The organism is Tsukamurella sp. II2bb, assembly GCF_057815145.1.
In genome coordinates this window covers 1-100,579 of the sequence record NZ_JBYPZI010000006.1, presented here as the reverse complement: position 1 = coordinate 100,579, position 100,579 = coordinate 1, and the positions used below count along the sequence as shown (strand labels likewise).

Sequence of the window (100,579 nt, the reverse complement as noted above, 5' to 3'; positions counted from 1 at the left end):
CGGGGCTGGCCTCCGCCCCCCCTGAACTGTGGAGCCTTTGCCTGGGACGAAAACCGCCTCGGGGCCACTGCCCCGAGGCGGTTCGCTCGCCTCCCCGAAGGGATGGAACCGGTGCCCGCGGGATCACCGCGGCCGCGGCGCGCGGGAGCGGCGCCGGCGATGGCTGCTGTCGCACAGCGGGGCGATGCGGCTGCCGCCGCACGTGCACAGGGCGACGACGAATCGATCGCACGTCGTCGGTGTGCCGTCGGCACCGACCACCTCGATGGGGCCCTCGACCAGGACGGGACCGCCCGGGACGACCCGAACGCGCCGTCGCCGTTCCGCAGTGGCGCGGCGCGTCCCGCCCCGCTCCGCGGCGGTCATCGCGCACCGCCGCGGCGGCGCGCGCGAATGACGGCGATCTCCTCGAGGTGGCAGCTGGGCGGGATCACGCCCGCGCGGCGGAGCGGTTCTCGCCGCGCGCGTAGGACGGGACCGAAGGGGATCCGGCGGCTGCGCACCACGTCCGCGTCGAATCCGGCCTCCCGCAGCAGCAGGAGTGTCCGCTCGCAGTCCGCGAACGCCGACTGCACGATCAGGGCGGTGCCGGCCGGTGCGAGGAGGTGGTCGAGCCTGGCGCAGACGACGTCGAGGACGGCGCGCCCATCGGGGCCGGCGTTCCACGCACCGGCCGGCCCCGCCGCCGAGCTCGGCAGGTGCTCGGTGCCGGCGGGAGTCGGCACGTACGGGGGATTGCAAGTGACCACGTCGAAGGCGTGGGCGCAACGGAACCCGGCCACACCGGCCAGGCGCACGTCCACCTCGACGCCCGCATGGGCACTCACCGTCCGGGTCGCGCGCACCGCCGCGGGCGCGGAGTCGATCGCGGTGACGCGGGCGCCCAGCAACGCGGCCTCCACGGCGACGACGCCGGAACCCGTGCACAGGTCGAGCGTGCGCGCGCCGCGCAGTGGAAGGTCGCCGAGAGCGTCCAACAGGAGACGGGTATCGGCCTGCGGCCGGTAGACCTCGTCCGGCCCGGCGGCCGAGCGGGCCGCATCCAGGAGGCCGCTCGGGGGCGCCCCGCTATCGGGAGCACCGGGAGCCGAGCGCGGCGACGGGGGATCGGTCCGATCCGGCGCGAGCACCGAACGGGTACTGCTCGACATCTTCTCTCCTTCCGCCGGCGCGGTCGACGTCGAGCGCACCGGGTCACTGCACTGCGGGCTGACGGTGCTCTGTACCCGCGGGTGTGCCCGGACAAACGCGCGCGGAACGGGTTTCGCGGATCGCCGGAACGGGTACGGGTATCGCGATGACGTCGACGGAACGGTGGTGGAAGATGGTGCGGATCGCGGAGCCGGTGCGGAACGGGCATGTCGCGCAGCTGCCCTCGCCGCGAGGCCCGATATCCCGGTGGGCGATCACCGCCCTCGAATCGGGTGGACCGGTCTCCGCGTCCATGCCCGACCCGGCCGGTGCGGATCCCTGGGGTGACGACCTGCAGCTGGCGCTCTTCATCTGCCAGGAGATGCACTACCGCGGCTGGCGCGGCATCGACGCCGCACTGGAGTGGGAACCGTCGATCGTCGCCGCCCGGGTGCGCCTCGAGGACGTCTTCCTCGAGGCGGTCGACGAGGAGCTCGGCCTTCCCGCGAACGGCGCCTCCGCGTCCGCGGCGCTCGACGACCTGGCCCGGGACAGCCTGCAGGCCGGCGGCACCGTCGAAGGGCTGGGGGCTGACGCGGACGGGACTCGGTTCCGTGACTACTTCGCCGCCCGGTCGCTCTACCACCTCAAGGAGGCGGATCCGCACGCCTGGGTCGTTCCGCGGCTGACGCCGGTCTGCAAGGCGCCCTTCGTCGCCGTCGAATACGACGAGTACGGCGCCGGGCGCGCCGAGGACGTCCACCAGTGCCTGTACGCCGACCTCCTCACCGCGATGGGGATGGACAGCGGGTATCTGGACTACCTCGATCGCGCACCCGCGGCGGCGATCGCCCCGGTCACCCTGATGACCGCCTTCGGGCTACGCCGCGCCGAACTCGGCGCGGCGATAGGGCATTTCGCTGCGACCGAGGTGGCCTCACCGCCGGGCTCGGCGCGCATGGTGGCCGCGCTGGAGCGGGCCGACGCGCCGGACCCGGCGAAGCGCTTCTACCGCGAGCACGTCGAAGCCGACGCGGTCCACGAACTCGTGATGCGGCACGACGTGGTCGGGGCGATGGCCGCCGCGTGCCCGGAGACCGAGCGCGACATCGTTCGGGGCATCGCCGCCTGGCGCCTGGTGGAGGACCGCCTCGGCGCTGCGCTGCTCGCCGCCTGGCGCGCCGGGAAGACCCTCGTGCGCGACCTGTGATGAGCACCGGCGTCTACATCCCCCTCATCCTCATCCCACTGATCACCCTCGTGGTCTCGTGGAAACAGTTCACCCTCTCGCGGGATACGACCGGCGGTCACGGGCTGACCATCGGGGCGCGCCGCATCGAACGGGTGCCCGGCACGACGACGATCGGCGTGGGTCCCGATGACCAGTGGAACTCGGTGGAGCTCCGGATCGTGGCACGGGGCCCTGGAACCTGGTACGACGTGCTCGGGACGGTGCTCCGGGATGGCGGCCGGGACCTCGTGGTGGACCGCGTGCCCCGTCTGGACAACACCACCGAGGCGCTGACCGCCACGGTGCAACTCCGGACCCGGGATCTCGACACCAGCTGGTTCCTCGTCGACTGGCTGGCACCGCACAAAGCGGGCGTGCGCAGAGAGGCCTACCGGATCCGCATCCGCGGAACCGGCACCAGCCCCTCCCGTGCGCGTAAACGGGCCAATCCGTCGCGGGCCGCGGTCGCGCCGATCGTCGACGACGGCGCGCTCGCCGTTCCGGATCTCGAGGAATGGCGCTGGGACCGCACCTGGAAGGCGCGGTACTGGTTGTGGTCGCTGGTGCCCGCTCGGTGGGCGCCGGTGCAGGCCCGGGGAGGATGGTCCGGCCGCTGCGTCCGACGGTGGCTGCAAGCGGGCAGGTGGCGGCCGGTGCACCCGCGGGAACCCGTGCGGACCGGGTGGATGCCCGGAATCCCCGACGGTGTCGAATGGTGACCGGCCTCGGTGCAGGGAAAGGCGTTTCGCGGTTCCCCGCGGCGGGTACGTCATCGCGGCGGGCCGGGGCGCCGGGCCGTCGGCGGTGGGGACAGTGGCGATAGGAGGGTTCGTGGACGAGTACCCGCGACATGCAGGCGACGAGGGCGCGCCGCCGCTGTTCGCCTGGCGCGGTGAGGATGACGAGGTGCCGGTGGTCGGGGCGCTGGCCGATCTGGTCCGGGAAGTGGATTCCCGCTCGGCCCTGTACGTCCGCTACTCCGAGGGCCCGGCCGCCGATCTGCGCAACGGACCCAGTCGCGACTACGAGGCCGACTACGTACTGCCCGGATTATCCGTGGCCACACTGACTCCCGAGCCCTGGTGGGCTCTGCCGACCCGGACCTGGGTCGTCCGCCGCGTGTGCACCTACCGCGAACTCGATGTGGCGGGCAGGTACGCCTGGGTGCTGACGGGACGGCTCGTCGGGCGGGGACCCGACCACGAGCCACTGGTCAGGTCGGTCCGTCCGGTGGCCAGGCTGACCAGTGGCGTGCTCGACGAGGCCGCGGCCGAGTACCGGAGCCGGATGGAGGCCGGCAGGGACTCGCGCGGCCGTGACCGGGGCGCGAGGTGATGTCGGGAAGCGATGCGGGCCGACGGGCGTCACCGCCCCGTCGACGTGCCCGGGTCGTGCCCGTACCGACGGAACAGGTGGCGGGGGAGCCACCACCAGAAGAAGCCCGCGCAGGCGCCACCGGCCACCGCGGCCACCGCGCCGATGAGCATCGACTCGGACCCCACCGCCACCACGAGGGCCGCGGCGCCGGTGAGGGCCAGCCCGACCGCCGCCGTCCCGAGGAGCACCAGGCGGTGCGTCGCGGTGACGACCACGGCGAGGTTGTGGGTGCGGAACAGGAGCCGGTGCAGCGCAATGGGAGTGAGGAAGACGATGACGGCCGCGAGCGATGCGGTCATCGTCAGGTAGTACAGCACTCGGCAGGCGGTGCTCAGCGTCGCGAACCGCGGCTGGAACGGCAGCACCAGGAGGTACCCCGAGAGCAACTGCACGCTCATCTGCAGCACCCGCACCTCCTGGAGCAGCGAGGCCCAGTTCCGGTCCAGTCGTTCGGTGGGGGTCTCGTTGCGCGCCTGCAGATTCCAGGGACGGTCGCGGTACGGCGAGGCGGGATCGAAGTGCACGGACTCGCTCAGCCCGGGAGGGTCTCGCCGCCGATGGGGGCGAGAACCTCACCGGAGTAGTACGAGGACATGGTGCTCGCGGCGAAGAAGACGTACGAGGGCGCGATCTCGTCGGGATCGGCTGCCCGGCCGTACGGGGCCTGCTCGCCGAAGCCGGCCACCGCGTCCTCGTCGAAGGTCGCGGGGATCAGGGGCGTCCACACCGGGCCGGGGGCGACGCAGTTGACGCGGATCCCCCGGTCCATCAGGGACTGCGCCATCGCATAGGTGAACGCGAGGACCGCGCCCTTCGTGGCGGAGTAGTCGATGAGGCGGCGATTGCCGCGCAGGCCGTTGATCGAGGCCGTGTTGATGATGCAGTCGCCGCGCGTGAGCAGGGGGAGCGCGGTACGGGTCACGTGGAAGAAGCTGTCGATGTTCACCGCGAAGGTCCGCCGCCACTGCTCGGTGGTGATCTCGGTGAGGTCGTCCACCGGCTGCTGGGTGCCGACGTTGTTGACGACGATCGACAGCCCGCCCAGTTCGGAGTGGGTGCGTTCGACCACGTCGCGGCAGTGCTCGGGATCCCCGAGATCGCCGGCGTAGCGGACGCACCGTCGCCCCTCCCGCTCGATGAGGTCGACGGTCCGGGCGGCGTCGTCGCCCTCGTCGAGGTACGCGATGGACACGTCGGCACCCTCCTTCGCGAAGGCGATCGCCGTCGCCCGGCCGATGCCCGAGTCGCCGCCGGTGATCAGGGCCTTCCTCCCCTCCAGCAGCCCGCGGCCGTGGTAGTCGCGCATCTCGTCGCGGGGCTGGTCCTTCATGTCCCCTGTCTCGCCGGGGTAACGGATGGTCTGGCTCGGCACGTTCTCCTCCTTCGACAGTGACGCTCGGTCGCTGTTGCACTGCTACCCGCCGGCGTTCGCGGGCAAACCCCGCGCCGGGGGTTTGCGCGGCGGCGATCCGGGGTACGCGACCGTCGACAGGACAGACAGTGACGTGGAATGAGGAGGAGCGATGCCGAAGACCACGGACCAGGGGGCGGCCGACCAGGACGAACTTCCAGGAACTCTGCAACGTTCGAGTGCGAAGGCACAGCGGACCTTCGCGAAGGCGCACGACTCCGCACTCGAGGAGTACGGGGACGAGGAGCGGGCGCACCGTGTGGCCTACGCCGCCCTCAAACACAGCTACGAGCGGGTCGGGGACCGGTGGGAACGCAAGCCAGGAGGGAAGCGGGGAACCTCGGAACGCCCCGGGCAGCGCCGTGGGGGCACGACGCACGAGGGCGTCGACGTCAACGCGACGAAGGAGCACCTCCTCGACGTCGCGCGGCGCCTCGGGATCCGAGGTCGTTCGACGATGCGGAAGGCGGAACTCATCGATGCGATCGAACGCGCGAACGAACGTGCGAGGACCAAGGACTGATGCCCGTGCGATGCCGAACGCACATCCCGTGCCCTCGTGCTGTACAGGGGAGGGGGCGCCGTGCTAGCACGGAAGGCGCCCTTCGATGAACGGAGCCTCATGGCGCACATGGCACGGACCACGCCCGACCACCCCGTCGATCTGCGGGTCCCGGCCGACCTCGCGTATCTGCCGGTGCTGCGGGCGGTACCGGAGGCGCTCGCGGTCATGCTCGACCTCGACATCGATCGAGTGGCGGACCTCGGGCTGGCCATCGACCAGATCTGTACCGAGCTGATCGCCGATGCGCAGGACGACGCGCGCGTCGAGCTGCGCGTCGATCCCGGCGCGGCGGAGCTGACCACGATCATCGCGGCGAGCACGCGGACCGACCGAGTACCGGATCGGGCGGGCTTCGGCTGGCGGGTCCTGAACACGCTCACCGAGGGACTCGAGGTCGAGCACGTCCCGGCCCCGGGCGGCGGATGGTGGACGAGCGTCTCGTTCCGATCCGCGCGGAGCGGCGTGTAGTGCCGCCGCAACCTCGGGAGCCGCGGCCCTCGAGCGACGACTACACCGATGTGGCGGAGATCCTCCGCTCCGCCCGACGCGCCGGTGGCGCACGCGCGGCGGCCGCCAGGGACGAGGTCATCACCCGGTGCCTGCCGCTCGCGGAGAACATGGCGCGACGGTTCGCCGGGCGCGGTGAGCCCTACGACGACCTCGTCCAGGTCGCGCGCATCGGGCTGGTCAACGCCGTGGACCGCTTCGACCCGGAGAAGGGGACCGATTTCCTGTCCTTCGCGGTGCCCACCATGTCCGGCGGACTTCGCCGGCACTTCCGCGACACCGGGTGGGCCGCACGGGTCCCGCGGCGCATGCAGGAGATCCACCTGCGGATGAACTCGGCGATCGCGGACGCGGCCCAGGAGCTCGGCCGGACACCCAGCTACCGCGAGCTCGCTGAACGGCTGGACGTGAGCCTGGACGATGTCCGCGAGGCGGCGCGCGCGGGGAACGGCTACCGGGCCCGCTCGATCGACCAGCCCATCGGCGACGAGGAAGGGGCCTCCACCGCCGACCGGATCGGCGAGGACGACCCGGGATTCGAACTCGTCGACGAATTCGCCTCGCTGCGTCCCGCGGTCGAGCGGCTCGACGAGCGGGAGCGCACCGTCCTCGCGCTGCGCTTCTACCGCTCGATGACCCAGACCGAGATCGCGGCGCAGCTGGGCATCTCGCAGATGCACGTCTCCCGGATCCTGGCCAAGGCGCTCAGTAGGCTGCGCGCGCACGTCGCCGAATAGCGGATTCGCCGAATTCTTCCGTGTGCTGAAAACCGCTAGCGGCGTGGGTGTTTCCATGTCGAACCGGGTCGGCTCACCTGTACAGCACAGTGGGACTGTGGTACGAACGAAGGAGGTTGAGTGCCGCAGCCGGAACATCACGATCTGTTGCTGGAGGCTCCACATGGCTCTATCCGTCATCGAACATCCCGAAACCCTCCGGACGGATGCGTCCTGGGCATCGTCGCAGCTGTGCACCGAGGTCGTCCCGGAGGGCGACCTGGACGCCTTCACCCTGCCCGCCCTCATCCGCGCGGTCGACGAGGCCGTCCGGACGAGTACCAGGGTGGAACTGGATCTGTCGCGGGTCGACTTCCTGAGTATCGCCGCCGCCGCGTACGTGTGGCAGAAGGTCGGTTCGCCGGGCGCCCGCGCGGTGGAGATCACCGGCGCGAGTGCTGCTGCGTCGAGGGTGCTCGTGGTCACCGGCTTCGGGGCGGCGCCGACGTTTGGCGGTGCCCTCCACGGGTAGACCTCCGCTGTAGCGCCGCCCACGTGCGGACCGACGACAGGAGAGAGGACGATTCCCGTGACTTTCATCAACCCGTACAACTTCATCGACGAGCTGGTCTTCCAGCACCAGCGGATCCAACAACTCTTCGATCGGGTTCTCGCGAGCGATGCGGAGGACCGGGACGAGGCCTTCCTCGAACTGCGACGACTCCTCGCGGTCCACGAGGCGGCCGAGGAGGTCGTCGTGCACCCCAGGGCGCGAGCGATGATCGCGGCCGGCGGAACGGTGGTGGACGAGCGCCTCGACGAGGAGCGCGCCGCCAAACGGATGCTCGCCGAACTCGAGGACATGGACCTGCAGTCCGCGCAGTTCGAGGAGAAGGTCGAAGCGCTGCGCGCAGCGGTCGGACGGCACGCGGAGCTCGAGGAGCGCGAGGAGTTCGTCGCGCTCCGCAACCGGATCGACGACGACGAGGCCGCGCGCATGGCCGACGCCGTCCAGGTGATCGAGTCGATCGCGCCGACACGCCCGCATCCCGGGATGGAGACGGCGACGGCCAACCTCCTCGTCGGGCCCTTCGCCGCGATGCTGGACCGGGCCCGGGATGCGATCGCCGGCCGGATGCGGCAAGGAGCGCACTGATGCCGCGGGTCGCCCGGCCATGGGGTGGGCTCGGCTTCATCGCCGTCCTCGCCGGCGTCGGCGTCCTGGCCGTCGGGATCAGCGCGACCGCCATCGGTGCGTGGTGGGGCTGGCTCGCACTGGGCATCGGAATCCTCCTGATCGTGACGGGTGGCATCGCGATGACCGCGGTCTCGCTCAGCCGCCGCAGGAGCGTGTGGGATGACCGCGGGCAGCGCGATCCTGTTCTCGGGGAAGAACTCTCCCCGGCCGACGAGCGCCGCTACCTGAGGCGATACCGGCGGCGGGGCGGAGGCGCCGTGCGCTGACGACGAACGAAGGCCCGACGACGAACGCTGACGACGAAGAACCGGAAAGAGGAGACATGGCGAACGAACAGATCGAAGCGGTCACGGCGGTCGGGAAGGGTGGCGAGCCGCACCAGGTCGCGGCGGAGGCCCTGACGACCTCCCAGGGGGCGCCGGTTCCCGACAATCAGAACTCGCTCCGGGCAGGGGTGCGCGGCCCGGCGTTGTTGGAGGACTTCGTCCTGCGGGACAAGATCTTCCGGTTCGACCACGAGCGCATCCCCGAGCGCGTGGTGCACGCGCGCGGCTACGGTGCGCACGGCGTCTTCGAATGCACGAGGTCGCTCAGCGGTGTCACGGTGGCCGACGTCTTCGGCGAGGTGGGACGGAAGACGGAGGTCTTCGTCCGCTTCTCGACCGTCGCCGGACGTGCGGGATCGTTCGACCTCGCCCGCGACGTCCGGGGATTCGCGGTGAAGTTCTACACCCGCGAGGGCAACTGGGACCTGGTGGGCAACAATATCCCCGTCTTCTTCATCCAGGATGCGATGAAGTTCCCCGATCTCGTGCACGCGGTCAAGGAGGACCCCGACCGGGCCTTCCCGCAGGCCCAATCGGCGCACGACACCTTCTGGGACTTCGTCTCCTGCCTGCCGGAGTCGACGCACATGACCCTCTGGCAGATGTCGGACCGCGCGATACCCCGTTCCTTCCGGTTCATGGAGGGCTTCGGCGTGCACACCTTCCGCTTCCTCGCGGAGGACGGGTCTTCGACGTACGTGAAGTTCCACTGGAAACCGGTACTCGGGTGCCAGTCGGTCGTCTGGGACGAGGCGGTGAAGATCAACGGGGCCGATCCGGACTTCCACCGCCGCGACCTGTGGAACGCCATCTCGGCCGGCGATCACCCGCAGTGGGACCTGGCGGTCCAGCTCTTCGATCAGGACACCGCCGATGCGCTGCCCTTCGACGTTCTCGATCCCACCAAGATCGTTCCCGAGGAGACGGTGCCGCTGCAGGTGGTGGGCCGGCTCACCCTGGATCGGACGGTGGACAACGACTTCGCGGAGACGGAGCAGGTGGCCTTCTGCACGCAGAACATCGTGCCCGGCATCGGATTCACCGACGATCCCCTGCTGCAGGGCCGGAACTTCTCCTACCTGGACACCCAGCTGTCCCGCCTCGGGAGCCCCAACTTCACCCAATTGCCCGTGAACCGTCCCCGATGCCCGATGGCCTTCTTCCACCAGGACGGGCACATGCAGCACGAGGTGCCCTCCGGCCCGATCAACTACGAGCCGAACTCGAGCGATCAGGGCGGTCCGCGGGAACGAGCGGGCGCGCAGGCGCTGACCACGTTCGCCGAGCCGGTGGAGGGGACGAAGACCCGTCTGCGCCCGGAGTCCTTCGCCGATCACTACAGCCAGGCGAAGATGTTCTGGGACAGCCAGACCCCTGTCGAACAGGACCACATCGTGGCCGCCTACGTCTTCGAGCTGAGCAAGGTGCTCGAACCCGCGATCCGGACGAGGATGGTGGCGAATCTGCGGAACGTCGATGATCAGCTCGCGACCCGGATCGCCGAGGGGCTGGGGCTTCCCCTGCCCGAGCCGTCACCCGCCGCGGTGCCGGTGCGCACCGACCTTCCGCCGTCCCCCGCCGTCAGCATCCTGCGCAACCAGCCCCGGACCTTCTCGGGGCGCATGCTCGGAATCCTGGTGACGGACGGTGTCGATAGATCCCTGGTGGACTCGCTCCGCCGGTTCGCTCAGGACGCCGGCGCCACGACGTCGATCGTCGCGCAGCGGGTGGGTGGCGTCGTCGCCGACGACGGTGAGCGGCTGGTCGCCGACGCGCAGCTGGCGGGCGCACCGTCCGTCCTGTTCGATGCCGTGGCGGTCCTGACGTCCGCGGCGGGCGCGGAGGAACTGGCCGCCGATCCGGCGGCGCAGGACTTCATCACCGACGCCTTCCATCACAGCAAGTTCCTGGGCCTCGGCGAGCACGGCGGGCCGCTGCTCGAGCAGACCGGGCTCGCCGAGAGCATCGATGACGGCTGCTTCCGCCTCGACGAGGACCGCGCCGCCGCGGATTTCGTCGCGGCCTGCGCGGACCTGCGGTACTGGCCCCGCACCGCAGTCGGCGGCGCGACCCCTCCGAAGGAGTGACTTTTCAGTGACCTCGAACCCCGACGATGATGCAGGCGACCTCGAGCCCGACACGGACGCGGCGAGCGTATCGGTCGACGCGGAGGCCCTCGACGAGGACCTGCTCGAGCGTGATCCCTGGGACACGGTGAACGATCCCCCGTCCGGGTGGGCGGAGAGCGATCGCCGGGGGATCACCGGGCCCGAGCAACGCGAGGGGCCGTCGCTCGACGAACGGTTGGCACAGGAGGAGCCGGACGAGGACGGCCCGTGATCGCGACTCCTGTCCCGTCCGAAGCCGGAGGGCCCGCGCGAACGCGGGCCCTCCGGCATCGGTGTGTGGTCGTTCGGGGTGGGCGCGGGCCGGGGTTTTCAGGAGGACTCCCGCCGTTCCACGCCGATCGCCTCGCGGAGCTGGCAGCGGACGGACTCCGACTGCAGGTCGCCGTCCAGTGCGGCCTCGATCAGGGCGTTGAGCTTCTGCTGCGTCGCGGCGTCCGCTCGGGTCGACTGGTTCTGCACCAGGGCGACGAGGAGGAACGTGATGATCGTCGTCGCGGTGTTGATGACCAGTTGCCACGTATCGACGTTGCGCAGGATCAGGATCGACGGTGCCCAGATCACCACCAGGAGTACGCAGAAGGTGAAGAACCAGGCGCGTGAGACCCACTGACCGGTGAGATCCGCGAAACGGTCGAAGATCGACACCTTCGAGGTGACCGAGCCGGGCAGAAGGGGCGGCCGGTGACTGCGCGTCTTCTCGCGGTCGGACGCCGAGGACGGCGGGGCCCCGTGGGGCCCCGCCGTCGCCGGTTCCTCGCGCGGAGTGCGCGTCACTGCCCGCCCGAGTGGCTGTTCTCGCCACCGCGGACCTTGGCCTCCTCCGGCTGCGCCTCGGCGCCCTTGCGGCCGGCCTCGTGCGGATCCGCGCCCTCCTTCGAGCCGAACTGGCCCGGGCTGGCTTCGCCGCCCTTGCGGGCCTGCTCCTCGGTGTCGGAACGATTACCGAACTGGCCGGGGTTGTTGGGGTCTGCCATGGTGCATTCCTCCTCATATGTTCCGTCAGAACGGGATTCGAGTGAATCCCTGATCACGGGATACCCGTGGCCGCGGGCTTCAAACGTCGGCCGCGGAAGTTCTTCACCGCTGTGTGGACGCTCGGTCCGCCACCGTGTCGTGCCCGCGATCGCGGGCGCAGTGCGCACAGCAGTACACGGTGGAATCGACCTGGACGCCGTGCCCGATGACTCGGCAGCCGCATCGCGCGCAGGTCGGTGCGAACGAGGTGATCGCGCACTCGAGGCTGTCGAAATGCCGGGTCGTTCCGCCGCGGATCATCGTGAACATGTCGTCGTATTCGTTGCCGCAGGTGTCGCACGTCGTCATCGCCGGCACCTAATCGACGGAGACGGCGGCGACGAGATCGCCCACCCGCTGATCGGGCAGTGCTCGGGCGACGTCCGCCTGGGCGATGATCCCGACGAGTTCGTGACCGTCGATGACCGGCACCCGGCGGACCTGATGCTCCGCCATCGTCGCCAGGAGCTCCGTCGTATCGTCATCCGCACCGATCGTGACGGCCTCGCCCTGCGCGAGTTCGCCGGCACGGACGCTCGCCGGATCGTGCCCGCGCGCGACCACCTTGGTCACGATGTCGCGGTCGGTGATCATCCCCTTCAGGCGGCCGTCCTCGCCGCAGATCGGGAGCGCACCGACGTGGAGTTCGCTCATCCGCCGGGCAGCGTCGGCCGCCGTATCCGTGCTGCCGATGCACTCGACGGACGGCTGCATGATGTCTCGTGCCCTTGTCATATCCGCTCTCCTTTCGTGCTCGGAGCCGTTGTGGCTCGCGGCACGGGGCTACCCCGCCGCATCGCGGGTCAAACGGTGCGGAGCCCGAGGCGGATATCGCGGTCAGCGCACTCGCTCGTGGACGGTGAGCAGGATGTGGTCCACGCGTTCCCGAGCGGTCCGGGAGAGCAGCGATTCCTGCGCCGAGAAGTCGTTGACGAACTGTGCGGCCAGCAGTCTCAGCTTGACGTTCGTCTCCTGCGATCGCCACCGCAGGATCTCGAAGGCGCGATCGGCGGAGACCCCGTAGACGAACATCAACACGCCCTTGGCCCGGTCGATGTCCTCCCGGGCGGCGATCACGTCCGGCATCGTCTCCGCGAGGGACTGGCGGACTTCCGATTCGACGGTCTCGGTGATGTCGATGTAGTAGCCCTCGGTGCCGATCACGGTGTGGTCCTCCGACAGCATGCGGTCGGCGATCACGATGATGTGGTGCACCCCGCCGGCGGTGTCGACGATGCGGTGGCGGCTACTGAACGGCTCCCCGGATTCCATCGTGCGGCGCACCTGCTCGCGGACCGTGGGCGCGTCGTCCGGGTGCTTGTGCGACATGATGAGGTCGGTCGTCGGAATGATCTCGCCCGGCGCGTAGCCGTGCATCGCGGCCACCTCGTCGGACCACTCCCACCGCTCGGTTTCGAAGAACAGGCGAAAACGGCCGAACAGCTGGGGAGTTCCACCGACGGCGTCCAGAGCCTCTCTATCGGGTGATTGCATGGGCACATCTTACGATGAGATTTTCTCTGGGCCAGTGTGATTCGAGGCGGTTCGCGATTCGAAAGACGCATCGGCGCGGGTGGGCTCGGAGCACCTCGCGGAGCCGCTACTGCAGGCGGAACCGCAATGTGGCGATCACGTCGTCGAGGGACTCGGTGAGCACGCGGACGCGGTCCGCGGGGCCGGGAGCGGCCAGTGCGCGATGACGGTCCGCGTCCGCGAGGGGCAGCGCGCGGGCGAGGTGGTAGCTGCGCTCCACCGGGTTCTCGGGCAGCGTGAGCTTCGGCCAGGCGCGCGGTCGCGCTCCTTCGGCGCGGGCGAGTCGCGCTGCGAGCCGCTCGATCTCGTCGCGCTTGCGCAGGAGCGGGATCAGGTCGACGCCGGCTGCACCTCGTCGGGCCAGGATTCGACCTCGGCGAGCGGGTGCGGATCGTCGGGGAGCCAGTGGGTGACCCGGATGCGCTCCGTGCCCCGACAGATGAGGGTGAACTCGCCGCTCATCTTCCGGACGTAGCGGTCGATCAGGGCCACGGTGCCGACGTCGGTGCGGGAATCGCCGCCGCCCACCTCGCTGCCGCGCTCGATCAGCACCACGCCGAAGCGCCCATCGGTCGCGAGGCAGCGTTCCACCATCTGCCGGTACCGGGGTTCGAAGACGCGCAGCGGCAACTCCTCGCCGGGCAGCAGTACTGCGCCGAGCGGGAACATCGGTAGGTCGGTCACCGCTACAGCATGCCCGGTGCCGACGGGTGGCTCACGATTTCGAGTTCTGCAGCGATACACGTGTCGCTGCGCACTCGTGGCCGCGTCGAACCCGACATCGTGAGCGCTATCGAGCGGCAGGGCGTTGCCGGAGGCGCTCCGGATCCCGTAGCCTGCCCCGCATGACGAATCGTGGAAGGGGCATCACGCCTCAGACCGCCTGATGGCCGAGCTGCGGGTCAAGTCCCGCTCCGAACTGCGCCGCGCACGGCGGCGCCAGGGCCACTCCTGTTGGGACCACCTGATCATCGCCCCGCTCTGGGCGCAGCACGGCGCGAATCTCGGAACTCTGCTGCGCACCTGCGACGCCGTCGGGGCGTGCATGGCGGTCCCGTCCCACGACTGGGTGCGCAGCGCATTGCGCAAGGGCAACACACTGCCCGGCCCCAGTTGCATCCACCGCGTCGGCAATCCGCAGAACTGGCTCGCGGGGCAACGTGAGCGCGGCTCGCACATCATCGGCGTGGAACTCGCCGAGGGGGCGACCCGACTCGGCGACCTGCCGCCCGCGCGGGGGCGCACCGTCATCGTGCTGGGCCACGAGTTCTCCGGTATTCCCAGCGACGTACTGCACCTGCTCGACGAGGCCGTCGAGATACCGATGATCGGGCGAGGCGCCAGTCTTAATGTGGCGGTCGCGGGTTCGCTCGTGCTGTATCGCCTCGCGGGACTCGCCTGAGTTCGTAGGGTCATGGGTATGACTGCTCAGCTCTGGCTCGACTCCATCGCCGCCGACGGCGCCCGCATCGCCGCCATCGACCCCGCCCACCTCGCGTTGCCCGTGCCGAGCTGCCCGGGCTGGACCGTGCACAACGGCATCGTCCACACCGGCGGCGCGCACCGCTGGGCCACCGCCTTCCTGCAGGCCGGCCCGGACTCGAAGGAGCGGTTCGTTCCGGACGTCGCCGACGCGCCGGACGGCGACGGTGTGCTGCAGTGGTACGCGGGTGTCAATGCGGCTCTGCTGGAGGAGCTCCGGCGGCACGCACCCGACGCGCCCGCGCGAGCATTCATCGGCCGCACCACCGCGCGGTTCTGGATGCGCCGCATGGCGCAGGAGGTGTCCATCCACCGCTGGGACCTGCAGAACGCGCTGCCCGACGGTGCCCAGCCCCTCACGGCGTGGACCGCGGCCGACGGCATCACCGAGCTGACGCAGATGCAGTTCCCGCTGATCGTCGGGAAGAAGGGCCTGTCCGAGGCGCTCGCCGGGAAGGTGCTCGCGATCGAGTCGACCGACACGGGCGACCGGTGGACCCTGCGCCTGCGTGCGGACGGCGTCGACGTGCTCGACGAGCCGGCGCCGGCGGATGTCGCGCTGCGCGGCGCCGCGTCGGACCTGGACCTGGTGCTGTGGCGCCGGGCCGAGCCGGGCACCGTCGAACTGAACGGTGATCGTGGGGTGCTCGACGGGCTGCTGGACGTCGTGATCATCTGACGGCGACACGCCGAACTGGCGCGATGGCACTAGGTGTTGCGCCTCCCGGACTTGTCAGCCCCAACGGGTAGTGTCATGGGCGTTGAAATCAAGCTCCGCGAAACTGAGGTGTCATGTCTGAAATCGCCGCTCACAGCCCCGCCGACGGAGCTCCGCTCAAGCTGGTCAGCCGGGTGTCGGCGATCAACTGGAACCGGGTGCAGGACGAGAAGGACGCCGAGGTCTGGGACCGGCTGACGGGCAACTTCTGGCTGCCCGAGAAGGTGCCGGTCAGCAACGACATCCCGTCCTGGGGCACGCTCACCGCGCACGAGAAGCAGCTCACGATGCGGGTCTTCACCGGCCTGACCCTGCTCGACACGATCCAGGGCACCGTCGGCGCGGTGTCGCTGATCCCCGACGCGCTCACCCCGCACGAGGAGGCGGTGTACACCAACATCGCGTTCATGGAGTCGGTGCACGCGAAGAGCTACAGCTCCATCTTCTCCACGCTGTGCAGCACGCGCGAGATCGACGACGCCTTCCGCTGGTCGGAGGAGAACGAGCACCTGCAGAGCAAGGCGCGGATCGTCATGGAGTACTACCGGGGTGACGATCCGCTCAAGCGCAAGGTCGCCTCGACGCTGCTCGAGTCCTTCCTCTTCTACAGCGGCTTCTACCTCCCGATGTACTGGTCGTCGCGGGCCAAGCTCACCAACACGGCGGACATGATCCGGCTGATCATCCGTGACGAGGCGGTGCACGGCTACTACATCGGCTACAAGTACCAGCGCGGCCTGGAGACGCTGACCGAGGCGCGTCGTCAGGAGCTCAAGGACTACACCTTCGAGCTGCTCTTCGAGCTGTACTCGAACGAGGAGGATTACACCGAGTCGCTGTACGACGAGGTCGGCCTCACCGAGGACGTCAAGAAGTTCCTGCGCTACAACGCCAACAAGGCGCTGATGAACCTGGGCTACGAGGCGATGTTCCCGAAGGACGCGACGGACGTGAACCCCGCGATCCTCTCCGCGCTCTCGCCGAACGCCGACGAGAACCACGACTTCTTCTCCGGTTCCGGCTCGTCGTACGTGATCGGCAAGGCCGTCAACACCGAGGACGAGGACTGGGACTTCTGACCCCGTTCGTCGCGAAGCAGCAGCCCACCATCGGTGCGCTGCTGCTTCATTTCGTCGCCGCCCCGATCTTCGCTGTCATCGGGCTCGCGGTGATCGGCTCGCCCGATTCCGAGACGCGCAGTCTCGTGCCGACACCGGTGATAGGGCTCGCCGCGTTCGTGCTCGGCGCCGGATCGTTCGTCTTCGGCATCGTCGCGCTGACCGTGCGTCGTACGGTTCTCGTCGTGGATGATCAGGGGATCCGTTCTCCGCGAAGTGGGTTCGACTTCGTCTGGTCCGGTGTGGACGCCGTGTACGTGGGCAGCTATCGGGGCGGCAGGTTCGGCCCTACGCTTCACGTGGTGGGTGTCGCGGGAATTCCGGTGAGGTCGGGCCAGAGGTTGCCGCTGACCGGGGGCAATGCGGCGATGATGGGCCTGCCGCCCACGGCCAGGCGACATCGGGTGACATGGCAGATCGGCACGCGCCCTCGGATCGACGACGCGATCCGAGCCATCCGCGCTGTATCGCCCGGGACACCGGTGTACGCGTGATGCGGGAGGAACGGGATTCCGGACCTGGAGTGATCAGGTGTGTGGCGATCGCCTGCCTGCGGTCCAAGGGGTTCGGGAGGTCGTGATCGGGGTCGCCTTCGCCCTCGCGTTCGGGGTTCCTCGTCACGCCGCGGCAGGTCGTCGGGAGCGGTTTCGCTGGTCGATGATTGGCAGCGGTACCACCTGGTCAAGGCCGTCTTCGCCTGCTGCTCGTGGCGTTGGCCCTGCATCTCGGACTTCGGGCGCTCGCATTGATCCCGACGGTCCTGCTCATCGCGAACATGCAGGGTGCTTGCTCGCCGCTGGCGTCTGCGTTCTCGCTCCTCGGCGGTCGAGTGTCGGAATCCGACGGTCCACTGGCGGAGTCGCTTTCGGTGATGCGCACCGAACTCCGAGCGACGCCGTCCGGGCCGGTGCAGGCGTTGGTCGACGACTTCGCCCGCTACCACCTGGCCGTGGTGGTCATGGCCGGCGGGGTGGTCACCGCCGCGAACGCTTCCACCGCACTTGACCCTGTCCGCGGGCTACTCGACTTCATCAGCAGTTCCTAGCGGTTTCGGCGGCGACATCCTGGGGGTTCCCGCGCCGAAACCGCAGGGAACTGGGACAGCAGCGGGAGAACGGGGGAGCGATGCTGGAGATCAGGCCGAACTGCGAGTGCTGCGGGCGCGACGTCGCGCTGGATTCGCGCGAGGTGTTCATCTGCACCTTCGAGTGCACGTGGTGCGGGGACTGCAACGACGAGAAGCTGCACGGAACCTGCCCCAACTGCGGAGGTGAACTCGTCCGGCGCCCCGTCCGGCCTGCGGCTCTGCTCGCCGCGCACCCCGCGTCGACGGTCCGCGTGGTCAGCGACTCCTGCGGTCGTGCCCCACGGGATTGAACACCGTTATGGAGAGGAAAACCGCAGGTCAGATACTCCATAACGGTGTTCAATCGGGGAGGGGGAGGTCGTCGCGGTCGGCCCACTCGACGAGGGTGTCGAGGGAGAAGGCCTCGTCGTCGATGGCGGCGTGCAGATCGCCCAGCTCGGCGAAGCGGGGTGGCAGCGTCGTGATGGTGAAGTCGTCGGGGTGCACGTCGGGGATCTCGTCCCAGGTCACCGGGGCCGAGGCGGTGGCGATCGGGGTGCCGCGCAGCGAGTAGGCGCAGGCGATGGTGTGGTCGCGGGCGTTCTGGTTGTAGTCGAGGAAGACCGCGGACGGGTCGCGATCCTTGCGCCACCACACCGTCGTCACGTCCGAGGGGGCCCGGCGTTCGACCTCCCGGGCGAAGGCGAGGGCGCACCGTCGGACCTCCGAGAAGGTCCAGCGGGGCTCGATCCGCACGTAGACGTGCAGGCCCGAACCGCCCGAGGTCTTGGGGAAACCGCGGATGCCCAACTCGTCCAGGACCTCCCGGACGACGCCCGCCACGGATTGCACGCGCTCCCAGGAGCAGTCGGGCATGGGGTCGAGGTCGATGCGCCACTCGTCGGGGTGATCGAGATCGCCGGCGCGGCAGTTCCACGGGTGGAACTCGACCGTGGACATCTGCGCCGCCCAGATCACGGAGCCGAGCTCGGTGACGACCACCTCGTCGGCCGTGCGGCCGAACCGGGGGAAGAAGATCTCGACGGTCTCCAGCCAGTCCGGCGCGCCGGCGGGGATCCGCTTCTGGTGCACCTTCGGCCCGTCCACGCCCTTCGGATACCGGTGCAGCATCGTCGGCCGGTCCCGCAGCGCCCGGACGATGCCCGGGCCCACGGCCTTGTAGTACCGGACCACGTCCAGCTTCGTCGCCCCGATCTCGGGGTAGTAGACGCGGTCCGGGCTGGAGACGCGCACGACGCGCTCGCCGACGGTGAGTTCGATCGGCGCGCCGTGCTCGGAGGAGGCCACGGCGACGACGTTACGCGCCCAGGATCCTGCTCAGCGGCCGCTTGCGCTTACCGGCCGGACGGCCGGTGATCACGCCGGCGACGACGTCCTCGGCGAACTTCTCGACCGTCTCCTGCGAGTCGGTCTTGTTGGTGCCGATGAAGCCGTTGGGGCCGCGCTTGATCCAGCCCGTGACGTACACGCCGGGCAGCGGCGCACCGTCGTCCCCGAGAACCCGGCCGGCCTCGTTCGGCAGCACTGCGCGGCGGTCGTCGAAGGGCAGGCCCGCGACCGGGACGCCGCGGTAACCGACGGAGGTGAGCACCATGCCGACGGGGAGGTCGATCGGCTCGCCGGTGACGGTGTGCTTCGCGTGCAGGACCAACCCGTCGCCGGTGGCCTCGATCGACTCGGGGGTGGTGAGGAAGCGCAGCCGGATGCGGCGCGGCGCGTCGGACTGGGTCTCCAGGGACTCGAGCAGCGACAGCTTGTGCCCGATCAGCTCGGAATCGCTGCCCGCCACGATCGTCTCGGCCACGTCGGGGTCGGGGTGCACGATGACGGTGCGCTCGTCGGCGAGGCCCAGTGCCTCGGGGAGCGTGAAGGCGGCGTGCTCGGGCCCACGGCGGGCGACGATGACGACCTCCTCGACCCGCGAATCCCGCAGCGCGGCGAGCGCGGCGGGGGAGATGGTCGTGCCTTCGAGTTCCTCGGGCTCGGCGGTGAGGATGCGCGCCGCGTCGAGCGCGACGTTGCCGTTGCCGATGATGACGATGCGGTCGTGCGTCAGGTCGACCGGGTCGCCCTTGTGCTCGGGGTGGCCGTTGTACCAGGCGACGAAGTCGGTGGCGCTGCGGACGTTCGGTAGGTCCTCGCCGGTGATGCCCAGCTTCTTGTCGGTGCTGGCGCCGACGGCGACGACGATCGCGTCGTGCCGCGTGCGCAGCTCCTCGAGGCTCACGTACTGACGCGGTCCGCTCGCTTCGCTCCCGGCGCCGGGGACGCCGACCTCGGTGTTCAGGTGGATCCGGAAGTTCGGGTCCGCGGCGACCTTGTCGAACAGGCCCGAGACCTTGCGGGTGCGGGTGTGATCCGGGGCGACGCCGAACCGGGCCAGGCCGTAGGGCGTCGAGAGCTTCTCGTAGACGTCGACGGTGACGCCCGGGTAGCGGAGCAGTTCGTCCGCCGCGTACATGGCCGCGGGGCCGCTGCCGATCAGGCCCACGCTGACGACGGTGCCGTGCGGGATCGGAAGGATCTTCGGGGGCACGGTGTGCGCCATCGGCGGGCGGCTGCGCTCCTGCGGGTTGGGCCCGCCGAGCGAGGAGTTCGCCGGGTCCGCCGCGGCGAGCGAGCGGTTGAGCTCGATGTAGACCTTGTGCTCCTCCGGCAGGCGGTGCGCCGGCCCGATCGCGTCGACGGGACACGCCGTCACGCAGGCGCCGCAGTCGACGCACGTCGTGGGATCCACGTACAGCATCTCCGCCGTCGCGAAGCCGGGCTCGTCGGGCGTGGGGTGGATGCAGTTGACGGGGCACGCGAAGGTGCAGGACGCGTCGCTACAGCAGGACTGGGTGATGACGTGGGGCATGAGGAATCTCCTCCGGTGGGAGCCGTGGCCGGGCCTGGACACGGGTCCGGCTCGGCGGGTGACCGCCGAGCCGGTTATCGGGGTGGTTCGAGACTACTGTGCGGCGTAGGACGGCTCGCTGCGGAATCGCGAGGTCCGTCCGTGAATGCCGAGGGCGCGCCACAGCAGGCGCGAGACCGGGTTCATCAGGTCGGTGCGCTCGGCCAGGAGCCGGACGTCGCCGAAGATCTCCTGGCGCATGGCCTTCGACTCGGGCGAGCGCCAGAAGATGTCCTTCTTCACCGACCGGGGGATCTCGAAGGTCTCCCAGAACTGCTTCGGCGGGACCATGATGGCGCCGAGCAGGACGCGCATCACCAGCGGCATCGCCAGCGAGAGCAGGAACCGGGGGATGGGGCCGCGGGTCGGGATCTTGTGCTCGAGCAGCTGATGCGCGAACGAGATGTGCCGGGCCTCCTCGGCCACGTGGATCTGCATGACCGCGGTCATCGCCGGGTGCTGGGTGTCCGCGGAGCGCAGGAACTGCTTCTGCAGGTGGTCGATCGGCTCCTCGCCGGCCAGCACGCCCATGTAGAAGATGTTCGGGAAGGTCGTCGCGGCGAGCGGGATGATCGGCGACAGGCGGCGGAACCACCACGCTCCGCCGGGGACATCCATACCGACGCGGTTGACGAACTCCTGGAACATCAGCGTGTGCTGGCACTCCTCCTTCGCCTCGTGCGTCGCGTACCGGAACTCGGGGGAGTTGTTCGGCTGCACCGCGGTGTACTGCATGATGCCGCGGATCAGGATCGACTCGAACTGCAGGCCGACCTTGGCGACGTTGGCCTGGCGCCACATGCCGATCTCGATCTGCTTGGCCAGCGGCTGCGCCTGGTACCAGGGGTGGCGGCCGATCGGGTCGAAGCGGGGGTTGCACACCCAGCGCGGGTCGTCGGGGACGATCGCCAGCTCCGGGTCGTCCCAGTCGATGTCGATGTACGGGTCGAAGTTCCGGTTGACCGAGGCCTCCGAGAGGTCGTGGAGGGTCTGCTCGTACTCGGCCTGACCGGGGAACGAGCGGCCACGCATGCGCGCCATATGCGTCATCCGGGGCATGTTCAGCAGGGCCATGATTGATCCTTTCCTGGCACTCTCCGTCGGCTCGTACTCGCTTCTCCGCGCGCCTTCTGTGGGAAATCCCACAGGCATCTGTGCTGGTAGAAGCCGTGTATGAGACTCAATCGTCCTCAGGCTATCACTTGCGACAAGCATGAATGAAGGGTCTGTCGGGAGGAATCCGTGAACAGGTGTGCACCGAGCGCTGGGCCTGCGGTTTTCCGACGTGGATGTGATGCTCGTCACGGCCGTCGGGCCGTGTCCTGGGTCGCGAGAACCGGTTCTTCCGGCAACCGGTTCCACGACGCGGCGCGACCCGGGCGGCGGGGCCGTCCGGGCCGAAGGAGGAGTGAAGTAGGTCGACGGGTGAGTAGGCCGACGGGCTAGGAGGAGGCCTTGATCGTGTTGCTCACGTCGTGCAGCACGATGCCGGCCGCGACGGGGCCGCCGGGGGAGAACCAGGCGGAGTCCTGTACCAGGAACTGCCGCTTCGCGACCACCGCGCGCAGGCTCTTCCACGGCTTCGACGTCATGACCGCCTGGCCGTGTTCCCTGCCCTTCTCGCCCTCGTAGCCGACGTAGATGAGGTCGCCCTCGGCGGCGGAGACGTCGCTGTCCGACATCTCCACGGGCTCGGCCTTGCGCTGCACCTCGGGGCGAGCGGCCCGCAGATCCGCGAGGACCTGGGCGGCGAGCGGCGCCGTGCCCTCGGCGAGGGACTTGCCGTCCGCGGTGAATCGCACCAGCGAGACGGTCGAGTGGACCGCGTCGATCTTGACGGACTTGTCCGCCGCGTCGCGCTGGTAGGCGTCGAGGACGGCGCGTGCCTCGGCCGGCATCCGCACGGCGTCGGCCAGGGCGAGGAAGCTGCGGCGCCAGTCCGCCGACGGTGCCGGGACCGTCACCGTCGCGCCCGCGCGGCGGTTCGCCTCGGCCGATTGCGCGGTGCCGACGGCCACGTCGGCGCGCATCCCGTCTGCGAGTTTCGGGACCTTCGCCAGGGTGCCGCCGAGGTAGGACGGGACGTCGCCGGCGACGGCCTTCACGCGGTTCTGCAGGCCGAGGGCGCACAGTCCGTCGAGGAGTGCGGGATCGGCCACGACGATGGCCGCCGGGGCCGGCCCGCCGGCCACGGGCGCGGCGCAGGCCTCGTCGGGCTTGCGGTCGAGACCGATGATGTTCGCCGAGGCGAGGCGGGTCGTGGTGGTGGCGATCGAGGCGAAGGGCTGCTGGATCGGTTCGGTGCCGCCGCACGCGGTGAGGAGCGTGCCCGCGACGGCGGTGAGCGCGATCGCGGCGCCCGTCCTGATAGTTCCGAGCCTGTTCACGACGACTGTCCTCACCTGTAGTTCCGGCCGTGCGCCACGGTAGCAGGAGCGGCCCTTCCGGCCGTCTCCGCGACGCGAGTACGACGCAGAGTAGGACCGCGGGGACAAGCGCGGGGGCGAGGGGCTACGCTTACCCCACGAGGGTGGTGTCCGCCGTGAGCGAACGCCACCCGAATGACCTGATTGAAGAGGCCGTAAGCCGGTACCGACAGCCGCGGTACCGATAGGCCCGGGGCAGGAGGATTTGTGACCGCGCAAGCGCATCGTCCGGCAGTCGAGGTGACCGCCGCACGTCCGTACCCGCAGCGGACCGGGCCCAAGGGGTCGTTCATCTACAAGCTGATCACGACGACCGATCACAAGACGCTGGGCATCATGTACATCGTCACGTGCTTCGCGTTCTTCCTCATCGGCGGTCTGATGGCGCTCCTGATGCGCGCCGAGCTGGCCAACCCGGGCCTGCAGTTCCTCTCCACCGAGCAGTTCAACCAGCTGTTCACGATGCACGGCACCGTCATGCTGCTGCTGTACGCGACGCCGATCGTCATCGGCTTCGCCAACTTCGTGCTGCCGCTGCAGATCGGCGCGCCCGACGTCGCCTTCCCGCGCCTGAACGCCTTCGGCTACTGGTTGTTCGTCTTCGGCGCGATCATGGTGATCAGCGGCTTCGTCACCCCCGGTGGCGCCGCCGACTTCGGCTGGACCGCGTACACCCCGCTGACCGACGCGCTGCACTCGCCCGGCCCCGGTGCCGACCTGTGGATCATGGGTCTCGGCGTGGGTGGTCTCGGCACCATCCTCGGCGCCGTCAACATGGTCACCACCGTGATCTGCATGCGCGCCCCCGGCATGACGATGTTCCGCATGCCGATCTTCACCTGGAACATCCTGGTGACCTCGCTGCTGATCCTGCTGGCCTTCCCGCTGCTGACCGCCGCCCTCATGGGCCTCGAGGTCGACCGCCAGTTCGGCGCCCACATCTACGACCCCGCCAACGGCGGCGTGATCCTGTGGCAGCACCTGTTCTGGTTCTTCGGCCACCCCGAGGTCTACATCATCGCGCTGCCCTTCTTCGGCATCGTCTCGGAGATCTTCCCCGTGTTCAGTCGCAAGCCGATCTTCGGCTACAGCGGCCTGGTCCTGGCCACGCTGGCCATCGCGGCGCTCTCCGTCGCGGTGTGGGCGCACCACATGTACGCCACCGGCGCGGTGCTGCTGCCCTTCTTCAGCTTCATGACCTTCCTGATCGCGGTGCCCACCGGCGTGAAGTTCTTCAACTGGATCCTCACCATGTGGAGAGGTCACATAACCTTCGAGTCGCCGATGCTGTTCTCGATCGGCTTCATCGTGACCTTCCTCTTCGGAGGCCTGACCGGCGTGCTCCTCGCCTCGCCGCCCATCGACTTCCACGTCTCCGACACCTACTTCGTGGTCGCGCACTTCCACTACGTGCTCTTCGGCACCATCGTCTTCGCCACCTACGCGGGCATCTACTTCTGGTTCCCCAAGATGACGGGTCGCATGCTCGACGAGGGTCTCGGCCGCTGGCACTTCTGGCTCACCTTCATCGGCTTCCACATGACCTTCCTGGTCCAGCACTGGGTCGGTGCCGAGGGCATGCCGCGTCGCTACGCCGACTATCTCGACACGGACGGCTTCACCACGCTGAACCAGATCTCGACGGTCGGCGCGTTCATCCTGGGCGCCTCGACGCTGCCCTTCGTGTGGAACGTCTTCAAGAGCTACCGCTACGGCGAGGTCGTCACCGTCGACGATCCGTGGGGCTTCGGCAACAGCCTCGAGTGGGCCACCAGCTGCCCGCCCCCGCGGCACAATTTCACCGAGCTGCCGCGCATCCGCTCCGAGCGTCCCGCGTTCGAGCTGCACTACCCGCATATGGTCGAGCGCATGCGCACCGAGGCCCACTCGGGTCCCGGCGTGGGTGACAAGCACTCGCAGGAGCGCGGCGACGTCTGATCGCCCGGACCGCACGACGAACGGCGTCTCCCCACTCGGGAGGCGCCGTTCGGCGTTCCCGGGCGGCGACTACGATTTCCCCGTGCACGATGCGACCTCGGACCCCACGATCCTCATCACTGTGACCGGCAGCGACAAGCCCGGCGTCAGCTCCGTCCTGTTCGGAGTCCTCGCCCGGAACGAGGTCAGCGTCCTCGACGTGGAGCAGACCGTCATCCGGGGGCGCCTCACCCTGGGCGTGCTCGCCGCGGTGCACGGCGACCCCGAGCACGTGCAGGAGCTGGTCGAACAGGCGATGGCCACCGTCCGGATGGACGTCGCGGTGGAGATCACGGCGGAGCAGCCGCCCCGTCCGCCCGTGCCGACGCACGCCGTCGTGCTCCTGGGCGCTCCCGTGAGCGCCCGCTCCCTCTCCGCGCTCACCACCGCGCTCGCCGCCCGCGACGTCAACATCGAGTCGATCGCCGGCCTGGCCGACTATCCGGTGACCGCCCTGGAGCTGAGGGTGACGGTGCCGGAGGGGGCCGACGAGGCCGCGTTCCGGGCCGGGCTCGCGATCGTCGCCAAGGAACAGGGCGTCGACATCGCCACCTCACGCGCCGGCATCGCGCGGCGTTCCAAGCGGCTCATCTGCTTCGACGTGGACTCCACCCTCGTGCAGGGCGAGGTCATCGAGATGCTGGCCGCGCGCGCCGGCAAGGAGGCGGAGGTCGCGGCGGTCACCGAGGCCGCGATGCGCGGCGAGCTCGACTTCGAGCAGTCGCTGCACGCCCGCGTGCGCAATCTCGCCGGCCTGCCCGCGTCCGTCATCGACGACGTGGCCGCCGGCCTCCGGCTGACCCCCGGGGCGCGCACCACGATCCGCACCCTCAAGCGCCTCGGCTACCGCTGCGGTGTCGTCTCCGGCGGCTTCACCGCCGTCATCGAGCCGCTCGCGCAGGACCTCGAACTCGACTTCGTCCGCGCCAACACCCTCGAGGTGGTCGACGGGGTGCTCACCGGCCGGGTGGTCGGTGAGGTCGTCGACCGGCCCGGCAAGGCCCGCGCCCTCCAGGAGTTCGCCGAGACCTTCGGCGTCCCGGTCGAGGAGACCGTGGCCGTCGGGGACGGCGCCAACGACATCGACATGCTGTCCGCGGCGGGGCTCGGCGTGGCCTTCAACGCCAAGCCCGCGCTGCGCGAGGTCGCCGACGCCGCCCTCTCGCACCCCTATCTCGACGCGGTGCTCTTCGTGCTGGGCGTGACCCGTGACGAGATCGAGGCGGCGGACGCCGTCGACGGCCAGCTCCGCCGGGTCCCGATCGAGAGCTGAGCCTGATCGAGTCCTGAGCCCCGTCAGGCCTGCTGGAAGGCCAGCACCGTCGGGCCCGCGACGGTGACGGACGCGCCCGACGGGTAGACGGTGCGCTCCGCCGGGACGCCCGCGGGGAGCGTGGTGTCGACGATGAGCTCCCAGTCGTGCGTGCACGACTCGGGCCCGCCGAGCACGACCGACGCCTCGCCGCCGGCGTGCCAGATGATCAGCGCGTTCTTCTCCGCGGCCGCGCCGTCGCGGCCGGGGGCGCGGACGTCGGAACCGTCGACCCAGGCCTGCAGGGTGCGGACCTCCGGCGACTGCCACGCCTCGCCGGGCATCTCGGCACCGTCGGCGCCGAACCACGCGAGATCGGGCTCCCCGTCCCTGGTCGAGCGGCCCTCGAAGAACTCGTTCTGCCGGAGCACCGGTGCCGCCCGGCGGACGGCCGCCACCCGGGCGACGAAGGCGATCAGGTCGGCGTCGGCCGACTCCCAGTCCACGGCGAAGGCCTCGGCCGCGGGCGTTCCCTCCGGCACGCAGTAGGCGTTGTTGTTGCCGTACTGGGTGTGCCCCAGCTCGTCGCCGCCGAGCATCATCGGGGTGCCCGTGGACAGCAGCAGCGTCGCGAGCAGCGCCCGGACGTGCGCGGCGCGCGCCGCGAGGATCGCCGGATCGTTGGTACCGCCCTCGAAACCGTGGTTGACGGAGTGGTTGTTGTCGGTGCCGTCGCGGTTGTTCTCACCGTTGGCCTCGTTGTGCTTGCGCTCGTAACTGACCAGGTCGCGGGCGGTGAAGCCGTCGTGCGCGGTGATGAAGTTGATCGACGAGAAGGGCGTGCGGCCCTGCGCGCCGAAGAGGTCCTGGCTGCCGGACACGCGCGAGGCGAGCGCGCCCACGGTCGAGCCGCCCGCGAAGAAGTCGCGGACCGTATCGCGGTAGCGGTCGTTCCACTCCGCCCAGACCGGCGGGAAACCGCCCACCTGGTAGCCCTCGCCGGTGGCGTCCCAGGGCTCGGCGATGAGCTTGCGGGTCGAGAGCACCGGGTCCGTGGCGATCGCCGTCAGGAGGGGAGCGCGGCGGTCGAACGGGATCACCGGGCCCTGCGGGCCCGTGCCGGAGCGGCCGCGGCCGAGAACGCTCGCCAGATCGAACCGGAAGCCGTCGACGCCGAGCTCGCCGGCGAAGTAGCGGAGGCTGTCGAGCACCATCCGCACCGCCGCGGGGGACGCGGAGTCCACCGTGTTGCCGCAGCCCGTGTAGTCCAGGTCGTCGCCGTTCTCCAGGAGGTAGTAGCCCGGCGCGTCGAGGCCGCGCCAGGACAGCGACGGTCCCGCCACCGACTCCTCGGCGGTGTGGTTGTAGACCACGTCCATCAGGACTTCGAGACCCGAGGAGTGCAGCGCGGAGACCATCTCCGCGAACTCCTCGATCTCGTGGCCCGGGCGGGCCGCGTACCGCGGGTCCGGGGCGAAATAGGCCCCCGTCGAATAGCCCCAGTGGTTGCGCATGCCGCGGCCGCGCACGCCCGGCTCGGTCAGGCAGGCCTGCACCGGCAGCAGTTCGACCGCGGTGACGCCGACGCGGCGCAGGTGCTCGATCACGGCGGGTTGCGCCAGCCCCAGGTAGGTGCCGCGCAGTTCCTCGGGGACGCCGGGATGGCGCGCGGTGTAGGAGCCGACGTGCACCTCGCAGATCACCGTCCGCTCCCAGGGCACACCCGGCCCCGGCTCCGGGGCCGGGGGAGCGCCCGTGACCACGCACAGGGGGATGTCGGAGAGCGAGTCGACGTCCGACGGTCCGCCGTCCTCCCCGTAGGGCAGGAGCGCGGTGCCGTCGCCCAGCGCACCGTCGATCCGGCGGGCGTACGGGTCGATGAGGGCCTTGTTCTCGTTGAAGCGCAGTCCCCGCTCGGGCGCCCACGGTCCGGCCGCCCGCAGGCAGTACCGCGTTCCTTCGCCGATCCCCTCCACGAAGCCGTGGTGCACCCCGGCGGTCTGTGCCGGTAACCGCAGGCGCTGCTCGCGGCGGGCCCCGGAGTCGTCCGCGTCGACGAGGCAGACCCAGACGGCGGTGGCCTGGGGCGCGTGCACGGCGAAGTTCACGCCGCCGGGCTGTGGGACGGCGCCGAGGGGATGGGCGGAGCCGGGGGTGAGGGAGCGATGGGCTGTGGACACGGGGACCATCCTGCCAACCGCGACCCGTTCCGTGCGGCAGGATGGTGATGTGTCCGATCCCGCCGCCGCTTCCACCGCGCCCGCCGCCGCCCTTCCCGACGAACCCGACCAGGACCTGTTGATCGATTTCCGCGGCGTCAGCCTGCGGCGCGACGGCCGGACCCTGGTCGGTCCGATCGACTGGCGGGTGGAACTCGACGAGCGGTGGGTCGTGATCGGCCCGAACGGTGCCGGCAAGACCTCGTTGATGCGGCTGGCCTCGGCGCAGGACTTCCCCAGCGCGGGGACCGCGCACATCCTGGGCGAGGTGCTCGGGCGGACGGTCGTACAGGACCTCACGGCGCGGATCGGGGTCTGCTCGGCCGCGGTCGCGGCCCGGGTGCCGGACGACGAGCTGGTGACCGACCTCGTGGTCTCCGCCGGGTACGCGGTGCTCGGCCGGTGGCGCGAGCGCTACGACGAGGTGGACATCGGCCGCGCCGTCGACGTGCTCGAGTCGATGGGTGCGGAGCATCTGGCGAACCGGCGCTTCGGCACGCTCTCGGAGGGGGAGCGCAAACGCGTCCTCATCGCCCGCGCGCTCATGACGGACCCGGAGCTCATGCTGCTCGACGAGCCCGCCGCCGGCCTCGACCTCGGTGGTCGTGAGGAGCTCGTCGCCCGCCTCGACACCCTGGCGCAGGATCCCGACGCCCCGGCCATCGTCCTCGTGACGCACCACGTCGAGGAGGTTCCGCCGGGGTTCACGCACGCCCTGATGCTCAAGGAGGGCGGCGTCGTCGCGCAGGGCCTGATCGGCGACGTGCTCACCGCGGAGGTGCTGTCGGAGACCTTCAGCCAGCGCATCCTGCTCGACGAGGTGGACGGCAGGTTCTTCGCCCGCAGAGCGTCGCGCCCGGGCCGAAGGAGGTTGCAGGCATGAGCGGCGACGAGGCGGCGGCAGCCCGCCGCGCGGAGGGTGCGGGTCATCGGCGCGATCTTCCGGACGTCCCCGTCCGGCCCGCGGCCACCGTCCTGCTGCTGCGGACGGCGCCGTCGGGCCTCGAGGTCTTCGTGCAGACCCGGGCGAGCGGCATGGAGTTCGCCCCCGACGTGACGGTCTTCCCGGGTGGCGGCATCGAGCCGTCGGACGACGACGACCTCCGGCTCACGGCGGCGCGGGAGACGTACGAGGAGTGCGGCGTGCGCGTGGACCCGGACGACCTGGTGCCGCTGTCGCGGTGGGTCACCCCGCCCGGCCGGCCGCGCAGGTACGACACGATGTTCTACCTGGCGGCGCTCCCCGCGGGGCAGGAGGCGACGTGCGTGACCACCGAGGCGGTATCGGCGGGCTGGCACCGGCCGCAGGCCGTGATCGACGCGTGGCTCGCGGGGCGCAGCAAGCTGATGGCGCCCACGTACTCCCAGCTCTTCCAGCTCCTCCCGTTCGACACCGTCGAGGACGTCCTGGGCTGGGCCGCGGAGGCCGCGGACCTGACGCCCGTCGCCATCGTCGACGGGATGACGCGCGAGGAACGACGGTTCCCGGGCTGGGCCGAGTACGCGGCCGGGACCACGATCGACTGACGGTGACCCGGCACCGGCCGGATTTACGTGGACGTCCAACTAATGGTCGGGGCACCCGGTAACCTCTGGGGTCATGACTGAATTCGTGACCCTCGAGACCTCCGACGAGCACCCCGGCATCGGCACCATCCGCCTGAACCGGCCGCCGATGAACGCCCTCAACTCGCAGGTGCAGGACGAGCTGGCGCAGCTCGCCGCGGAGGCGGACCGGCGCGACGACATCAAGGCCGTCGTCGTCTACGGCGGCCCGAAGGTCTTCGCGGCCGGCGCCGACATCAAGGAGATGCAGGCGATGGGCTACGCGGACATGAGCGCCGCCATCGCCCGGCTGCAGGGCGGGCTCTCGGCCATCGCCTCGATCGGGAAGCCGACGGTGGCCGCGATCACCGGATACGCCCTGGGCGGCGGTCTCGAGGTGGCGCTGGGTGCCGACCGCCGCATCGTCGGCGACAACGCCAAGGTGGGAGTCCCGGAGATCCTGCTCGGCGTGATCCCCGGCGGTGGCGGCACCCAGCGCCTGGCGCGCCTGGTGGGGCCGTCGAAGGCGAAGGACATGGTGTTCACCGGGCGGTTCGTCGGCGCCGAGGAGGCGCTGCAGATCGGCCTGGTCGACGAGGTCGTCGCCCCCGACGATGTCTACGCCGCGGCGCTGGCCTGGGCGAAGCAGTTCACCGGCGCCGCCTCGCAGGCGCTGCGCGCAGCCAAGCAGGCCATCGATCAGGGCCTCGACACCGACCTGAACACGGGCCTGGCCATCGAGCGTCACCTGTTCGCCGGCCTGTTCGCCACCGAGGACCGCACCATCGGGATGACCTCGTTCATCGAGAACGGGCCGGGCAAGGCGACGTTCGTCGGTAAGTAGTCGGGTCCGCCGTGGCAGAACGTGTTCTCATCACGGCGGGTTGGCGGCGATCTGACCGAACGGTAACCTGACGGGAACAATCTTCTCGAAAGGCCTTCATGACCGACCAGCAGCCGGCCCCCAACCCGCACGCCACGGCGGACCAGGTTGAGGCCGCATTCTCCGACACGAAGCTCGCCCAGGTGCTCTACCACGACTGGGAGGCCGAGACGTACGACGAGAAGTGGCACATCAGCTTCGACGAGCGGTGCATCGACTACGCCCGCGACCGGTTCGAGGCCGCCACCGGCGGGGAGAACGAGAAGCCCTACGGCCGTGCCCTGGAACTGGGCTGCGGCACCGGCTTCTTCCTGCTCAACCTCATGTCCGCGGGCGTCGCCGAGACCGGCTCGGTCACGGACCTCTCGCCGGGCATGGTGAAGGTCGCGCTGCGCAACGGCGAGGCCCTCGGCCACACCGTGGACGGCCGCGTCGCGGACGCGGAGACCATCCCGTACGAGGACGACACCTTCGACCTGGTCGTCGGCCACGCCGTGCTGCACCACATCCCCGATGTGGAGCAGTCGCTGCGCGAGGTCCTGCGCGTGCTCAAGCCGGGCGGCCGGTTCGTCTTCGCGGGCGAGCCGACCACCATCGGCGACTTCTACGCGCGCTGGCTGGGCCGCATCACCTGGGCCGTCACCACCAACGCGACGAAGCTGCCCTTCCTCTCGGACTGGCGCCGCCCGCAGGCCGAGCTCGATGAGTCCTCGCGCGCCGCGGCGCTCGAGGCCGTGGTCGACATCCACACCTTCGATCCGGACGAGATGGAGGCGATGGCCGCCCGCGCCGGCGCCGCCGACGTGAAGGCCACCACCGACGAGCTGACCGCCGCCTTCCTGGGCTGGCCCGTGCGCACCTTCGAGGCCGCCGTGCCGCCCGAGAAGCTGGGCTTCGGCTGGGCCGGGTTCGCCTTCGGCGGCTGGAAGAAGCTCTCCGCACTCGACGAAGCCGTCATGCGCCGCGTGGTCCCGCGCAAGTTCTTCTACAACCTGGCGATCACCGGGACCAAGCCGCGGTAGTGGACGCCGCGGGGCTCGCCTACCTCCGGTCGGCCGAGGGCGCCGCCGCGATCGCTGCGGCGGACCGTCTGGCCCTGACCGAGGCGAGCCTCCTGGCGGACGTCTCGACGGTGCGCGGTCTCGCGGGCCCGTACGCCCCCGCCGTCATCGAGCAGGTCCGGGCGCGCCGCCGCGCCGTCGCGAAGCTCGGTGACGTGGACGGGTGGCTGTTCACGGACGAGGCCGTGCAGCAGGCCACTCCCGCCGCGGTCGCCGAACACCGGGCGCGGCGCCTGGCCTGGTTGTCGGTGCACGACGTGACGTGCTCGATCGGCACCGAGCTGCACGCCCTCGTCCAGGTGTGTCCGCGGGTCGTCGGCAGCGACCTCGACCCCGTGCGGGCGCGGATGGCGGCGCACAACGTGCCCCGGGCCCTCGTCCACATCGCCGACGCGCTCACCCCCACGTCGACCGCGGACGTCGTGATCGCGGATCCGGCGCGCCGGGCCGGCGGGCGGCGCATCGTCGACCCCGAGCAGATGTCGCCGGCGCTCTCCGCCCTGCGGGAGGCCTATCGTGGCCGTTCCCTGGCGGTGAAGACCGCCCCGGGCATCGACTACGCCGCGCTCCGGCGGGGCGGCTTCGCGGGCGAGGTCGAGATCGTCTCCCTCGACGGCGGCGTCCGCGAGGCGTGCCTGTGGTCGGGCCCCGTCGCCGTTCCCGGCCTGACCAGGGCGAGCGTGCTGCGGGCGCGCGGGGGATTCGAGGTGGTCTCGACCGCGCCGCACGACGTGGACCCGGCGCCGCCCGGCCGGTACCTCATCGAGCCCGACGGTGCCGTCATCCGCGCGGGGCTGGTGCGGCACTACGCCGCCCGGCACGACCTGTGGCAGCTGGACCCGCACATCGCCTACCTCACCGGCGACGCGGTTCCCGACGGCGAGAGGGGTTTCGAGATCCTCGACGTCGCGAAGTTCTCGGAGAAGACGCTGCGGGCCGAGCTGCGGCGCCGGGACGTGGGCTCGGTGGAGATCCTCACTCGCGGTGCCGGCGTCGACCCGGACGTACTGCGCAAGCGGCTGAAACTGCAGGGCTCGCAGTCGATGACGGTGATCATCACCCGCACCGGGCGCGAGGTCACGGCCTTCCTGACCCGCCCTACTCGGTAGCGCCGTCACAAACCGGCGTTCTGCGGAGAGCGGCCGAAGCATTTCCATCCTCGTCGCGCCGGCGTCTGGTTTCTGACGGCACCCTCCGTGACACGATGGTCGGCATGCAGGAATCGCGACGGTCCGAGGTCGAGATGTTCCACGTCATGGACGTGCTGGCCGCGGCGGCGCGGCGCCGGGAGACCCACGGCGACGTGATCTCCCTCGCCGCGGGGCAGCCGTCGGCGGGGGCGCCGAAGCCGGTTCTCGCCGCGGCGCACGCCGCGCTGGACGCCGGGCCGCTCGGCTACACCGAGTCGATGGGCATCGCGCCCCTGCGGGAGGCCATCGCGGCCCACTACGGGCGCACCTACGGCGTCGACGTGGGCCCCGAGGCGGTCGCGGTGACCACCGGCTCGTCGGGTGCGTTCACGCTGATCTTCCTCGCGGCGTTCGACGCGGGGGACACCGTCGTCATGGCGCGGCCGGGTTATCCGGCCTACCGCAACACGCTCCACGCCCTGGGCTGCGAGGTCGTCGAACTGGACTGCGGCGTCGAGACCCGGTACCAGCCGACCGTCGCGATGCACGAGGACCTGCCGGGGCCGCCGAAGGGACTCATCGTTGCGAGTCCCGCGAATCCGACCGGCACGATCCTGGCACGTAAGGACCTGGCCGACGTGGCACGCTGGTGCGAGGCGCACGGCACGCTGCTCATCTCCGACGAGATCTACCACGGGGTGAGCTACGGCCGGCCCACCGCGTGCGCGTGGGAGTTCTCGCGCGAGCAGGTGGTGATGGGTTCGGTCTCCAAGTACTTCGCCATGACCGGGTGGCGGCTCGGCTGGATGCTGCTGCCGGAGTACCTGCGGCGTCCCGTCGAGCGGTTGACCGCCAACCTGACCATCTGCCCGCCCGCGATCAGCCAGTACGCCGCGGTCGCGGCGTTCTCCGACGAGGCCCGGATCGAACTGGACGCGCACGTGGCGGGGTACGCGCGGAACCGGGAGATCGTGCTCGCCGGGTTGCGCGGGCTCGGCGTCACCGAGGTCGCGCCGCCCGACGGTGCCTTCTACGCCTACGCCGACATCGGCCACCTCACCGGCGACTCGCTCGCCTGGTGCGCCCGCGTGCTCGACGAGACCGGAGTGGCGATCACCCCGGGCCTGGATTTCGACACGGCCCGGGGCGATCGGTTCATCCGCCTCAGCTTCGCCGGCGCGACCTCGGAGATCTCCGAGGCGTTGGAGCGCCTGGAGCCGGTGTTCCGGCGGTGACGCTCAGGCCGTGAGGGCCCGGCGCAGCGCGGTGATCGCGATGTCGAAACCGGCCTGCGCGCCGTGGGTCTCGCGCAGCGCGTTGAGCATCATGAAATCGTGGATCACGCCGCCGATCCGGACCGCGGTGACCTGGTTGCCCGCCTCGCGGAGCTTGGCGGCGTACGCTTCGCCGCCGTCGCGCAGGACGTCCGCCTCCGCGGTGATGACGGTGGCCGGCGGCAGCCCGGCGAGCTCGTCCAGCGATGCATTCAAGGGCGAGGCGAAGATCTCGGCCCGCTGGGCCTCGTCGGTCGTGTACTGGTCCCAGAACCACTGCATCGCGTCGCGGCGCAGGAAGTAGCCCTCGGCGAACTCGTGGTACGAACCCGTGTCGAAGTTCGCGTCGACCACCGGGTACAGCAGGACCTGGGCGGCGAGCTTCACGTCGCCGCGGGCCTTGGCCTGCAGTGCGAGGACGGCCGCCATGTCGCCGCCGACGGAGTCGCCGGACACGGCGATGCGGGTGCCGTCGAGGTTCTTCTCCGCGCCGCCCGTCACGACCCACTGCGCGACGGCGTAGTTCTGCTCGATCGCGATCGGGTAGCGCGCCTCGGGGGAGAGGTCGTACTCCGGGAAGACGACCGCCGCACCGGTACCGACGGCGAGTTCGCGGACCAGTCGGTCATGGGTGTGGGCGTTGCCGAAGACCCAGCCGGCGCCGTGGATGTAGAAGATCACGGGCAGGACGCCGGTGGCACCCTTCGGGCGGACGATCCGGGTGCGCACCTCGCCGGTGGGCCCGCCGGCGACGGTGATCCACTCCTCGTCGACCTCGGGCAGGGCGACGCCCTCACCGGACTGCACCTCGTCGACGGTCTTGCGGCCCTCGACGGGGCCCAGGTCGAAGAGGTACGGAGGATTGGCGGTGGCATCGGAGAAGGCCTGGGCTGCGGGCTCGAGGATGGTCTTGCTCATGATCTGCTCCTTGTCGGGTCGAGTGGAGAACGTCCGTTCTCACACTGAGTGCTAGAGTAGGGGAACGATCGTTCTCGCGTCAAGGGGTAAACGGAAATGGATGTGGATCAGCAGCGGGTGGCCGTCCTGGAAGCGGCGGAGAAGCTGTTCTACGGCAAGGGGATCCAGGCCGTCGGGATGGACGAGATCCGCACCGCCGCGGGTGTCTCGCTCAAGGCGATCTACAAGCTCTTCCCGTCGAAGGATGCTCTCGTCTCCGAGGTGCTCGCGATCCGCGACCGGCGGTGGACCGAGGGCTTGCGCAAGTACGTCGACCGGGCCGCGGTGCCGGAGGAGCGCGTGCTCGCCGTCTTCGACTGGCTCGACGAGATGTTCGCCGAGAACGACTTCCGCGGCTGTTCCTTCATCAACAGCTACGGCGAGCTCGGCAGCACCTCCTCCGCCGTGGCCGAGGCCGCGGTGCACAACAAGGCGTGCTACCGGGACGAACTCTCCGCCCTGGTCGCCGACGCAGGCCTGCCGGACACCGTCGCGGTGCAGATCGGCCTGCTCACGGAGGGGGCGCTCGCCACCGCCGCCATCCTCGGCCCGGACGGCGTCGTCGACGGTGCTCGCGAGGCCGCCCGGGTGCTCATCGGCGCCCAGCGTTAGCCGTGGCGGATCGGTGGGCGATGACGGTCATCGCCCCGGATCATTAGGTCTCGCAGATGTACCAGTCCGCGTCGAGCTTCGCGATCCGGATCCCGAGCTTCTCACCTCCGACGGAGGTTATGCGCCGCCACTGCGAGGCGTGCGGGGCCGCGGTCGTCGCTGTGGTGGGGATGTAGGCCTCCGAGACCGTCGTCGCAGGCTTGGGGATCTTCGACGCGTCGCCGTACCAGGCACTGGGCTTGATGTCCGGCCGGACCAGCGGGCAGACGAGCTGGAGGAACCTCGCGTCGTCCTTCTTCTGCAGCGCATCGTAGAACTTCGAGTAGAGCGCGGTGATCTTCTCGTCGTCGGTCTGCGGAGCCGCGGGGCCGTTGTCCGCGCCGCACGCCGCGACAGATGCGGCGAGCAGGACGGCGGCCAGAACCGAGGGGCGGAAGGCGCGGCGGTCAGTCATCAGCGGATGATATGAGGGAGTTCGCACCGCGTGTGGCGTATCCGCGCCGCTGTCCCTCGATCGAAGGACACCGGTTCTGCTCGACTACGCCCGCGCGGTGAGGACGAGCGGACCGTCCTCGGTGATCGCGACGGTGTGCTCGCTGTGCGCGGCGCGGGAACCGTCGGCGGACCGCAGGGTCCAGCCGTCGGGATCGAAGATGATCTTGTCGGTCGTGGCGCAGAACCACGGCTCGAGCGCCAGGGTGGTGCCGGTGCGCAGCAGCATGCCCTTGCGCGCCTTGCCCGTGTTGGGGACGTGCGGGTCCTCGTGCATGGTCCGGCCCAGGCCGTGGCCGCCGAACTGGGTGTTCACCGGGTAGCCGTACCGCTTGGCGGTCTCGCCGATGGCGGCGGAGACGGTGCCCAGTTTGTTCCCCGGCCGCATCTCGTCGATCGCGGCGTCGAGGGCGACGCGGGTGCATTCGATGAGCCGGGTGTCCTCCTCGCGCGGGGTGCCCACGCTGACGCTGCGCGCCGCGTCGGCGACCCAGCCGTCGATGGACACGGCGATGTCGACCGTCAGCAGGTCGCCGTCGGCGAAGACGTAGTCGTGCGGAAGGCCGTGCAGGCAGGCGTCGTTCACCGAGAGGCACGTGACATTGCGGAACGGGCCGCTGCCGAAGGACGGTGCGTAGTCCCAGTAGCAGGAGACGGCGCCGCGGTCTTCGATCATCGTCCGCGCGCGGTACTCCAGCTCCATGAGGTTCATCCCGACCTCGGCCATACCGGTCAGCTCGTCCAGCAGCTCGGCGATGAAGATGCCCGTGGTGCGCATCTTCGCGATCTCGGCGGGGGTCTTGAGCTCCATCATGGTCGGCGTGCTCCCGTTCTACTTCTTGGTGACGCTGTCACCGGTGCGGCGCCCGGACGTGAAGGCGAAGACGGTCCCGTCGTCGCCGACGGTGACGAGCTCGCCGTCGGGCCCGATGGAGACGCCCGAGGTGGACTTCACCGAGTCCGGGAGGTCGAAGGTGCGCAGCGTGGTGCCGGTGTCGGTGCGGAACTCGATGAGCTGCGACTGCACGGCCGCCCAGGACCGGATCACCGCGTAGCCGACGCCGCCGCGGATCTGGGTGGCGGGGGAGACCATCGAGACATCGGTCCGTTTGAAGACCTCGCGGACGCTCGAGCCCTCGTCCTTGAGCCCGACGAACGCCGCGCGATGCAGGCCCGGCGCCGCCGGAACGATCGTCCCGTCGGGCGCGACCGACGGGGGCAGGGTGCTCTGGTACCCGAGATCGTGGGTCCACTTGGTGGCGCCCGTCTTCGCGTCCAGCGCGGCCAGCTTCTTGTTGCGGAGGTTCACGTACACGGTCGAGCGGTCGGCGGAGAGCGCGGGCGAGCCGATCACCCCGTCGGGCAGGTCCGTGCGCTCCCACGCGTACCGCAGGTCGTGCCGCCCCCCGCCGTTGCGGTCGTAATCCACCGCCGTCACCTTCGACGGTCCGCTCTTGGTACCGACGACCACGAAGGCGCGTTCGGCGCTCGTGTCGACGGCGGGCGGCCCCGAGACCGGGCAGCCGGGCCCGTTGGTCGCGCAGTCCTCGAGGCCGGCGCCGTTGGCGTTCGCCGAGACCTGCGGGAACAGTCCGATCGCGGCGCCCGCGGCCACCCCGTCGTGCGTATCGACGAGCACGACCTGGCCCAGGTGCGTCACCGCGAGCACGGTGTTGTCGCCGGCGAGCTTGATCCACAGCGGCGCGCCCGCGGTCGGGTAGCGCCAGCGGACCTGGTTGTCCGCGTTGAAGCTGTACAACCAGCCGGGGATGCCGAGGTAGGTGTAGTCGAACTGGTCCACCAGCGGGGCCTGCAGGTCGGCGCCCGCGGCGTCGCGGCGGCAGTAGGTCTTGCGGCCCACGGTGAGCTCGAGGTTGAACGTGGTACAGCCGGTCTCGGTGCGGGCGGTCACGGAGATCACGCCGCGGTTGGAGATCGACGGTGCCACGGTGTTCGGGCCGACCAGGGCGCGCGTCCAGGCGGGCACGAGTGACGGGGCCGCGTCCTTCTCCGTGTAGGAGTTGTTGCGCGAGTCCCCGTACATGCCGGGCCAGGCGGCGGAATCGTCGGCGTACACCCAGGTGGTGTCGGGCGTGCACGAGACCAGGACCGCGGCGGCGGCCACCGTCGCGCCCAGCGTGAGCGCGCGCCTACCCAACCGCATGTGTCTCCCTCGACTGTTCGCTGACGATGATCGCCCCACAGACTATCGTGGCGGCGGTACCGGACCGCCGGGGCGCACCCGCCGGATAGGCTCCCCTCCATGACGAGCATGTGGAACGCCCCGTACCGATCGCGGTGGCGGCACGCGCGGCAGGCCGACCAGCAGGCGCGATTCCTCACGCCCGCGTCGCTGCGCTGGGTCCTCAAGAACAAGGCCTACACCCCCTGGTACCTGGTGCGGTACTACCGACTCCTGAAGTTCCGGCTGGCGAACCCGCACATCGTTCTCAAGGGCATGGTCTTCCTCGGCAAGAACGTCGAGATCCACGCGACGCCCGGGCTCGGCCGGATGGAGATCGGCCGCTGGGTGCACATCGGCGATTCGAACAAGATCCGGTGCCACGAGGGCTCCCTGCGGATCGGCGACAAGTCGGTCTTCGGGCGCGACAACGTGGTCAACTGCTATCTCGACATCGAGTTCGGTCCCGCGTCGCTCGTGGCGGACTGGTGCTACATCTGCGACTTCGACCACAAGATGGACGACATCCACGTGCCGATCAAGGACCAGGGCATCATCAAGGGTCCCGTCCGGATCGGCGGTGACACCTGGGTGGGCACCAAGGTCACCGTCACCCGCAACACGCTCATCGGGCACGGCAGTGTGCTCGGCGCGCACGCCGTGGTCCGCGGCGTGATCCCGCCCTACTCGATCGCCGTCGGCTCGCCCGCCAAGGTGGTCAAGAACCGCAAGGACATGTGGGACGCGAACGTCGCGGAGCGCGCCGAACTCGAGCGTGCCCTGGCGGACATCGAGCGCAAGAAGGCCGAGGCCCGCGGGCTGCCGGGGGACTGACGGATCAGTCGTGGGTCGCCCGGAGCCGGGCGGCATCCACCGTCGGTAGACGACGTGCCGCTCGAACCAGTTCCTCGGCGGGCAGGCTGCGGCGCCGGATCGGAACGAGTTCCGCCACCGGCGTGCCATCTCGGGTGACGGTGAGCGATTCGCCGCGCGCGACCCGATCCAGGACCCGCCCGCCCTGATTGCGCAGTTCCCGCACGCTCACCTGGTGCATCGCCGTCATACCGCACGGTATCCCGCTGAGACGGCCGGGCGCTAGCCTCGCCGGGCTCGGTGATCGGTTTCCCGATTCCGTCAGGTCGACGTCGTGGGGATCGGGTTCGTCGGATCCCGCTCGGGGAGCGGCCGCTCGTCGATCACCCGGCGCCCGAGCGGGGTGCGGGGGCGGCGCTTGGCCGCGAGATAGACCTGCGCGGTCTCCCGCGCGACGGCGTCCCAGGTCAGCTCCTCGACCTCGGTGCGCGCGGCGCGGGCCCGGGTGTTCGCTGCGGCGGGATCGTCGAGCACGGTGCGGATCGCCGCCGTCAGGGCGGGAACGTCGGCGGGCTCGACGGACAGGCCCGTCTCCTCGTTCCGGATGAAATCCGCCAGGCCGCCGGCGGCCGTGGCGATGACGGGGATGCCGGTGGCGGCGCCCTCGAGCGCGACGATGCCGAAGGGCTCGTACCGCGAGGGGATCACCAGCGCGTCGGCCGAATGCAGCTGCGCGACGAGCTCCCCGTGGTCGAGCGCACCGGTGAACTCGACGGCCCGCAGCACCCGGTGCTCGCGGGCGACGCCCCGCAGCCACGCGGCCTGCGTGCCGTCCCCGGCCACCGTCAGCGTGGTGCCGGGGTGCGTCCGGCGCACCCGGGCGAGGGCGGCGATGAGGTCCTGCACGCCCTTCTCGTACTCCAGCCGGCCGACGTAGAGCAGCCGCGGCGCGCCCCGTCGGGCCTGCCGACCGGTGCGGTCCCGGTAGGGCCAGGCGGTGGCGTCGATGCCGTTCGCGATGGTGTGCAGCTGGGCGAGGCCCGGGCCGAACAGCCGGTTCACCTCGTCGGACATGGACCGGGAGCAGGCGATCACGGCGTCGGCCTCGTTGGCCAGCCACCACTCGGTCGAGTGCACCTGCCGGTTCACGGGCCCGGAGACCCACCCGCTGTGCCGGCCCGCCTCGGTGGCGTGGATCGTGGCCACGAGCGGCGCGTCGAAGGCCTCGGCGAGCCCGACGGCGGCGTGCGCGGCGAGCCAGTCGTGCGCGTGCACGACGTCGGGCACCCAGGGCCGCCCGACGGTGCCGGCGCCGTGCAGCGCGTCCTCGCCCGCGGTCGGGTTGTAGCCGGCCAGCCGCAGGCCGGCCCGGAGCATGGAGTGCCCCATCGAGAGCACCCAGGGCATCATGTCGGTGCCGAAGTCCAGCGCCAGGGGGTCCTCGGCGGCCATGATCACGCGGATGCCGTCGTGCACGGCGTCGGTGGTCGGGTGGCTGCGCGGATCGGTGCCGGTGGGCTGCCGGGACACCACGACCACCTCGTGCCCCTGGTCGCGCAGTTGCAGCGCCAGGTGGTGGACGTGCCGGCCGAGCCCGCCGACGACGACGGGCGGGTACTCCCAGGAGACGAGCAGGACGCGCATGTCAGAACCCTCCCAGTGGGGCCGGGAGACGCCGGGCGTCGAGGCCGGGGAACGGATCGTCGGCGAGGCGCCAGCCGCGGGCCAGGGCGACCGCGCGGGCCTCGTCGCCCCGCTCCGCCGCCTCCGCGATCTCCCGCAGGGCGTGCGCGTGCTTGTAGGCGCGGTCCCGCGCGTAGCCGGCGGCGGTGTCCTTGGAGACCATGAACGGCCAGTCGGACTGCAGGCACAGCAGCCCCTCCTGCAGCACCTGGTCGCTGACCACATCGCGCGTCCGCCCGGCGCGCTTGTCCAGCACCCGCAGCACCGTCGTCGTGATCTCCTCGTTGAGCGACGTGAACTCGCGCACCTGCGGGCCGTCCCAGACGTGCCAGTCCTTGCCGGAGCCCCACGAGCTGGCCGCGATCTCGCGCGGCGCGCCCACGTAGCCGGCCTCGGCCGCGGAGCGCAGCGTCCCGACCCGCACACCGGCCTCGGGCAGGGCGCGGAGCGCGCGCTCGAGCCAGATCGGGCCCTCGTACCACCAGTGCCCGAAGAGTTCGGTGTCGAAGGCCGCGACCACCAGGGCGTCGCGCCCGATCCGCGCGCTCTCGGACCGCACCCGTGCGACCACGGTGTTCACGAAGTCGGCGACGTGCTTGTCGATGGCCGCGTCGGCGCGCGCGGGGTCGTACGGCGCCTTGTCCGCCTCGGCGACCTTCTTGCCGGTGACCCGGCTGGGCTTGAGACCCGTCGCGTGGTCGTGCGCGTAGAAGTCGCGGTACGCGGCGTGCCCGGGGTAGCCCGACCTGGGCGACCACACCCGGTAGCTCACGGGCAGGTCGCGGCCGAAGGCGAGGACGGAGGACGCGCCGACGGGGCGGGCGAGGGCGGTGTCGCCGCCGAGCGTGGGCCCGTCGACCATGAAGTGCGTGACGCCCGCGGCCTCGTACCCGGCCTCCATGCCGAGCTTGTAGGCGCACTCGGGAGCCCAGATCCCGGTCCGCGCGGGGGAGCCGAGCCGGGCCCGCCCGTAGGCGAGTCCTTCGCGCAGCGAGAGCTCACGCAGGCGCGGGTGGAGCAGGGGCTGGAAGGGGTGCGCGAGCGGCCCGCCGAGCAGTTCGACGGTGCCGGCGTCCGCGAGGCGGCGCAGGACGGGGGTGCCGCCGTGCCGCCACTGCGTCTCGAAGAGCTCCAGCGCGTGCGCGGCATTGCGATGCTCCCGCGCGCCCAGCTCGGCCGACGCGGGCCGCCCGGAGAGCGCCGCCTCGTGTGCGCGCAGCTGCCAGTTGCCGAGGTAGTGGTGCATGGCCTCGAGGCAGTACGGATCGTCGAGCTGCGCGGCGAGGACGGGGGTCACGCCGAGCGTGAGCTGGTCGGTGCGGCCCTCCGCGGCCAGCCGGTCGAGCATCTCGGCCATCGGCAGGTACGAGGCCGCCCACGACTGGTACAGCCACTCCTCGCCGACGGGCCATGCGCCGTGGTGGGCGAGCCACGGGAGGTGCGAGTGCAGGACGAACGCGATCATGCCGGGCTCGCGGCCCGTCACCGTCGGGCTGCCCGACGGTGCCCTCACGCTCCGGGCTTCCGGGCGTAGAAGAACAGGTCGAGACTGTCGGGCGCGTCGGGGCGCAGGTCGAAGTCCTGCGCGGCGACGGCGGCGACGTCCACCGACAGCTCCTCGGGCCAGGGCTCACCGGCCAGGGAGCGCTCGATCTGCGCGTCGATGAAGCTCCCGCCGTGGCGGCGGTCGAGCTCGGCGAGACGCGCGCCGTGGTAGACCCCGAGCTTCTCGGTGACGTCGAACCCGGCCTCCGTCAGCAGCTCGGTGAGCTCGGCGGAGTTCAGCTCGCGGGTGTGGAAGGGATTGAGCGGGGTGTCGCGCCCGGGGGAGAAGGTGACGCGGTTGGGGGTCGAGATCGCGAGCTCGCCGCCGGGGCGCAGGACCCGCGCCACCTCGCGGAGGAACTGCGGCTGGTCCCACAGGTGCTCGATCACCTGGAAGTTCACGACGGCGTCCACGGAGGCGTCCTCGAGGGGGAGCTCGGCGAGATTGCCGTGCAGCATCGTCACGGCCGGGTAGGCGGCGCGCACGTGCGCGACCGCGGATTCGTCGTAGTCGAGGGCGGTCACCGTCGCGCCGGCGTCGGCGAGCATCGCGGCGCCGTAGCCCTCGCCGCTACCGGCCTCGAAGACGGACTTCCCGGCGTAGCGGTCGACGATCGCGAGGTACGCGATCTCGTGCCGGCGGAACCAGTAGTTCTCCTCGGGGATACCGGGAACTGTTCGCTCACCGGTGAGGGGCAGCGGGTCACACATTCTTCCCAGCCTAGTTCGTCGGGGGGCGTGGGCCACCCCACATGGACAGTTACCAGTAAGTAACTTACTCTGGCGTTAAACAGTGGTGTGAGGTGGTGCTAGGTTCGACTCGCCGAACTCTGGGGTGGGGACGATTTCCGCTCCTCACAGCAGTGTGAGAATGTGCCCTACGAGTATCCGATCATCGATGGAGGTCGACGAAGACCAATGACGAACGTAGTCGTACTGATCAAGCAGGCTCCCGATCCCGGGTCCGAACGCAAGCTGTCCGATGACTTCACGGTCGACCGGTCGATCGATCCGTGGCTCGAGGAGATCAACGAGCGCGCGGTCGAGGCGGCGCTCCAGATCAAGGAGGCCCACGGTGGCGAGGTCACGGTGCTGACCGTCGGTCCCGCGAGCGCCACGGACGCGATCCGCAAGGCGCTGTCCATGGGTGCCGACAAGGCCGTCCACGTCCAGGACGACGCCATGCACGGCTCGGACGCGATTCAGACCGCGTGGGTCATCGCCCGCGCGCTGGGCACCATCGAGGGTGTCGAGCTGGTCATCGCCGGTAACGAGGCCACCGATGGCCGCGTCGGCGCCGTCCCGGCCATCCTGGCCGAGTACCTGGGCCTGCCGCAGCTGACCCACATGCGCACGCTCAATGTCGACGGTGACTCGCTCACCGGCGAGCGCGAGACCGACGAGGGCGTCTTCGCTCTTGAGGCCTCGCTCCCGGCGATCGTCTCGGTGAACGAGAAGATCAACGAGCCCCGCTTCCCCTCCTTCAAGGGCATCATGGCCGCGAAGAAGAAGGAGATCAACGTGCTCTCCCTCGCGGAGATCGGCGTCGAGCTCGACGAGGTCGGCGGCGCGAACGCCGGCTCCACGGTCACGGGCGTCACCCCGAAGCCGCCGAAGCAGGCGGGCGAGAAGGTCGTGGACGAGGGCGACGGCGGCACCAAGGTGGCGCAGTTCCTCATCGGCCAGAAGATCATCTGAGACCCTCGAATCCACTCATAAGGAGAGAAGCCGTTATGGCAGACGTACTCGTCCTCGTCGAGCAGGTCGACGGGAAGCTCAAGAAGGTCACGGCCGAGCTGCTGACCGCCGCCAAGGCTCTGGGTGAGCCGGCCGCCGTCGTCGTGGGCGCCCCCGGCACCACCGACGCGATCGCCGACCAGCTCAAGGCCGCCGGCGCCGCCAAGATCTACCGCGCGGAGTCGGCCGAGGCGGCGGAGTACCTGGTCACCCCGAAGGTCGGCGTGCTCGCCGAGCTCGCCGAGAGCCAGGGCGCAGCCGCTGTGCTCACCGCCGCCACGTTCGAGGGCAAGGAGGTGGCCGGCCGCGTCGCCGCGCGCCTCGGCTCCGGTCTGCTCGCCGACGTGATCGCCTTCGGCCCCGGCGGCACCGGCACGCACTCGATCTTCGGTGGCGCCTTCACCGTCGAGGCCACCGCCGGTGGCGACACCCCGGTCGCCTCGCTGCGCCCCGGTGCCATCGAGGCCGACGGTGTCGCCGGCGCCGGTGAGATCATCGACGTGGCGGTTCCGGCTGAGGCCGAGAACGCCGTGAAGATCACCTCGAAGCAGCCGATCGAGGGCGGCAACCGCCCCGAGCTCACCGAGGCGTCGATCGTCGTCTCCGGTGGTCGTGGTGTCGGTTCGGCCGAGAAGTTCTCGGTCGTCGAGGAGCTCGCCGACTCGCTCGGTGCCGCCGTCGGCGCCTCGCGCGCCGCCGTCGACTCGGGCTACTACCCGGGCCAGTTCCAGGTGGGCCAGACCGGCAAGACCGTCTCGCCGCAGCTGTACATCGCCCTGGGCATCTCGGGCGCCATCCAGCACCGCGCCGGCATGCAGACCTCGAAGACCATCGTGGCCGTCAACAAGGACGAAGAGGCCCCGATCTTCGAGATCGCCGACTACGGCATCGTGGGCGACCTGTTCGACGTCGCCCCGCAGCTCACCGAGGCCGTCAAGGCGCACAAGGGATAAGCGGACTCCGCCTCCTCGCACGAGCCCCGTCCGGAACTCTCCGGACGGGGCTCTTCCGCGTCTAGGATCGTTCCCGTGCGCAGCGTGTTGATCGTCGACGACCAGCGGCTGATCCGCGACGGGCTGACGATGCTGCTCACCGCGGCGCCCGACTTCACCGTCGCGGGCGAGGCGACGAACGGCGACGAGGCCGCCCGCGCCTACCGCGAACTCGCACCCGACGTCGTGCTCATGGATCTGCGAATGCCGGGGGTCGACGGGGTGCGCGGGATCGAGCAGATCGTCGCCGCGGACCCGTCCGCCCGCATCGTGGTGCTCACCACCTTCGACGACGACGAGCACATGTATCCGGCGCTCGCGGCGGGCGCGGTCGGCTTCCTGGTCAAGGACATCGCTCCCGAGGCGCTGCTCGACGGTCTGCGCCGCGCGCTGGACGGTGAGGTGCCGATGTCGCCCGGACCCGCGCGCCGGGTGCTCGACGATGCCCTCCGCGCCCGCGCCGCGGCGGCCCCGCCGGCGCAGCGGCCCGCCGTGCCGCTCACCGACCGGGAGAGGGATGTCCTGGCGCTCGTCGCCGAGGGGCTGGGCAATGCCGCTATCGCCGGTCGGCTGCACGTCGCGGAGTCGACGGTCAAGGCGCACATCGCGAACCTGCGGCAGAAGACGGGCGCCGGATCGCGGGTCGAGTTGGCGCGGTTCGCGTCCCGGGATTGAGCCGGACTGCGGGCGTTCACGCCGCGCGCGTCGGCAGGGACAGCTCGACGACCCACCGGTCGCCGTCGGGACCCGCGGTCAGGCTCCCGCCGGCGAGTGCCGCGCGTTCGGCCATTCCAGTGAGGCCGTAGCCGTGCCCGCGCGGGGTCCCGGCGGGCAGCGGACTCGCGACCCGCGCCGTCCAGGCGCCGCCGGCCGACCCGACGGTGACGTCGACCCCGGCCCCGCGCGGCGCGTGCTTCATGACATTGGTGAGCGATTCCTGCACGACGCGCACCAGCGTCAGAGCGTCGATCGCCGTGGGCGGGGTGTCGCCCAGGTCGACCCGTGCCCGCACCTCGAAACCGGCGTCCACGGTGCGTTCGACGGCCCTGCGGATCTCGGTCGCCGTGTCGTCGATCGTCCGGTCCTGCAGCGGGTCCCGCGCCCGCATCGCCGCGAGGAGCCGCCGGATGTCGGCGAGGGAGTCCGTCGCCGTCTCGTGGATGTCCGCGAGCACCTCGTCGAGGCCGGGGTCGAGCCCGGCGTAGACGGTGCGGGCCACGCCGACCCGCAGGGAGATGGCCGACATGTGGTGGGCCATCAGGTCGTGCAGCTCCCGGGCGAGGGCGGCGCGCTCGTCGCGGCGGGCGTGCAGCGCCTCGAGTTCCAGTTCGCGACGCTCCCGTTCGGCCTGGGTGAACCGTTCCCGTAGGTACAGGCCGCCGACCAGCGGCAGCCCGACGAAGCTGATCGCCTGCGCCAGGACACGGATCAGGGTGTGCTCGGTCGTGTCGAAGAGCGTCCCCGTGATGTAGCAGGCGGCCCACAGCACCGCCGCGGCGGCGACCTGCCGGCGGGGCCGCGGGGACGCCGCGAGTTCGGCGAGCGCCAGGGCGGCGAGGTAGGGGACCAGCCCGGCCGGACCCCAGGCCTCCACGGACAGCAGCCATCCGCAGACCACGGACAGGGCGAGGGAGACGGCGAAGGGCGCGCGGCCACCGAGGGCGAAAAGCCCTGCCGCGAGCATCGATCCGGCGATGTACGCGGGCGAGGCGTGGAACCGTCCGGGGTACACGCTGACCGCGAGCAGCACGGGCACGACCACCAGGGGAGCGGCCCGTACACCGACGGTCCAGCTGGTGCGTGACATGGCAGCACCGTACGGCACCGTCGGGCCGCCCGAAAGCCCTGGCCTGCGCTCTAACGCCGGCGAGAGGCATTGTCAACCCCCGCCCGGCCGGTTCTCGGCCGGGAAAGTCCGTCCGAAGGGCGGAGCCGCGCGGCCTCGCCGCGAACGAGGCTGGAGGGCATGATCAACGACGTCGCCGCGCGGCCACGAGCCGTCGCCGGCAGTACCCGCCGGACCTTCCTCACAGCCCTGGTCGCCGCCCCGCTCGCCGGTGCCGCGCTCACTGCGTGCCGCGCCCCGGCCTCCTCAGCGCCGTCCCTGCCGGGCGGCCGCCGACCGCTGCCGATTCCGCCGCTCGCGCGGTCGGTCGTCGGGGCCGACGGGGTGCGCCGGTTCGCGCTCACGGCCCGGACGGGCAGTTCCGAGATCGTCGCCGGCCGGCGCAGCGCGACGTGGGGCTTCAACGGCGCCGTCCTCGGTCCGACGCTGCGCGCCCGCGACGGCGAGAAGGTCGCGGTGACGGTCACGAACCGGCTCCCGGAGGCGACGAGCGTGCACTGGCACGGCATGCACGTCCCCGCCCGCGCGGACGGCGGTCCGCATCAGATGATCGAGCCCGGCGGCACCTGGCAGGCGGAATGGACGGTGCGCCAGCGCGCCTCGACTCTCTGGTACCACCCGCACCCGCACGGCGTCACCGAGAAGCACGTCTACCGCGGCCTTTCGGGGTTCTTCCTCCTCGATGACGACCACCAGGACGAGCTCGGCCTGCCGTCCGAGTACGGCGTCGACGACGTCCCCGTCGTCGTGCAGGACCGGAAGTTCACGCCCGCAGGCGAATTGGATGAGACGGCGCCGGGCGAGACCGGCCTTCTCGGCCCGACCGTGATCACCAACGGCGTGGCCGGCGCCGGCCTGGTCGCACGCCGCGAGCGGATGCGGCTGCGCCTGCTCAACGGAGCGTCGGCCCGCTGCTTCGAGTTCGGGTTCGCCGACGGTCGCCGGTTCGAGATGATCGCCTCCGACGGTGGCCTGCTGGCCGCACCCGTGGCCACGGACCGGTTGATGCTCAGCCCCGGGGAGCGCGCCGAGATCGTCGTCACCGTGGCCGCGGGCGAGCGGGTCATGCTGCGCTCGTACCCGATCTCGCAGCGCGGCAGGATGGCCGGCGGCACGGCGCGCGAGTACGGGCAGGACGACACCCTTGACGTGCTCGAGCTGGTGGGGGCCGATGTCCTCGAGCGGGGTGCGGGCCCGGTGCCGCGCAGCCTGAGCACCATCGCACTGCTCGCGGCGGGTACCGCGGCGGCGTCGCCCGCGTCCCGGACCTTCGATCTGCAGTGGTACATGATCAATCGGGAGCGGATGGACATGAGCCGCATCGATCTGGCGCCGGTCGTCGACACGACCGAGGTGTGGACGGTGCGCAACCGGGACAACTGGCCGCACAACTTCCACGTCCACGACGTGCAGTTCCAGGTCGTCTCCTTCAACGGCGGCACGCCGCCCGAGCACCTGCGCGGGTGGAAGGACACCGTCTACCTCGCTCCGGGCGAGAGCTGCGCGCTCGCCATGCGATTCACCGACTACACCGACCTGACGATGCCCTACATGTACCACTGCCACCTGCTCCTGCACGAGGACCGCGGCATGATGGGCCAGTTCGTCGTCGCCGGGAAGGGGCAGGCCGCGCCCGCCCGGCTCGAGATGCCCGGCATGCACGGCGCGGGCGCGGGCTCGGCCCCGTCGCAGGCGCCGCACGGCGGTCATTGACGTTGCGCCCGCACGTAACGGACTGGGGCGTCGGCGACCGGATACCGTCGACGGTATGACGGATCTCAACGGGGCCGGCGCGCCCCTCGCCGCCACGGCCGGACTCCTCGTGGCGTGGGCCGTCCACGACGCGGAGGAGTGGTTCACCCTCGGCGCGTGGGCGCGCGAGCGGGGTCTGCCCGTCTCGGACGGACTGGCGCGAACGGCGATCGCGGTGATGGGGGTCGGGGTGGGCGCCGCCGCGCTCGACGGTGTCCGGACCGGCGGGCGGTCGAGGTGGTACCAGTCGGCGCTGCTCGCGTACGGCCTCCACGGCTTCACGCACCTGGCGGGTTCGGCGGCGGTGCGCGGCTACTCGCCCGGTGTCGCGACCGTCCCGGTCGCGGTGCTCCCGTTCTGGCTGTGGGCCTCGGCGCGCCTGGGTCGCGCCGGCGTTCGCCGTCCGACGCGAGAGCTCGCGCCGCGCGCCGCGGCGTCCCTGGTCGGCGGGCTCGGGCTCGCCTACGGCGTCGCCTCGCTCCTCACCCGCTCGCGCTGACCGGTCGCTGACGAGGCGGCCGGCCGGCGCGCCGCCTACAGCGCGCCGAGCAGTCGGCGCAGCTCGGCGCCCTCGACGGGCGACAGGTGCTCTGCCAGAAGGGCGTCCTCGGCGGCGCGGACGGCCCGTTTCACATGGCTCTGCACGGCTCGGCCCTCGTCGGTGAGCCGGACGGCCCGCTGTCGCCCGTCGCTCGCGCGCTCCCGTACGACGAGGCCGCGCCCGCTCAGGTCGGTGAGGTGCTTCCCGAGCCGCGTGGTGTCGCGGCCGGTCCGCTGAGACAGCTCGACCTGCGACAGCGCGGTGTCCGCGACCAGCTCGCTCAGGATCGCGTACTCCCACATCGTGAGTCCGGCGTCGGCGAGGATCGGCTCCTCGAGGGCCATCAGGCGGGGGAAGAGTCGGGCGAGCAGAGCGGCCAGATCGGGTCCACTGGGCGATGCATCCTGCACGTGTCCTCCAATTGCTCTACCGTGGTAGACGAATATCATCTACCGTGGTGCATGAATTCCTTCACGCTCATCGCCACGAACCTACGGGGGACCATGGACACTGCAGCACTTCGCCACGCGGCCCGGGACCTCGCCGCTTCACTCTCCGAGATCACCGCGGGCGACCTCGCGCTGCCCGTGGGCGGTGGTGGCGACGTCGGTGACCTGTATCTGAGGATTCTCGCGGAGCTCGGTGCGCCGTCCCCGCCCCGCGACCGGCTCGAGGCCGTCGCGGACGAGTACGGTGCGGGCTACGAGCGGGCGTACCGGCGCGCGGCGTCCGCCGCGATCGATGCTCCGACCTCGCAGGACGCCGTCGACGCGCTGGCCCGGGAGATCCGCGCCCGGACCGCGGAGCTGGACCGCGCGCTCGACCTGGACTGAGCGGGCCGGCGCCGCGGCGACATCCGCTACGGTGACCGAATGACCTTGAACGCCGAGAATCCCGCCCCGCCGGTCCCGAGGGACGCGGCCACCGTCGTCCTGGTGCGTGACGGCGCGGACGGGATCGAGGTCTTCCTGCAGCGGCGCGTGCAGCAGATGGCCTTCGCGGGCGGGATGACCGTCTTCCCCGGCGGCGGCGTGGACCCCCGCGACGGCGAGACCGGCCTCGCGTGGCAGGGACCCGAGGGGCCCTGGTGGGCCGACCGGTTCGGCACCACCGAGCGCGACGCCCGCCAGCTGGTCTGCGCCGCGGTGCGCGAGACCTTCGAGGAGTGCGGCGTCCTCCTGGTCTCCGCGGCCGACGGTGGCGCGCCGGACGTCGCGGCCCTCGCGCCCGCCCGGCAGCGGCTCGAGGCCAAGGAACTCTCCCTCGCGCAGTTCCTCCGCGAGGAGAACCTCGTGCTCCGGTCCGACCTGCTCCGGCCGCTCGCCCACTGGATCACCCCGAAGAACGAGAAGCGGCGCTACGACACCCGCTTCTTCCTGGCGGCGCTGCCCGCGGGGCAGCAGGCCGACGACCGGACCAGCGAGGTGGAGGAGGCGGGCTGGCACACCGCCGCGAAGGCCCTCGATGACTGGTCCGCCGGACGGTGCTTCCTGCTCCCGCCCACGTGGTCGCAGCTGCGCGCGGTGGCCGAGCACGGCACCGTCGCCGACCTCCTGGCCGCGGAGCACGTGATCGAGCCGATCGAGCCGGAGCTGCCGCTGGGCGGCACGATCGATTCCCTGCAGTTCGCCGAGGCGGCCGAGTACGTCGCCTCGATGCCGCCGAACATCCCCCGCCCCGCCCTGTAGCCCGCCACGCCGGGCCCGGCAGGTCGGGCCTGGCACGTCGGCACCGGCGCGTCGCCCGCTATTCACCCGCGTTGGGCAAGGGTTCACCGACCCGCTCGGGCGGGGTTCACCGCCCCGTCGCCTCGCGCGCCCACCCTGAGCGCCATGAGAACTCCGGGAACACTCGTCCTCGGCCGAACGCCCTCGTCCGAGACCCTGATCGACGGTGCCGAGTACGAGGTCGTGCTCACCACCCGCGCGGACGACATCGACACGGTGCAGCGGCTGCGCTACGAGGTCTTCGGTGCGGAGCCGGGTTTCGAGGCGTCGATGGCCGGGGTCGCCGACGGCCGCGACGCGGACCGGTTCGACGAGTTCTGCGACCACCTGGTGATCCGGCACAAGCCGAGCGGGGCGATCGTGGGCTGCTACCGGATCCTGCCGCCGCCCGGCGCGATCGCCGCCGGCGGTCTGTACCTGGCCACCGAGTTCGAGCTCGGCGCCCTCGACCACATCCGCCCCGAGACGCTCGAGATGGGGCGGGCGTGCGTGCGCGCCGATCACCGCACCGGCGGCGTGCTGTGCCTGATGTGGGCGGGGCTGCTGGCGTACAGCGACCTGCGGGGCATCCGCTACGCGATGGGCGCCGTCAGCGTCCCGATGCAGTACGACGGGTACGAGCGCGGTGCGACGGTGCGGGCGGTGCGCGAGCTCGTCGACGCCAAGCACCGCTCCCAGTGGGTCGTGACCCCGCACACGCCCGTCGAGGAGATCACGGCCGAACCGGCCTCGCGCCGCACCTTCCCGCCGCTCGTGACCGGCTATCTCCGGATGAATGCGGAGATCCTCGGCGCGCCGAGTTTCGATCCGGTCTTCGACGTCGCCGACTTCCCGATGATCATCGACCGCAGGCGGTTCAACGTGCGCTACCTCGAACGGCTCCAGCAGGCGGCGGGAGGCCTCTAGGCCCATGATCCCCCTGAGTCCGGTCCGGCAACCGCCCAGAAATCCTTGGCAGCAGTTCTCCCCGTGCGACGGTGCCTGTTCCGCGGGGGAGCCGCAGGGGACCGCGGCCTGGCTGCGCGCGCTGCGGTGGGCCGCGTTCGGCACGGTGCTGATCCTCGGGATCCTCGCCCTGGCCCTCGCGTATCCGTGGGGCGCCGCAGCGCGCCGCACGGTGATCCGCGGCGGGGCCCGCGCCATGCTGTGGTCGCTGGGGATGCGGGTGGAGCCGGTGGGCAACGTGCCGCTGCGCTCCCTGGTCGTGGCGAATCACCAGTCATTGCTGGACATCGTCGCCATCGCCTCGATCGCGCCCGCCGCGTTCGTCGCCAAGGCGGACATCTTCGACGCCCGCCCGGTGGCGGTGGTCATGCGTGCCTTCGGCGCGATCCCGCTGCGCCGTGAGCGGCTGCGCGAGCTGCCGCGCACCGTCGACCACGTGGCCGGCCTGCTGCGGCGGGGCAGCACCGTGGCGCTGTTCCCCGAGGGCACCACCTACTGCGGCTTCCACCGGGGCGAGTTCCGGCCGGCCTTCTTCCAGGCCGCGATCGACGCCCGCGCCGATGTGGTCCCCGTCGCCCTGCGTTACTCCATGCGACTGCCCGGGCCCGCGCGCGGTGCCCGGCAGAGCGCCGTCGCGGCGTACGTGGGGCCCGATACCGAGATCGCGACCCTGTCGCGGGTCATCGGCGCCCGGGGCGTCGCGGTGCGCGTTCACGCCACCGAGGTGATCGACGCGGGGCGGTGGGCCGGACGGGGCCGCGCCGCCCTCGCCGCCCGCGCCGAGGCGGCCGTCTTCGCGGACGCCGGGGCGCTCGAGCCGGTCGTGGCTCCGGTGCTCGCGGCCTGACGGGGACCGACGGGGCGGCGGACCTCACGGCCCGGCGTATTCTGGGGACGCGATGACTCCCGACCGTGAGAACCCCGTCTACCTCGACCACGCCGCGGACACCCCCATGGTGCCCGAGGCGCTGGCGGCGATGGCGCAGGCAGCGGCGCGCCCCGGCAACGCCTCCTCGCAACACGGCTCCGGCCGGCGGGCGCGCCGGATCCTGGAGGAGTCGCGCGAGTCCATCGCCCGCGAACTGGGCGCCCGCCCCTCCGAGGTGGTCTTCACCGGCGGCGGCACCGAGGCGGTGAACCTCGCCGTGAAGGGCCTCTACTGGGCCCGGCGGGCCGAGAACCCGGCCGCTGTCACGGTGATCGCCTCGGCGATCGAGCACCACGCCGTCCTCGACGCCGTCGAGTGGCTGGGCGAGCACGAGGGCGCGCGCGTCGTCCTGCTGCCTGTCGACCACCGCGGCCTGGTCGCCCCGGCGGACCTGCGGGCCGCGCTCGACGCATCGGCCGGCACCGTCGCGCTGGTCAGCGTGATGTGGGCGAACAACGAGGTGGGCACGATCCAGCCGATCGCGGAGCTGGCCGCCGAGTGCGCCCGCGACGGGGTACCGATGCACTCCGACGCCACCCAGGCCACCGGTCATCTGCCGATCGACTTCGGCGCCAGCGGCCTGGCGGTGCTCACCAACGCGGCGCACAAGTTCGGCGGACCGCAGGGGGTGGGCGCGATGCTGATCGGCCGCTCCGTCGCCTGCGTGCCGCTCGCTCACGGCGGCGGGCACGAGCGCGACCTGCGCTCCGGGACGCCCAACGTCGCCGGTGCCGCGGGCATGGCCGCGGCGCTGACGGTGGCCGTCGGGCGGATGGACGAGGAGTCGCCCCGCCGGGCGGCGCTGCGCGACCGGCTGCTCGCCGGGGTCCGGGACATCGAGGGTGCCGTCCTCAACGGAGGTGCCGCGCATGGCATCCCGGCGCTGCCCGGCATCGCGCACGTCTCCTTCGCCGGCTGCGAGGGCGATTCCCTGCTCATGCTGCTCGACGCCCGCGGCATCGAATGCGCCACCGGCTCGGCGTGCAGCGCCGGCGTCGCCCGGGTCAGTCACGTGCTGGAGGCGATGGGCGCCGATCCCGCGGTCGCGCGCGGCTCGCTGCGCTTCTCCTTCGGTCCCGAGACCACCGAGGCCGACGTCGACGCGGTCCTCGACGCCCTGGGCCAGGTCGTCGACCGCGCCCGCTCCGCGGGGCTGAGCTTCACGGGGGCCCGCTGATGCGCGTGCTGGCCGCGATGAGCGGCGGCGTGGACTCGGCGGTCGCCGCGGCGCGTGCGGTCGAGGCCGGGCACGACGTGGTCGGCGTGCACCTCGCGCTGTCGGAGGCGCCCGGCACCCTGCGCACGGGCTCGCGCGGCTGCTGCTCCAAGGAGGACGCGGGCGATGCCCGTCGCGCCGCCGACGTGCTCGGGATCCCGTTCTACGTCTGGGATTTCGCCGACCGCTTCCGCGAGGACGTGATCGACGACTTCGTCGCGGCCTACGCCGCCGGCGAGACCCCGAACCCGTGCCTGCGCTGCAACGAGAAGATCAAGTTCTCCGCTCTCGCCGAGCGCGCCTACGCCCTGGGCTTCGATGCCGTCGCCACCGGCCACTACGCACGCCTGGCCGGCGGTGAGCTGCGCCGCGCCGTCGACGCCGACAAGGACCAGTCCTACGTGCTCGCCGTGCTCACCGCGGAGCAGTTGGCGCGGGCCATGTTCCCCGTCGGGGACACGCCGAAGCCGCTGATCCGCGAGGAGGCGGCCCGCCGCGGTCTCGCCGTCGCGGACAAGCCCGACAGTCACGACATCTGCTTCATCCCGTCCGGCGATACGCAGGCCTTCCTCGGTGCCCGCATCGGCGTGCGGCCCGGCGCCGTCGTCGACGGCGAGACCGGCGAACGCCTCGGCGAGCACGCCGGCGTTCACGAGTTCACCATCGGGCAGCGCAAGGGCCTCGGCCTGCCGGGCCCGGCCCGCGACGGCGAGCCCCGCTACGTCACCGCGATCGACGCCGCGTCCGGCGAGGTCACCGTCGGGCGCGGTGAGCGCCTGGACGTCACCCGGATCATCGCCGACGGTGCCGTCTGGACCAGCGGCGTCGCGCCCGAGGGCCCCGTCGAGGCCGTGGTGCAGGTGCGTGCGCACGGCGGCCTCGCGCCCGCCACGGCGCGCGCCGACGGCGATCGGCTGCTGATCGACCTGCACGAGCCGCTGCGCGGCGTGGCGCCCGGTCAGGCGGCGGTGCTGTACGCGCCCGACGCCGACCGGGGTGACCTGGTGCTCGGCTCCGGCACTATCCGCGCGACCGCGCACGACGGTGCCGTGGCTGCTGGAAGTGCAGCGCGGGGGCCCGCCGCCGATGTCTGATCTCCTCGCGCCGCTGATCGGCGGGGTGACGGGGATCGGCTCGCTGCCGGGTACCGACCCGCGGGAGGCCTCCGCCACCGTCGTGGGCGAACTGGAGGTGCCCTTCCTGCCCGAGCTTCCGAACCGGGGGATCGGCGCCGACATGCTCGCCCGGGGCGCGGGGATGCTCGTCGACCTCGGCTTCGACGTCTCCACCACAGGGTACCGGATCGGCGTGCCCGCCGGCCGCGTCGCGCGGCTCACCGCCGACTACCTCGAGCGCGATCTCGATGCCTTCGAGGAGGCCTACGAGGTGGCGCGCCGGCGGGGCGGCGGCCTGGTCAAGACCCAGGTCGCGGGCCCGCTCACGCTGGCCGCCGGCCTGGAGCTGCCGAACGGGCACCGGGTGGCCCGGGACCGCGGCGCCATGCGCGATCTCACGGCCTCGCTCGCGGAAGGGCTGGTCCGGCACGTCGCGGACCTGCGCCGCCGGCTCGGCGCCGAGGTCGTGCTGCAACTGGACGAGCCCTCGATGTGGTCGGTCGTGCACGGCACCGTGCCCGCGCTGACGAAGCTCGATCCGGTGCGCGCCGTCCCCGCGCCGGAGGCCGCCGACCTGCTCAGCTCCGTCGTGGACGCCGTCCACGAGGAGGGCGCGCCCGTTCTGGCTCACCTCTGCGGCCGCATCGACTGGGACGTGGTGCGGCGCATCCCCGTCGACGGTGCGCTGCTGGACGCGACGCGTCTCGCGGCCCCCGACTACGAGGGTTTCGGGGAACTGGCCGAGTCGCGCACCGTCGTGGGGCTGGGCCTGGTCCCCGCGGTGCCGAGGCGGCGGCGACGCTCGGCGGCGGACCTCGCCGCGCCGGCCCTGCAGCTCTACGACGAGATCGGCCTGCCGCGCCGCGATCTGATCCGCGCCACCGTGACGCCGGTGTGCGGTTTGGCCGGTTCGCCCGAGATTCGACCGATTCTGGACGCCTGCAAGGAGATTCGGTCGGTCTTGGCGGAGGCGTCGGTCACCTAGCCCGCTACACTTCGGCGATGTTTCCGACTACCGGGGCGGTCGATGCTGCGGACACCGCCTGGCTGCTCGCCGCGTTCGCCCTCGTGCTGCTGATGACTCCCGGGCTCGCCCTGTTCTACGGCGGCATGGTCCGCAGCAAGAGCGTGCTCAACATGATGATGATGTGCCTCACCGCCATCCCGGTGGTGTGGCTGCTATGGGTGGCCTTCGGCTACTCGATGGCCTTCGGGCCCGACCGGGGCGGGGTCGTCGGCGATCCGACCACGTTCGCCGGCCTGCGGAGCCTAGTCGGCGCCTTCGGCGCCGACGGCTCGGACTCCGGAGCGGTGCCGCTGGTCGGGCACGTTCCGGCGCTGCTCTTCGTCGCCTTCCAGGCGGGCTTCGCGATGGTCACCGTCGCCCTGATCGCCGGCGCGGTGGCCGACCGGATGCGGTTCGTCTCCTGGCTGGTCTTCGCCGGCCTGTGGGCGACGCTCGTCTACTTCCCGGTCGCGCACTGGGTGTTCTCGGCACCGGGCCTGACCGCCGCGCACGGCGGCTGGATCGTCGAGCACCTCAAGGCGATCGACTTCGCCGGTGGTACGGCCGTCGAGATCAACTCCGGCGCTTCCGCACTCGTCATGGCGCTGCTGCTCGGCCGCCGCGCGGGCTGGCCGCGGGACCCGATGCGGCCGCACAACCTGCCCTTCGTGATGCTCGGCGCGGGCCTGCTGTGGTTCGGGTGGTTCGGTTTCAACGCCGGATCGACGCTGGCCGCGAACGGTGCCGCCGCCCTGATCGTGGTGAACACGCTCGGCGCTGGCGCGGTGTCGATGGTCTCCTGGCTCGTGGTCGAGAAGGTGCGGCACGGCAAGCCCACCTCCTTCGGCGCCGCGTCCGGCGTGGTGGCCGGGCTGGTGGCGATCACGCCGTCGTGCTCGGCCGTGACGCCGATCGGGGCGCTCGCGGTGGGCGTCGCCGCAGGCGCGATCAGCTCCTACGCGATCGAGCTGAAGTACCGCTGGCGGTACGACGATTCACTCGACGTGGTCGGTGTGCACCTCGTCAGCGGTGTGGTGGGCATGCTCATGATCGGCCTCGTCGGCAGCGCCGCGGCCCCGGCGGGACGCGACGGCCTGCTCTACGGCGGCGGCCTCGATCAGCTGTGGCGGCAGGCCGTCGCCGTGGCAGCGGTCCTCGGTTACGCGATGGTGGTCACGCTGGTCATCGGCCTGGCGCTCAAGGCCACGATCGGGCTCCGGGCCGATCCGCAGCACGAGGCCGACGGCCTCGACGACGGGCTGCACGCCGAGTCCGCGTACGACTTCCACGTGGTGCGGGGCGGGCGGCTCGAACCCGGTCGGTGACGACGGGGCGCGGTGTGCCGTCGGCCGCGTTCCGCTCTCAGCGATAGTCCTCGACGCTCTCGCCGGTCTGAGTAATCATGTAATCAAGTAATCAGACCGATGAAGGAGACGATCATGATGGCAGGACGAGGTCCGCGCGCCGAGGTGCCGGACGCGAAGGATGCGGGTGCCTGGTTCGCCGGACGGCTCCCCGACGGGTGGTTCGACGGTGCGCCGGCCGTCACCGTCGATCGTGAGGAGATCGTGGTCGTCGGCACGCTGCCGTCGGCCGGCGAGGAGTCGGCGGCGCAGCGCGAGGGTCGCGCGGCGCGGTTCCGGGAGGAGACCCGCGAGCAGCGGATGCGGATCGCCGACGAGGCGCAGGAGCGCTACCGGCGGCGGGTGTCCTGGGGCGTGCGCGCGGGCGATGCGACGATCCTCTACACCCATCAGGCGGTGCCGGTGATGACTCGGCTGCGGCAGCCGGAGCGGCTGGTGCTCGACACGCTGGTCGACGCCGGCGTGGCGCGCTCGCGCGCGGATGCCCTGGCCTGGTGCGTGCGCCTGGTCGGCGAGCACACCGACGACTGGCTCGGGCAGCTGCGGCAGGCGATGAAGGACGTCGACGACCTGCGGGACCGCGGCCCGGGGCTCTGAGCCGTGGATCGGGGCCCGCGGGTCAGGTCCGTCCGGCCTCCAGTGCGGTGATCGCCCGCCGCGGGGCGATCTGCCGGTAGCTCGCGTCGATCAGCTCGGCCACCTCGTCCCAGTCGACGGTGCCGATCGTCAGGTCGAGCCCGAGCCAGCCGGCGGACGCCATGTAGGCGGGGAGGAAGAAGCGTTCGTCCTGTTCGAGCGCCGTGCGCTCGGCGGGATCGGCGATGACCAGCAGGCTCGTGTTGCGCTGCTCGTGCGGCCGGGTCGCGGTCTTCTTCGTGCCCCCGCCGTACACCGCGAACATCTTGCCGCAGCGGAAGGTCGGGCGACCGTGGGCGATCTTCTCCGTCGCCTCGGGGAAGCCCAGCGCGATGGCGCGGACTCGCGCGAGGACGGGGTCGTCGTCGGAGAACATGATCGGATGCGGCATGTCCCCAACCTAACCGGATCAGATGCCGAAGCGGTCCGTGAGCCGATCGACCGCCCAGCCCGCCTCGAAGACGGGCGTGCTGAGCACGAAGGAGGGCAGACGCGGCGGCCTCGGGCGCCACAGGGTCTGCAGGTCGTCGTGGGGTTGATCCCCGGCGAGCCGGTCGGCCAGGAGGGTGCCGAGGTAGGGGGACTGGGCGAGGCCATGGCCGTTGCAACTGACGCCGTAGAAGACGTTCTTCGCGACCTCTCCCGCTACCGGGAGGAACGAGGTCATCGCGATCCAGCCGCCCCACGCGCGCTGGGGTGCCAGGTAGTTGAGCGTGGGGAAGCGCTGGTGGAAGCCCTTGGTGAGGTCATCGACGACCGCCGTGTCGGGCGCCTGCGCTCCCAGCGGACCGGACGGTGCGCCACGCAGGCGGCGCGTGCCGTAGAGGAGCGTGCCGCGCGGGGTGCGCCGGTAGTTCTCCAGGATCTGATGCGGAGTGACGATGCCGGCGCGGGTCGTCCACCCGATCGCTTCGAGCGCCTCGGGGTCGACGGGGTCGGTCTCGACGACGCTGGTGTACACCGGGCCGACACCCGAGGGACCGATCGCGAGCTCGCGCGTGTTCGCGTTCGTGGCGAGGACCACCCGCTCGGCGTCGACGCGCCCGCTCGGCACCTCGACGGTGACACGGGCGCCGTTCGGCTCCACGGAGCGCACCGTCGTCCGCTCGAAAACCCGCGCACTGGACTTCAGGAGTGCACTGCGGATACCGGCGGTGAACTTGCCGGGGTTCATCAGGCCCCCACCGCGGATGAAGATGCCGCCGAGGAACGTGCTGGGCAGGCCGAGCTCCGTGCCGTCGCCGAACTCGATGTTCGAGCCCGCCTCCTGCAGGATCTTCGCGTTCTTGCGCAGCCGCCCCAGCTGAGCCTCGCTGATCGCTGCCTTGATGTTGCCGGTGGCCTCGTAGTCGCAGTCGATGCCGAAGCGCTCGACGAGCCCCTCGGTGAACTGCGCGGAGTTCTCCGCGAACCGCGTCAGATTCTTCAGCTTGTTCTTGTAGAAGAAATGCAGGACCTCCGCCTCGCCCGCCAACTCGTTCGACAGGTAGCCGGCGTTGCGCGAGCTCGCGCCCCAGCCGCAGTACCCGGACTCGAGGAGGACCACGTCGACCCCGCGCTCGGCCAGTCGCAGCGCGGTCGCCATGCCGGCGAGGCCGCCGCCCACGACCGCCACGTCGCACCGGATGTCGCCTCGGAGCGGGGTGGTGATGTCGGTCGGCTCGTCGCTCCACCCGGTGAACGCCGAATAGCTCACGCCTGCAGATGTCTTCATGGACACGGTGTCCTCCTCGGACGTTCGAAGCCGTATCGTCACGGCATCATGGTCATATGACCAACTGTACGGGAGGGTTCGTGGTCGCGCGACCATTCCGGATGGAAAGTCTGCGAGCGGTGGTGGAACGTGTTCTACTTCTGGGGTGATTGCGCAGTCGGTCCGGGTAGGCATCGTCCAGTTCACCTCCGATCGCGGGGTGCCGCCGCACCGGTTGGCGCCGCTCATCGAGGCGGCGGGCTTCGCCTCGTACTTCGTCCCGGAGCACGGCCATATCCCCACCCGCCGCGACGCGGCGCACCCGGGTACCGGTACCGCGGAACTGCCGGACGACCGCTACCTGCGCACCCTCGACCCGTGGACCTCGCTCGCCGCGGCGGCCGCGGTCACCGAGCGGATCGAGCTGTCCACCGCGGTCGCCCTGCCCGTCCAATCCGACCCGATCACCCTGGCGAAGACGATCGCCACCGTCGACCATCTGGCGGGTGGCCGGGTCACCCTCGGGGTCGGCTTCGGTTGGAACCTCGACGAACTCGCCGACCACGGCGTCCCGGCGGGCCGCCGCCGGACCATGTTGCGCGAGTACCTCGAGGCGATGCGCGCGCTCTGGCGGGACGAGGAGGCGCAGTACGAGGGCGAGTTCGTCTCCTTCGGGCCCAGTTGGTCGTGGCCCAAGCCGCCCGGCCCCGTGCCGGTGCTCGTCGGCGCCGGGGCCACGGACAAGAACTTCACCTGGATCGCCAAGAACGCGGACGGCTGGATCACCACGCCGCGCGATCGCGGGATCACCGGCGCGGCAGCGCGGCTCGCGGAGATCTGGCGCGAGCACGGCCGCGCGGGGGCGCCCCGCATCGTCGCCCTCGATGCCGTGCCCGACGGTGCCCGCCTGGCCCGGTGGGCCGCGGCGGGGGTCACCGATGTGCTGTACCCCGTGGACGATTCGAGTATCGACGCCGCCCGCGCGTACCTCGACCGGCTGGCCGGCGCAGTGGGTCCAGTCCCGCGGTGAGGGCGGGCGCGCGGCCGGTGGTGATCTGCTCGGCCAGCAGTTCACCGGTGAGTGGACCGAGGGTAAGGCCCCACATGCCGTGTCCGCCACCGACGTACACGCCGGGCGTGGCCGTGCCGCCGATGAGCGGGAGCCCGTCGGCGGAGAGCGGCCGCGGGCCCACCCACTGCTCGTCGATGCCGGACCAGTCGATCCCGCGCAGCAGCGGCCGGACGGCGTCGTTGGTCACCCGGATCCGCCGGGGATCGAGGGGCCGGTCGGGATCGGCGAACTCCATGATCCCCGCGACCCGGACCCGGGGGCGGCCGTCGGCACCGTCGGGCCTCGGGGTGATCGCGGCGCGTGCGGCGGGGAAGTAGGTGGCTCCCCGCAGCGGGGTGTCGATCGGGACCGAGCAGCTGTACCCGCGGCCCGCGAACAGCGGGATCCGGACCCCGTGTGCGGCGGCGAGCCGGGGGAGCCACGCGCCGGAGCACAGTACGGCCGCGTCGGTGAGCTCGTCGATCCCGGTCCCGCGCACCCGGACCCGGGCACCGTCGGGACGGACCCGCGTGACGTCGACGCCGGTCCGCAGTTCGCCCCCGCCGGCGACCACCGCGTCCGCCAGCGCGTGGACGTAGGCGCCGGGGTCCAGGTAGCGCTGGCCGCGCAATCGCAGTGCGAGGGCGATCTTCTCGGTGAGGTGCGGCTCGTACGTGCGTGCCGATTCGGGGTCGAGCAGGGTGAGCTCGATCTGCTCGCCGGCGGCGCTGACCCGGGCCAGCTCATCGAGGATGACGGTGGCGTCGTGCAGGCTCGCGAAGCCCACCGTCATGTCGTGCGCGTGCAGCTCGCCCCGGACGCCCGCGGCGATCTGCCGTTCGAAGGAGTCGAAGACGTGCGGCGTGAGCGTCGAGTACGTGCGCATCGACGCCGCCCACCTGTGCGGCGTGCAGTTGCGGCCGAAGGCGGCCAGGAACCGCGCCACCGCGGGGTCCTTCGACGGTGCCAGCGTCACCGGCGAGGACGGCGAGAGCAGCGCCCGCGGCCCCTGCCTGAGTAGGGCCGGCTCGGGGAGCGGGATGGTGAAGGCAGGGCTGAGCCAGCCCGCGTTACCCCACGAGGCGCCCGCCGCCGGGCCGATCCGGTCGATGACGGTGACCGCGACTCCCCGCTGTTGCAGGCTGAAAGCGGTGGAGAGGCCGACGATTCCGGCCCCGACGACGATGGCCTTGTGGGCCGGGTGCGTGTTGGTCATGGCTCGACTATGGGCCACCGGGCGACGACAGGGGCGGGAAACAGTACGAAGACGGCATCCCGCCCACGTGGGTGAACGCCGCGCTATCGTCGACGTCGTGAGCGTGCGGACTCGGGTGGAGAAGAGCCGGTGAGCCCCGACCCGGGCCCCGGGTTCGATTTCGGCGGCCCGGCGGTACCGGTGTTGCGCATGTTCGACCGGGACGCGACGGTCGAGTTCTACACCCGGTACCTGGGTTTCACGCTCGAGTGGGAGCACCGCTTCGAGCCGGACCTGCCCGCCTACGTCGAGGTCCGCCGCGGCGGCGTGGTCCTCCATCTCTCGGAGCACTTCGGCGACGGCAGCCCGAACTCGGTGGCGTGGATCCCGGTCGCCGACGCCGCCGCGCTGCAGGCGGAGCTCGCGGCGCACCGTCATCCCCGGTCCCGGCCCGGACTCGATCCGGACGGTCCCGGCGGCCCGACGGTGACGGTGATCGATCCGTCCGGCAACGAGCTGCGCTTCGCTCAGGTGCGGTAGGAGGCCCGCGAACCTGTCGGCGCCTGCGACTAACCTGACACGCATGTCGAAGGAGCTGACAGAGGACGATCGCCGCGCCTGGCAGGAACTCGCCGAGGAGGTGCGCGGGCACCAGTTCCGGTACTACGTGCAGGACGCGCCGGTGCTCTCCGACGGTGAGTTCGATGCGCTGCTGCGCCGCCTGCAGGAGATGGAGGAGGCCTTCCCCGAGCTCGCCGTGGCCGATTCCCCCACCAAGCTGGTGGGCGGCGGCTTCTCCACGGAGTTCACCGCGGTCGATCACCTCGAGCGGATGATGAGCCTCGACAACGTCTTCGACGAGGGGGAGCTGCGCGACTGGATCACGCGCGTGCGCAAGGACGTCGGCGGCGAGGTCGTCTTCCTCACCGAACTCAAGATCGACGGTGTCGCCCTCAACCTGGTCTACGAGAACGGCTCTCTCGTCCGCGGTGCCACCCGGGGCGACGGGCGCACCGGGGAGGACGTGACGCTCAACGCGCGCACCCTGCGGGACGTGCCGCACGTCCTGACCCCGTCGGAGGAGTTCCCGATCCCGGAGCTGCTCGAGGTGCGCGGCGAGGTCTTCTTCCGGCTCTCCGACTTCGAGGAGCTCAACGCGGGGCTGGTGGCCGAGGGCAAGCCGCCCTTCGCCAACCCCCGCAACTCCGCGGCGGGTTCGCTGCGCCAGAAGAACCCGCAGGTCACCGCGCGGCGCAAGCTCGGCATGATCTGCCACGGCCTGGGCCGTATCCAGGGGCAGTGGTCGCCGTCGTCCCTGCACGACGCGTACCGGGCCCTCGCGGCGTGGGGCCTGCCCGTCTCGCAGTACACCAAGCAGGTCAGTAGTGCCGACGCCGTGGTCGAGCGCATCCTCTACTGGGGCGAGCACCGGCACGATCCCGAGCACGAGATCGACGGCCTGGTGGTCAAGGTCGACGAGATCTCCCTGCAGCGCCGGCTCGGCGCCACCTCGCGCGCGCCGCGCTGGGCCATTGCCTACAAGTATCCGCCGGAGGAGGTCACCACCAAGCTGCTGGACATCCGCGTCAACGTCGGCCGCACGGGCCGGGTGACGCCGTACGCGTACATGGCGCCGGTCACCGTCGCCGGCTCCACGGTCGAGTTCGCCACCCTGCACAACCCGTCCGAGGTCGAGCGCAAGGGTGTCCTCATCGGCGATACGGTCACCATCCGCAAGGCGGGCGACGTGATCCCCGAGGTGCTCGGCCCCGTCGTCGACCTGCGCGACGGCACGGAGCGGCCCTTCGTCATGCCCGTCACCTGCCCGGAGTGCGGGGCCGTCCTGGCCCCGTCGAAGGAGGGGGACGCCGATATCCGCTGCCCCAACACCGAGACCTGCCCCGCCCAGCTCCGCGAGCGCCTGTTCTACCTCGCGGGACGGAACTGCTTCGACATCGAGGGCCTGGGGTACGAGGCCGCGTCCGCGCTCACCGCCTCCCCGGTCCTGCACAACGAGGGCGACGTCTTCGGCCTCACCGCGGAGGACCTGCTGCAGGTACCGCTGTTCACCAACGACAACGGGACGCTGTCCGCGAACGCGCAGCGCCTCCTGACGAACCTCGGTGTCGCGAAGAACAAGCCCCTGTGGCGTGTCCTGGTGGGCTTGTCCATCCGGCACGTCGGGCCGTCCGCGGCGCGGGCGTTGGCGCAGGAGTTCGGCAGCCTCGACGCGATCGCCGAGGCGGACGTGGAGCGGCTCGCGCAGGTCGACGGTGTGGGCCGCACCATCGCGGAGGCGGTGATCGACTGGTTCACCGTCGGCTGGCACCGCGAGATCGTCGAGAAGTGGCGCGCCGCGGGCGTGCGCCTCGAGGACGAGCGGGACGAGTCCGTGCAGCGCACGCTGGAGGGACTGTCCATCGTGGTCACGGGATCGCTGCAGAACTACTCCCGGGACGAGGCGAAGGAGGCGATCCTGGTGCGCGGCGGCAAGGCCGCGGGCAGCGTCTCGAAGAAGACGGCCTTCGTCGTGATCGGCGATGCGCCCGGATCCAAGGCCGACAAGGCGGAGCAGTTGGGCGTGCCGATCCTCGACGAGGACGGGTTCACGAAGCTGCTCGCCGAGGGGCCGGACGCCTTCGCCGCCGAGGACGACGGTGCTGAAGACGACGGCGCCGAGGGCGGCGGCGCCGAGGGCGGCGGCGCCGAGGGTGGCGACGCCGAGGCGCCCTGACGGCTCGGAACAGGTGCCGCGCGCGGGCTCAGGGCGATACCCGTCGCCGCCGAGGGCGGGGTGTCATCATGAGGTGACGCCTCGTCGCGGGACCGACCGTGCGCCGGCGGCACGAGGAGGCGTGGGCGATGATCGTCTTCGACACCGAGGATCACCCGGCTTCCGATCGCGCCGACGCCGTGCAGGACGCCTTCTCGAACGTGTGCCTCCCGCTCGACGTCACCCTGCGCAACGACCGCGGCGGGCCCCGGTGCCGGCTCGACGTATGGCAGTGCGCGAACGCGAACGTCTTCTCCGGCGAGGTGACGGGGCTGTCGATGCGGCGCATGCCGGCCCACCTGAACCGCGAGGGCGACGACCTGATCTCGCTGACCGTGCAGTGGCGAAGCGACATGCGGTACGAGAAGGACGGTGAACGCTACGTCGTGCGGCCCGGCGAGCTCGCGCTCAACGACTGCGTCACGGCGTACTCGGTCGCGTGGGACGGCACCGGTGCGGCACGCGCGATCCGCACGACCCACGGCGTCCTCGGAATACCCGCGGACGTGATCGCCGCCGCCACACCGAACCTGTCGCGCAGTCCGATGTACGAGCTCGTCCAGCACCAGATGGCGTTCCTGGGCCGGCACAGCGCCGATCTGGAGGGCACCGCGGCGGGCGAGCACGTCGCCGAGTCGACGCTCGGCATGGTCCGGGCGCTGATCCTGTCGGCCGCCGGCGCGGATGCCGCGCCCGCGCAGACGACCGGAATCGAGCTGGTCGAGGCGATCGAGGCGTACATCCGAGCGAACATCGGGAACCCGGGCATGACACCAGCCGCGATCGCGACCGCGCACTGCATCTCGCTGCGCGTGCTCTACAAGCTCTTCCACCGGGAGATGCGTTCGGTCGAGCAGACGATCATCGTCGAACGCCTCCGCGCCGCGCGCCGGCTCCTCCGGGATGCCCCGGAGGCGTCCGTCACCACGATCGCCTACCGCGTCGGCTTTCAGGACCCGAGCCATTTCGCCCGGCGCTTCCGCTCCGAGTTCGGCGTCAGCCCCTCCGAGTGGCGGGCGGCCCGCGCCCGAAACGGCTGAACTCCGATCGCCGCGCCGCCCGCCCGGCCCGTGCACGCTCGGTCCGGACCCGTGCACCCACAGGCGAGTGCCGGGCACCCCCGTCTGGCAGATTCCGAACGGGGCCGATGTCACGAGCGACGAAGGATTGATCATGAGCGAGACACTCACCGACCGGGAACGCGCGGACGTGACGCGGGCGAACGACACCGACCGGGTTCCCGTGGTCTTCGTCCACGGACTCTGGCTGCTCTCCAGCAGCTGGCAGTCCTGGCGCGACCTCTTCGAGGACCTCGGGTACGTGACCCTCGCGCCGGGCTGGCCCGACGATCCGGCGACCGTGCAGGAGGCGCGCGAACATCCCGAGGCGTTCGCCCGGAAGATGGTGCAGCAGGTCACCGACCACTACCTCGAGGCGGTCACGGCTCTGGATCGGGCCCCGGTCGTCGTCGGCCACTCCTTCGGCGGCCTGATCGCCCAGAAGATCGCCGGCACCGGAGCCGCGTCCGTCACGGTCTCGATCGACAACGCTCCGTTCAAGGGCGTACTGCCGCTGCCGACGTCGTCCCTGAAATCCGCGGCCCCGGTGCTCGCCAACCCCGCCAACGCCGGACGCGGGGTATCGCTCACCTGGGAGCAGTTCCGGTACGGGTGGGTCAACAACCTCTCAGAGGCCGAGGGACGACGGCTGTACGACACGTACCACGTGCCCGCCGCCGGCGCCCCGCTGTTCCAGGCTGCGTTCGCGAACATCAACCCGTTCGGCGGCGAGACCCACGTCGACACCAAGAACCCCGACCGCGGACCGCTGCTGATCATCGGCGGCGAGAAGGACCACACGGTGCCGCTGGCGATCACCCGGGCCAGCTACAAGATCCAGGCGAAGAACCCCGGGGTCACCGAGTACGTCACGATCCCGGACCGGGGGCACTCGCTCACCATCGACTCGGGCTGGCGAGAGGTGGCCGACGCGGCGCTCGCGTTCATCGACCGCCACGTGTGACCGGCGCGAGAGGACATCGACCGTGGTGAACGGGGCCGCGCGTGGGCGCGGGGGACTGCGGGCGCTGTCCTCGGTGCCGTTCCGGTGGTACTTCGCCGGGCAGGTCGTCTCGGCCAGCGGCACGTTCGTGCAGCAGACGGCGCTCGCCTGGGCCGTCCTGGCGATCAACGGTTCCGCCACCGAACTGGGCATCGTCCTCGCCGTCGGGGGACTCCCGGCGATGTTGTTCGGTGCGTTCGGCGGCACCGTCGCCGACCGGTTCGACAACCGCCGGCTCCTGATGATCACGACCGCGGTGAACGGGTTGCTCGCCACGGTGCTCTGGAGCGTCGCCGTGACGGGACGCCTGACCATTCCCGTGATCATCGGGCTCAGCCTCGCGAGCGGCGCCGTGCAGATCGTCGACTCGCCGGCCCGGCAGGCGTTCGTCGCACAACTGGTCGACGCGGACGCCATCGGCAGTGCCGCGAGCCTCAACGGGGTGCTCGTCAACGGCTCGCGCGTGATCGGCCCGGCGCTCGCGGGCGCGCTGATCGTGACGGTCGGGACCACGGCCTGCTTCGCCGTCAACGCCGTGAGCTATCTGGTCGGCTTCACGACGCTGATCCCGATCCGTCCCGTGCACCCGGCCGGGCGCAGCGTCACTCCGGGCGGGGTCCGGCAGGCGCTCGGCTACGTCTCGCGGCACCAGCAGCTGTACGTGCCGCTCGCGATGATGACGCTGGTCGGGCTGGTCGCGTTCAACTTCAACCTCGTCCTACCGCTGCTGGCGAAGGACACCTACGGCGGCGACGGCGGTACCTACGGCCTGCTGTCCACGCTGCTCAGCGTCGGTGCGGTCGGCGGATCGCTCACCGCCGGGATCCTCGGTCACCCCCGGCGGCGCGTCCTCGTGCTCTCGTGCCTCGCCTTCGGGCTCTTCCTCGCCGTGACGGCGGTCATGCCGACCGTCGCCGGGGCCTGCGTCGGCCTGCTGCTCTCCGGGTTCTCCGGATACCTCCTGGTGACCACGGCGTCGACGGCGCTGCAACTGCATGCCGCGTCGGAGTACCGCGGGCGCGTGATGGCGCTGTGGGTCCTCGTCTTCATGGGAACCACGCCCCTCGGGAATCTCGCGACGGGCTGGCTCTGCGCCGCCGCCGGGGCGCGCGCCGCCCTCTGGGCGGCCGCCGCGTCGTGCCTGGTCGCCGGGCTGATGGCGACCCGCGTACACACTCCGCCGAACGTCGACGAGCAGATGACTACCTGACCAGTACCGTCGCCACGATGCCGGCGAGGTAGCCCAGCCGCGCCACCTCGGACGGCCGGAAGTCCGGGCCGCCCGGACGGCCCACGAGCACCACCTTGCCGATGGCGCCGAGCGGTGCGGCGGCGAGCTTGGTATCCATCTGCTGCCAGGAGTCCGGCACCCAATCCGCCTCCGCATCGAGGGCGACGGGGCCGCCGAGCGGCAGGAAGTCGAGGTGCTCGGGCGGCGTCTCCGGCAGCCCGGAGGACCCGAAGACCGGCCACGGGGTCTCCGCGGTGTTGTTCAGGACGGCGCACCATCCGACGCGGAGGACGCGCGGCACCTGGTCGGTGAGCATCTGGAGCTGGTCGTGCCCGGCGCCCGCGACGTGGTCGATGAGCTCCAGTTCGCGGTGCGTGTCGAGCACATCGGCGTAGGGGCGGATCGAATCGACAGTGATGCCGTCCAGCGCCTCCGCGGCGGTGATCAGGGTGTCCGGCAGCGACTGCGGCCCGAGGTCGACCACGATGTCGTCGACCGCGAAGCCGTCACCGCGCTCCACGACGTCGAGCGAGAGGATGTCGGCACCGACCGATCCGAGGGCGACGGCGAGGGATCCCAGGCTGCCGGGGCGGTCGGTGAGGCGGACGCGAAGGAGGTAGGACACGCCCCGATTGTGGCACTCGCGCCCGTCGGACGCAGACCCAGCCGTGCCTCGCGCGCCCGCGCCGTCCCACGACGTTGGCAAGATCACATCACCCCGGTTGGTGTCTCGGGGCGTGGGAACCGACACTGTTACCCATGCCCCACACCGAGACCCGGTCGGAGGCAGGAGCGGCCCACAAGGCCTCGCTGACCTCCGTCGCCCGACGCATCGCCCCCGGCCGCGAACACGAATTCCTGGCCTGGACCGATGCGGGCATCGCACTGGCCCGTACCTACCGCGGCTTCCTGGGCGGCGGCTGGGTCCGTTCCGCGGACGATCCCGACCTGTACTTCGTGATCTACCGCTTCGCCTCCGACGAGGAGCTCGCCGAGTGGCAGAGCTCCCGCGTGCGCAAGCACTGGCTCGAGCGGTGCGCGGGCCTCGCGGTCGAGACCGCCACGCACCGCCTGTCCGGTATCGAGGGCTGGTTCTCCCCGCGGTCCGACGGTACCGGCCCCATCGCCTCGCCCGTGGTGGCGGTCCCGCCCCGGTGGAAGCAGGCCGTGGCCATTTGGCTCGGCTTCTTCCCGCTGTCGCTGCTGGTGAACTTCCTCGTCCTCCCGCATCTGACCGTCCTGCCCGCGCACGGCTGGGGCCTCGTCGGCCGCACGCTGGTGGCGACCCTGATCAACACCCCGCTCATGGTCTTCGTCGTCCTGCCGTGGGTCACGGCCCGGATCAAGCCGTGGCTGGAGCGCGGCTGACCGGCTCCGGGTCCGCCGCCCGCAGGGCCCGAGCACGGCTCACCCGGCGAAGTCCGGCCCCTGGATGAAGACGTTGGCGACGGTGAACTGGTAGGGGATCGTGACGACCCTGGTGTAGAGGTACCTGTTGCGGACGGTCGCGTGGACCACTACCGGTCGAGCGTCGACCGGGAGGCCGGTCGCCCGGAAGTGGTACCACCGCTCGCTGCCGTGGAACTCCCAGCCGGTGAACGCGGGCGTCCATTTCTGCCCGTTGGGCCTACTGATCGAGACCTGGGGAACGACGTAGTGGTACTCGTCGGTGACGGTGATGTTGACGATCCCGGTACTCGGTGCCGCGTGCGCCGCGGGAACAGTGGCGGAGGTCAGCGCGAGGACGCCGGTGAACACGGCGGCGGTGGCTCGGGAACGGGCTCGTGAACGAGGAGAACGACGCGTGCGGTCGGTGGTGATCGTCATGGATTCACGCTACGAACCGGCGCGGGGCGCGGCATCGGTGCGAGTACTCAACCCGCGCCGCGCCATCGGCCGAACTCTGGGTAGGGGCGCGTAGCCGTGCCACGGGCTGCGGTGGCCCTTACCCCGGGTGCGCGCTATCCGGCGATGGCCCGGGATCGACCGGCGGTGGCGCCGAGTTCGTCGAGCACCGCGAGACCGGCGCGCTCGCCCGACGCGGCGGCGTCGGCCAGTGAGGGCAGGTCCAGCTGGTAGTCGCCGGCGAAGTGGATCGGGCCCAGCGGATCCCGCAGCACCGGCAGAGAGGTGCGCCGGCCCGGCGCCCAGAACGGCACGACGCGGCGGTGCTTGCGCACGACCGGATCGGCGCCGAGCTTGCCGCGCAGCTCCGGGAAGATCGAGATCAGGTCCGCGGAGAACCGCGCGACGATCTCCTCGTCCGACAGGTCGAACAGCGCATCCGCGCGAGCACCGCCGGCGAAGCACGCGAGCGCACCGCCCGGTGTGCGGGGGCCGCTGCGACGCAGCGCCGCAGCATGGTTGAACATCGCCTGGAAGGACAGCTGCGGCGCGGAGACGCCGAAGGAGTCGTCCCACCGCTGCGGGCCCTCCTCCTCGGTGAAGAAGCCGACGATCACGTAGCGGCCGTAGGTGATGTCGTTCAGGGCGCCTCGCTGCTTCTGCGGCAGGCCGTCGACGATGCGCTCCGTGATGTCGGCGGGGGTGCTCACGATCGCCCGGCGGGCGCGCAGCCGGGCCGGACGGTCACCGTCGAGGTAGTCGACGACCACCCCGTCGCCGTCCTGTCGTACCTGCTGGACCTGCGTGTTCAGGCGGATACGGTCGCCGAGGTCCTCGGCGAGCACGTCGGTGAGGGCCTGGTTCCCGCCGCGCGGCAGCGTGAAGTTGGGGATCTTCTCCGGATCGGCGAGCGCGAGCCCGACGGAGGTGACGAACTGCGTCGCGGCGGTCTCCTCGGGCTCGCAGCCCATCCACTGGGCGGACCACGACCGGACGATCTGTTCGGCCAGTTCGGAGTTCACGCCCTTGAGCAGATAGGACGCCAGGCGTGTCTCCATCGTCGCGCGAACCTTCTGCGCGACCTTGCTCTGCGACTCGAGGAAAGGCATGGCCGCGATGATGCGGCTGCCGACCAGAGCCATGCCGAGGCGGTCCTTCATCGTCATCCTGGTCTTGACCATGAGCGCCAACGGGTTGGACGTGTCGACCAGCCCGCCGTTGAGATACAGCGCGAGGCTCGTGCCCGCGAGGGAGCCCATCTCGATGCCGTGCCGGTTCAGGGCGTCGATGAGCGTGCCCGAGCCCTCGGTGAATTGCGTGCCCACGTTGACCCAGTAGTCGCCGCGGCGCACCGTCTCGACTCGTCCGCCCGTCCGGTCGGACGATTCGAGGACGACGACGTCCGTGCGGGGCGCCAGGGTCGTTGCGGCCATCAGGCCGGACATTCCGGCGCCGATGACCACGACGTCGTGGACGGTGTTCTCGGGCTTGGTCGTCGGCGAGCTCATGCGTGGGCCTGGGACGTGTGCTGTCCGCTCGCGGCGTCCACGCGATTGTTGTACGCGGCGAACGCGTCGTAGGCGCGGTAGTACGCGACCATCATCAGGCCCCAGGTGGCGAGGGCGAAGATGTAGAACAGAGTGTGGTCGGCGTCGTCGCCGGGGATGTGGGCGAAGTGGCCCAACGCCGCGCTGCCGGCGCCGGTGTCGTAGATGACGGTGACCACGAGGCCGAGGAAGGTTGCGATCCCGGTCCACACCGCGTGCCGCCGCTCACCGATCTCCCACAGCCGCTTGGTGAGGTAGACCAGGTAGATGCCGGTCAGCAGGAAGGCCACGATGAAGAAGATCGCGGCTGCGAGGGCCCAGGGTGAATCGAAATCCTGGTAGCCGATCAGGAGGAAGCCGACCACGCCGGCCAACGCGAACGCGCCGATCTCCACGGCTCGGGTCGGCTTGTACCGGTGGGTGACCTGCATCAGGCCGAGCACCAGGATCAGGGTCATACCGATGGACCGCGAGAAGGCGTCGATGAACAAGGCGATGTGGTACTGCAGGCCATCGTGGCTGCCCTTGATCGCGGCGAACACCAAGAAGTTCGTACAGGAGATACCCATGACGATCCACTCGAGCCCGAGCAGGTAGTTGTGGTGCTTACGGAGGAATTTGACCCCGTAGACGAAGCTGGCGACGATCACCCAGATAGCGGCGATCATGAACAAGATTTCCCTCATGATTTCTTTCCTTCGGATCAGTGGGTGAGTGCTGCTAGGCGATCGGTGTCGTACGGGAGCTTCATGACGCGGCCTCCGCGTCCTTGGGGAGCACGCCGGTGCCGCGGGCGCGGACGGCGACGATGGGCTCGTCCAGCACTCGGGAACGCCCGCTGTCGTCGGCTGCGCGGCAGGTGACCCGCAGCTCGAAATCGATGGTCCGGCTGCGGTTGCCCTTCTTCACCAGGGTGGCCTGCGCCTCGACGATGTCGCCGCCGCGGATGGGGGCGAGGAACTCCACGGAGGAGTAGCCGGCGAACAGGCCCTCGTGGCCGTCGGTCTCGATGGACAGGTTGGTGCCGACGTCGCCGAAGAGCTTGAGTGCGAAGGCGCCGTCCACCAGGTTGCCCGCGTAATGGGCGTCCGAGAAGGCGACGTACCGCCGATGGACGACGGTGTTCATGATGTTCATGCGATCTCCTGGTCGATGCGGCCGATGCCGGCCGCGGTGGTCACGCCGTCGAAGGCGACGCCCGGATAGCCGCGCTTGGCGATCTCGGCACACATGCGGCGGTACTTGCCCACGCCGCCGACATAGCCCATGAAGGTGTTGGCCTTACCGGCGACGTTCGAGCCGCGGTACCACGAATCCGTGGTCGCGTAGAGGGTTTGGGCGACGGTCCATTCGGAGATGTCGACCCAGTCGGACTGCCCCTGCGCCGTCGCGGTGATGCGCTGCGCGCCGGCCTCGCGGGCGTGGTCGATGATGTCGGCGATCCAGTCGACCGATTGCTCGATGGACATCACCACGTTGCTCGCCAGCGCGGGACTCTGGGGGCCGGCGACCATGAAGAAGTTCGGGAAGCCGACGGTCATGACACCGAGGTAGGTACGGGTGCCCTCTGCCCACACGTCCTGCAGCCGAACCCCGTCCTCGCCACGAAGGCCGAGGCCGTACAAGGGCCCGGTGAACGCATCGAAGCCGATGGCGAGCACGATGGCGTCCGCCTCGTACTCACCCTCCGACGTGACGATCGAGTTCGCGGTCATGGTCTCGATCGGCTGGTGTCGTAGCGATACCAGCGAGACGTTGTCCCGGTTGTACGTCTCGTAGTAGTCGGTGCCGAAGCAACTGCGCTTGGCGCCGAGCGGGTGATACTTCGGCACCAGCAGCTCGGCGGTTACCGGATCTTTGACGATCTCTCGGATCTTGTTGTGAATGAACTCGGACGCGGTACGGTTGGCCTCCTCGTCGAGCAGCAGGTCGGAGAACTCCGAGCCGACACCGTTGAAGCCGCTGCGGATGTACGCCTCCTCGTATCGACGCTGCCGCTCCTCGTCGGAGACGTCGAAGGCCTTGTCCGGCACGATGTAGTCGGGGATCCCACCGAGGGAATGCCGGCAGTGCTCGCGGATCGCGGGATAGTCGCCCTTGACGGCGGCGACCTCGTCCGCGGTCAGCTCCCGGTTGCGGGCGGGCATGACATAGTTCGGCGTGCGCTGGAACACCGTGACGTGCTCCGCGATCTGGGCGATCAGCGGAATCGCCTGCACGCCGGACGAACCCGTGCCGATCACGGCGACCTTCTTGCCCCGGAGCTCCTCGAGGTCGATGTTCCAGCGGCTGGTGGAGACCTGCAGGCCTGTGAAATTCTGCAGCCCGGGAACGTCGAAGTCCTTGGGGGTGGAGAGCCCGCCCGCGCCGGAGACGAGGTACCGCGCGCGGCGCGTCTCGCCGTTGTCGAGGTGCACGGTCCACAGCGCCTCGTCGTCGTTCCACTCCGCGCCGACCACGCGGGTGTTGAAGGTGAAGTGCTTGCGCAGGTCGAAGCGGTCCGCCACGTGGTTGATGTACGCCAGGATCTCCGCCTGCGGCGCGAATCGTTGGCTCCACGTCCACTCCCGCTGCAGGTCCTCGTCGAACCCGTACGAGTAGTAGATGCTCTCCACATCGCACCGCGCGCCCGGGTAGGTGTTCCAGAACCACGTACCGCCGACGCTGGGGCCGGCCTCGAAGCCGGCGAAGGTCCAGCCGTCCGTGGTGAGGCGATGGGAGAGGTACATGCCGGTGAAGCCGGCCCCGACGCCGATGACGTCGACCACCGTGTCGTCAGTGGTAGGGGTGCTCATGCTGCGCTGCTTTCGTTGATAGTCGAACGTCTTGGTCAAGCGACTATGAATTGAGAATGGCAGTGTCTCGCGTCACAGTCAAGGGGTCGGGCGGGACTTCTCACACTTCACATGGGTAAATCGGGCGAATCGACGCCGACCACGCGGTCTCCGCAGAAGACGCGCACGGACTCCGCGGGGCCGTGGCCGCCGATACCCGCTGTGCCCCAGAAGCTCTGCGCGGAACCGTCGGCGAGGTCGGCGACCTTCGCGCCGTTGATCCGCACCTCGCCGGACATCACCTTCGAGCCGATGTCGACGGCGCGGGTCAGGTCGGTGCCGTAGACGTACGCGTCCAGGCCTGACGGTGCCGCGTTCGCCGCCCGCAGGGCGTCCTCGTCGGAGTCGACGGCGTGCAGGCTGATGACGGGCCCGAACAACTCCGCGTTCGCGTCGGCGGCGTCCAGGCCGGAGGCGATGGTGGGGGAGAGGAAGAAGCCGCCCAGGTCGGGGAGGACGCCCGGCTGGTGGATCGTGGCGCCCTTGTTGCGCAGTTCCTCGATCCGCGACGTCAGGGTGGCGAAGTGCGGCGCGTTGGAGATCGGCCCCACGGCGGCGGCCTCGTCGAGCGAGTTGCCGATCGGGAGTGCGGCGATCCGGTCGACCAGGGCTTCGAGGAGGGGGCCGACCAGGCGGCGGTGCGCCAGTACCTTGCCCGGGCCCTCGCACCACTGCCCGTTGAGCTTCGTCATGCCCTCGATCAGCCCGTCGGCGGCCACGTCGACATCGGCGTCCTCGAGGACGAGGGCGGGGTTGTTGCCCCCCAGTTCGAGCTGGATCGTGGTGAAGTTGTCCGCGGCCGCATGGGCGATCGCGCGCCCGGCACCAGGGCCCCCGGTGAAGGAGATCGCCTTGATGCGGCGATCGCCGGTGAGAGCGGCGCCCACGTCGCCCAGCCCGTGCACCACCTGGAGTGCTCCCGCGGGCAGCCCCGCCTCGACGAAGGCCTCGGCCACGATCTGGGCGCTGGCGGGTGCGTGCTCGGAGGGCTTGAGGATCACCGGGCAGCCGGCGGCAAGCGCGCTCACCACCTTCGCGGCGGGGATGAAGCTCGGCCCGTTCCAGGGCGTGAGGATCGCGGTGGGGCCCAGCGGCACCTTGTAGAGGCGGACGTCGCGCCCGTCGGCGTCCAGTGCGGTGCGGCGTGGGATCGATCGGAGTTCCGCTGCGGCGCCGCGGATCCGGTAGGGCAGGAACGCCGCGACCTTGCGGGTGTTGGCGATGGTGGTGCCGCTGGTGAGAGCGTCGGTGCGGGCGATGTCCTCGATCCGCTTCTCGATGATGTCCGCGGCGCGCTCGATGACCTGCGCGCGCTCCTCGTTCGCGGCGTCCTCCCAGCGATCGAAGCCGTAGGACTTCTCGGCGTGCGCGAGGGCCCGTTCGACGTCCTCGGGACGGGTAGTGACGGTGCGGTGGATCGGCTCGCGGGTGTTGGGGTCGAGGTTCCAGGCGTCGGGGACGACCTCGGCCGCGACCCATTCGTCGGCGATGTAGTTGATCGGTTGGGGCAGTGTCGGGTTCGGCATGGCAGTGTCTCCTTGCGGGTGGTTGTCAGACGGTGAGGTCGGCGACGATGCGGGTCACGTCGCCCGACTTCATCGCCTCGAAGCCCTGGTTGACTTCGGCGAACGGGATGACCTTCGTGACCATCTCGTCGAGCAGAAGGCGGCCCTGCAGGTAGAGACGGGCGAACTCGGCGATGTCCTCCTGCGCCTGGCCGGAGCCCATGTAGGAGCCGATGAGCTTCTTCTCGCCGAAGAAGAAGTCCGCCGCGGGGATCTGCAGATCGGTGCCGTCGGGCGCGATACCCACGAGCACCGCGGTGCCGGTCGCGCGGAGCGAGGCGAAGGCGGTCTGCGCCGTGCGGGCCGAGCCGACCGCCTCGAAGGCGTAATCCACCCCGTCACCGAGGATCTCGCGGATCGCGGCGGGTACGTCGGAGGCGCCGTTCACGACGTGCGTCGCGCCGTAGACGCGGGAGGCCTCGAGACGCGCGTCATCGAGGTCGACGGCGATGATCGCAGACGCGCCGGCCATGCGGGCGCCCTGAATGATCGCGGATCCGACGCCGCCGCAGCCGATCACGGCCACCGTCGAACCGGGACGGATCTGCGCGCCGCGGAAGACGGCGCCCACTCCGGTGATGATGCAGCAGGAGAGCAGGCAGCCGACGTGCAGGCCGACCTCGTCGGGCATCTTCACCAGGGTGTTCTCGCGCATGAGGATGTGCTTGGAGAACGCGCCCACGCTGCCGAGGCGGTCCACGACCGTGCCGTCGGGAAGCGTGAAGGCGGGCCGCTGCCGCTCGCGCACCTGGCTCTGTCGCTGGCACTGCGTCGAATGCCCGGCGGCGCAGTTGCGGCACTTCCCGCACGACGGGGTCAGCGCGCCGACGACGCGATCGCCGGGCGCGAGGTCGGTCACCGCGGAGCCGACGGCTTCCACGACGCCGGCCACCTCGTGGCCGACGACGACGGGGAGGTCCGCGCCGACGGTGCCGGTCATGTAGTGCAGGTCGCTGTGGCACAGGCCGACATGGGTGACGGCGAGTCGTACCTCGTGGGGCTCGGGTTCGTCGACCTGGATGTCCGTGAGGACGAGCGGCTCGTTGATCGCGGTGAGTACTGCGGCTTGCGTGGTGATCATGGTGGGGTGTCCTTCGTCGGTGAGGGTGGTCAGCGCGTGGTCGTGGTGTCCGCGTTCGTGTTCTTGTTCGCCCAGAAGCCCTCCACACCGTCGGTGAAGGCGCCGGAGTCCCAGGCCTCCTGCGCGGCTTCGTCCTCGCGGGCGAAGGCCGCCTCGACGTCTTCCGGCCGCGGGCGCAGCAGGCGCAGGTGCAGGCCGGTGATCCGCGGGTCGGAGTTCCACGCCCGGGCGAGCGCGGCGGCGCGGTCGGTGAGCGATTCGGCGGGAACGATCTCGTCGAGCAACCCGATGCGCATCGCGTCGTCGGCGTCGATCCGCTGGGAGCCCAGCACGATCCGCATCGCGTGGTTCCGCACGAGCCTGGTCATGAGGAAGCTCGAGGCGTTGGAGATGATGATGCCGCGGTGGTTCTCGGGTTGGTAGTACTGGGTGTTCGGGGTCCCGATGCGGCCGTCGCAGCAGAGCGTGATCTCGGACGCGCCGCCCACTGCGATGCCGTTGACCGCGGCGATCACGGGCACCTTGGTCTCGAGGATCGCTCGGGTGATGTCGTGGAAGGTGGCGAAGGCCTCGCGGATCTCGGCGTAGGTGGTCGGGACGGCGGCGAGATCCTCTCCGGCGGAGAAGGCACGGCCGGTGCCCGTGAGCACGATGCCACGGACGAGGTCACCCGTGCCGAACCGCCGGATCTCCTGGGCGAGCAGCACCCGGGTGGGCACGTTCATCACGTTGAGCTTCTCGGGACGGTTCAGGGTGAGGACGGCGACGTCATTGTCGATGCGGACGTCCAGGTGGGTGTCGTTCATGGTCGTTCGCTCACTTCTCTGCGGCGACGGGGCGCGCCGGTTGCAGGTCGTAGGTGGTGCCGGGGTGCTCCGTGGCGCGCTTGACGAGGCTGGGCTTGGCGATCCGCTCCGACGGAGTCCGGGGGAAGTCCGCGACGAACTCGACGTAGCGGGGCACCTTGAATCGCGCCAGCTGGGCACGGGCGCCGGCGACGATGCGTTCCGCGGTGGCGCGGTCCGGCTCAAGACCGGGGGCGAGCTGGATGAAGGCCTTGACCTCCTCGCCGAACAGCTCGTCGGGCTCGGCGACGACGGCCGCGGCGACGACGGTCGCGTCGCGCTCCAGGGCCCGCTCGACCTCGCTGCTCGCGATGTTCTCGCCCCCGCGGCGCACCATGTCCTTGATGCGCCCGACGATCCGATAGGACCCGGCCTCGCGGATCGCGACGTCACCGGTGTGCAGCCACCCGTCGCGGATCGTCTCGGCGGTGGCATCGGGGCGGTTCCAGTAGCCCAGCATCATCGGCCGGCCGGAGGTGATCAGCTCGCCGGGCTCGCCGTCGGCCACGTCGGTGCCGTCGGGCGCGACGACGCGCACCGTCTTGCCCGGTACCGGGCGACCGAGCCGGCCGCTGCTCACGTCGGCGGTGTCCGACGGGAGACTGGCCAGGTCGGCGCCGGATTCGGTCATCCCGAAGATCTCGCGCCACGGTGCGCCCCAACGCTCCTCGAGCTGCGCATGCAGGCCGGCGGGAATCGCGGAGCAGAACACCAGGCGCAATGCGTTGTCCCGGTCCTCGCTCGTCGGCGGCTGCTTGAACAGCAGGGTGGGCATCGAGCCGAGGACGTAGCAGAACGTGGCGCCGTGCCGCCGCACGTCGGCCATGAAGCCCGACGCCGAGAACCGGGGCAGCACCACGAGGGGCGCGCCGATCGTCAAGGCCAGTGCGGTGTTCCACTGCGGGTCCATGTACGAGTACGGCTGCGAGGTGAGGATGACGTCCGTCTCGCCGAGGTCGCCGGCGTCGGCGCAGATGCGGCCGAGGCGGGTCCAGTAGTCGTGGGTCAACATGCAGGCCTTGGGGAACCCGGTGGTGCCGGAGGTGTACTGCAGGTTCGCGAGTGTCTCGGGGTCGACGGTGACCTCGGGTGCGTCCGTCGGGAACCGCGCCAGGCCGTCGGGCGTGCCGGCGTCGATCACGCGGACGTCGAGCGGATCCGTTCCGGCCGAGGCCACCTCGGCGACCAGGGGGGCATGCTCGTCATCAGTCACGATCAGCCGGGCGCCGGAGTCCTGCAGCACGAAATCGAGGTCGGCGTGCCGGTATGACGAGTTGACGGGGACCACGACGCCGCCGGCCTTGAGGATCGCGAGCCAGGCGATCGGCCAGGAGACGGTGTTGGGCAACATGATCGCAACGCGGTCGCCGGGGCGTACACCGTCGTCGGTGATCAGCCGGTGCGCGAGCCGCGAGGTCCAGTCGTCGACCTCTGCGAACGTCCACGTGCCGTCGGGGAAACGGAGGAACTCGCGGTGGCCCGCGTCTGTGGCTCGGAGCGCGAGGAGGTCGACGAGGGTGGGCTGGGCCATGGGATTCCTCTCGGTGGCGATGTGATCCTGGTCATAGACGGTAGCTGAACATGGTCAAACGATCAAGGCGATTGACATAGAAATGTTGCTACCTGCTGAACTGTGATCAGGCGTGCCGTATGTCCGAATGCGCTGGTATCGTTCGCGGTGACTTGATCAGGCGTCAGGATCGGACTCAGGAGGTACCAGGTGGCCCGGATATCCGCGGCGGAGCGTCGGCAGGAGTTGATCGATGCGGCCGTGCTCGTGATCGCCGAGAACGGTGTGGACGGCGCGACGACGCGACGGATCGCGGACCGCGCCGGAGCGCCCCTCGCGACGCTGCATTACTGTTTCGCGTCCAAAGAACTACTGTTCAGCGCCGTGTTCGAGCACATCGCCGGGCGGTACCGGGAGGTCCTTACGGAGAGCGACGTTCACGGTGACGTGGCGAACACTGCTCGCGGCCTCCTTCGCGGGCTCCTGCAGTGGTACGTGGACCACCCTGCGACTGCCGCCGCGATCTTCGAGCTGATCAGCTGGGCGCGGCGGCATGACGCCACGAAGGCGACCGGGATCTACGACGAGGCCCTCGGCACGGTTCGCGCGATCCTCCTCGCAGACGCCGCGGCGGCGGGGCAGGTCATTGATGCGGACGCTCTCGACCGTCTGGCGTATGTCGTCACGGTCATCTCAGACGGTTTCGGGATCAACTGGATGGTCTCCCGCACTGCGGGGGCGCACCCGGAGATCGACCTGACCATCGGCATGCTGGATGCGTGGCTCGCCGTGAATCTCCCCGGCGGGGAGAGTGCGCCTCCGGCCGACGTACAGCGGCGCCCGCGGCCGGAGGCGGCGGAGTCATCCGACGCGATCGCCGATCTCGTCTCGTGGGTGGACGTGGGCTGACGCCGCTCGCACGATCCATTCGAGCGCACCGTCGGAGGTCTGCATCCACTCGGGGTGCCACTGCACTCCGAGCACGTCGGCGCCTGGCAACTCGACCGATTCGACGACACCGTCGGACGTACGGCCCGTGACCACCAGGTCGCGCCCGCAGGTGGCGACGGCCTGATGATGCCACGAGTTGGTGCGTAACCGGTCGCCGAACACGGTGTGCGCCAGCGAGCCCGGCTCGAAGTCGACCACGTGTTCCGGGTCGCCGTCCGAGAGCGGCCCCGTCTCCATCAGGTGCCTGATGGGGCCGGGCGTCAGGTCCGGGACGAGCGTTCCACCGAGCGTGACGTTGAGGACCTGCAGACCTCGGCACACACCGAGTAGGGGCAGGCCGGCATCCAGCGCTGCGCGGACCATCGCGGTCTCGAAGGCGTCCCGATTCGCATCGTGGGCATTGGGGTCGGACTCGGGGTCGATGTCCTTGACCACGGATTCGTCGCCGCCCCAATAGCTCGGGTGGACGTCCTGGCCGCCCGTGATCACCACACCGGAGACCCACTCGCACAGATCCGCCGGGTCGGCGTCGTAGGGGAGCATCACCGGCACGCCGCCCGCCCGGGTGATGCGGGAGGCGAAGTCGGTGAAGAAGCTGTCGGTGAGCCGGTTCGCGTACCCGGGGTGTGCGCCCTCGATGAGCCCCATCCGGAACCGTCGGCCGGTGAGACCGATCAGTGGCTTGCGGCCCGCGCCGCTCGGCCTGCTCACGCGAACTCGAAGTATCGCTGGGACTCCCACTCGGAGAGTTCGGCGAAGGGGTCGCCGCCCGCAGTATGGAACTGCATCCACTCCCATCGTCGGGTGCCCACCCAGAAGTCGACGAACTCGTCGCCCAGGATCGAGCGGAGAACCGGATCTGCGTCGAGGGCGTCGGCCGCCTTGGACATGGTGTCGGGAACGCGCTCGACACCCAGTCCGGGCGGCATGCACCAGGCCATGGTAGTGACCTGCTCGGGCGGTTCGATCCGTCCCTCGAGACCGGCGATCACGCCGGCGAGGACGGTGGCGGTCGCGAGGTAGAGGTTCGCGTCGGCGCCCGGCAGCCGGTACTCGAGGCGGGAGTACGCGGGATGGCCGCAGACCGCGCGCACGGATGTCGTCTTGTTGCTGATGCCCCAGGAGATCGTGGTCGGCGGACCGCTGAGGTCGACGAGACGGCGGAACGAGGTGATCTGGGGGAGCACGATGGAGGTGGCGCCCGGCATCGTCGCCAGGAGCCCCCCGATCGCGTGGCGCATCGGCTCCGAGGGGCCATCCTCGGCGTAGAACGCGTTGACGTCGTCGCGCTGCAGCGAGAGGTTGATGTGCGAAGCCTGCCCGTAGCCGGCGGTCGGCTTGGCCATGAAGGTGACGGTGCGCCCCTGCTCGAAGGCGACCTCGCGCATGATCTGCCGGGCGCGGGCCCAGGCGTCGCACACCGAGATCGGGGATCCCGGGACGAGGTTCAGCTCAGCCTGACCGGCGGCGTCCTCATCGCTCCATGCCTCCCATTCGAGGCCGACCTCGTCGAGGCGGCGCTGCACGGCGGACATATAGTCGATCCAGTCGGCCGAACGCGCCAAATGGTATGCGGTGCCGGCAGTCCCGCCCAGCGGCGTGAGGTCGCGGTAGCCCTTGGCGCGGGCCTCATGGATCGACTCCTCGAAGAGGGTGGTCTCGATCTCGACCGCGATCGTCGCGCTGTAGCCCAGGCCGGCGAGCCGGTCGACCATCTTCTTGACCAGGTTGCGCGGACAGATCGACACGGGCTCACCGGACTTGAGCCAGTAGTCGCCGATCACCGACTCCATGTCCGGCTGCCACCGCACCTTGGTGTCCATGTCCGGGCGGAAGTAGACGTCGTCGAGGTGTCCGCGCCATTCAGGGAAGGCGTACCCGAAGTGAGGCGCGTTCCCGAGGTCGAGGCCGAACAGCAGGTCGGCGAAGGCGAAGCCGGACTCGACGCCCGAGGCGAACTTCTTCGGGGCGACGTTCTTGCCGAGGAAGCAGCCGTCGTGGTTCGTCGCCTCCAGTCGGTACGAGGTGGTCGCGGTATCGGAGGGAGTGAGCTGATCAGGCATCGAAACGGACCTTCCAGGAAGCGCCGACCATGACGGACAGCTGGGACATGGTGCCCTGCAGACCCAGGACACCGGAGGAGAGGACGGCGATGAAGTCGTCGGCACCGCTGAAGATGCCGGCGAGCGCGTCGGGTGTGCTGGCCATGAGGTACTGGGTCTCGCCTTCGCCGACCACGTGCTGCTCGATGTTGCCTGCATCGTCCGCCGCCACCGCGATCAGCACGTCGGGGATGCCGCGCAGGGGACGGGCGGCCGCCCAGAAGCTGTCCGCGGCCTCGCGCCAGTCCGGGAGCGGGGGATGGAGCGCATCGAGTATCGCCGCTGCCACGGACTGGTCGCCGGACGGCTCCTGCGTCGGGGAGAAGCGGCCGTTCAGATCGACGACGACCTCTGCCTCGGGAGCCGTGAAGACGCCGCTCGAGACGGTGATCGCGGAGCCGTCGACGGCGATGGTCGCGGCCTGGGGGGTGTCGTGCGAGTGGACCGCCGCGGACGCGCGGAGGCCTGCGAGACCATCCGCGGTCCCGGCGTCGATCGAGTCACGGAGAGTGCGCGCGATGAGCCGGACGATGGGGCTCGCGTCCTCCTCGACGCTGACGGCGAGGCCCGGCGGGTCGACGCGCGGTGTGGGCGCGATGGTTTCGGTCATATCCAGTCCCTCCGACTGTCCAACAGGCTGATCGATTGTCTAGGTCATACGACTATGAGCATGAGGTGTGGATCACATCTTGTCAATGGGCCGCGGCGAACCGAGCCGCTAAGTGATCCGGATGCGGGTCTCGGGAGTCCGGCAAACGGTGCAATGGGGCAAATGCTTTCCAAACCGGATCTAATGTCTATGTCGCGCGACCGTCTTGCCCTACGCTATGACCCGCATCACACTTCACAGCGGAAAGAGCTGCAATGACAGACATCAACCCCAGCCCAGGGCAAGTCCCCGCCGACCCGGCGGGCCCGCCTGCTCGCAAGGGCGTATTGATCGCGGTGGCCGCGCTCATGGTCACCCTGACGAACGCCATCATCTTCGTCATGCCCCCGCTCCTGCCGGTGATCGGTGCGCAGTTCTCGCTGGCCACCGTCGCTGAGTCGACGTGGCTGTACACGGCGCTGACCCTCGGCGGCGCGGCGGGCTACATCCTGCTGCCACGGCTCGCCGATCTGTACGGCGACCGCAACGCGTCCGTGGCCGCGTCCGGGTTCCTCGCGGTGGGCGCGCTGGTGCCGGCCCTCGGGAACTCGTACGTGACCATCCTGGTCGGGTGCATCTTGATGGGATTCGGCAGTGCTGCGCAGCTGCTTCCGTTGAGCTTCCTGCGTCGCAATCTGGGGGCGTCCGGCATTGCTGTCGGTGTCGCCGTGCTGGTGGTCACAACCGGCGTGGGCATCGTGGTCGGCATGGTCGGCGGTGGGATCATCGTCGAGGGCGTGTCGTTGCAGAGCTTCTTCGTGGTTCTCGCCGTGGTGTGCGCGATCTCCACCGTCGCCTGCTGGTTCGTCATTCCGCATCTGCCGCCCGCCGATCGTGACGGGCGTATCGGTGTCCTCGGTGCGGTCTGGATGATCGCCTGGGTCGCATCCATCCTGCTCGCCATGACGCAGGGGCTCGTGTGGGGCGCGGGGGCGTTGATTCCCTTGGTACTCGGCGTCGTCGGCGGCGTCCTATGGTTTCGGGTCGAGCGGAAGTCGACGTCGGCCGTGTTCGACGTCGCGCTGATGAAGGCGCCGACGGTGATCATGGCGTGCGTCTCGATCGCCCTCTTCGCGGCGATGAACGCCTGCTTCCTCATTCTGCTGACGACCTTCGCGCAGACGGTCCCGGGCGCGCTTGCCGGCGACGAGGCCTACGGCCTCGGGCTCAGTGCGGTGCAGACCGGCCTACTCATGCTGCCCTTCGCGGCGACCTTCCTCATCGGTGGCGTGTTGGTGGACCGCCCCGTCGCCGATGGTAAGGGCTTGCCCGTCCTGATCATCGGTGCGGTCATCACCGCCGCGGGCCTCGCGTGGCTCGCGGTGGCGCACCAGAGCCAGTGGCACTACCTCGTCGGAGCAGCCGTCGTCGGGCTCGGCTGCAGCATCGGTTACGCGGCCGGGTTCACGCTGGTCCAGCGGGCCGCACCCGAGTCCGAGGCCGGGATGGCCGCCGCTGTCGCCGGAACCTTCATGGCGGTGGGGTTCGCCCTCGGAACGGCCATGATCAGTGCCGACCTGGGGGCGCAGACGGTGACCGACATCGCGACGGGAGCCGAGGTGCCCGTGCCGGGCCTCTTCGGAGCCGGGTATTGGGCGGCGGCTGCGCTCGCCGTCGTCGTGATCGTGACGGTCCTGGCGTCCGACATGCGGTCGCGCCGACGGGTCGCGGCCTGACCTCGTGTCCGAAACACGCTACTGAGTAACAGGTTCCGGTCCGGCACGACGCTCTCCGCGCCTCTTCGTGGCAGGTGTGCACTGTGCACCGCCTCACGAAGAAGACGGAGCAGTGTGATGTTGATCATATGACCGACTGTGAGGCAATCTTGATCCACCATCAGACGGCGACATTCGAAAGGCCCCCACGATGAGCGCACCGACCACCGCCCAGACTCAGACCGACGACTTCGACATCGTCATCATCGGCGCCGGCATCTCCGGCATCGGCGCTGCGAAGTACATCACCGAGGCCTTCCCCGACAAGCGGGTGGCGATCCTCGAGGGACGCGCGAACATCGGCGGCACCTGGGACCTGTTCAAGTACCCCGGCATCCGTTCCGATAACGGCCTGCACACCTTCGGCTACGAGTTCAAGCCGTGGACGGACCCCGACGCCATCGCGGAGGCCCCGAAGATCGTGAACTACCTGCAGGAGACGATCGACGAGTTCGACCTGGCGCCCCTCCTACGCATGGAGCACGCCGTACAGCGCGCCTCCTGGTCGAGCGCCGACGCCCGCTGGACCCTCGACGTGAGCACACCTGAGGGCGACAAGCGCATCACCGCCAACTGGATCTTCGCCGGCACCGGCTACTACCGCTACGACGAGGGCTACACCCCGCACTTCGAGGGCCGCGAGGACTTCCGGGGCGACATCATCCACCCGCAGCACTGGCCCGAGGGCTACGACTACTCCGGCAAGAAGGTCGTGGTGATCGGCAGCGGCGCCACCGCCGTGACGCTGATCCCCTCGATGCTGAACCACGAGGGTGCCGCCGCCCACGTCACCATGCTGCAGCGCACGCCGACTTATGTGGTGCCGTGGCCCAAGGTCGACAGTTTCGCTCAGCTGCTGAGCCGGACGTTCGGCGAGAAGCGCGGCTACGCGATGACCCGGTTCACCAACATCACGACGGACCTCGCCCAGGTCAAGTTCATGCGCGCCTTCCCGAAGATCACCCGCAAGATCATCCGGCGTGTCAACGCCAAGTCCCTGCCGGAGGGCTACGACGTGGACACCCACTTCAATCCGTCCTACATCCCGTGGGATCAGCGCCTGTGCCTGTGCCCCGACGGTGACTTCTTCGAGGCCCTGAGCAACGGCGGCGCCTCCATCACGACTGACAGGATCGAGCGGTTCACCGAGACCGGGATCGCGCTCGAATCGGGCGAGCACCTCGATGCGGACCTCATCGTGACTGCCACCGGACTGAACATGCGCTTCCTCGGCGGCATCGACCTCGAGGTCGACGGCGCCCCCGTCGCGCTCCCGGACACGGTCGCCTACCGCGGCGCCCTCCTCTCGGGGATCCCCAACCTGGCCATCTCGATCGGTTACACCACGTCCGCGTGGACCCTGAAGGTCGGGATCCTCGCCCGTTACTTCTGCGACCTGGTTAAGCACATGGACGCCTTCGGCTACGACAGCGTTCGCGTCGTCGCCGACCCCGCGATGGAGCGCCGGCCGATCCTGGACTTGAGCTCGGGCTACGCCCAGCGGGCGAAGGACATCATCCCGAAGCAGGGCACGGGACTGTTCCAGCAGTCTATGTCCTTCCAGCAGGACGCCAAGATCCTGCGCGGACCGCTGCTCGACGACGCGCTGCAGTTCGGTTCCACCCGCGACGACGTGCGCGGTGCCGGGGCACAGGCCAAGGAGCGGGTCGATGCCTGAGGATCTGGACCGTTTCGCCGTGCTCCCCGGCGGCACGCGCGTCTGCTACCGGGTGGACGGCCCCGTCGACGGTGCGCCCGTCCTGCTCGTCGCCGGTCTCGCGGAGGACCTGACGACGTGGTCCGAACGCTTCGTCTCCGCTCTCACCGCCACTGGGTACCGGGTGTTCCGGATGGACAACCGGGACAGCGGCCGGTCGACCTACGCCACGACCCCGCCGCCGAGCACATTGCGCCAGCTGCTCGCCCGGCCCCGCAAGGACGCCTACACGCTCGCCGACATGGCGGCGGACACGGCGCAGCTGATCGAGCACCTGGGCGTCGGGCCCGTGCACCTGGTCGGACGGTCGATGGGCGGCATGATCGCCCAGACCGTCGCCGCCCGGTACCCGCACCTCGTCACGACCCTCACCTCGCTGTACTCCACCACGGGTGACACCACGGTGGGGCAGCCGGCACCGTCGACCTGGGCGCTGATGTCAGCCCCGCCTCCGAAGGACCGGGTGGGCGCCGTGCGCTCCCATCTGCGGATGACCGCACACCTTGCGGGCACCGCATACCCGATCGATGAGGCCGAGGAGGCCGCGCACGCCGTCACGACCTGGGAGCGCACCGCGGGCGACGCCGTCGCCGGCACCGCCCGCCAGCTCCAGGCCATCCAGGCCTCGGGCGACCGCACCGCGGAGATCGCCCGAATCACGGCGCCCACGCTGGTGATCAACGGCGACCGGGACCTCATCGTCGCGCCGTCCGGTGGTGACGCCACCGCGGCCGCGATCGCCGATGCCCGGCACGTCGTCATCCGCGGAATGGGACACCACCTGCCGGACGCGCTCGCGCTCCGGATCGCCGACCTCGTCGTCGGTCACCTCGATCGGGCGGTAGCGCGATGACGACCACCGAGGCACCGTCGACCGGTGCAGGATTGGAGCGGACGCTCGGGGTCCCGCAGATCGTCTTCATGGTCGTGGCCGTGGCGGCGCCGCTGACGGTGTTCGCCGGGCTGATCCCGCTCATGCTCGGCACCGGCAACGGCATCGGAACTCCCGTCGACTTCCTCATCGTCGGTGCGGTGCTGCTGCTGTTCACCGTCGGCTACTCGGCGATGACGCCCGAGGTCCGCAGCGCGGGGGCCTTCTACTCCTACGTCCAGCGCGGCCTCGGCACCACCGCGGGGCTCGGCGCCGCGGCGCTGGCACTGGTCACGTACTCGGTCCTGATCATCGCGGTCACCGCGTACCTGGGTGCCGCGGCGGCCGCCGTGGTCGAGAACTTCTCCGGTGCCGCAGTGCCGTGGTGGGTGTTCTCCGCGGCGGGGCTGGTGCTGATCGGTGTGCTCGGCTACCGCAACGTCGAGGTCAGCGCTCGGGTGCTGGGCGTGCTGCTCGTCGCCGAGATCGGCATCGTCGTCGTGGTCGACGCCGCGATCGTGCTGCACGGCGGTGCCGACGGCCTGTCGGCGCAGCCACTCTCCTGGAGCGCCTTCACGAGTGGCGCCGTCGGCACCGGGATCATGTTCGCCGTCTTCGGTTTCGTCGGCTTCGAGGCGACGGCGGTGTTCCGGTTGGAGGCCAAGGATCCCGACCGCACGATCCCGAGGGCGACCTACATCGCAGTGCTCGTCATCGCGGTCGTCTACGCGCTCTCGTCGTGGGCCATGATCATCGGCCTGGGCGTCGATCACGCGTCCGAGCTCGCCGCCGCGGACCCCGAGGGCCTCGCGCCCGGGCTCGCGACGCGCTACATCTCGAGCGTCGCCCACGACGTGGTGCAGGTGTTGCTGGTCACCAGCTTCTTCGCCTGCATCCTCACCGCCCACAACGTGGTCTCGCGCTACCTGTTCGCCCTGGGGCGGCAGGAGGCGGTGTCGAGCCGGCTCGGTGCAGTGCATCCGGTGCACCGGTCGCCGCACGCCGCGTCGGTGCTGACCTCCGTGGTGATCGGGACGCTCGTCGCGCTCACCGTGGTCGTCGGGCTGCACCCCGTCACCGAGGTCTACGCCTGGTTCGGCGGCGCCGGGACCCTCGGCCTGGTCGCGCTGCTCACCCTGACCTCCGCCGCGGTCGTCGTGCACTTCCTCCGGCAGCGCACCGCGAGCCTGTGGCGCGGCACCGTCGCGCCGGCCTTCGCGCTGGTCGCGCTCGGGGCGATCCTCGTCCTCGTCGTGAGCAACTTCGAGCTGCTCGTCGGCTCGCGAGCGCTGGCGAACGTCTTCCTCGGCGTGATCGGCGCGTCGTTCGTCGCGGGCCTCGTCTGGGCCGTGGCGCTGCGCCGCCGCCGGCCCGACGCGTACGCCGCCTTCGAATGACACCCAGTCCGTGAAGTCCCGTGAACAAGGAATCCCTATGAACACCACCACACTTCCCGCTCCCGAATCCGCGGCGCAGGTCCGGATCGCGATCGACGACGATGCCACGCCCATCGTCCGGCTGATCGGCCGCACGCTCCGCGACGCGGACCGGTTGGGCCACGCCCCCGACGTCCTCGGGCGCGCGTCCGGCACCGTCGCCGTCTGCTCGCACGCCACCCCGCAGGCCGCCACCGTCACCTTCTCCGGCGGTGCCGTGACCGTCACGGGCGGCGTCTTCGCCCCGACCGACGCGACGGTGGTCGTCGACCTCGACAACCGCCTCGCGCGGAGGGGATCCGACGGTGACCCCGAGCTCGCGGACGCGGCGCTCCGAGCCCTGCAGGTGCCGCTACCCGAGTGGCGCGAGGCTGCCGCCCGGTTCTGGGAGATCACCCGCGGCGTCCCCGGCGTGCCGGACGTGCTCGTCGCCGTGGCGGCGGGACCCGACGGCCGGGAGGAGGCCCGGTTCGGATCGGGCGCCTCGATCTACCGCATCGTCGGTACCCCCGACGCGCTCGCCGGCGTCTTCACCGGCACCGATTTCCTCCTGACCGCCCTGGAGCGCGGCCTGCGCGTCCAGGGGAGCATGGCGCAGCTCTCGACCATGACCGCCGCATCCTGGAAGGCCCGTTACGATGTCTGATCCCACTCCCGCCACCACGCGCACCGGCCGGCCGGTCAAGGCGTACCGCGTCGAGGCCACCAACCACGACGGCAGCTTCATGGGCAAGAACGTCACCCCCGCGAAGTTCGACTCCGGCGTCACGTCCGGCTTCGCCTTCGCCGACGTCCTCTTCGCCATCGACATGGGCACCGACATCGTCTTCGGCGATCCCTACCCCGAGTGGCGGGGCAACCTCTACGACATCTCGCTGCAGCCCGACATGGACACGCTGGTGGAGTGGAAGCCCGGCGTGCAGTCCGTGATCGGCGACTTCTGGCTCCGGGACGGCAGTCCCAACCCGATCTGCCCGCGCAACCTCATGCGCAAGCAGATCGACCGCCTCGCGGAGCTGGGCTACACCGCCACCGTCGCGGTGGAGATCGAGACCACCCTGTTCGAGGAGTCCATCCAGGACGCCCGGGCCCGCGGCTACCGCGATCTCACGCCGCTCGGCGGGGAGACCGGCGCCACCTACAACCTCGCCCGGTCGTCGGACTGGATCGAGTACATGGAGGCCGTGACGGACCGGCTCGACGAGCTCGGGATCGTCTGGGAGGCATGGACGGACGAGGCGGCGCCGGGCCAGACCGAGCTGAACATCGCGCCCACCGACCCGCTGAAGGTCGCCGACTCGTGGGTGCGCACCAAGCAGGTCATGCGCGAGATCGCCTGCGAGAAGGGGCGATCGGTCACCTTCATGGCCAAGCCGACTGCCGGTTTCGGACAGGGCGCGCACCTGAACGTCTCGCTGCAGCGAGACGGCGTCAATCAGTTCTACGCGCCGGACGGTCCGTCCGAGCTCATGCTCAACGCCGTCGGCGGGCTGATGGCGACGATGGCGGGCAACACGCTCCTCGCACTGCCGCAGATCACCTCCTACCGTCGCCTGGTCGACGTCTCCGGGCCGCCCACCACCCATCACCTGGGGCGTGAACAACAAGACCGCGGCCCTGCGCGCCATCGCGGGCCACCCCAAGTACTCCCGGCTGGAGTACCGGGTACCCGGCTCAGACGTCAACCCCTACTACGCGCTCGCCGGCCTGCTCGCCGGCATCGTGGCGGGGATCGAGAAGAAGCTGCAGGCGCCGCCGCAGGTCGACGACATGGCCTGGTGTCTGCCCGACGACTGCGGCGTCGAGCGGATCCCGGATTCGATGACCAAGGCGATCGCGGCGCTCGACGCGGACCCGCTGCTGCGCGAGTACCTCGGTGACGAGTTCGTCGACTTCTGGACCGCGTCGCGCCGCTGGGAGTGGATGCAGTTCCACACCACCGGCGGGGACCCCTACGTGGATCTCTCGGAGTGGGAGTCCCGCCGGTACTTCGAGTTCGCCTGAGCCGCCGCTCACGTCGGCATCGTCAGTCGCGCAACTGCACCAGCATGAGCGCGGCCACGATGGAGGTGGCATTGTCCGCCAGCGGCACGGGGAGCAGTTGACCGGCCCGGGTGAGTCGCCGTTCGACGGTGTTGCGATGCGTGTACAGCCGCTCCGCCGCGGCTGAGGCGTTGAACCGCTCCTGCACGTAGGTGAGGACGGTCTCCCGGAGCGCGGCATCGGCGGCGGCGAAATCACCGAGCGTGTCGGTCACGAATTTGTCCGCCTGCGTCATGTCGGCCGTGAGTACCGAGACCAGCGCCACGTCCTCGTAGCGCACGATCGACCGGGTGGAGCCGACCCGGGCGAGCACGCGCTGCGCAGCGGTGGCGTCGAGGTGGGTCCGGCGGAATCCCTCGATGTCGCGACCGGGCCGACCGAAGGCCACCCGGATGCCGGGCCTGTCGGCGAGCGCGGTTCGCACCGCCTCCGCCGCCGGTACCGTCTCCGCCGGCATCCAGACCCACAGCGCGGAGGCACTCGCGTTGAGCGTGAGGCGCCGCGCCGCGCCGCAGACGCGCATGACCGTCTCAGCGGCGGCATCGAGTTCTGCTGCCGTGTCGAGTGAGTCGCTCCAGAGGATCGCTGCGACATGGCTGCCGGTCAACGGGTACCCGAGTTGCGCCTCGGCACGTGCGCGACCGATGGGCGCTCCCTCCAGGAGGAGTTGGGCGGTCGCGTGGCGTTCGGCGCTCGCGCCGCGGGCGAGTTCGGCGCGCTCCTGTTCGACGTAGGCGTCGAGAGCCGCGATCGAATCATCGATGAACGTCGACATCGACCGCTCGGACACCTTCATGAGCTCACGGAGCTCGTCGAGGTCGTCGGTGACGGCGAAGCACTGGTCGACCCACGCGGCCCAGGCGCCGTACTGCGCGCCCCGCCACGACCCCAGGTCGTGCATGTCGAGGCCGCGCCGGACCACGTCGCGCGCGAACTGGAGGATATCCGGGGCCAGGTTCGGCGGCACCCGCGCGCCGGGCGCCTGGACGTTGGACATCAGCCAATGCAGCATGTTGGCCCGGTTCATCCGGCGGTCGGCGGCGGCCAGCTGAGGATCCTCGATCAGGGCTCGGTAGTCCGCCGACTGCTGCGCGACCACCGTGAGCTCGTCGACGGCCGCATCGGTGGAGAGCAGAAGGTGTTCCGCGACCTCCCGGATCAGGGCAGCGGTACGCCCGTCCACACGCGGCCACGACGATTCCACCGTCGGACTATAGCGCCGTGGACGGATCGCACTGCAGCGAATCACCCGTGCTCAGCCGGCCGGCGTCCCGCGCCGACTGAGCAAGAACGGTCAAGCGGCGGCCGACCCGGGCGGTCGATACTGGACCCATGTCCGAACCCGCCGATCCGCTGCGCCGACTCCTCGAGGCCGTCCTCGCCGACCCGCACGACAACCTCGACGCCATGGCCGCGGGCGCGCACAGTTCGCTGCATCACTTCGCCCGGCAGGTGCGCGCCGGAGCGGGCGAATCGCCCGTCGCGCTGCGCCGCCGCGTCCTGCTCGAGCGCGCCGCCTGGCAGTTGCAGCGCGGCTCGACGGTGACCGACGCGGCCTTCGCGGCGGGATACGAATCCGTCGAGGGTTTCATCCGGGCGTTCGCCCGCGCGTACGGGCATTCGCCCTCGCAACTTCCCGCCACCGTCGGGCACTGGTTGCCGTCACCGAACGGCCTGCACTTCCATTCCCCGACGGTGCTGTACGTCGAGGACGGGCACGAGGTGTCGACGGGGGACGTGCTTGCGCTGCAGGTGCAGCACGACGCGGCCGACATCGGTGCCCTGCTCGGGGCCGCGGCGGGGCTGCCGGGCGCGGAGTACCGGAAGGTCCGGCTGCCCGGGTCGCGGCCGCGGCACTGGGAGGGCCCCGACGAATCCCTCGCGCAGGTGCTGTGGCACCTCGTGCACAGCGCCGAGCCGTGGCTCGCGACGGTCGCCGGGGACCCGGAGCCCCGGCGCGACCCCGACGACGCTCCCGATGTTCTTCGCGCGCACCACGAACGGATCTCCCCGCGCTGGCTGGGGATGATCCGCGACATCGAGCGGCGCGGCGCGTGGGGAGACCGGGTGATCGACGCGCTGTGCGATCCGCCCGAGTCCTTCCTGCTCTCGCAGATCGTGGCGCACGAGCTGACCTTCTCGGCGCACCGTCGACTGCTGGCGCGCTGGATGCTGGCCGACGCCGGCGTCGCCGTCGACACCCCCGAACTCGACCCCGATCCCATCATCTGGCACCGACGCATCACCGGAGGACTCGCATGACCGCCTACTCGTACTACACCGCGTCCACCCTCGACGGCTTCCTGGCCGACGAGAACGACAGCCTGGACTGGCTGCTCAGCCAGCCGATCGACGACGGCGGGCCGATGAACATCGAGGAGTACATGAAGACGGTCGGCGCGATCGTCATGGGCTACACCACCTACCAGTGGGTGGTCGATCGGGTCCAGGCCGGCGACGAGCCCTGGTACTACGCCGACTACCCGGTGTTCGTGTTCACCCACCGGGAACTGGCGCCCATCCACCCCGGTGTGCGGTTCGTCGCGGGCGAGCCGGCCGCGCGACGGGACGAGCTGGAAGCCGCGGCGGGGGAGAAGGGGGTGTGGGTCGTGGGCGGTGGCGACCTCGCCGCGCAGTTCGCGGAGGCGGGCATGCTCGACGAGCTGGTCATCAGCTATGCGCCGGCCACCGTGGGCGAGGGGCGGCCCCTGTTCCCGCGGGCCTTCGACTTCGAGCTGGTGGAGTGGGCGCGGAACAAGGCCTTCCTCTGCGGTCGCTACCGGGTGGTCGGGGCACGCGCCTGAGCGCAGCCTAGGATTGCAGGCATGTCTGCCATCTCCCGGGACGAGGTCGCCCATCTGGCGCGCCTGTCGCGCCTCGCCGTCACCGACGAAGAGCTCGACGTCTTCGCCACGCAGCTCGATTCGATCCTCGAGCACGTCAAGGTGGTGACCGAGATCGGCTCCGATGGTGCCGACGCGGACGTCGCGCCGCTCACCCTGCCGGTGGGCAACATCAACGTCAGCCGCGCCGACGTGCCCGTCGCCGGCCTCACGCCGGAGCAGGCGCTCTCGGGCGCCCCGAACCGCGAGGGCGACCGCTTCGCCGTGCCGCGCATCCTGGGGGAGGAGTGACGATGACGGAGTCCTCGGGCCTGCGGGCCGCGAACGAGATCACCGGCGCCACCGCCGCCGACCTGGCCGCGAAGATCGCCTCCGGCGAGCTGAGCTCCGTCGAGGTCACCCAGGCCCACCTGGACCGGATCGCCGAGGTCGACGGTGACCTCGGCGCCTTCCTGCACGTCGGCGCCGACGCCGCCCTCGCGGCGGCGCGGACCGTGGACGAGGCCCGGGCCCGCGGCGAGCAGCCCGCCTCCGCCCTGGCCGGTGTGCCGCTGGCGCTCAAGGACGTCTTCACCACGACGGACGCGCCGACCACCTGCGGCTCGAAGATCCTCGAGGGCTGGACCGCCCCGTACGACGCGACCGTCACCGCGAAGCTGCGCGCCGCCGGCATCCCGATCCTGGGCAAGACCAACATGGACGAGTTCGCCATGGGCTCGTCGACGGAGAACTCGGCGTACGGCGTGACCCGCAACCCGTGGGCCGCGGACCGCACCCCCGGCGGCTCCGGCGGCGGCAGCGCGGCGGCGCTGGCCTCCTACGAGGCGCCGCTCGCGATCGGCACCGACACCGGCGGCTCCATCCGCCAGCCCGCGTCGCTGACCGCCACCGTCGGTGTGCGCCCGACCTACGGCGCCGTCTCGCGCTACGGGTTGGTCGCCTGCGCGTCGTCGCTGGACCAGGGCGGCCCGTGCGCGCGCACCGTCCTCGACACCGCACTGCTGCACGAGGTGATCGCCGGGCACGACCCGCGCGACTCCACCTCCCTCGACGCGCCGGTGCCCGGCGTGGTGGCCGCCGCGCGGGCGGGCGCTTCGGGCGACCTGAAGGGCGTCCGGGTGGGTCTGGTGAAGGAGTTCGGCGCCGAGGGCACCGCGCCGGGCGTGCAGGCGTCGTATCTGAAGGCCGTGCAGCAGCTGCGCGACCTCGGCGCCGAGACCGTCGAGGTGTCGCTGCCGACGCTGCAGTACTCCCTGGCCGCGTACTACCTGATCCTCCCGTCGGAGGTCTCCTCGAACCTCGCCCGGTTCGACGCCATGCGCTACGGCCTGCGCACCGGCGACGACGGCACGCACTCCGCGGAGGAGGTCATGGCGCTGACCCGCGAGGCCGGCTTCGGCCCGGAGGTCAAGCGGCGCATCATGATCGGCACCTACGCGCTCAGCTCCGGCTATTACGACGCCTACTACGGCAGCGCGCAGAAGGTCCGGACGCTGCTCGCGGAGGACTTCGCCCGCGCCTACGAGAGCGTGGACGTGATCGTCTCGCCGACCACCCCCACCACCGCGTTCAAGCTGGGGGAGAAGGTCGGCGATCCGCTGGCGATGTACCTGTTCGACCTGTTCACGTTGCCGACGAACCTCGCCGGTCACTGCGGCATGTCGGTGCCCTCGGGCCTGTCGGGCGACGACGGCCTGCCCGTCGGCCTGCAGATCCTGGCGCCCGCGCAGGCGGACGACCGGCTCTACCGCGTCGGCGCCGCCTACGAGGCCGCCCGCGGCCCCGTCGCCTAACCCTGTTAAGTCAGCGGGGAGCGAGATCGGCGACCAGCGCGGAGCCCTGGCGCTCGTCGTACCGGTGCCCCAGGCCGGGCGGTGGTGCGGTCGCGCCCAGCAGGTCGACGGTGGCCTGCACGAACGAGAGCACGGGGAGCCACGGCGGTCGCGGGGTGGCGCGTCTGGTCGCGGTGGCGGCCCGCTGCGGCGGTGCGATCAGCAGCCGCGGCGACCAGATTCCCACCGGGTCGGAGGAGTTGAGCTGCGCGGGCCCCGCGACCGCGACCCCGGCGGGCGTGCCCACCTGCAGCGTCGCCGCGAGGGGCGCGCCCAGTTCCGCCGCCCGGCGCTGGGCGGCGAGCACCCCGACCGTCCCCAGGCTCTGCCCGTAGACGCGCAGCGGAGTCGACGGTGCCCGCCGGTGCAACTCGTCGATCAGCGCCGCCGTGCTCGCAGCGGCCGCGTCGCGGTGCAGCACGAAGGACTGCCAGCTCGGCATCTCGGTGTACTGCACCGCGACGATCGCGCTGTCGCCGCGCACCGCCTCCTCGACGCCGCGGACGAAATGCGGGTCCACCCAGCCGGATCCCGTCGGCACCGCGATCACGACGGCCCGGCGAGCGAGCCCGCCGGCGGCGACGAGGCGGTCCACCGCGACGGTTGCCCGCCGAGCGGGGGAGGCACCATCGGACAGAGAGGCGTACGCGCGGACGCCCGGCGTCCGCGCCTCGATGTCGGCGAAACGCTGTGCGTAGGAGGAGGATTCCTCGGGCGGACGTGCCGTCGCCGGCCACGCGATACCCGCCGCGGCCGTGATCGCCACCACCGCGGCTACGGCCGCCCGCAGTTCCACCGACCATAGTGCGGCCACCACGAACGGCGCCGCCCCGACCACAGCCGCGAGCACAGCGAAACCGAGCGGTCCGACCGGGCCGACGTCCGCGGCCGCGCGCACGTGGTTCTGCCACAGCAGCCAGCCCACGAGGGCAGCGGAACCCGGATACAGCGCTGCGCGGTATCCGCCCCCGGACGTCTCTGCGACGGCCGCCGTGAGTGCGGTCGGCTTCCCACGAATAGCGCAGGAAACCGACCGCACTGACGGCCGCCTCGTGCTGCGGCGGGTGAGCAGCTCGGCGGTCAGCGCCCCGATGGCACCGAGCACCAGGCACACCACGACCTGCACGGCGACCGTACGCGGCAACTGGTTCGGGAACAGCGCGCATGCCACCCCGACCGCGTAGCCGGTGAGCACCCCGTTGCGGGGGCGCGGCAGCGCGGTCACAGCCGGCCTCCGCCCGTGATCCAGCTGGTCACGATCTCGGTGGCCGACTCCGCCCGGGGCGGGCCGTCGTGCTGGCGCCAGGTGTTCGCGCGCACCGCGAGCACCGTCAGGCCGGCGACCTCTGTGCAGTGCCGGCGCTGCGCGAGGGGCCGTGCGGCGCAGGCGGCGGCGAGCCGGTCGGCGAAGGCGTCGTCGATCCTCCGGCGCGCCCACCCGCCCAGCGGGTGCCCGGCGGCGTCGGCGTGCCGGAGCAGGTCGTAGCCGAGATCGTGTGCCTTGCACGGCGCGTCGAAGTCGGCGGGCAGGTGCACCACCGACGAGCAGTCGCCGTGCGGTGAGAGGGCGTAGCCGGGACCCACGGCGGCCGCGTAGCTCAGCGTGCCCCGCACGGCGCGTACCTGCGCGGCGGGATCGGTGGCGGGATCGGTGATCGCGCGGACGGCGGCGGCGGACGCTCCGTCCTCGCGGACGGTGGTGTCGCCCACGGCGGCGGGGAGGGAGATCCCGAACGACAGGGGAACGGCGAGGACGGCTGCGGCGGCGAGCATGCGGCGGTTCATGACGGCGACGCTAGGAACGCCGGGCCGGTGCCCGGATCGGCTGCGCGAGGGGTTCGATATCACCCGGAAGTATGAGGACGGCGAGCGTTCGGTGCCCCTAGCGTTGCCTTCCATGAGGACCACGAAGAGGATCGAGCGGCTCGGGCGGGCGACGGTGCGCGCCGGCCGCTACCTGGACCGGCAGAGCGCGCTGCACATCGAGGCCCCCGACGGTGCGCTGCATGCCACACCGCTCGGGATCTTCCTGTCCCGGAAGATCAATTGGCTGTTCCTGCTCGTCGCGCTCATCATGTGGGCGGTCGCCTGGCCCACCTTGAACGAGCAGTTCGTGGTGCCCGCGGCGCTGTTGCCGATCATCAGCGGGCTCTCGGTGCTACCGATCGCGATCGCCTGGGTGCACCCGCGGGCGGCCTGGGGGATCGTCGCCGGCACGGCGGCGGTCTTCCCACTGCTGCCCTTCGACGCGAAGCAGGACTGGCCGTGGAACTGGCAGGTCTCGCTCATCATCGCGATGCTGATCACCAGCTGGATCGCCTTCGTCAGGTGCGCGCCCCTCGATGCGATCGCCATCGCCGCCGCATCGTCCGTGCTGTTCTTCATGAACGCGGAGGACGGCACCGGCGGCGGCTGGGTGGCCGGGATCATGGTCTCGCTCGTGATCATCCTGCTGGTGCGTCTCGCGCTGCAGTCCCGCACCCGGCTCGAGGAGCAGACCGAGGTCAGCGAGCTCGAGCGCGGTCGCCGCGCCATTCTCGAGGAGCGCACGCGCATCGCCCGCGACCTGCACGACATCGTCGCGCACCGGATGTCGCTCGTGGTGGTCCAGGCGCAGACCGCGCAGTACCGCGTGCCCGACCTCTCCGAGCGCGCCCGCGCCGAGTTCGACGGGATCGCCGTCTCCGCCCGCGAGGCGCTCAACGAGGTCCGCGCGCTGCTCGGCGTGCTCCGCCTCGACGACGCCTCCGCCGAACTCGCCCCCGCGCCCGGCCTCGGCGGGGTCGACGAGCTGATCGACGGCGCCCGGGCCGCGGGGGTCACCGTCGACTACCTTCCCCTGCCCGACCCGGCGGCGATCGGCGAGAGCACTGCCCTCGTCGCCTACCGGATCGTGCAGGAGTCCATCGCGAACGCGACCCGGCACGCGCAGGGCGCGGCGATCACCGTCGCCCTGACCCTCGATGCGGGCACGCTCAACCTCACCGTCGAGAACGGGCCGCGCACGTCCGACGCCGACCTCGGCGGCCCCGGCCTCGGCCAGGGCATCCCCGGCATGGCCGAGCGGGCACGCACCGTCGGCGGCTCGCTGTCCGCGACGCCGACGCCCGGAGGGGGATTCGCCGTCCGCGCCGCCCTCCCCGCGCGGCCTGACGGGGCCTAGGCTGACGAGGGTGTCCATCACCGTCTTCATCGCCGACGATCAGGCCATGGTCCGGCAGGGCTTCGGTGCCCTGTTGGGCGCGCAACCGGACATCTCCGTGATCGGGGACGCTCCGGACGGGAAGACCGCCGTCGCCGAGGTCGCGCGGCTGCTGCCCGACGTGGTGCTCATGGACGTGCGCATGCCCGAGATGAACGGCCTTCAGGCCGCCGCCGAGATCCTGCGCCGGCACGACGGCGTGCGGGTGCTCATGCTCACCACCTTCGACATCGACGACTACGTGTACGAGGCGCTGCGGGTCGGCGCGTCCGGCTTCATGCTCAAGGACGCGCCGGCGGAGGAGCTCGTCCGCGCTGTCCGCGTCGTCCACGAGGGGCAGTCCCTGCTCGCGCCGTCGGTCACCCGGCGGATGATCGCCGAGGTCACCGCGGCCCGGGCGCACCGTCGGACCCCGCCACCCGAGCTCGCGACGCTCACGCCGCGCGAACGCGAGGTGCTCGAGGCCGTCGCCGCGGGGCGGTCCAACGCCGAGATCGCCGCGGCGCTTTTCGTCTCCGACCAGACCGTGAAGACGCACGTCAGCAAGGTCCTGCAGAAGCTCGGGCTCCGGGACCGGGCCCAGGCAGTCGTCTACGCCTATGAGAACGGGGTCGTCGTGCCCGGCTGACCTCCTCGTGAGATGTCGGGACAGGCTCGGGCGACACCGGCAAGATGGGCCGCATGAGTCTGCGAATCGGCATCCTGACCGGTGGTGGTGACTGCCCGGGTTTGAACGCGGTGATCCGGGCGGTGGTCCGCACAAGCGATTCCCGCTACGGGTCAGCGGTGGTCGGCTTCCAAGACGGCTGGCGCGGACTACTCGAAGACCGCAGGGTGCAACTGTCCAACGACGACCGCAACGACCGCCTCCTGACCAAAGGCGGCACCATGCTCGGCACCGCCCGCACCCACCCCGACATCCTGCGCGCCGGCCTCGACCGGATCACACAAACCCTCGACGACAACGGCATCGACGTCCTCATCCCCATCGGCGGCGAAGGCACCCTCACCGCCGCCTCCTGGCTCGCCGACGAAGGCGTCCCCGTCGTCGGCGTCCCCAAAACCATCGACAACGACATCGACTGCACCGACGTCACCTTCGGCTTCGACACCGCCCTGACCATCGCCACCGACGCCATCGACCGCCTCCACTCCACCGCCGAATCCCACCAACGCGTCATGCTCGTCGAAGTCATGGGCCGCCACGCCGGCTGGATCGCCCTCAACGCCGGCCTCGCCTCCGGCGCCCACATGGTCCTCATCCCCGAAGTCCCCTTCGACGTCGAAGAAGTCTGCTCCCTCATCAAACGCCGCTTCCAACGCGGCCACTCCAGCTTCATCTGCGTCGTCGCCGAAGGCGCCAAACCCGCCGAAGGCACCATGGAACTGCGCCTCGGCGGCACCGACGAATTCGGCCACGAACGCTTCACCGGCGTCGCCCACCAACTCGGCGTCGAAATCGAAAAACGCATCAACAAAGAAGTCCGCACCACCGTCCTCGGCCACGTCCAACGCGGCGGCACCCCCACCCCCGCCGACCGCGTCCTCGCCACCCGCTACGGCGTCAACGCCGCCGACGCCGCCCACGCCGGCAAAACCGGCAACATGGTCTCCCTCCGCGGCACCCAAATCGGCCTCGTCCCCCTCGCCGACGCCGTCAAACAACTCAAACGCGTCCCCCGCGAACGCTAC

The 100,579-nt window shown here is 70.8% G+C and carries 107 protein-coding genes and 1 pseudogene; 63 read left to right on the top strand and 45 right to left on the bottom strand.

What is annotated here, in order from left to right; all coding sequences use genetic code 11:
• Nucleotides 1-123: 123 nt before the first annotated feature.
• Together AC21LY_RS14765 and AC21LY_RS14760 are read right to left on the bottom strand one after the other, a co-directional pair.
• Complete coding sequence (locus tag AC21LY_RS14765) at nucleotides 124-366, bottom strand: CDGSH iron-sulfur domain-containing protein (protein WP_489047265.1); 243 nt, start codon at nucleotides 364-366, stop codon at nucleotides 124-126.
• Nucleotides 363-1,151: a HemK2/MTQ2 family protein methyltransferase gene (locus AC21LY_RS14760; protein ID WP_489047264.1), complete on the bottom strand. Its 789-nt coding sequence runs from the start codon at nucleotides 1,149-1,151 to the stop codon at nucleotides 363-365. Before AC21LY_RS14760 ends, AC21LY_RS14765 begins: the two co-directional genes overlap by 4 nt.
• A gap of 146 nt (nucleotides 1,152-1,297) precedes the next feature.
• Here AC21LY_RS14760 and AC21LY_RS14755 point away from each other — a divergent pair, with 146 nt between their 5' ends.
• The 3 genes from AC21LY_RS14755 (at nucleotide 1,298) to AC21LY_RS14745 (ending at nucleotide 3,697) form a co-directional block, all read left to right on the top strand.
• Nucleotides 1,298-2,341, top strand: coding sequence for an iron-containing redox enzyme family protein (locus AC21LY_RS14755; protein ID WP_489047263.1), 1,044 nt, complete (start codon nucleotides 1,298-1,300; stop codon nucleotides 2,339-2,341).
• Nucleotides 2,341-3,081, top strand: coding sequence for a hypothetical protein (locus tag AC21LY_RS14750; protein WP_489047262.1), 741 nt, complete (start codon nucleotides 2,341-2,343; stop codon nucleotides 3,079-3,081). The genes AC21LY_RS14755 and AC21LY_RS14750 overlap by 1 nt, the downstream gene beginning before the upstream one ends.
• A 112-nt stretch (nucleotides 3,082-3,193) precedes the next feature.
• Nucleotides 3,194-3,697 (top strand): DUF6098 family protein, encoded by a 504-nt coding sequence (locus AC21LY_RS14745; protein ID WP_489047260.1) that lies wholly within the window; start codon nucleotides 3,194-3,196, stop codon nucleotides 3,695-3,697.
• Between the two features lie 29 nt (nucleotides 3,698-3,726).
• Here the strand turns inward: AC21LY_RS14745 and AC21LY_RS14740 are convergent, their stop codons facing one another.
• Nucleotides 3,727-4,263, bottom strand: coding sequence for a DUF6328 family protein (locus AC21LY_RS14740; protein ID WP_489047259.1), 537 nt, complete (start codon nucleotides 4,261-4,263; stop codon nucleotides 3,727-3,729).
• A gap of 8 nt (nucleotides 4,264-4,271) precedes the next feature.
• Complete coding sequence (locus tag AC21LY_RS14735) at nucleotides 4,272-5,069, bottom strand: SDR family oxidoreductase (RefSeq protein WP_489047529.1); 798 nt, start codon at nucleotides 5,067-5,069, stop codon at nucleotides 4,272-4,274.
• 193 nt (nucleotides 5,070-5,262) lie between these two features.
• Here AC21LY_RS14735 and AC21LY_RS14730 point away from each other — a divergent pair, with 193 nt between their 5' ends.
• The 8 genes from AC21LY_RS14730 to AC21LY_RS14695 all read left to right on the top strand — a co-directional run bounded on the left by AC21LY_RS14730 (nucleotide 5,263) and on the right by AC21LY_RS14695 (nucleotide 10,802).
• Nucleotides 5,263-5,673, top strand: coding sequence for a ChaB family protein (locus AC21LY_RS14730; RefSeq protein WP_489047258.1), 411 nt, complete (start codon nucleotides 5,263-5,265; stop codon nucleotides 5,671-5,673).
• A 108-nt stretch (nucleotides 5,674-5,781) separates the two neighbouring features.
• Nucleotides 5,782-6,183 (top strand): ATP-binding protein, encoded by a 402-nt coding sequence (locus AC21LY_RS14725; RefSeq protein ID WP_489047257.1) that lies wholly within the window; start codon nucleotides 5,782-5,784, stop codon nucleotides 6,181-6,183.
• On the top strand, nucleotides 6,183-6,959 hold the full coding sequence (locus tag AC21LY_RS14720; RefSeq protein WP_489047256.1) for a SigB/SigF/SigG family RNA polymerase sigma factor: 777 nt from the start codon (nucleotides 6,183-6,185) through the stop codon (nucleotides 6,957-6,959). The genes AC21LY_RS14725 and AC21LY_RS14720 overlap by 1 nt, the downstream gene beginning before the upstream one ends.
• Before the next feature lie 163 nt (nucleotides 6,960-7,122).
• Complete coding sequence (locus AC21LY_RS14715) at nucleotides 7,123-7,470, top strand: STAS domain-containing protein (RefSeq protein ID WP_489047255.1); 348 nt, start codon at nucleotides 7,123-7,125, stop codon at nucleotides 7,468-7,470.
• 51 nt (nucleotides 7,471-7,521) lie between these two features.
• Nucleotides 7,522-8,094, top strand: coding sequence for a hemerythrin domain-containing protein (locus tag AC21LY_RS14710; protein ID WP_489047528.1), 573 nt, complete (start codon nucleotides 7,522-7,524; stop codon nucleotides 8,092-8,094).
• Nucleotides 8,094-8,402, top strand: a complete 309-nt coding sequence (locus AC21LY_RS14705; protein ID WP_489047254.1) for a hypothetical protein — start codon at nucleotides 8,094-8,096, stop codon at nucleotides 8,400-8,402. The genes AC21LY_RS14710 and AC21LY_RS14705 overlap by 1 nt, the downstream gene beginning before the upstream one ends.
• A gap of 56 nt (nucleotides 8,403-8,458) precedes the next feature.
• Nucleotides 8,459-10,549 carry a catalase gene (locus tag AC21LY_RS14700; protein WP_489047253.1) on the top strand — a complete coding sequence of 697 codons (2,091 nt, stop codon included), beginning with the start codon at nucleotides 8,459-8,461 and terminating at the stop codon, nucleotides 10,547-10,549.
• 7 nt (nucleotides 10,550-10,556) lie between these two features.
• Nucleotides 10,557-10,802 carry a hypothetical protein gene (locus tag AC21LY_RS14695; protein ID WP_489047252.1) on the top strand — a complete coding sequence of 82 codons (246 nt, stop codon included), beginning with the start codon at nucleotides 10,557-10,559 and terminating at the stop codon, nucleotides 10,800-10,802.
• A gap of 98 nt (nucleotides 10,803-10,900) precedes the next feature.
• Here the strand turns inward: AC21LY_RS14695 and AC21LY_RS14690 are convergent, their stop codons facing one another.
• The 7 genes from AC21LY_RS14690 to AC21LY_RS14660 all read right to left on the bottom strand — a co-directional run bounded on the left by AC21LY_RS14690 (nucleotide 10,901) and on the right by AC21LY_RS14660 (nucleotide 13,822).
• The gene (locus AC21LY_RS14690; RefSeq protein ID WP_489047526.1) at nucleotides 10,901-11,260 is read right to left on the bottom strand and encodes a low affinity iron permease family protein; all 360 of its coding nucleotides are present in this window, start codon (nucleotides 11,258-11,260) and stop codon (nucleotides 10,901-10,903) included.
• A gap of 101 nt (nucleotides 11,261-11,361) precedes the next feature.
• Nucleotides 11,362-11,565 (bottom strand): hypothetical protein, encoded by a 204-nt coding sequence (locus AC21LY_RS14685; protein WP_489047251.1) that lies wholly within the window; start codon nucleotides 11,563-11,565, stop codon nucleotides 11,362-11,364.
• Nucleotides 11,566-11,668: 103 nt separating this feature from the next.
• Nucleotides 11,669-11,914: a hypothetical protein gene (locus tag AC21LY_RS14680; protein ID WP_489047250.1), complete on the bottom strand. Its 246-nt coding sequence runs from the start codon at nucleotides 11,912-11,914 to the stop codon at nucleotides 11,669-11,671.
• Between the two features lie 9 nt (nucleotides 11,915-11,923).
• Nucleotides 11,924-12,340 carry a CBS domain-containing protein gene (locus AC21LY_RS14675; protein WP_489047249.1) on the bottom strand — a complete coding sequence of 139 codons (417 nt, stop codon included), beginning with the start codon at nucleotides 12,338-12,340 and terminating at the stop codon, nucleotides 11,924-11,926.
• A 102-nt stretch (nucleotides 12,341-12,442) separates the two neighbouring features.
• Nucleotides 12,443-13,099: a PAS and ANTAR domain-containing protein gene (locus tag AC21LY_RS14670; protein ID WP_489047247.1), complete on the bottom strand. Its 657-nt coding sequence runs from the start codon at nucleotides 13,097-13,099 to the stop codon at nucleotides 12,443-12,445.
• A gap of 106 nt (nucleotides 13,100-13,205) precedes the next feature.
• Nucleotides 13,206-13,358 (bottom strand): hypothetical protein, encoded by a 153-nt coding sequence (locus tag AC21LY_RS14665; protein ID WP_489047246.1) that lies wholly within the window; start codon nucleotides 13,356-13,358, stop codon nucleotides 13,206-13,208.
• Between the two features lie 110 nt (nucleotides 13,359-13,468).
• Nucleotides 13,469-13,822 carry an LON peptidase substrate-binding domain-containing protein gene (locus tag AC21LY_RS14660; protein ID WP_489047245.1) on the bottom strand — a complete coding sequence of 118 codons (354 nt, stop codon included), beginning with the start codon at nucleotides 13,820-13,822 and terminating at the stop codon, nucleotides 13,469-13,471.
• Between the two features lie 202 nt (nucleotides 13,823-14,024).
• Here AC21LY_RS14660 and AC21LY_RS14655 point away from each other — a divergent pair, with 202 nt between their 5' ends.
• The 6 genes from AC21LY_RS14655 to AC21LY_RS14630 all read left to right on the top strand — a co-directional run bounded on the left by AC21LY_RS14655 (nucleotide 14,025) and on the right by AC21LY_RS14630 (nucleotide 17,833).
• A complete protein-coding gene (locus AC21LY_RS14655; protein WP_489047244.1) occupies nucleotides 14,025-14,540 on the top strand; it encodes a TrmH family RNA methyltransferase in 516 nt (171 codons plus the stop codon).
• A gap of 18 nt (nucleotides 14,541-14,558) precedes the next feature.
• Nucleotides 14,559-15,299: a maleylpyruvate isomerase family mycothiol-dependent enzyme gene (locus AC21LY_RS14650; protein WP_489047243.1), complete on the top strand. Its 741-nt coding sequence runs from the start codon at nucleotides 14,559-14,561 to the stop codon at nucleotides 15,297-15,299.
• A gap of 113 nt (nucleotides 15,300-15,412) precedes the next feature.
• Entirely contained in the window at nucleotides 15,413-16,417 is a 1,005-nt protein-coding gene (nrdF, locus tag AC21LY_RS14645) for a class 1b ribonucleoside-diphosphate reductase subunit beta (protein WP_489047242.1), read from the top strand.
• Between the two features lie 89 nt (nucleotides 16,418-16,506).
• The gene (locus tag AC21LY_RS14640) at nucleotides 16,507-16,950 is read left to right on the top strand and encodes a hypothetical protein (RefSeq protein ID WP_489047241.1); all 444 of its coding nucleotides are present in this window, start codon (nucleotides 16,507-16,509) and stop codon (nucleotides 16,948-16,950) included.
• A 212-nt stretch (nucleotides 16,951-17,162) separates the two neighbouring features.
• On the top strand, nucleotides 17,163-17,501 hold the full coding sequence (locus AC21LY_RS14635) for a hypothetical protein (RefSeq protein ID WP_489047240.1): 339 nt from the start codon (nucleotides 17,163-17,165) through the stop codon (nucleotides 17,499-17,501).
• 80 nt (nucleotides 17,502-17,581) lie between these two features.
• The gene (locus AC21LY_RS14630; protein WP_489047239.1) at nucleotides 17,582-17,833 is read left to right on the top strand and encodes a DUF1272 domain-containing protein; all 252 of its coding nucleotides are present in this window, start codon (nucleotides 17,582-17,584) and stop codon (nucleotides 17,831-17,833) included.
• Nucleotides 17,834-17,882: 49 nt separating this feature from the next.
• Here the strand turns inward: AC21LY_RS14630 and ligD are convergent, their stop codons facing one another.
• The 4 genes from ligD to AC21LY_RS14610 form a co-directional block, all read right to left on the bottom strand.
• On the bottom strand, nucleotides 17,883-18,830 hold the full coding sequence (gene ligD / locus AC21LY_RS14625) for a non-homologous end-joining DNA ligase (RefSeq protein WP_489047238.1): 948 nt from the start codon (nucleotides 18,828-18,830) through the stop codon (nucleotides 17,883-17,885).
• Nucleotides 18,831-18,840: 10 nt separating this feature from the next.
• Complete coding sequence (locus tag AC21LY_RS14620; protein ID WP_489047237.1) at nucleotides 18,841-20,400, bottom strand: FAD-dependent oxidoreductase; 1,560 nt, start codon at nucleotides 20,398-20,400, stop codon at nucleotides 18,841-18,843.
• 93 nt (nucleotides 20,401-20,493) lie between these two features.
• Complete coding sequence (locus AC21LY_RS14615) at nucleotides 20,494-21,489, bottom strand: AurF N-oxygenase family protein (protein WP_489047524.1); 996 nt, start codon at nucleotides 21,487-21,489, stop codon at nucleotides 20,494-20,496.
• A 392-nt stretch (nucleotides 21,490-21,881) separates the two neighbouring features.
• Nucleotides 21,882-22,826, bottom strand: coding sequence for a TroA family protein (locus AC21LY_RS14610; protein ID WP_489047236.1), 945 nt, complete (start codon nucleotides 22,824-22,826; stop codon nucleotides 21,882-21,884).
• A 246-nt stretch (nucleotides 22,827-23,072) separates the two neighbouring features.
• Here AC21LY_RS14610 and ctaD point away from each other — a divergent pair, with 246 nt between their 5' ends.
• Entirely contained in the window at nucleotides 23,073-24,803 is a 1,731-nt protein-coding gene (gene ctaD, locus AC21LY_RS14605; protein WP_489047235.1) for an aa3-type cytochrome oxidase subunit I, read from the top strand.
• Between the two features lie 82 nt (nucleotides 24,804-24,885).
• Nucleotides 24,886-26,115, top strand: coding sequence for a phosphoserine phosphatase SerB (gene serB / locus AC21LY_RS14600; RefSeq protein WP_489047234.1), 1,230 nt, complete (start codon nucleotides 24,886-24,888; stop codon nucleotides 26,113-26,115).
• Between the two features lie 23 nt (nucleotides 26,116-26,138).
• Here serB and glgX read toward each other — a convergent pair whose 3' ends face one another.
• Nucleotides 26,139-28,274 (bottom strand): glycogen debranching protein GlgX, encoded by a 2,136-nt coding sequence (gene glgX / locus AC21LY_RS14595; RefSeq protein ID WP_489047233.1) that lies wholly within the window; start codon nucleotides 28,272-28,274, stop codon nucleotides 26,139-26,141.
• 49 nt (nucleotides 28,275-28,323) lie between these two features.
• Here glgX and AC21LY_RS14590 point away from each other — a divergent pair, with 49 nt between their 5' ends.
• The 6 genes from AC21LY_RS14590 (at nucleotide 28,324) to AC21LY_RS14565 (ending at nucleotide 34,167) form a co-directional block, all read left to right on the top strand.
• Nucleotides 28,324-29,196, top strand: coding sequence for an ABC transporter ATP-binding protein (locus tag AC21LY_RS14590; RefSeq protein ID WP_489047232.1), 873 nt, complete (start codon nucleotides 28,324-28,326; stop codon nucleotides 29,194-29,196).
• Nucleotides 29,193-29,840 (top strand): NUDIX hydrolase, encoded by a 648-nt coding sequence (locus tag AC21LY_RS14585; protein ID WP_489047231.1) that lies wholly within the window; start codon nucleotides 29,193-29,195, stop codon nucleotides 29,838-29,840. The genes AC21LY_RS14590 and AC21LY_RS14585 overlap by 4 nt, the downstream gene beginning before the upstream one ends.
• A 73-nt stretch (nucleotides 29,841-29,913) precedes the next feature.
• A complete protein-coding gene (locus tag AC21LY_RS14580; protein ID WP_489047230.1) occupies nucleotides 29,914-30,702 on the top strand; it encodes an enoyl-CoA hydratase/isomerase family protein in 789 nt (262 codons plus the stop codon).
• A 98-nt stretch (nucleotides 30,703-30,800) separates the two neighbouring features.
• On the top strand, nucleotides 30,801-31,763 hold the full coding sequence (locus tag AC21LY_RS14575) for a class I SAM-dependent methyltransferase (RefSeq protein WP_489047229.1): 963 nt from the start codon (nucleotides 30,801-30,803) through the stop codon (nucleotides 31,761-31,763).
• Nucleotides 31,763-32,911: a class I SAM-dependent methyltransferase gene (locus AC21LY_RS14570; protein WP_489047228.1), complete on the top strand. Its 1,149-nt coding sequence runs from the start codon at nucleotides 31,763-31,765 to the stop codon at nucleotides 32,909-32,911. Before AC21LY_RS14575 ends, AC21LY_RS14570 begins: the two co-directional genes overlap by 1 nt.
• A gap of 104 nt (nucleotides 32,912-33,015) precedes the next feature.
• Nucleotides 33,016-34,167, top strand: coding sequence for a pyridoxal phosphate-dependent aminotransferase (locus AC21LY_RS14565; RefSeq protein ID WP_489047227.1), 1,152 nt, complete (start codon nucleotides 33,016-33,018; stop codon nucleotides 34,165-34,167).
• Between the two features lie 3 nt (nucleotides 34,168-34,170).
• Here the strand turns inward: AC21LY_RS14565 and AC21LY_RS14560 are convergent, their stop codons facing one another.
• Complete coding sequence (locus AC21LY_RS14560; protein ID WP_489047226.1) at nucleotides 34,171-35,124, bottom strand: alpha/beta hydrolase; 954 nt, start codon at nucleotides 35,122-35,124, stop codon at nucleotides 34,171-34,173.
• A gap of 96 nt (nucleotides 35,125-35,220) precedes the next feature.
• Here AC21LY_RS14560 and AC21LY_RS14555 point away from each other — a divergent pair, with 96 nt between their 5' ends.
• Nucleotides 35,221-35,775: a TetR/AcrR family transcriptional regulator gene (locus AC21LY_RS14555; protein WP_489047225.1), complete on the top strand. Its 555-nt coding sequence runs from the start codon at nucleotides 35,221-35,223 to the stop codon at nucleotides 35,773-35,775.
• A 43-nt stretch (nucleotides 35,776-35,818) separates the two neighbouring features.
• On the opposite strand, the gene AC21LY_RS14550 is transcribed toward AC21LY_RS14555, so the two are convergent.
• The 3 genes from AC21LY_RS14550 to AC21LY_RS14540 form a co-directional block, all read right to left on the bottom strand.
• Nucleotides 35,819-36,229, bottom strand: a complete 411-nt coding sequence (locus AC21LY_RS14550; protein ID WP_489047224.1) for a hypothetical protein — start codon at nucleotides 36,227-36,229, stop codon at nucleotides 35,819-35,821.
• 84 nt (nucleotides 36,230-36,313) lie between these two features.
• A complete protein-coding gene (gene map / locus AC21LY_RS14545; protein ID WP_489047223.1) occupies nucleotides 36,314-37,081 on the bottom strand; it encodes a type I methionyl aminopeptidase in 768 nt (255 codons plus the stop codon).
• An 18-nt stretch (nucleotides 37,082-37,099) separates the two neighbouring features.
• A complete protein-coding gene (locus AC21LY_RS14540) occupies nucleotides 37,100-38,431 on the bottom strand; it encodes a PQQ-binding-like beta-propeller repeat protein (protein WP_489047222.1) in 1,332 nt (443 codons plus the stop codon).
• Between the two features lie 99 nt (nucleotides 38,432-38,530).
• Here AC21LY_RS14540 and AC21LY_RS14535 point away from each other — a divergent pair, with 99 nt between their 5' ends.
• Nucleotides 38,531-39,283: an acyltransferase gene (locus AC21LY_RS14535; RefSeq protein ID WP_489047221.1), complete on the top strand. Its 753-nt coding sequence runs from the start codon at nucleotides 38,531-38,533 to the stop codon at nucleotides 39,281-39,283.
• A 4-nt stretch (nucleotides 39,284-39,287) separates the two neighbouring features.
• On the opposite strand, the gene AC21LY_RS14530 is transcribed toward AC21LY_RS14535, so the two are convergent.
• The 4 genes from AC21LY_RS14530 to AC21LY_RS14515 form a co-directional block, all read right to left on the bottom strand.
• The gene (locus tag AC21LY_RS14530) at nucleotides 39,288-39,512 is read right to left on the bottom strand and encodes a type II toxin-antitoxin system Phd/YefM family antitoxin (protein WP_489047220.1); all 225 of its coding nucleotides are present in this window, start codon (nucleotides 39,510-39,512) and stop codon (nucleotides 39,288-39,290) included.
• A gap of 71 nt (nucleotides 39,513-39,583) precedes the next feature.
• Nucleotides 39,584-40,906: a glycosyltransferase family 4 protein gene (locus AC21LY_RS14525; RefSeq protein ID WP_489047219.1), complete on the bottom strand. Its 1,323-nt coding sequence runs from the start codon at nucleotides 40,904-40,906 to the stop codon at nucleotides 39,584-39,586.
• Nucleotide 40,907: 1 nt separating this feature from the next.
• Nucleotides 40,908-42,410 carry a 1,4-alpha-glucan branching protein domain-containing protein gene (locus AC21LY_RS14520; RefSeq protein WP_489047523.1) on the bottom strand — a complete coding sequence of 501 codons (1,503 nt, stop codon included), beginning with the start codon at nucleotides 42,408-42,410 and terminating at the stop codon, nucleotides 40,908-40,910.
• Between the two features lie 44 nt (nucleotides 42,411-42,454).
• Complete coding sequence (locus AC21LY_RS14515) at nucleotides 42,455-43,201, bottom strand: class I SAM-dependent methyltransferase (protein WP_489047218.1); 747 nt, start codon at nucleotides 43,199-43,201, stop codon at nucleotides 42,455-42,457.
• A gap of 207 nt (nucleotides 43,202-43,408) precedes the next feature.
• On the opposite strand from AC21LY_RS14515, the gene AC21LY_RS14510 reads away from it, so the two are divergent.
• From AC21LY_RS14510 to AC21LY_RS14500, 3 genes are all read left to right on the top strand, one after another.
• Nucleotides 43,409-44,188, top strand: a complete 780-nt coding sequence (locus AC21LY_RS14510; RefSeq protein WP_489047217.1) for an electron transfer flavoprotein subunit beta/FixA family protein — start codon at nucleotides 43,409-43,411, stop codon at nucleotides 44,186-44,188.
• Between the two features lie 35 nt (nucleotides 44,189-44,223).
• Nucleotides 44,224-45,180 (top strand): electron transfer flavoprotein subunit alpha/FixB family protein, encoded by a 957-nt coding sequence (locus AC21LY_RS14505; RefSeq protein ID WP_489047216.1) that lies wholly within the window; start codon nucleotides 44,224-44,226, stop codon nucleotides 45,178-45,180.
• A gap of 75 nt (nucleotides 45,181-45,255) precedes the next feature.
• Nucleotides 45,256-45,894, top strand: coding sequence for a response regulator (locus tag AC21LY_RS14500; protein ID WP_489047214.1), 639 nt, complete (start codon nucleotides 45,256-45,258; stop codon nucleotides 45,892-45,894).
• Nucleotides 45,895-45,910: 16 nt separating this feature from the next.
• On the opposite strand, the gene AC21LY_RS14495 is transcribed toward AC21LY_RS14500, so the two are convergent.
• The gene (locus tag AC21LY_RS14495) at nucleotides 45,911-47,026 is read right to left on the bottom strand and encodes a sensor histidine kinase (RefSeq protein ID WP_489047213.1); all 1,116 of its coding nucleotides are present in this window, start codon (nucleotides 47,024-47,026) and stop codon (nucleotides 45,911-45,913) included.
• A gap of 159 nt (nucleotides 47,027-47,185) precedes the next feature.
• Here AC21LY_RS14495 and AC21LY_RS14490 point away from each other — a divergent pair, with 159 nt between their 5' ends.
• Nucleotides 47,186-48,778: a multicopper oxidase family protein gene (locus AC21LY_RS14490; protein WP_489047212.1), complete on the top strand. Its 1,593-nt coding sequence runs from the start codon at nucleotides 47,186-47,188 to the stop codon at nucleotides 48,776-48,778.
• Between the two features lie 55 nt (nucleotides 48,779-48,833).
• Entirely contained in the window at nucleotides 48,834-49,316 is a 483-nt protein-coding gene (locus AC21LY_RS14485; protein ID WP_489047211.1) for an HXXEE domain-containing protein, read from the top strand.
• A gap of 35 nt (nucleotides 49,317-49,351) precedes the next feature.
• On the opposite strand, the gene AC21LY_RS14480 is transcribed toward AC21LY_RS14485, so the two are convergent.
• Nucleotides 49,352-49,768 carry a MarR family winged helix-turn-helix transcriptional regulator gene (locus AC21LY_RS14480; protein ID WP_489047210.1) on the bottom strand — a complete coding sequence of 139 codons (417 nt, stop codon included), beginning with the start codon at nucleotides 49,766-49,768 and terminating at the stop codon, nucleotides 49,352-49,354.
• A 51-nt stretch (nucleotides 49,769-49,819) separates the two neighbouring features.
• On the opposite strand from AC21LY_RS14480, the gene AC21LY_RS14475 reads away from it, so the two are divergent.
• The 9 genes from AC21LY_RS14475 to AC21LY_RS14435 all read left to right on the top strand — a co-directional run bounded on the left by AC21LY_RS14475 (nucleotide 49,820) and on the right by AC21LY_RS14435 (nucleotide 58,256).
• Nucleotides 49,820-50,191: a hypothetical protein gene (locus AC21LY_RS14475; RefSeq protein ID WP_489047209.1), complete on the top strand. Its 372-nt coding sequence runs from the start codon at nucleotides 49,820-49,822 to the stop codon at nucleotides 50,189-50,191.
• 39 nt (nucleotides 50,192-50,230) lie between these two features.
• Nucleotides 50,231-51,046 (top strand): NUDIX hydrolase, encoded by an 816-nt coding sequence (locus AC21LY_RS14470; protein ID WP_489047208.1) that lies wholly within the window; start codon nucleotides 50,231-50,233, stop codon nucleotides 51,044-51,046.
• A 144-nt stretch (nucleotides 51,047-51,190) separates the two neighbouring features.
• Nucleotides 51,191-51,991 (top strand): GNAT family N-acetyltransferase, encoded by an 801-nt coding sequence (locus AC21LY_RS14465; RefSeq protein ID WP_489047207.1) that lies wholly within the window; start codon nucleotides 51,191-51,193, stop codon nucleotides 51,989-51,991.
• Between the two features lie 4 nt (nucleotides 51,992-51,995).
• Nucleotides 51,996-52,877, top strand: coding sequence for a lysophospholipid acyltransferase family protein (locus AC21LY_RS14460; protein WP_489047205.1), 882 nt, complete (start codon nucleotides 51,996-51,998; stop codon nucleotides 52,875-52,877).
• 52 nt (nucleotides 52,878-52,929) lie between these two features.
• Nucleotides 52,930-54,135: a cysteine desulfurase family protein gene (locus tag AC21LY_RS14455; protein ID WP_489047204.1), complete on the top strand. Its 1,206-nt coding sequence runs from the start codon at nucleotides 52,930-52,932 to the stop codon at nucleotides 54,133-54,135.
• Nucleotides 54,135-55,268 (top strand): tRNA 2-thiouridine(34) synthase MnmA, encoded by a 1,134-nt coding sequence (gene mnmA, locus AC21LY_RS14450; RefSeq protein ID WP_489047203.1) that lies wholly within the window; start codon nucleotides 54,135-54,137, stop codon nucleotides 55,266-55,268. Before AC21LY_RS14455 ends, mnmA begins: the two co-directional genes overlap by 1 nt.
• Nucleotides 55,261-56,274 carry a uroporphyrinogen decarboxylase/cobalamine-independent methonine synthase family protein gene (locus AC21LY_RS14445; protein WP_489047202.1) on the top strand — a complete coding sequence of 338 codons (1,014 nt, stop codon included), beginning with the start codon at nucleotides 55,261-55,263 and terminating at the stop codon, nucleotides 56,272-56,274. The genes mnmA and AC21LY_RS14445 overlap by 8 nt, the downstream gene beginning before the upstream one ends.
• 17 nt (nucleotides 56,275-56,291) lie before the next feature.
• The gene (locus tag AC21LY_RS14440; protein ID WP_489047201.1) at nucleotides 56,292-57,620 is read left to right on the top strand and encodes an ammonium transporter; all 1,329 of its coding nucleotides are present in this window, start codon (nucleotides 56,292-56,294) and stop codon (nucleotides 57,618-57,620) included.
• A 114-nt stretch (nucleotides 57,621-57,734) separates the two neighbouring features.
• Nucleotides 57,735-58,256, top strand: coding sequence for a hypothetical protein (locus tag AC21LY_RS14435; RefSeq protein WP_489047200.1), 522 nt, complete (start codon nucleotides 57,735-57,737; stop codon nucleotides 58,254-58,256).
• Between the two features lie 22 nt (nucleotides 58,257-58,278).
• Here the strand turns inward: AC21LY_RS14435 and AC21LY_RS14430 are convergent, their stop codons facing one another.
• The gene (locus AC21LY_RS14430; RefSeq protein ID WP_489047199.1) at nucleotides 58,279-58,686 is read right to left on the bottom strand and encodes an MmcQ/YjbR family DNA-binding protein; all 408 of its coding nucleotides are present in this window, start codon (nucleotides 58,684-58,686) and stop codon (nucleotides 58,279-58,281) included.
• 18 nt (nucleotides 58,687-58,704) lie between these two features.
• Entirely contained in the window at nucleotides 58,705-60,009 is a 1,305-nt protein-coding gene (locus AC21LY_RS14425; protein ID WP_489047198.1) for an NAD(P)/FAD-dependent oxidoreductase, read from the bottom strand.
• A gap of 145 nt (nucleotides 60,010-60,154) precedes the next feature.
• Between AC21LY_RS14425 and AC21LY_RS14420 the strand changes: the two genes are divergently transcribed.
• Entirely contained in the window at nucleotides 60,155-61,018 is an 864-nt protein-coding gene (locus AC21LY_RS14420) for a TIGR03619 family F420-dependent LLM class oxidoreductase (RefSeq protein ID WP_489047197.1), read from the top strand.
• Here AC21LY_RS14420 and AC21LY_RS14415 read toward each other — a convergent pair.
• A complete protein-coding gene (locus AC21LY_RS14415) occupies nucleotides 60,921-62,255 on the bottom strand; it encodes an NAD(P)/FAD-dependent oxidoreductase (RefSeq protein ID WP_489047196.1) in 1,335 nt (444 codons plus the stop codon). The two genes, AC21LY_RS14420 and AC21LY_RS14415, sit on opposite strands and share 98 nt — an antisense overlap.
• Nucleotides 62,256-62,384: 129 nt before the next feature.
• Between AC21LY_RS14415 and AC21LY_RS14410 the strand changes: the two genes are divergently transcribed.
• From AC21LY_RS14410 to AC21LY_RS14390, 5 genes are all read left to right on the top strand, one after another.
• Complete coding sequence (locus tag AC21LY_RS14410; RefSeq protein ID WP_489047195.1) at nucleotides 62,385-62,774, top strand: glyoxalase superfamily protein; 390 nt, start codon at nucleotides 62,385-62,387, stop codon at nucleotides 62,772-62,774.
• Nucleotides 62,775-62,817: 43 nt separating this feature from the next.
• Nucleotides 62,818-64,968, top strand: coding sequence for an NAD-dependent DNA ligase LigA (gene ligA / locus AC21LY_RS14405; RefSeq protein ID WP_489047194.1), 2,151 nt, complete (start codon nucleotides 62,818-62,820; stop codon nucleotides 64,966-64,968).
• Nucleotides 64,969-65,096: 128 nt separating this feature from the next.
• Complete coding sequence (locus AC21LY_RS14400; protein ID WP_489047193.1) at nucleotides 65,097-66,047, top strand: helix-turn-helix domain-containing protein; 951 nt, start codon at nucleotides 65,097-65,099, stop codon at nucleotides 66,045-66,047.
• Between the two features lie 133 nt (nucleotides 66,048-66,180).
• Nucleotides 66,181-67,029 carry an alpha/beta hydrolase gene (locus tag AC21LY_RS14395; RefSeq protein ID WP_489047192.1) on the top strand — a complete coding sequence of 283 codons (849 nt, stop codon included), beginning with the start codon at nucleotides 66,181-66,183 and terminating at the stop codon, nucleotides 67,027-67,029.
• A 22-nt stretch (nucleotides 67,030-67,051) separates the two neighbouring features.
• Complete coding sequence (locus AC21LY_RS14390) at nucleotides 67,052-68,278, top strand: MFS transporter (protein WP_489047191.1); 1,227 nt, start codon at nucleotides 67,052-67,054, stop codon at nucleotides 68,276-68,278.
• On the opposite strand, the gene AC21LY_RS14385 is transcribed toward AC21LY_RS14390, so the two are convergent.
• A complete protein-coding gene (locus AC21LY_RS14385; RefSeq protein WP_489047190.1) occupies nucleotides 68,271-68,924 on the bottom strand; it encodes an ACT domain-containing protein in 654 nt (217 codons plus the stop codon). The genes AC21LY_RS14390 and AC21LY_RS14385 overlap by 8 nt on opposite strands.
• Nucleotides 68,925-69,058: 134 nt before the next feature.
• Between AC21LY_RS14385 and AC21LY_RS14380 the strand changes: the two genes are divergently transcribed.
• Nucleotides 69,059-69,667: an antibiotic biosynthesis monooxygenase gene (locus tag AC21LY_RS14380; RefSeq protein WP_489047189.1), complete on the top strand. Its 609-nt coding sequence runs from the start codon at nucleotides 69,059-69,061 to the stop codon at nucleotides 69,665-69,667.
• 39 nt (nucleotides 69,668-69,706) lie between these two features.
• Here AC21LY_RS14380 and AC21LY_RS14375 read toward each other — a convergent pair whose 3' ends face one another.
• The 9 genes from AC21LY_RS14375 to AC21LY_RS14335 form a co-directional block, all read right to left on the bottom strand.
• The gene (locus AC21LY_RS14375; RefSeq protein ID WP_489047188.1) at nucleotides 69,707-70,126 is read right to left on the bottom strand and encodes a hypothetical protein; all 420 of its coding nucleotides are present in this window, start codon (nucleotides 70,124-70,126) and stop codon (nucleotides 69,707-69,709) included.
• A gap of 134 nt (nucleotides 70,127-70,260) precedes the next feature.
• Nucleotides 70,261-71,652 (bottom strand): flavin monoamine oxidase family protein, encoded by a 1,392-nt coding sequence (locus AC21LY_RS14370; RefSeq protein WP_489047187.1) that lies wholly within the window; start codon nucleotides 71,650-71,652, stop codon nucleotides 70,261-70,263.
• The gene (locus tag AC21LY_RS14365; protein ID WP_489047186.1) at nucleotides 71,649-72,377 is read right to left on the bottom strand and encodes a transporter; all 729 of its coding nucleotides are present in this window, start codon (nucleotides 72,375-72,377) and stop codon (nucleotides 71,649-71,651) included. The genes AC21LY_RS14370 and AC21LY_RS14365 overlap by 4 nt, the downstream gene beginning before the upstream one ends.
• A gap of 61 nt (nucleotides 72,378-72,438) precedes the next feature.
• A complete protein-coding gene (locus tag AC21LY_RS14360) occupies nucleotides 72,439-72,819 on the bottom strand; it encodes a hotdog fold domain-containing protein (protein ID WP_489047521.1) in 381 nt (126 codons plus the stop codon).
• A 5-nt stretch (nucleotides 72,820-72,824) separates the two neighbouring features.
• Nucleotides 72,825-74,486, bottom strand: a complete 1,662-nt coding sequence (locus tag AC21LY_RS14355; RefSeq protein ID WP_489047185.1) for a flavin-containing monooxygenase — start codon at nucleotides 74,484-74,486, stop codon at nucleotides 72,825-72,827.
• 107 nt (nucleotides 74,487-74,593) lie between these two features.
• Nucleotides 74,594-76,051, bottom strand: a complete 1,458-nt coding sequence (locus AC21LY_RS14350; RefSeq protein ID WP_489047184.1) for an aldehyde dehydrogenase family protein — start codon at nucleotides 76,049-76,051, stop codon at nucleotides 74,594-74,596.
• A 25-nt stretch (nucleotides 76,052-76,076) separates the two neighbouring features.
• Nucleotides 76,077-77,171, bottom strand: a complete 1,095-nt coding sequence (locus AC21LY_RS14345; RefSeq protein ID WP_489047183.1) for a Zn-dependent alcohol dehydrogenase — start codon at nucleotides 77,169-77,171, stop codon at nucleotides 76,077-76,079.
• 29 nt (nucleotides 77,172-77,200) lie between these two features.
• On the bottom strand, nucleotides 77,201-77,977 hold the full coding sequence (locus AC21LY_RS14340; protein ID WP_489047182.1) for an enoyl-CoA hydratase/isomerase family protein: 777 nt from the start codon (nucleotides 77,975-77,977) through the stop codon (nucleotides 77,201-77,203).
• A gap of 10 nt (nucleotides 77,978-77,987) precedes the next feature.
• Nucleotides 77,988-79,547, bottom strand: coding sequence for an AMP-binding protein (locus AC21LY_RS14335; protein WP_489047181.1), 1,560 nt, complete (start codon nucleotides 79,545-79,547; stop codon nucleotides 77,988-77,990).
• Between the two features lie 189 nt (nucleotides 79,548-79,736).
• On the opposite strand from AC21LY_RS14335, the gene AC21LY_RS14330 reads away from it, so the two are divergent.
• Complete coding sequence (locus tag AC21LY_RS14330) at nucleotides 79,737-80,435, top strand: TetR/AcrR family transcriptional regulator (RefSeq protein ID WP_489047180.1); 699 nt, start codon at nucleotides 79,737-79,739, stop codon at nucleotides 80,433-80,435.
• Here the strand turns inward: AC21LY_RS14330 and AC21LY_RS14325 are convergent.
• From AC21LY_RS14325 to AC21LY_RS14315, 3 genes are read right to left on the bottom strand one after another with little or no spacing between them, the layout of a single operon-like run.
• A complete protein-coding gene (locus AC21LY_RS14325; RefSeq protein WP_489047519.1) occupies nucleotides 80,388-81,125 on the bottom strand; it encodes a gamma-glutamyl-gamma-aminobutyrate hydrolase family protein in 738 nt (245 codons plus the stop codon). The two genes, AC21LY_RS14330 and AC21LY_RS14325, sit on opposite strands and share 48 nt — an antisense overlap.
• Before the next feature lie 59 nt (nucleotides 81,126-81,184).
• Nucleotides 81,185-82,540 carry a glutamine synthetase family protein gene (locus AC21LY_RS14320; RefSeq protein ID WP_489047179.1) on the bottom strand — a complete coding sequence of 452 codons (1,356 nt, stop codon included), beginning with the start codon at nucleotides 82,538-82,540 and terminating at the stop codon, nucleotides 81,185-81,187.
• Nucleotides 82,533-83,189, bottom strand: a complete 657-nt coding sequence (locus tag AC21LY_RS14315) for a hypothetical protein (protein ID WP_489047178.1) — start codon at nucleotides 83,187-83,189, stop codon at nucleotides 82,533-82,535. The genes AC21LY_RS14320 and AC21LY_RS14315 overlap by 8 nt, the downstream gene beginning before the upstream one ends.
• 254 nt (nucleotides 83,190-83,443) lie before the next feature.
• Between AC21LY_RS14315 and AC21LY_RS14310 the strand changes: the two genes are divergently transcribed.
• The 7 genes and pseudogenes from AC21LY_RS14310 to AC21LY_RS14280 all read left to right on the top strand — a co-directional run bounded on the left by AC21LY_RS14310 (nucleotide 83,444) and on the right by AC21LY_RS14280 (nucleotide 90,971).
• Nucleotides 83,444-84,904 carry an MFS transporter gene (locus tag AC21LY_RS14310; protein WP_489047177.1) on the top strand — a complete coding sequence of 487 codons (1,461 nt, stop codon included), beginning with the start codon at nucleotides 83,444-83,446 and terminating at the stop codon, nucleotides 84,902-84,904.
• Nucleotides 84,905-85,094: 190 nt separating this feature from the next.
• Nucleotides 85,095-86,621, top strand: coding sequence for a flavin-containing monooxygenase (locus AC21LY_RS14305; RefSeq protein WP_489047176.1), 1,527 nt, complete (start codon nucleotides 85,095-85,097; stop codon nucleotides 86,619-86,621).
• A complete protein-coding gene (locus AC21LY_RS14300) occupies nucleotides 86,614-87,513 on the top strand; it encodes an alpha/beta fold hydrolase (protein ID WP_489047175.1) in 900 nt (299 codons plus the stop codon). Before AC21LY_RS14305 ends, AC21LY_RS14300 begins: the two co-directional genes overlap by 8 nt.
• Nucleotides 87,510-88,928: an APC family permease gene (locus AC21LY_RS14295; protein WP_489047174.1), complete on the top strand. Its 1,419-nt coding sequence runs from the start codon at nucleotides 87,510-87,512 to the stop codon at nucleotides 88,926-88,928. The genes AC21LY_RS14300 and AC21LY_RS14295 overlap by 4 nt, the downstream gene beginning before the upstream one ends.
• A 37-nt stretch (nucleotides 88,929-88,965) precedes the next feature.
• On the top strand, nucleotides 88,966-89,613 hold the full coding sequence (locus AC21LY_RS14290) for a hypothetical protein (RefSeq protein ID WP_489047173.1): 648 nt from the start codon (nucleotides 88,966-88,968) through the stop codon (nucleotides 89,611-89,613).
• Nucleotides 89,606-90,502 (top strand): annotated as a pseudogene (locus tag AC21LY_RS14285) (type I glutamate--ammonia ligase); the annotation flags it as partial. The gene AC21LY_RS14290 and the pseudogene AC21LY_RS14285, both read left to right, overlap by 8 nt.
• A 61-nt stretch (nucleotides 90,503-90,563) precedes the next feature.
• Nucleotides 90,564-90,971 carry a hypothetical protein gene (locus AC21LY_RS14280; RefSeq protein WP_489047172.1) on the top strand — a complete coding sequence of 136 codons (408 nt, stop codon included), beginning with the start codon at nucleotides 90,564-90,566 and terminating at the stop codon, nucleotides 90,969-90,971.
• A 22-nt stretch (nucleotides 90,972-90,993) separates the two neighbouring features.
• Here the strand turns inward: AC21LY_RS14280 and AC21LY_RS14275 are convergent, their stop codons facing one another.
• Nucleotides 90,994-92,214, bottom strand: coding sequence for a PucR family transcriptional regulator (locus AC21LY_RS14275; protein ID WP_489047171.1), 1,221 nt, complete (start codon nucleotides 92,212-92,214; stop codon nucleotides 90,994-90,996).
• A gap of 128 nt (nucleotides 92,215-92,342) precedes the next feature.
• Between AC21LY_RS14275 and AC21LY_RS14270 the strand changes: the two genes are divergently transcribed.
• Genes AC21LY_RS14270 through gatA form a run of 4 tightly spaced genes read left to right on the top strand, consistent with a single transcriptional unit; the run spans nucleotide 92,343 to nucleotide 95,646 of the window.
• Complete coding sequence (locus tag AC21LY_RS14270; RefSeq protein WP_489047170.1) at nucleotides 92,343-93,272, top strand: helix-turn-helix domain-containing protein; 930 nt, start codon at nucleotides 92,343-92,345, stop codon at nucleotides 93,270-93,272.
• Nucleotides 93,269-93,814, top strand: a complete 546-nt coding sequence (locus tag AC21LY_RS14265; RefSeq protein WP_489047169.1) for a dihydrofolate reductase family protein — start codon at nucleotides 93,269-93,271, stop codon at nucleotides 93,812-93,814. Before AC21LY_RS14270 ends, AC21LY_RS14265 begins: the two co-directional genes overlap by 4 nt.
• 21 nt (nucleotides 93,815-93,835) lie before the next feature.
• Complete coding sequence (gene gatC, locus AC21LY_RS14260) at nucleotides 93,836-94,144, top strand: Asp-tRNA(Asn)/Glu-tRNA(Gln) amidotransferase subunit GatC (protein WP_489047168.1); 309 nt, start codon at nucleotides 93,836-93,838, stop codon at nucleotides 94,142-94,144.
• A gap of 2 nt (nucleotides 94,145-94,146) precedes the next feature.
• Nucleotides 94,147-95,646, top strand: coding sequence for an Asp-tRNA(Asn)/Glu-tRNA(Gln) amidotransferase subunit GatA (gene gatA, locus AC21LY_RS14255; protein ID WP_489047167.1), 1,500 nt, complete (start codon nucleotides 94,147-94,149; stop codon nucleotides 95,644-95,646).
• Between the two features lie 10 nt (nucleotides 95,647-95,656).
• Here gatA and AC21LY_RS14250 read toward each other — a convergent pair whose 3' ends face one another.
• Together AC21LY_RS14250 and AC21LY_RS14245 are read right to left on the bottom strand one after the other, a co-directional pair.
• Nucleotides 95,657-96,910 (bottom strand): alpha/beta-hydrolase family protein, encoded by a 1,254-nt coding sequence (locus AC21LY_RS14250; RefSeq protein WP_489047166.1) that lies wholly within the window; start codon nucleotides 96,908-96,910, stop codon nucleotides 95,657-95,659.
• The gene (locus tag AC21LY_RS14245) at nucleotides 96,907-97,470 is read right to left on the bottom strand and encodes a hypothetical protein (RefSeq protein WP_489047165.1); all 564 of its coding nucleotides are present in this window, start codon (nucleotides 97,468-97,470) and stop codon (nucleotides 96,907-96,909) included. The genes AC21LY_RS14250 and AC21LY_RS14245 overlap by 4 nt, the downstream gene beginning before the upstream one ends.
• A 112-nt stretch (nucleotides 97,471-97,582) precedes the next feature.
• Between AC21LY_RS14245 and AC21LY_RS14240 the strand changes: the two genes are divergently transcribed.
• From AC21LY_RS14240 to AC21LY_RS14230, 3 genes are all read left to right on the top strand, one after another.
• Entirely contained in the window at nucleotides 97,583-98,848 is a 1,266-nt protein-coding gene (locus AC21LY_RS14240; protein WP_489047164.1) for a sensor histidine kinase, read from the top strand.
• 10 nt (nucleotides 98,849-98,858) lie between these two features.
• A complete protein-coding gene (locus tag AC21LY_RS14235; protein ID WP_489047163.1) occupies nucleotides 98,859-99,515 on the top strand; it encodes a response regulator in 657 nt (218 codons plus the stop codon).
• A gap of 59 nt (nucleotides 99,516-99,574) precedes the next feature.
• Nucleotides 99,575-100,579, top strand: a 1,005-nt coding sequence (locus tag AC21LY_RS14230; protein WP_489047518.1) for an ATP-dependent 6-phosphofructokinase, incomplete at its 3' end; no start/stop codon positions are given.

Bases quoted from the DNA above. Each gene is read 5' to 3' on its own strand.
- AC21LY_RS14765 (WP_489047265.1), bottom strand. From the start codon at position 366: ATGACCGCCGCGGAGCGGGGCGGGACGCGCCGCGCCACTGCGGAACGG.
- AC21LY_RS14760 (WP_489047264.1), bottom strand. From the start codon at position 1,151: ATGTCGAGCAGTACCCGTTCGGTGCTCGCGCCGGATCGGACCGATCCC.
- AC21LY_RS14755 (WP_489047263.1), top strand. From the start codon at position 1,298: ATGACGTCGACGGAACGGTGGTGGAAGATGGTGCGGATCGCGGAGCCG.
- AC21LY_RS14750 (WP_489047262.1), top strand. From the start codon at position 2,341: ATGAGCACCGGCGTCTACATCCCCCTCATCCTCATCCCACTGATCACC.
- AC21LY_RS14735 (WP_489047529.1), bottom strand. From the start codon at position 5,069: ATGAAGGACCAGCCCCGCGACGAGATGCGCGACTACCACGGCCGCGGG.
- AC21LY_RS14730 (WP_489047258.1), top strand. From the start codon at position 5,263: ATGCCGAAGACCACGGACCAGGGGGCGGCCGACCAGGACGAACTTCCA.
- AC21LY_RS14725 (WP_489047257.1), top strand. From the start codon at position 5,782: ATGGCACGGACCACGCCCGACCACCCCGTCGATCTGCGGGTCCCGGCC.
- AC21LY_RS14715 (WP_489047255.1), top strand. From the start codon at position 7,123: ATGGCTCTATCCGTCATCGAACATCCCGAAACCCTCCGGACGGATGCG.
- AC21LY_RS14705 (WP_489047254.1), top strand. From the start codon at position 8,094: ATGCCGCGGGTCGCCCGGCCATGGGGTGGGCTCGGCTTCATCGCCGTC.
- AC21LY_RS14700 (WP_489047253.1), top strand. From the start codon at position 8,459: ATGGCGAACGAACAGATCGAAGCGGTCACGGCGGTCGGGAAGGGTGGC.
- AC21LY_RS14685 (WP_489047251.1), bottom strand. From the start codon at position 11,565: ATGGCAGACCCCAACAACCCCGGCCAGTTCGGTAATCGTTCCGACACC.
- AC21LY_RS14680 (WP_489047250.1), bottom strand. From the start codon at position 11,914: ATGACGACGTGCGACACCTGCGGCAACGAATACGACGACATGTTCACG.
- AC21LY_RS14675 (WP_489047249.1), bottom strand. From the start codon at position 12,340: ATGACAAGGGCACGAGACATCATGCAGCCGTCCGTCGAGTGCATCGGC.
- AC21LY_RS14670 (WP_489047247.1), bottom strand. From the start codon at position 13,099: ATGCAATCACCCGATAGAGAGGCTCTGGACGCCGTCGGTGGAACTCCC.
- AC21LY_RS14655 (WP_489047244.1), top strand. From the start codon at position 14,025: ATGGCCGAGCTGCGGGTCAAGTCCCGCTCCGAACTGCGCCGCGCACGG.
- AC21LY_RS14650 (WP_489047243.1), top strand. From the start codon at position 14,559: ATGACTGCTCAGCTCTGGCTCGACTCCATCGCCGCCGACGGCGCCCGC.
- nrdF (WP_489047242.1), top strand. From the start codon at position 15,413: ATGTCTGAAATCGCCGCTCACAGCCCCGCCGACGGAGCTCCGCTCAAG.
- AC21LY_RS14630 (WP_489047239.1), top strand. From the start codon at position 17,582: ATGCTGGAGATCAGGCCGAACTGCGAGTGCTGCGGGCGCGACGTCGCG.
- AC21LY_RS14620 (WP_489047237.1), bottom strand. From the start codon at position 20,400: ATGCCCCACGTCATCACCCAGTCCTGCTGTAGCGACGCGTCCTGCACC.
- AC21LY_RS14615 (WP_489047524.1), bottom strand. From the start codon at position 21,489: ATGACGCATATGGCGCGCATGCGTGGCCGCTCGTTCCCCGGTCAGGCC.
- AC21LY_RS14585 (WP_489047231.1), top strand. From the start codon at position 29,193: ATGAGCGGCGACGAGGCGGCGGCAGCCCGCCGCGCGGAGGGTGCGGGT.
- AC21LY_RS14580 (WP_489047230.1), top strand. From the start codon at position 29,914: ATGACTGAATTCGTGACCCTCGAGACCTCCGACGAGCACCCCGGCATC.
- AC21LY_RS14575 (WP_489047229.1), top strand. From the start codon at position 30,801: ATGACCGACCAGCAGCCGGCCCCCAACCCGCACGCCACGGCGGACCAG.
- AC21LY_RS14565 (WP_489047227.1), top strand. From the start codon at position 33,016: ATGCAGGAATCGCGACGGTCCGAGGTCGAGATGTTCCACGTCATGGAC.
- AC21LY_RS14560 (WP_489047226.1), bottom strand. From the start codon at position 35,124: ATGAGCAAGACCATCCTCGAGCCCGCAGCCCAGGCCTTCTCCGATGCC.
- AC21LY_RS14555 (WP_489047225.1), top strand. From the start codon at position 35,221: ATGGATGTGGATCAGCAGCGGGTGGCCGTCCTGGAAGCGGCGGAGAAG.
- AC21LY_RS14550 (WP_489047224.1), bottom strand. From the start codon at position 36,229: ATGACTGACCGCCGCGCCTTCCGCCCCTCGGTTCTGGCCGCCGTCCTG.
- map (WP_489047223.1), bottom strand. From the start codon at position 37,081: ATGATGGAGCTCAAGACCCCCGCCGAGATCGCGAAGATGCGCACCACG.
- AC21LY_RS14540 (WP_489047222.1), bottom strand. From the start codon at position 38,431: ATGCGGTTGGGTAGGCGCGCGCTCACGCTGGGCGCGACGGTGGCCGCC.
- AC21LY_RS14535 (WP_489047221.1), top strand. From the start codon at position 38,531: ATGACGAGCATGTGGAACGCCCCGTACCGATCGCGGTGGCGGCACGCG.
- AC21LY_RS14530 (WP_489047220.1), bottom strand. From the start codon at position 39,512: ATGACGGCGATGCACCAGGTGAGCGTGCGGGAACTGCGCAATCAGGGC.
- AC21LY_RS14525 (WP_489047219.1), bottom strand. From the start codon at position 40,906: ATGCGCGTCCTGCTCGTCTCCTGGGAGTACCCGCCCGTCGTCGTCGGC.
- AC21LY_RS14520 (WP_489047523.1), bottom strand. From the start codon at position 42,410: ATGATCGCGTTCGTCCTGCACTCGCACCTCCCGTGGCTCGCCCACCAC.
- AC21LY_RS14515 (WP_489047218.1), bottom strand. From the start codon at position 43,201: ATGTGTGACCCGCTGCCCCTCACCGGTGAGCGAACAGTTCCCGGTATC.
- AC21LY_RS14510 (WP_489047217.1), top strand. From the start codon at position 43,409: ATGACGAACGTAGTCGTACTGATCAAGCAGGCTCCCGATCCCGGGTCC.
- AC21LY_RS14505 (WP_489047216.1), top strand. From the start codon at position 44,224: ATGGCAGACGTACTCGTCCTCGTCGAGCAGGTCGACGGGAAGCTCAAG.
- AC21LY_RS14495 (WP_489047213.1), bottom strand. From the start codon at position 47,026: ATGTCACGCACCAGCTGGACCGTCGGTGTACGGGCCGCTCCCCTGGTG.
- AC21LY_RS14490 (WP_489047212.1), top strand. From the start codon at position 47,186: ATGATCAACGACGTCGCCGCGCGGCCACGAGCCGTCGCCGGCAGTACC.
- AC21LY_RS14485 (WP_489047211.1), top strand. From the start codon at position 48,834: ATGACGGATCTCAACGGGGCCGGCGCGCCCCTCGCCGCCACGGCCGGA.
- AC21LY_RS14475 (WP_489047209.1), top strand. From the start codon at position 49,820: ATGAATTCCTTCACGCTCATCGCCACGAACCTACGGGGGACCATGGAC.
- AC21LY_RS14470 (WP_489047208.1), top strand. From the start codon at position 50,231: ATGACCTTGAACGCCGAGAATCCCGCCCCGCCGGTCCCGAGGGACGCG.
- AC21LY_RS14465 (WP_489047207.1), top strand. From the start codon at position 51,191: ATGAGAACTCCGGGAACACTCGTCCTCGGCCGAACGCCCTCGTCCGAG.
- AC21LY_RS14460 (WP_489047205.1), top strand. From the start codon at position 51,996: ATGATCCCCCTGAGTCCGGTCCGGCAACCGCCCAGAAATCCTTGGCAG.
- AC21LY_RS14455 (WP_489047204.1), top strand. From the start codon at position 52,930: ATGACTCCCGACCGTGAGAACCCCGTCTACCTCGACCACGCCGCGGAC.
- mnmA (WP_489047203.1), top strand. From the start codon at position 54,135: ATGCGCGTGCTGGCCGCGATGAGCGGCGGCGTGGACTCGGCGGTCGCC.
- AC21LY_RS14445 (WP_489047202.1), top strand. From the start codon at position 55,261: ATGTCTGATCTCCTCGCGCCGCTGATCGGCGGGGTGACGGGGATCGGC.
- AC21LY_RS14440 (WP_489047201.1), top strand. From the start codon at position 56,292: ATGTTTCCGACTACCGGGGCGGTCGATGCTGCGGACACCGCCTGGCTG.
- AC21LY_RS14435 (WP_489047200.1), top strand. From the start codon at position 57,735: ATGATGGCAGGACGAGGTCCGCGCGCCGAGGTGCCGGACGCGAAGGAT.
- AC21LY_RS14430 (WP_489047199.1), bottom strand. From the start codon at position 58,686: ATGCCGCATCCGATCATGTTCTCCGACGACGACCCCGTCCTCGCGCGA.
- AC21LY_RS14425 (WP_489047198.1), bottom strand. From the start codon at position 60,009: ATGAAGACATCTGCAGGCGTGAGCTATTCGGCGTTCACCGGGTGGAGC.
- AC21LY_RS14415 (WP_489047196.1), bottom strand. From the start codon at position 62,255: ATGACCAACACGCACCCGGCCCACAAGGCCATCGTCGTCGGGGCCGGA.
- ligA (WP_489047194.1), top strand. From the start codon at position 62,818: ATGTCGAAGGAGCTGACAGAGGACGATCGCCGCGCCTGGCAGGAACTC.
- AC21LY_RS14400 (WP_489047193.1), top strand. From the start codon at position 65,097: ATGATCGTCTTCGACACCGAGGATCACCCGGCTTCCGATCGCGCCGAC.
- AC21LY_RS14395 (WP_489047192.1), top strand. From the start codon at position 66,181: ATGAGCGAGACACTCACCGACCGGGAACGCGCGGACGTGACGCGGGCG.
- AC21LY_RS14380 (WP_489047189.1), top strand. From the start codon at position 69,059: ATGCCCCACACCGAGACCCGGTCGGAGGCAGGAGCGGCCCACAAGGCC.
- AC21LY_RS14375 (WP_489047188.1), bottom strand. From the start codon at position 70,126: ATGACGATCACCACCGACCGCACGCGTCGTTCTCCTCGTTCACGAGCC.
- AC21LY_RS14370 (WP_489047187.1), bottom strand. From the start codon at position 71,652: ATGAGCTCGCCGACGACCAAGCCCGAGAACACCGTCCACGACGTCGTG.
- AC21LY_RS14365 (WP_489047186.1), bottom strand. From the start codon at position 72,377: ATGAGGGAAATCTTGTTCATGATCGCCGCTATCTGGGTGATCGTCGCC.
- AC21LY_RS14360 (WP_489047521.1), bottom strand. From the start codon at position 72,819: ATGAACACCGTCGTCCATCGGCGGTACGTCGCCTTCTCGGACGCCCAT.
- AC21LY_RS14355 (WP_489047185.1), bottom strand. From the start codon at position 74,486: ATGAGCACCCCTACCACTGACGACACGGTGGTCGACGTCATCGGCGTC.
- AC21LY_RS14350 (WP_489047184.1), bottom strand. From the start codon at position 76,051: ATGCCGAACCCGACACTGCCCCAACCGATCAACTACATCGCCGACGAA.
- AC21LY_RS14345 (WP_489047183.1), bottom strand. From the start codon at position 77,171: ATGATCACCACGCAAGCCGCAGTACTCACCGCGATCAACGAGCCGCTC.
- AC21LY_RS14340 (WP_489047182.1), bottom strand. From the start codon at position 77,977: ATGAACGACACCCACCTGGACGTCCGCATCGACAATGACGTCGCCGTC.
- AC21LY_RS14335 (WP_489047181.1), bottom strand. From the start codon at position 79,547: ATGGCCCAGCCCACCCTCGTCGACCTCCTCGCGCTCCGAGCCACAGAC.
- AC21LY_RS14325 (WP_489047519.1), bottom strand. From the start codon at position 81,125: ATGGGGCTCATCGAGGGCGCACACCCCGGGTACGCGAACCGGCTCACC.
- AC21LY_RS14320 (WP_489047179.1), bottom strand. From the start codon at position 82,540: ATGCCTGATCAGCTCACTCCCTCCGATACCGCGACCACCTCGTACCGA.
- AC21LY_RS14315 (WP_489047178.1), bottom strand. From the start codon at position 83,189: ATGACCGAAACCATCGCGCCCACACCGCGCGTCGACCCGCCGGGCCTC.
- AC21LY_RS14310 (WP_489047177.1), top strand. From the start codon at position 83,444: ATGACAGACATCAACCCCAGCCCAGGGCAAGTCCCCGCCGACCCGGCG.
- AC21LY_RS14305 (WP_489047176.1), top strand. From the start codon at position 85,095: ATGAGCGCACCGACCACCGCCCAGACTCAGACCGACGACTTCGACATC.
- AC21LY_RS14300 (WP_489047175.1), top strand. From the start codon at position 86,614: ATGCCTGAGGATCTGGACCGTTTCGCCGTGCTCCCCGGCGGCACGCGC.
- AC21LY_RS14295 (WP_489047174.1), top strand. From the start codon at position 87,510: ATGACGACCACCGAGGCACCGTCGACCGGTGCAGGATTGGAGCGGACG.
- AC21LY_RS14290 (WP_489047173.1), top strand. From the start codon at position 88,966: ATGAACACCACCACACTTCCCGCTCCCGAATCCGCGGCGCAGGTCCGG.
- AC21LY_RS14270 (WP_489047170.1), top strand. From the start codon at position 92,343: ATGTCCGAACCCGCCGATCCGCTGCGCCGACTCCTCGAGGCCGTCCTC.
- AC21LY_RS14265 (WP_489047169.1), top strand. From the start codon at position 93,269: ATGACCGCCTACTCGTACTACACCGCGTCCACCCTCGACGGCTTCCTG.
- gatC (WP_489047168.1), top strand. From the start codon at position 93,836: ATGTCTGCCATCTCCCGGGACGAGGTCGCCCATCTGGCGCGCCTGTCG.
- gatA (WP_489047167.1), top strand. From the start codon at position 94,147: ATGACGGAGTCCTCGGGCCTGCGGGCCGCGAACGAGATCACCGGCGCC.
- AC21LY_RS14245 (WP_489047165.1), bottom strand. From the start codon at position 97,470: ATGAACCGCCGCATGCTCGCCGCCGCAGCCGTCCTCGCCGTTCCCCTG.
- AC21LY_RS14240 (WP_489047164.1), top strand. From the start codon at position 97,583: ATGAGGACCACGAAGAGGATCGAGCGGCTCGGGCGGGCGACGGTGCGC.